This window comes from Flavobacterium sp. 25HG05S-40, from assembly GCF_052654735.1.
Window position 1 is genome coordinate 692,059 of record NZ_CP199750.1, and the last position, 115,343, is coordinate 807,401.

82 protein-coding genes and 4 tRNA genes (2 of these 86 only partly in view) are annotated in these 115,343 nt (G+C 36.9%); 60 read left to right on the top strand and 26 right to left on the bottom strand.

Features of this window, described 5'->3' with window-relative positions; all coding sequences use genetic code 11:
* Positions 1–1,225, top strand: the end of a protein-coding gene (gene alaS / locus ACULEU_RS03015; RefSeq protein ID WP_445453977.1) for an alanine--tRNA ligase. It extends 1,412 nt beyond the left edge of the window; only the last 1,225 of its 2,637 coding nucleotides appear in the window; the start codon falls outside the window, past its left edge; it ends in the stop codon at positions 1,223–1,225.
* 65 nt (positions 1,226–1,290) lie between these two features.
* Positions 1,291–2,691: a peptidoglycan DD-metalloendopeptidase family protein gene (locus ACULEU_RS03020; RefSeq protein ID WP_445453978.1), complete on the top strand. Its 1,401-nt coding sequence runs from the start codon at positions 1,291–1,293 to the stop codon at positions 2,689–2,691.
* 12 nt (positions 2,692–2,703) lie between these two features.
* On the opposite strand, the gene ACULEU_RS03025 is transcribed toward ACULEU_RS03020, so the two are convergent.
* The gene (locus ACULEU_RS03025) at positions 2,704–4,455 is read right to left on the bottom strand and encodes an ABC transporter ATP-binding protein (protein WP_445453979.1); all 1,752 of its coding nucleotides are present in this window, start codon (positions 4,453–4,455) and stop codon (positions 2,704–2,706) included.
* A gap of 123 nt (positions 4,456–4,578) precedes the next feature.
* On the opposite strand from ACULEU_RS03025, the gene ACULEU_RS03030 reads away from it, so the two are divergent.
* The 9 genes from ACULEU_RS03030 (at position 4,579) to ACULEU_RS03070 (ending at position 17,819) form a co-directional block, all read left to right on the top strand.
* Positions 4,579–5,526, top strand: a complete 948-nt coding sequence (locus ACULEU_RS03030) for a GSCFA domain-containing protein (RefSeq protein ID WP_445453980.1) — start codon at positions 4,579–4,581, stop codon at positions 5,524–5,526.
* A 112-nt stretch (positions 5,527–5,638) separates the two neighbouring features.
* Positions 5,639–6,184, top strand: coding sequence for a hypothetical protein (locus tag ACULEU_RS03035; protein ID WP_445453981.1), 546 nt, complete (start codon positions 5,639–5,641; stop codon positions 6,182–6,184).
* A 39-nt stretch (positions 6,185–6,223) separates the two neighbouring features.
* A complete protein-coding gene (locus tag ACULEU_RS03040) occupies positions 6,224–6,499 on the top strand; it encodes a hypothetical protein (RefSeq protein WP_445453982.1) in 276 nt (91 codons plus the stop codon).
* A 25-nt stretch (positions 6,500–6,524) separates the two neighbouring features.
* Positions 6,525–8,429: a tetratricopeptide repeat-containing sensor histidine kinase gene (locus tag ACULEU_RS03045; RefSeq protein WP_445453983.1), complete on the top strand. Its 1,905-nt coding sequence runs from the start codon at positions 6,525–6,527 to the stop codon at positions 8,427–8,429.
* Entirely contained in the window at positions 8,426–10,369 is a 1,944-nt protein-coding gene (locus ACULEU_RS03050) for a tetratricopeptide repeat-containing sensor histidine kinase (protein WP_445453984.1), read from the top strand. The genes ACULEU_RS03045 and ACULEU_RS03050 overlap by 4 nt, the downstream gene beginning before the upstream one ends.
* A gap of 183 nt (positions 10,370–10,552) precedes the next feature.
* Complete coding sequence (locus tag ACULEU_RS03055) at positions 10,553–11,710, top strand: WG repeat-containing protein (RefSeq protein WP_445453985.1); 1,158 nt, start codon at positions 10,553–10,555, stop codon at positions 11,708–11,710.
* Positions 11,711–11,961: 251 nt separating this feature from the next.
* Positions 11,962–12,609 carry a response regulator gene (locus tag ACULEU_RS03060; RefSeq protein WP_445453986.1) on the top strand — a complete coding sequence of 216 codons (648 nt, stop codon included), beginning with the start codon at positions 11,962–11,964 and terminating at the stop codon, positions 12,607–12,609.
* 573 nt (positions 12,610–13,182) lie between these two features.
* Complete coding sequence (locus ACULEU_RS03065) at positions 13,183–14,634, top strand: SUMF1/EgtB/PvdO family nonheme iron enzyme (protein WP_445453987.1); 1,452 nt, start codon at positions 13,183–13,185, stop codon at positions 14,632–14,634.
* A 71-nt stretch (positions 14,635–14,705) separates the two neighbouring features.
* The gene (locus ACULEU_RS03070) at positions 14,706–17,819 is read left to right on the top strand and encodes an Ig-like domain-containing protein (RefSeq protein ID WP_445453988.1); all 3,114 of its coding nucleotides are present in this window, start codon (positions 14,706–14,708) and stop codon (positions 17,817–17,819) included.
* A gap of 129 nt (positions 17,820–17,948) precedes the next feature.
* Here the strand turns inward: ACULEU_RS03070 and ACULEU_RS03075 are convergent, their stop codons facing one another.
* From ACULEU_RS03075 to ACULEU_RS03090, 4 genes are all read right to left on the bottom strand, one after another.
* Entirely contained in the window at positions 17,949–19,703 is a 1,755-nt protein-coding gene (locus ACULEU_RS03075; protein ID WP_445453989.1) for an aromatic amino acid hydroxylase, read from the bottom strand.
* A gap of 251 nt (positions 19,704–19,954) precedes the next feature.
* A complete protein-coding gene (locus ACULEU_RS03080; RefSeq protein WP_445453990.1) occupies positions 19,955–20,524 on the bottom strand; it encodes a DUF4136 domain-containing protein in 570 nt (189 codons plus the stop codon).
* Positions 20,525–20,588: 64 nt separating this feature from the next.
* Positions 20,589–22,574, bottom strand: coding sequence for a urocanate hydratase (locus tag ACULEU_RS03085; protein ID WP_445453991.1), 1,986 nt, complete (start codon positions 22,572–22,574; stop codon positions 20,589–20,591).
* 187 nt (positions 22,575–22,761) lie between these two features.
* Positions 22,762–22,938: a DUF5522 domain-containing protein gene (locus ACULEU_RS03090; RefSeq protein ID WP_445453992.1), complete on the bottom strand. Its 177-nt coding sequence runs from the start codon at positions 22,936–22,938 to the stop codon at positions 22,762–22,764.
* A gap of 28 nt (positions 22,939–22,966) precedes the next feature.
* Here ACULEU_RS03090 and ACULEU_RS03095 point away from each other — a divergent pair, with 28 nt between their 5' ends.
* Entirely contained in the window at positions 22,967–23,293 is a 327-nt protein-coding gene (locus tag ACULEU_RS03095) for a hypothetical protein (protein ID WP_445453993.1), read from the top strand.
* Here ACULEU_RS03095 and ACULEU_RS03100 read toward each other — a convergent pair.
* The 3 genes from ACULEU_RS03100 to ACULEU_RS03110 all read right to left on the bottom strand — a co-directional run bounded on the left by ACULEU_RS03100 (position 23,288) and on the right by ACULEU_RS03110 (position 30,487).
* Positions 23,288–23,554, bottom strand: a complete 267-nt coding sequence (locus ACULEU_RS03100; protein WP_445453994.1) for a hypothetical protein — start codon at positions 23,552–23,554, stop codon at positions 23,288–23,290. The two genes, ACULEU_RS03095 and ACULEU_RS03100, sit on opposite strands and share 6 nt — an antisense overlap.
* Before the next feature lie 2 nt (positions 23,555–23,556).
* On the bottom strand, positions 23,557–24,687 hold the full coding sequence (locus ACULEU_RS03105) for a hypothetical protein (protein ID WP_445453995.1): 1,131 nt from the start codon (positions 24,685–24,687) through the stop codon (positions 23,557–23,559).
* 148 nt (positions 24,688–24,835) lie between these two features.
* A complete protein-coding gene (locus ACULEU_RS03110; RefSeq protein WP_445453996.1) occupies positions 24,836–30,487 on the bottom strand; it encodes a GEVED domain-containing protein in 5,652 nt (1,883 codons plus the stop codon).
* 412 nt (positions 30,488–30,899) lie between these two features.
* On the opposite strand from ACULEU_RS03110, the gene ACULEU_RS03115 reads away from it, so the two are divergent.
* The 4 genes from ACULEU_RS03115 (at position 30,900) to hemL (ending at position 36,026) form a co-directional block, all read left to right on the top strand.
* Entirely contained in the window at positions 30,900–32,831 is a 1,932-nt protein-coding gene (locus tag ACULEU_RS03115) for a T9SS type A sorting domain-containing protein (RefSeq protein ID WP_445453997.1), read from the top strand.
* Between the two features lie 71 nt (positions 32,832–32,902).
* Positions 32,903–33,814 carry a 1-aminocyclopropane-1-carboxylate deaminase/D-cysteine desulfhydrase gene (locus tag ACULEU_RS03120; RefSeq protein ID WP_445453998.1) on the top strand — a complete coding sequence of 304 codons (912 nt, stop codon included), beginning with the start codon at positions 32,903–32,905 and terminating at the stop codon, positions 33,812–33,814.
* Positions 33,801–34,712 carry a glucosaminidase domain-containing protein gene (locus tag ACULEU_RS03125; protein WP_445453999.1) on the top strand — a complete coding sequence of 304 codons (912 nt, stop codon included), beginning with the start codon at positions 33,801–33,803 and terminating at the stop codon, positions 34,710–34,712. Before ACULEU_RS03120 ends, ACULEU_RS03125 begins: the two co-directional genes overlap by 14 nt.
* A gap of 27 nt (positions 34,713–34,739) precedes the next feature.
* Complete coding sequence (gene hemL / locus ACULEU_RS03130; RefSeq protein WP_445454000.1) at positions 34,740–36,026, top strand: glutamate-1-semialdehyde 2,1-aminomutase; 1,287 nt, start codon at positions 34,740–34,742, stop codon at positions 36,024–36,026.
* Between the two features lie 53 nt (positions 36,027–36,079).
* Here the strand turns inward: hemL and ACULEU_RS03135 are convergent, their stop codons facing one another.
* The 3 genes from ACULEU_RS03135 to lysS form a co-directional block, all read right to left on the bottom strand.
* A complete protein-coding gene (locus tag ACULEU_RS03135) occupies positions 36,080–36,418 on the bottom strand; it encodes a hypothetical protein (protein WP_445454001.1) in 339 nt (112 codons plus the stop codon).
* Positions 36,419–36,505: 87 nt separating this feature from the next.
* Positions 36,506–36,925, bottom strand: a complete 420-nt coding sequence (locus ACULEU_RS03140; RefSeq protein WP_445454002.1) for a hypothetical protein — start codon at positions 36,923–36,925, stop codon at positions 36,506–36,508.
* Positions 36,926–37,030: 105 nt separating this feature from the next.
* Positions 37,031–38,722: a lysine--tRNA ligase gene (lysS, locus tag ACULEU_RS03145; RefSeq protein WP_445454003.1), complete on the bottom strand. Its 1,692-nt coding sequence runs from the start codon at positions 38,720–38,722 to the stop codon at positions 37,031–37,033.
* Positions 38,723–38,975: 253 nt separating this feature from the next.
* On the opposite strand from lysS, the gene lipB reads away from it, so the two are divergent.
* Positions 38,976–39,689, top strand: a complete 714-nt coding sequence (gene lipB, locus ACULEU_RS03150) for a lipoyl(octanoyl) transferase LipB (protein WP_445454004.1) — start codon at positions 38,976–38,978, stop codon at positions 39,687–39,689.
* On the opposite strand, the gene ACULEU_RS03155 is transcribed toward lipB, so the two are convergent.
* The gene (locus ACULEU_RS03155) at positions 39,690–40,289 is read right to left on the bottom strand and encodes a ribonuclease HII (protein ID WP_445454005.1); all 600 of its coding nucleotides are present in this window, start codon (positions 40,287–40,289) and stop codon (positions 39,690–39,692) included.
* A 182-nt stretch (positions 40,290–40,471) separates the two neighbouring features.
* On the opposite strand from ACULEU_RS03155, the gene ACULEU_RS03160 reads away from it, so the two are divergent.
* The 5 genes from ACULEU_RS03160 to ACULEU_RS03180 all read left to right on the top strand — a co-directional run bounded on the left by ACULEU_RS03160 (position 40,472) and on the right by ACULEU_RS03180 (position 50,751).
* Entirely contained in the window at positions 40,472–43,615 is a 3,144-nt protein-coding gene (locus ACULEU_RS03160; protein ID WP_445454006.1) for a SusC/RagA family TonB-linked outer membrane protein, read from the top strand.
* A gap of 13 nt (positions 43,616–43,628) precedes the next feature.
* A complete protein-coding gene (locus ACULEU_RS03165) occupies positions 43,629–45,254 on the top strand; it encodes a RagB/SusD family nutrient uptake outer membrane protein (protein WP_445454007.1) in 1,626 nt (541 codons plus the stop codon).
* Between the two features lie 68 nt (positions 45,255–45,322).
* Entirely contained in the window at positions 45,323–47,188 is a 1,866-nt protein-coding gene (locus ACULEU_RS03170; RefSeq protein ID WP_445454008.1) for a S8 family serine peptidase, read from the top strand.
* Positions 47,189–47,287: 99 nt separating this feature from the next.
* The gene (locus ACULEU_RS03175; RefSeq protein ID WP_445454009.1) at positions 47,288–49,201 is read left to right on the top strand and encodes a putative porin; all 1,914 of its coding nucleotides are present in this window, start codon (positions 47,288–47,290) and stop codon (positions 49,199–49,201) included.
* Positions 49,202–49,389: 188 nt separating this feature from the next.
* Positions 49,390–50,751, top strand: coding sequence for a pyridoxal-phosphate dependent enzyme (locus tag ACULEU_RS03180; protein ID WP_445454010.1), 1,362 nt, complete (start codon positions 49,390–49,392; stop codon positions 50,749–50,751).
* Positions 50,752–50,832: 81 nt separating this feature from the next.
* Here the strand turns inward: ACULEU_RS03180 and ACULEU_RS03185 are convergent, their stop codons facing one another.
* Positions 50,833–52,479, bottom strand: a complete 1,647-nt coding sequence (locus tag ACULEU_RS03185; RefSeq protein WP_445454011.1) for a GLPGLI family protein — start codon at positions 52,477–52,479, stop codon at positions 50,833–50,835.
* A gap of 58 nt (positions 52,480–52,537) precedes the next feature.
* Here ACULEU_RS03185 and ACULEU_RS03190 point away from each other — a divergent pair, with 58 nt between their 5' ends.
* The 4 genes from ACULEU_RS03190 to ACULEU_RS03205 are packed head-to-tail and all read left to right on the top strand — an operon-like array spanning position 52,538 to position 56,134.
* A complete protein-coding gene (locus ACULEU_RS03190) occupies positions 52,538–53,806 on the top strand; it encodes a DUF2851 family protein (RefSeq protein ID WP_445454012.1) in 1,269 nt (422 codons plus the stop codon).
* 23 nt (positions 53,807–53,829) lie between these two features.
* Positions 53,830–54,057, top strand: coding sequence for a PspC domain-containing protein (locus ACULEU_RS03195; protein WP_121311682.1), 228 nt, complete (start codon positions 53,830–53,832; stop codon positions 54,055–54,057).
* Positions 54,058–54,061: 4 nt separating this feature from the next.
* Positions 54,062–54,940: a helix-hairpin-helix domain-containing protein gene (locus tag ACULEU_RS03200; RefSeq protein ID WP_445454013.1), complete on the top strand. Its 879-nt coding sequence runs from the start codon at positions 54,062–54,064 to the stop codon at positions 54,938–54,940.
* Between the two features lie 24 nt (positions 54,941–54,964).
* Positions 54,965–56,134: an acyl-CoA dehydrogenase family protein gene (locus ACULEU_RS03205; protein WP_445454014.1), complete on the top strand. Its 1,170-nt coding sequence runs from the start codon at positions 54,965–54,967 to the stop codon at positions 56,132–56,134.
* Between the two features lie 98 nt (positions 56,135–56,232).
* Here the strand turns inward: ACULEU_RS03205 and ACULEU_RS03210 are convergent, their stop codons facing one another.
* From ACULEU_RS03210 to ACULEU_RS03225, 4 genes are all read right to left on the bottom strand, one after another.
* A complete protein-coding gene (locus ACULEU_RS03210; RefSeq protein WP_445454015.1) occupies positions 56,233–58,425 on the bottom strand; it encodes a T9SS type A sorting domain-containing protein in 2,193 nt (730 codons plus the stop codon).
* Positions 58,426–58,636: 211 nt separating this feature from the next.
* Positions 58,637–60,385, bottom strand: a complete 1,749-nt coding sequence (locus tag ACULEU_RS03215) for a choice-of-anchor tandem repeat GloVer-containing protein (protein WP_445454016.1) — start codon at positions 60,383–60,385, stop codon at positions 58,637–58,639.
* Between the two features lie 67 nt (positions 60,386–60,452).
* Complete coding sequence (locus tag ACULEU_RS03220) at positions 60,453–62,633, bottom strand: T9SS type A sorting domain-containing protein (RefSeq protein WP_445454017.1); 2,181 nt, start codon at positions 62,631–62,633, stop codon at positions 60,453–60,455.
* 174 nt (positions 62,634–62,807) lie between these two features.
* The gene (locus tag ACULEU_RS03225; protein ID WP_445454018.1) at positions 62,808–63,167 is read right to left on the bottom strand and encodes a hypothetical protein; all 360 of its coding nucleotides are present in this window, start codon (positions 63,165–63,167) and stop codon (positions 62,808–62,810) included.
* A 138-nt stretch (positions 63,168–63,305) separates the two neighbouring features.
* Between ACULEU_RS03225 and ACULEU_RS03230 the strand changes: the two genes are divergently transcribed.
* The 21 genes from ACULEU_RS03230 (at position 63,306) to ACULEU_RS03330 (ending at position 92,077) form a co-directional block, all read left to right on the top strand.
* On the top strand, positions 63,306–65,228 hold the full coding sequence (locus ACULEU_RS03230; protein ID WP_445454019.1) for a tetratricopeptide repeat-containing sensor histidine kinase: 1,923 nt from the start codon (positions 63,306–63,308) through the stop codon (positions 65,226–65,228).
* Complete coding sequence (locus ACULEU_RS03235; protein ID WP_445454020.1) at positions 65,218–65,832, top strand: response regulator; 615 nt, start codon at positions 65,218–65,220, stop codon at positions 65,830–65,832. Before ACULEU_RS03230 ends, ACULEU_RS03235 begins: the two co-directional genes overlap by 11 nt.
* 212 nt (positions 65,833–66,044) lie before the next feature.
* A complete protein-coding gene (gene rpsU / locus ACULEU_RS03240; protein ID WP_445454021.1) occupies positions 66,045–66,239 on the top strand; it encodes a 30S ribosomal protein S21 in 195 nt (64 codons plus the stop codon).
* 72 nt (positions 66,240–66,311) lie between these two features.
* Positions 66,312–67,208 (top strand): tyrosine-type recombinase/integrase, encoded by an 897-nt coding sequence (locus tag ACULEU_RS03245; RefSeq protein ID WP_445454022.1) that lies wholly within the window; start codon positions 66,312–66,314, stop codon positions 67,206–67,208.
* 31 nt (positions 67,209–67,239) lie between these two features.
* On the top strand, positions 67,240–67,542 hold the full coding sequence (hpf, locus tag ACULEU_RS03250; protein ID WP_445454023.1) for a ribosome hibernation-promoting factor, HPF/YfiA family: 303 nt from the start codon (positions 67,240–67,242) through the stop codon (positions 67,540–67,542).
* 91 nt (positions 67,543–67,633) lie between these two features.
* Positions 67,634–67,707, top strand: a tRNA-Thr gene (locus ACULEU_RS03255).
* A 23-nt stretch (positions 67,708–67,730) separates the two neighbouring features.
* A tRNA-Tyr gene (locus ACULEU_RS03260) sits at positions 67,731–67,811 on the top strand.
* 352 nt (positions 67,812–68,163) lie between these two features.
* Positions 68,164–68,235 (top strand) — tRNA-Thr (locus ACULEU_RS03265).
* 61 nt (positions 68,236–68,296) lie between these two features.
* Complete coding sequence (gene tuf / locus ACULEU_RS03270; protein ID WP_445454024.1) at positions 68,297–69,484, top strand: elongation factor Tu; 1,188 nt, start codon at positions 68,297–68,299, stop codon at positions 69,482–69,484.
* 64 nt (positions 69,485–69,548) lie between these two features.
* Positions 69,549–69,619 (top strand) — tRNA-Trp (locus tag ACULEU_RS03275).
* Positions 69,620–69,634: 15 nt separating this feature from the next.
* Positions 69,635–69,832 carry a preprotein translocase subunit SecE gene (gene secE, locus ACULEU_RS03280; RefSeq protein WP_445454025.1) on the top strand — a complete coding sequence of 66 codons (198 nt, stop codon included), beginning with the start codon at positions 69,635–69,637 and terminating at the stop codon, positions 69,830–69,832.
* 9 nt (positions 69,833–69,841) lie between these two features.
* Positions 69,842–70,393 carry a transcription termination/antitermination protein NusG gene (gene nusG / locus ACULEU_RS03285; protein WP_445454026.1) on the top strand — a complete coding sequence of 184 codons (552 nt, stop codon included), beginning with the start codon at positions 69,842–69,844 and terminating at the stop codon, positions 70,391–70,393.
* Between the two features lie 64 nt (positions 70,394–70,457).
* A complete protein-coding gene (rplK, locus tag ACULEU_RS03290) occupies positions 70,458–70,904 on the top strand; it encodes a 50S ribosomal protein L11 (RefSeq protein WP_236460692.1) in 447 nt (148 codons plus the stop codon).
* Positions 70,905–70,907: 3 nt separating this feature from the next.
* Positions 70,908–71,597 carry a 50S ribosomal protein L1 gene (rplA, locus tag ACULEU_RS03295; RefSeq protein ID WP_445454027.1) on the top strand — a complete coding sequence of 230 codons (690 nt, stop codon included), beginning with the start codon at positions 70,908–70,910 and terminating at the stop codon, positions 71,595–71,597.
* A 23-nt stretch (positions 71,598–71,620) separates the two neighbouring features.
* Positions 71,621–72,121: a 50S ribosomal protein L10 gene (gene rplJ / locus ACULEU_RS03300; RefSeq protein WP_445454028.1), complete on the top strand. Its 501-nt coding sequence runs from the start codon at positions 71,621–71,623 to the stop codon at positions 72,119–72,121.
* A 53-nt stretch (positions 72,122–72,174) separates the two neighbouring features.
* A complete protein-coding gene (gene rplL / locus ACULEU_RS03305) occupies positions 72,175–72,549 on the top strand; it encodes a 50S ribosomal protein L7/L12 (RefSeq protein WP_133533660.1) in 375 nt (124 codons plus the stop codon).
* A gap of 266 nt (positions 72,550–72,815) precedes the next feature.
* Positions 72,816–76,628, top strand: a complete 3,813-nt coding sequence (gene rpoB, locus ACULEU_RS03310; RefSeq protein WP_445454029.1) for a DNA-directed RNA polymerase subunit beta — start codon at positions 72,816–72,818, stop codon at positions 76,626–76,628.
* Between the two features lie 306 nt (positions 76,629–76,934).
* The gene (gene rpoC, locus ACULEU_RS03315; protein ID WP_445454030.1) at positions 76,935–81,248 is read left to right on the top strand and encodes a DNA-directed RNA polymerase subunit beta'; all 4,314 of its coding nucleotides are present in this window, start codon (positions 76,935–76,937) and stop codon (positions 81,246–81,248) included.
* Positions 81,249–81,388: 140 nt separating this feature from the next.
* On the top strand, positions 81,389–81,700 hold the full coding sequence (locus ACULEU_RS03320; RefSeq protein WP_445454031.1) for a DUF3467 domain-containing protein: 312 nt from the start codon (positions 81,389–81,391) through the stop codon (positions 81,698–81,700).
* A 602-nt stretch (positions 81,701–82,302) separates the two neighbouring features.
* A complete protein-coding gene (locus tag ACULEU_RS03325; protein WP_445454032.1) occupies positions 82,303–88,059 on the top strand; it encodes a T9SS sorting signal type C domain-containing protein in 5,757 nt (1,918 codons plus the stop codon).
* Between the two features lie 328 nt (positions 88,060–88,387).
* Positions 88,388–92,077, top strand: coding sequence for a T9SS sorting signal type C domain-containing protein (locus ACULEU_RS03330; RefSeq protein ID WP_445454033.1), 3,690 nt, complete (start codon positions 88,388–88,390; stop codon positions 92,075–92,077).
* Positions 92,078–92,156: 79 nt separating this feature from the next.
* On the opposite strand, the gene ACULEU_RS03335 is transcribed toward ACULEU_RS03330, so the two are convergent.
* Both ACULEU_RS03335 and ACULEU_RS03340 read right to left on the bottom strand, forming a co-directional pair.
* Positions 92,157–92,366, bottom strand: coding sequence for a hypothetical protein (locus ACULEU_RS03335; RefSeq protein WP_445454034.1), 210 nt, complete (start codon positions 92,364–92,366; stop codon positions 92,157–92,159).
* A 74-nt stretch (positions 92,367–92,440) separates the two neighbouring features.
* Positions 92,441–94,030, bottom strand: a complete 1,590-nt coding sequence (locus tag ACULEU_RS03340; protein WP_445454035.1) for a peptide chain release factor 3 — start codon at positions 94,028–94,030, stop codon at positions 92,441–92,443.
* 255 nt (positions 94,031–94,285) lie between these two features.
* Between ACULEU_RS03340 and ACULEU_RS03345 the strand changes: the two genes are divergently transcribed.
* The 7 genes from ACULEU_RS03345 (at position 94,286) to ACULEU_RS03375 (ending at position 103,838) form a co-directional block, all read left to right on the top strand.
* Positions 94,286–96,247 carry a peptidylprolyl isomerase gene (locus ACULEU_RS03345; RefSeq protein ID WP_445454036.1) on the top strand — a complete coding sequence of 654 codons (1,962 nt, stop codon included), beginning with the start codon at positions 94,286–94,288 and terminating at the stop codon, positions 96,245–96,247.
* The gene (locus ACULEU_RS03350; protein ID WP_445454037.1) at positions 96,248–97,096 is read left to right on the top strand and encodes a hypothetical protein; all 849 of its coding nucleotides are present in this window, start codon (positions 96,248–96,250) and stop codon (positions 97,094–97,096) included. It abuts the gene before it with no gap.
* Positions 97,080–98,489, top strand: coding sequence for a peptidylprolyl isomerase (locus tag ACULEU_RS03355; protein WP_445454038.1), 1,410 nt, complete (start codon positions 97,080–97,082; stop codon positions 98,487–98,489). The genes ACULEU_RS03350 and ACULEU_RS03355 overlap by 17 nt, the downstream gene beginning before the upstream one ends.
* A 24-nt stretch (positions 98,490–98,513) precedes the next feature.
* On the top strand, positions 98,514–99,467 hold the full coding sequence (locus tag ACULEU_RS03360) for an AAA family ATPase (RefSeq protein WP_445454039.1): 954 nt from the start codon (positions 98,514–98,516) through the stop codon (positions 99,465–99,467).
* Between the two features lie 55 nt (positions 99,468–99,522).
* Entirely contained in the window at positions 99,523–99,876 is a 354-nt protein-coding gene (locus tag ACULEU_RS03365; RefSeq protein WP_445454040.1) for a hypothetical protein, read from the top strand.
* Positions 99,877–100,284: 408 nt separating this feature from the next.
* Positions 100,285–101,406 (top strand): acyltransferase family protein, encoded by a 1,122-nt coding sequence (locus ACULEU_RS03370; RefSeq protein ID WP_445454041.1) that lies wholly within the window; start codon positions 100,285–100,287, stop codon positions 101,404–101,406.
* A gap of 167 nt (positions 101,407–101,573) precedes the next feature.
* Positions 101,574–103,838, top strand: coding sequence for an aconitate hydratase (locus tag ACULEU_RS03375; protein ID WP_445454042.1), 2,265 nt, complete (start codon positions 101,574–101,576; stop codon positions 103,836–103,838).
* A gap of 48 nt (positions 103,839–103,886) precedes the next feature.
* On the opposite strand, the gene ACULEU_RS03380 is transcribed toward ACULEU_RS03375, so the two are convergent.
* From ACULEU_RS03380 to ACULEU_RS03390, 3 genes are all read right to left on the bottom strand, one after another.
* Positions 103,887–104,258 carry a hypothetical protein gene (locus ACULEU_RS03380; RefSeq protein WP_445454043.1) on the bottom strand — a complete coding sequence of 124 codons (372 nt, stop codon included), beginning with the start codon at positions 104,256–104,258 and terminating at the stop codon, positions 103,887–103,889.
* 154 nt (positions 104,259–104,412) lie between these two features.
* Positions 104,413–105,861, bottom strand: coding sequence for a glyceraldehyde-3-phosphate dehydrogenase (locus ACULEU_RS03385; protein WP_445454044.1), 1,449 nt, complete (start codon positions 105,859–105,861; stop codon positions 104,413–104,415).
* A gap of 173 nt (positions 105,862–106,034) precedes the next feature.
* Positions 106,035–107,423, bottom strand: coding sequence for a Do family serine endopeptidase (locus tag ACULEU_RS03390; protein WP_445454045.1), 1,389 nt, complete (start codon positions 107,421–107,423; stop codon positions 106,035–106,037).
* 134 nt (positions 107,424–107,557) lie between these two features.
* On the opposite strand from ACULEU_RS03390, the gene dapF reads away from it, so the two are divergent.
* The 5 genes from dapF (at position 107,558) to ACULEU_RS03415 (ending at position 111,641) form a co-directional block, all read left to right on the top strand.
* Positions 107,558–108,340: a diaminopimelate epimerase gene (dapF, locus tag ACULEU_RS03395; protein WP_445454046.1), complete on the top strand. Its 783-nt coding sequence runs from the start codon at positions 107,558–107,560 to the stop codon at positions 108,338–108,340.
* 96 nt (positions 108,341–108,436) lie between these two features.
* A complete protein-coding gene (locus ACULEU_RS03400) occupies positions 108,437–108,964 on the top strand; it encodes a GNAT family N-acetyltransferase (RefSeq protein ID WP_445454047.1) in 528 nt (175 codons plus the stop codon).
* 6 nt (positions 108,965–108,970) lie between these two features.
* The gene (gene mltG / locus ACULEU_RS03405) at positions 108,971–109,996 is read left to right on the top strand and encodes an endolytic transglycosylase MltG (protein WP_445454048.1); all 1,026 of its coding nucleotides are present in this window, start codon (positions 108,971–108,973) and stop codon (positions 109,994–109,996) included.
* A 2-nt stretch (positions 109,997–109,998) separates the two neighbouring features.
* On the top strand, positions 109,999–110,916 hold the full coding sequence (locus ACULEU_RS03410; protein WP_445454049.1) for a DUF2279 domain-containing protein: 918 nt from the start codon (positions 109,999–110,001) through the stop codon (positions 110,914–110,916).
* Positions 110,917–111,005: 89 nt separating this feature from the next.
* Positions 111,006–111,641: a peptidoglycan-binding protein LysM gene (locus ACULEU_RS03415; protein ID WP_445454050.1), complete on the top strand. Its 636-nt coding sequence runs from the start codon at positions 111,006–111,008 to the stop codon at positions 111,639–111,641.
* 17 nt (positions 111,642–111,658) lie between these two features.
* On the opposite strand, the gene ACULEU_RS03420 is transcribed toward ACULEU_RS03415, so the two are convergent.
* The 3 genes from ACULEU_RS03420 to dnaA are packed head-to-tail and all read right to left on the bottom strand — an operon-like array spanning position 111,659 to position 114,364.
* The gene (locus ACULEU_RS03420) at positions 111,659–112,381 is read right to left on the bottom strand and encodes an SAM-dependent methyltransferase (RefSeq protein WP_445454051.1); all 723 of its coding nucleotides are present in this window, start codon (positions 112,379–112,381) and stop codon (positions 111,659–111,661) included.
* Between the two features lie 46 nt (positions 112,382–112,427).
* Positions 112,428–112,895, bottom strand: coding sequence for a low molecular weight protein-tyrosine-phosphatase (locus ACULEU_RS03425; RefSeq protein ID WP_445454052.1), 468 nt, complete (start codon positions 112,893–112,895; stop codon positions 112,428–112,430).
* A 41-nt stretch (positions 112,896–112,936) separates the two neighbouring features.
* The gene (dnaA, locus tag ACULEU_RS03430; protein WP_445454053.1) at positions 112,937–114,364 is read right to left on the bottom strand and encodes a chromosomal replication initiator protein DnaA; all 1,428 of its coding nucleotides are present in this window, start codon (positions 114,362–114,364) and stop codon (positions 112,937–112,939) included.
* A 185-nt stretch (positions 114,365–114,549) separates the two neighbouring features.
* Here dnaA and ACULEU_RS03435 point away from each other — a divergent pair, with 185 nt between their 5' ends.
* The gene (locus ACULEU_RS03435) at positions 114,550–114,948 is read left to right on the top strand and encodes an acyl-CoA thioesterase (RefSeq protein WP_445454054.1); all 399 of its coding nucleotides are present in this window, start codon (positions 114,550–114,552) and stop codon (positions 114,946–114,948) included.
* Here ACULEU_RS03435 and ACULEU_RS03440 read toward each other — a convergent pair.
* Positions 114,945–115,343: the 3' portion of an IMPACT family protein gene (locus tag ACULEU_RS03440; RefSeq protein ID WP_445454055.1), read on the bottom strand. The gene runs 210 nt beyond the window's last position; only the last 399 of its 609 coding nucleotides appear in the window; the start codon falls outside the window, past its right edge; the stop codon is at positions 114,945–114,947. The two genes, ACULEU_RS03435 and ACULEU_RS03440, sit on opposite strands and share 4 nt — an antisense overlap.

The window sequence follows — 115,343 nt, forward strand, 5'->3', positions numbered from 1 at the left end:
GGGTTATGATCAAACAGAAAGCGAAGTAAAAATCACTCGAATTCGTAAAGTAGATTCAAAAAAAGACGGCGTTTTATACCAAATCGTATTAGATAACACGCCATTCTATCCTGAAGGCGGTGGGCAAGTGGGTGATAAAGGAACTTTGGTTTCTGCCAATGAAACTATTGATATCATCGACACTAAGAAAGAAAACAATTTAATTTTGCATTTTGCCAAACAGCTTCCTGAAAATGTTGAAGCTGGTTTTGTGGCCAAAGTCAATACCGATTTAAGAACCTCGACTTCCAAAAATCACTCGGCAACGCACTTAATGCACTTGGCCTTGAGAACGATTTTAGGGACACATGTCGAGCAAAAAGGATCGTTGGTCAATCCTAATTATCTTCGTTTTGACTTCTCGCATTTCAGTAAAGTGACTAATGAGGAAATCAAACAGGTGGAAGATTTTGTCAATGCCCGAATTGAAGAGCAATTACAATTGGTAGAATACAGAAATTTACCCATACAAGAAGCGATGGCAAAAGGTGCTATGGCGTTGTTTGGCGAAAAATATGGCGATACGGTTCGTATGATTGAATTCGGAGATAGCCGCGAATTGTGTGGTGGTATCCACGTAAAAAACACAGGCGAAATCTGGCATTTTAAAATCATTTCCGAAGGAGCAGTTGCTGCCGGTATACGACGTATTGAAGCGATTACAGGTGATGCTGTGAAAACTTATTTCACACAGCAGGAAACCGATTTGGATGCGATAAAAGAAACGCTTAAAAATCCACAGGACACGCTAAAAGCAGTGGTTTCATTGCAAGATGATAATGCCAAATTGAGAAAACAAATTGAGCAGCTTCTAAAGGAAAAAGCCAAAGGCTTAAAAGGAGAATTGGTATCGCAATTACAGGAAATCAACGGAGTGAAATTCTTGGCTACTCAAGTCGATTTAAATCCTGAAGGTGCAAAAGACCTTGCTTATGAATTGGGAACTTTAGGAACTAATCTTTTCTTAGTTTTGGCATCAGCCGAAGAGGATAAACCGATGTTGAGTTGCTATATTTCTAAAGAATTGGTTGCCGAAAAAAATCTAAACGCCGGAACTGTAGTGCGCGAACTTGGAAAGTATATTCAAGGAGGCGGAGGCGGACAGCCTTTCTTTGCTACAGCCGGTGGAAAAAATGTGACTGGAATCAAAGAAGCTTTAGAGAAAGCGGTTGACTTTGTGAAGTAATTTAAAAAAATCAAACGCAAGTTTGGTTTTTTTGTATATTTACTTATAATTCAAAAGATTAACGTATGAAAACTTTATTATTACTATTGACTATTGTTTCAATTTACCAATTGCAAGCACAAAATAATAGAATGGCTGATGGTGGTGGAGCTTATAATATGAATCAAGAATATACAGAGTGTTTAAGTAATGAGCAACGTTTAATAATTAGGCAACAATTAAATGAAAACATTAATTATTTAAAAAGCGAGGGTAAAATCAATAACAATAATAGTATAAATGGTGGTAATCCAGTTCATCCATTATTTGTTTGGCCAGTTACGAAAAGTGTTGCAGCACCTTATAATAATGTTTGGAGTATTAGTAACCACGTTGATCACAATCCTAATTTTCCTAATGCACTTCAAGATTGGAATTGTGGGAATAGAACCTATGATACCAATGGAGGATATAACCATCAAGGATTAGATATTTTTACTTGGCCTTTCACATTGTATCAAATGGATAATAATCAGGCTGTGGTTGTAGCCGCCGCCGATGGAATTATTCTTCTTAAATCTAATGGAAACTTTGACAGAAGCTGTGCATTTAATAATAATAATTGGAATGCGGTTTACATTCAGCACGCTGATGGAAGCGAGTCGTGGTATGGTCATTTGAAAAACGGCTCACTTACAACTAAGATTCCAGGGGATTTTATAGCAGCTGGTGAATATGTTGGTATAGTAGGAAGTTCCGGAAATTCTACCGCACCACACCTTCATTTTGAAGTGTACAATAGTTCAGGAGGGCTTGTAGATACTTATAATGGACCATGTAATTCATGGTCAGCTTCCAATGACACATGGTGGCAAAATCAAAAACCGTATTTAGATCCTAAAATTAATGCAGTATTATCACATTCAGCACCACCGCAGTTTAACTCTTGCCCAACAACAGAAGTTCCTAATATTAACAATAGCTTTTCAAATGGTTCCAATGTTGTTTTGGCTATTTATTTAGCGGATCAGTTAGCTAACACAAGTGTAAATATGGTACTCAGAAGGCCTGATAACTCCATTCAATCCAATTGGAATTTCTCGTTAGTTAATCAATTCAGTGCTTCGTGGTGGTATTGGACATTTCCAGCGTTTGAGATGACCCAACAAGGAATTTATCAGTTTACTGCAACTTACCAAGGGAGTTCAGTTACCCATAATTTCATGTACGGAAACTTAAGTGTTGCTGAAAATGAGATTACAAAATTCAGCATTACACCAAACCCGGCTCGTGAAAGTTTTACCATAGATTTTAATGACAACTCTGTTATTGAAAATGTGTCGCTTTTTGATATGTTGGGTAAGGCCGTATTTCAATCCAATTCATCAGAAAAAACGATTAGCATTGCCGGACTCAGTAAAGGTGTTTATTCAGTTAAGATTGTAACTCAGGAAGGAAGTTTTTCATCAAAAATAGTTAAGCAATAATTGAGTAAATAATTATTCTTTCTTTCGTTCACCAATCTGCTGACGCCACATGGCATAGTACAAGCCTTTTTCGTCTAACAAGGCATCGTGTCTGCCTTGTTCGATAATTTTCCCTTGTTCTAGCACAAATATCTTGTCGGCATGCATAACTGTTGATAATCGGTGAGCAATTAAAACGGTAATTCGGTTTTTGTCCGAGATATTTCGAATTGTTGCATTGATTTCTTCTTCCGTAATCGAATCCAAGGCGGAAGTTGCTTCGTCAAAAATCAATAAGTTCGGATTTCTTAAAATGGCTCTGGCTATAGAAAGACGCTGCTTTTCACCGCCCGACACTTTGATGCCGCCTTCGCCAATGGTCGAATTCAATCCGTCTTCGGCACGTTCTAATAATTTGTCGCAACTGGATCTGTGCAGCACGTCTAATAATTCTTCATCGGTTGCAGATGGTTTTACAAATAATAAATTCTCTCTAATCGTTCCCGAAAATAATTGGGCATCTTGCGTTACAAAACCGAGTTGTTTTCTCAAATCCAATAAATCTAGTTGGGTAGAATCGATGGAGTTGTATTTTACATGTCCTTTGGCCGGCGGATATAATCCTACTAATAATTTGACCAAAGTCGTTTTCCCGGCACCGGACGGACCAACAAAAGCCACCGTTTCGCCTTGCTTGATGTCAAAAGTGATGTCTTCCACAGCAGGATGTTTTGCCGATTTGTGTTTGAAACTGACATTCGAAAACTGCAAGGTCTGGATGGCTCCGACATGTTTGGCATCTTTTGGGCGGTATTCTTTGGGAGCGTTCAATAATTCCTTGAAGTTTTCCATAGAAACTTTGGTTTCATTCAACGCAATGATAAAGGCACCCAATTCCTGCAAAGGCCCAAAAATAAAAAAGGTGAAGAATACCATCGTTAGCAAATCGCCCACAATTATTTTTTCTCCGAATAAGAAATAGTAGAGCGTAAACACCACACAAGTTCTCAGAAAATGAACCGTTGTTCCCTGAATAAAACTCAAACTTCGTATAAATCGAATTTTCTGCAATTCCAATTGTAGAATTTTAAAGGTGTTGAGGTTCAAACGTTTTTCTTCCTGATAGGTCAATCCCAAACTTTTTACCAACTCAATATTACGTAAACTTTCGGTGGTGGAACCCGCCAAAGCATTGGTTTGCGTAACTATTTTTCGGGATACTATTTTGATTTTCTTTCCTAAGTAAGAACTGATAATGGCAATAATTGGAGCCGTAATTAAGAAGATAATCGAAATACGGTAATCAATTCGGGATACATAAACAATCACGAAAATAAACCCGATAATCGTTTGAAAAATCAAAGAAATCGAAAGCGTAATTAACTTTTCCGAATCGGAACGTACTTTGGTCAACTTACTTAAAGTCTCGCCACTGCGCTGGTCTTCAAATTCTTCATAAGGCAAATCGAGCGATTTTTTGATGCCGTCAGTATACATCTCAGCACCCGTTCTCTGAATGACGATGTTGGTAAAATAATCCTGAAAATTTTTGGTTATTCTGGATATCATCGCGGCAGCTAAAGACAATCCGAGCCAAAAACTAACCGCTTTGATAAAACCCAATTCGTTGCCTTTGTATTTGGCAATGCCCACACCGCAATCTTGCATTAATTTACCTGTAATAATCGAGTCGGACAAACTGAAACAAATGTTTACTGCGGCCATTAACAAAGCGAAAAACAGTAATAGTTTGTGTTTTTTAAGATAAGCGTATAATAGTTTCATGAAGTATACTAGTTTTGAATGGCAAAAGTAGAAAATAAAAAGGCTGTTCGCCATCGTTCGGATTGTAATACTTTATAATTCGATAGAGCGTTTGGGTTTCAAATCATTTTGTACTTTTGAAAAATGAACTTCACGACCAAAATACCGATTGCCAAATCAAGTAATCTCATCGATTATAAGGCTCAAATTTTGTCATTAGGTTCCTGTTTTGCTGGGAACATGGCCGAGAAGTTTGACTATTATCAATTTCAAAATAGTGTCAATCCTTTTGGAATTATCTTTAATCCGGTTTCTATTGAAAATCTGGTTTCAAGAGCTGTAAACAAAATCTCTTTCACTGAAAAGGATATTTTTTTTCACAATGATTTGTGGCAGTGTTACGAGGTACATTCCGAGTTAAGTCATCCCGACAAAAACTATTTTCTGGATAGATTGAACCAAGTGCTTTCCGACTTTCATTTTCAAATCCTACAATCTTCGAATTGTATCATCACGTATGGAACTTCTTGGGTTTATCGCAATACATCCTCACAATCCATTGTAGCCAATTGCCATAAAGTACCGCAAAGTCAGTTTGAAAAAGAAATGTTATCGGTTGCCACCATAGAAAAAGCCATTCAGAATACTATCGGTTTATTTCAAAAAGTCAATCCGAATTGTAAATTCATTTTCACCATTTCACCGGTTAGACATCTCAAAGATGGTTTTACAGCAAACCAACAAAGTAAAGCACATTTGATTACGGCACTTCATCAAGCTATAAACGATAACGCAGCCATCCACTATTTTCCTAGTTATGAAATCATGATGGATGAACTCAGGGATTATCGCTTTTATGCCGAAGACATGCTGCATCCAAGTCAGACAGCAGTAACTTATATTTGGGAACGGTTTTCAGAAAACTACATGACTTCGGATTGTTTAGCCGTTATGGAAACAGTAGATAGTATTCAAAAAGCATTAGATCACAAACCATTCAATCCTGATTCTGAACGTCATCAGCAGTTTTTGAAAACGTTACAGAGCAAGATTAATACCTTACAGCAGCAGTTTCCGCATATTACTTTTTAATTTATCGACATACCTCGATAGTCAGCTTTTGTATCAATATACGATAAATGCCGTATTGTTTTCCTTTAGTTTATGGGGCAAATTTGTACCATAACTTAAAATATAAAAAACCATGAAAACAATTAAACATTTTAGTTTCGCTATCGTTTTAGCATTGACAACAATTTTATCCTCTTGCAGTAGCAGTGATGGAGATGGTGGCGGAGGCGGATTTGATGGCCCAGCTACAGGAAGTTTTGTAAAAGCAAAAGCTGCCGGAAGTAATTTTTTAGCGGAAGGAAGTCTTACTACAGGAGCTTTAAATTCTGGAAACTTAGTATTGCAAGGAACAACAATGACCGGTAAATCGGTGCAAATTCAGCTTTATGCTATTGATGGTACATTGGAAACCGGAGTTTACAATGCAAATGCTACCAACAATAACGACACTCATGTAGCAAGTCTAACGTATATTGATGTGAATACAAGCACTTTTACAGTGACAGCCTACAATTCATTGAATTGCGAAAATGCAACCGGAACTATTGAAGTTACTTATGCTGGTGCTGACAAAATTGAAGGAACTTTTAGTTTTGTAGGGAAAGAAGTGAAAGAAGACGAAAGCTGTAATGGTGGAACTAAAACCGTAACAAATGGTTCATTCCGTTTAGAGCTGTAATTATTTAAACCAACAATTGATTGTTTTGAAACTTTGCTAATGACTACTGTACTAACTTTAATTACGATGCTGTTTTTAGTGCTTATTATCTATTTAATCTCTAAAATTCAGTTAGACCGTCAAAAATTCAATGCCAGAATAAAAGATCTGGAGGATTTTATTGTACAGATAAGTCAGGAGCAAAAAAGGCAAAACAATCAATTGTTATTATCAGAAGAGCTTCGGAAAAAGCTAACGCACATTAATGCCACACTTTCTAAAGATATTTATGAGGTAAATTTTAATTTGGTTGAAGAGTTATATCCAAGAAAATAATATATTTATGCTATAATCTCTTCCGATGAAAAAGCTTTTTGTCTCTTTTTTGATGTGTATGCTGTTTGTCCAGTCTGGATTCTCACAGGATCTTCAAAAGATTTTAGTCAAAGCTTTCAATTCAAAAGATTCCTCCGATTATTATTTCAATGTTGCCAAAAAAAGCCTCAAAACCGAAAAAGATCAAGCACTTTATTATTTCTGTAAAGGAGCAAGACACGGTGACTATAACAGAACAGACAGTGCTGTTTATTACACCCAAAAGGCCATAGTGCTGCATCAAAAATTTAAAGACTACAATACCCTAAACAATCTATACTACAATTTATCATTTACCTACAGAAAAATGGGTGAATATGATAAATCCATTCAATCTTCTATCCAAGGACTTCAGAATGCTGAGATAAGTAAAAATGAAGTTTGGATTTATACCTTCACCAACAGTTTATCGTTAATTTATCACGATTTTGAGAACTTCAGTAAAGGAATATATTACGGAAAAAAAGCATTGGCTCTTGCCAAAAAAATCCCTAAAAACAATGCGAGTTATATTTCAGGAGCACTGAATACCATTGCCATAAATTATGATGATTGGGGAAAGCCCGAGCAAGCGCTATATTACCACAAACAGGTTTTCAATTATATTAAAGGAAAAGATACGCTAACTATTGATCACACATACAACAATATTGGCAATACCTTATTAAAACAAAAAAAATACAAAGAAGCAGAGCGCTGGATAAAAACGGCCGTAGCGATTGGCGAATACAACGAAAAGCATAATCCAGATCGTTATGATGTTGATTTATACAGTAAAGCGACCAATTTCACAAACCTTGCCGTTATCGCTACCAAAACCAATAATTTGAAAGCGGCAGAGAATTTCCTTCAGAAAGCGAAAGGATATAGCATCAAAAGTCAGTCTGCGGAGAAGTTGCGCGATTATTATCGGGCCGAATATGAATTTAATAAACTTCGTAAAAACCTAGAGAAAACCGTTGAATCTCAGGAACAATATATCAAACTTAGAGATTCGGTTTTTAACAAAAACAGGGATGAATCATTCCTTGAGATTGAGGCCAAATATCAAAATGAAAAGAAAGAAAAAGAGTTATTGAAATCAAAAGTAGCTATTGCCAAAAAGGAACTCGAACTCAAAAAAAAGAATACACAATCCATTATTTTGTTGATCACAGTCATAGCACTTCTGATTATTACAACTTTAGTCTATCGTCAGCAAAAACTTAAAAACAGTCAGCAGATACAAGAGTTTGAGCTTAAATCCGCCATCGCCAAAATCGAAACCCAAAATAAATTGCAGGAACAACGTTTGCAAATTTCGCGAGATTTACATGATAATATCGGTTCGCAACTTACGTTTATCATTTCATCAGTAGACAATATTAAATATGCTTTTGAGATTCAGAATGCTAAGCTAGATAACAAGCTGTCAAGTATCAGTAATTTTGCCAAATCCACTATCATTGAGCTTCGCGACACGATTTGGGCCATGAACAACAGCGAAATTACGTTTGAGGATTTACAAACCCGTATTCATAATTTTGTCGAAAAAGCCAAAGAAGCCAAACAGGATATCGAATTTAATTTTACGATTGAAGAAAATCTGAAAACGTCAAAATTCGGTTCCGTCGAAGGCATGAATATTTACAGAACCATTCAGGAAGCCATCAACAATAGTATCAAATACGCCGAGGCATCCCGAATCAATATCGAAATAAAATCACGTAACAATGCCATTTCAATTTTGATTCAGGATAACGGAAATGGATTCGACAGCACGACCATAAATCCAGGGAACGGAATTCTTAATATGAAAAAAAGAGTTGAAGATATTCACGGAACCCTTTCCATAGAATCGGTGCTTTCTAAAGGAACCCGAATTAGTATAGTAATCCCAAAAAAAGAATGAAAAACCAACTGATATTATTGCTGTTTTGGTGTATTGGAGGTAGTTTGGGTTACGCTCAAAATGCTCAAGTACAAATAGAGAATCTGAAAAATGAATTAAAAACGCATCCTGATGCCAAAAGAACAGCTGTAATCTATTCGGATTTGACATGGTACTACGCCAATGTCTCCAGCGACTCTGCTTTGTCTTATGGCAAAAAAGCCATTTCCGAATCAACGCGATTGGGCGATTCAACATTGATAGCGCAAGTATACAGTGATTTGGGAGCAGTCTATTTTACCAAAGGCGATTTGATGGCATCGAAGAAGAGCTTTTTGTCTTCCATGGAGATCCGAAAGGCTCAAAAGGACATTCCAGGAATTGCCAAACTAAATGCTAATCTGGCTAACATTTACTACAAATTGGGAGAGAATCCCAAAGCCTTAAAAGCGTATTTGGCGTCGATAGATTATTTTGAAAAAACCAATCGACTAGACCTTGTGGCGACTACCAAAACCAATGTGGGTATTCTTTTTCATAAAATAAAAAACTATCCCAAAGCATTGACGTATCTGAAAGAAGCACAAACCTATCAGGAAAAAAACAATTTGGAAACGGGACTTTGCCTGACGTATTTGTCTTTGGGAAATGTGTATCTGCATATGAAAGACACGCTAAACGCGGTTAAGTTTTATGATAAAAGTATTGTCTACTCCAAGAAAACGGGAAACAAAGTATCCTTGACTAACGCTTTGAACAATCTGGGAAATATAAAAAGCCAACAGGGAAAATCCAAAGAAGCCTTGGCTATTTTCAATAAGTCGAAAAAAATCAGAGACTCTATAAATTTTGATACTGACGATTCTACTTTGTTGTTGGGCTATGCCAAAGACCACATTATGAACCGCCGCTTTACTGAAGCCAAAGAACTGTTGTTGGAAATGGAGCGGTCTTATATCAAAAACAAAAAAGACAAGCGATTGCTCTTGAAAACCTATCAGTTTTTGATTCCGACCTGTGGCTATCTGAACGAACCGGACAGTGTTTATTTGTACACAAATGAAGTCGGAATGATTGAAGATGAAATCATCGAAACGGCTGTGGCAAAGCAAACCATCGAATTAGAGGAAAAATATCAAAGCGAGAAGAAAGAAAAACTTTTACTTCAAAAAGAAATGCAGATAAAAGCTACTAGAAGTCAATTGATATTGGTTTCATCAGTGGCAATTTTTATTGGCCTTTTAGGCTTTTTATTCTACCGTCAGCAAAAGCTAAAAAACAAACAGCAGGAGCAGGAATTCCAATTAAAATCGGCCATTGCCAAAATCGAAACTCAAAACAAATTGCAGGAACAACGATTGCAGATTTCCAGAGATTTACATGATAATATTGGTTCGCAACTCACGTTTATCATTTCTTCGGTGGACAACATCAAATATGCTTTTGACATTCAAAACTCGAAATTAGACAACAAGCTTTCCAGTATCAGCAACTTCGCAAAATCTACTATCATTGAGTTACGCGATACCATTTGGGCGATGAACAACAGTGAAATCACCTTCGAAGATTTGCAATCTCGTATTCATAATTTTGTTGAAAAAGCCAAAGAAGCCAAGCAAGATATAGCGTTTGGGTTTTCAATAGAAGAAAGTCTACAAACGGCAACATTCACTTCTATAGAAGGTATGAACATCTATAGAACCATCCAAGAAGCCGTCAATAACAGCATCAAATATGCCGATGCAAAGCATATCAAAATCGATATCAAACAACTTCAAAATGACATTGTCATGGTCATAAGTGACGATGGTAAAGGATTTGATGATAACGATATTGAACTCGGAAACGGCATCAATAACATGAAAAAAAGAATCGCCGAATGCAACGGAACGATAGCCTTAAAAACGAAACCCAACGAGGGCACAGAAATCACAATACAATTCCCTAATAAATTTGGATAATACTTTGTAGGTTAAATAGAATAGGGCATTTGTCGTAGACGGGACAGCTTATTTATGAGAAAAACGATTTCTCAGGAACAGATTCACTCATTGATGTTTCAGAACTCAATACAGGAATTTATAGGGTTAAAATTTTGAATAATGACATCGAATGGAACACCAAATTCATTAAAAAGTAAACAAATGAAAACAAAATATTTTTTTCTTGTAGCCCTGATTATTTCGGGTGTAAACAACACTTGTTTTGCACAAACCCATTACGATAATTTGAAATCGGCAGAAAAGCAAAGAGCCATAGATAACGAGAGAAACAAAGAAAGAGATAGGCAAAATGCTGAAAACAATAGACCTGTTGAAACTAAGAATTCCCCAGTTCAAAATAGTACTGACCTTGATATTTATGAAAAGGCAAAGCAGGACGCTAGTAACGCCCGTTCTAGTGCAGAATTAGCAAAATGGAATGCTTTATCTGAGGATGAAAAGAAAATCCGTGAGTTGGAGTATAATTTAAAAATAAGCAATTATGGTTTCAAGTCCTATAAAGAAATGAACGATGAATTAAATTATCTCTATTGGAAAAAAAATCAAACCACACACTATCAAAGTGAATCGGATAGAATCAAAGCCTATACAGTTTATAAAACAAATTTTGACTTACAAAACGCTAAGTTAGTTGCAGACTATGAAGAAAAAACACGTTTTGCGGCAGACAAGATGGCCGCAGAAACCGATAATATTACCGATTTCACAATAATGGATGTCGAAAATCCAATTGGAAAACCTTTAAAAAAACAACCGTTGAACTTTATTGAAGACAGCAAATTTTTTTACGATGGTTTAGCTTTTGTAAAATGCCGGAGCCAATATGGCTATGAAGGGTGGACTTTTAAAGACAGGAATAATAACATTTTATCAGAGCCATTTTACAAGCAAAAAAGTAATTTTGTTAATGGTTACGCAGTCGTAAGCTACAAGCAAGGTGAGTTTTGTATCATTAACAGAAGTGGTAAAGTTGTTTTCAAAAATATTAAAACCGCAAAATTAGGAAATGTGTATGATGGTATTTTTTATTTTGAAAAAGATGGGAAATTTGGGTTTTATAACATCAAAGGCGAAAAAATCACCAAACCAATTTATGATGAGGTTTGGAATGTAGCAAACGGATTTGCAAAAGTGAAACTGGATAATAAATTTGGTTTTATAGATAAAAATGGTAAAGTTGCCATCAATCTCATCTATGATGAAGCTAGTAGCTTTCTTTATAATTACGCATTAGTTAGAAAAGGCAATGTATCATATAAAATAGATACATCGGGTAATGAAACACAAATAGATAAATAATTTGCTATTCCAATACCGTCATAAAATAGGGCAAATGCCGTATTTGTTTTACGCCATTTTGTAGTCATATTTGTAGTAATCAAGTGGTATTGATTTAGTAAAAAAAAACATTTTGTTTGTTTTTATTGGTGTCCTTTTCAAACGTCATCTGGTCAAGCAAATGTATTTTAGTTTGAAAAGGACTTTTTTTAATCAGGATATTGTATAACTTCACCTCAGAAAGTATCCTAACTTTAATTTATATAGCGATTATGTCAACACGAATAGCCATAGTAGATGATAACGTTTTTTTGCAGAAAGCCGTTGCAGAGAAACTATCTTTTTTTGATGATTTAGTATTGAAATTTACCGCTATTGAAGGGAATGATTTGCAACAAAAATTAGAAAAAAACAAAAACATCGATTTGATACTCATGGATATCGAAATGCCAGTTTGTAACGGAATTGAAGCCACCAAAATCATCAAATCCAAATATCCGCAAATCAAAATCATCATGCTTACGGTTTTTGATAACGATGAAAACATCTTTAATGCCATAAAAGCTGGTGCCGACGGTTATCTGCTAAAAGAAGTCAACCCAAAAGAACTCTACCAGGGAATTATCGAAACGCTAAATGGTGGCGCCGCTATGAATCCTTCCATTGCACTCAAAACCTTAAAACTCCTCAGAAACCCGGTAAATTTTGAACAAAAGTGCGACGAAGACATCAAACTCACCGCACGCGAAGTCGAGGTTTTGGAACAGCTCAGCAAAGGACTCAATTACAATGTCATTGCCGACAACTTGTTTCTTTCCCCTTCAACCGTGAGAAAGCACATCGAAAATATCTACAACAAACTTCAGGTGCACAACAAACTCGAAGCCATCCAAAAAGCCAGAAATAACAATCTGATTTAACTATTATTCTCGTGCATCCGAAAATAGGAGCAGTGCATTTTCTTTCTTTCACGCCTCCTCCCGCTATCCGCACTACAAGGTAGTCGCTCCTATCGGGGCTATTTCGCCGTTTCGTTTTTTTAAATTCATTTTTCAAGTTTTCATTAGAAGTCCTTGTATTTCTAGCGCACCTCGACCTCAAACAGTTGTGCTATTTTTAATTATAGTTGGAGAAATAAGCAAAATTCCCATTGCCTAGTTTCCGACTATACCTGTGGCCAAACCTAGCGTGGCCATTTTTTTTGGACACACCACTTTTGGCCACAATACTTCCACATAAACTTTTTCAAATAAGCTTTCCCGATTCAAACTTTAGTTCGTCATCTAAATACGAAAGTTGCCATTTGATACTAAGAGGAATTTGATACTAAGAGGAATTTGATATTAAGAGGAGAATGTCCAGTGGACATTCGGTTTATCCGGTGGCAGTCAGGTACACGAACTTTAGTTCGTCATCCAAATACGGCAACTGCCGTATTTCATTACGTATAAACGAAATCTACATTTGTCTTATAACTTTTAAAAATCAATACAATGAAAACAAAAAATTATTTTATGAAAATTGCTTCGGCATTGTTCTTACTATTTGCTATCAACAGCAATGCAAATAATGTTGAAATCACAGGAACATCCGTTTCCGGAAACAACATAACCTTTAATATCTCTTGGGAAAACAGTTGGAATGCTAATGTCGCGCCAGCCAATTGGGATGCCGTTTGGGTATTCGTTAAATTTCAAGATTGTAACACCCGTTTATGGGCACACACTAATTTAAGCACCGTATCCGGAGATCACTCAGCTGCTTCGCCATTACAAGTAGATACCGTTGCGGATGGTAAAGGGGTATTCATTAGAAGAAGTGCTTTAGGAGGCGGAAATGTTGCTGCTACTTCTGTTACATTAAGAATGACAGGTTTAGGCGCTGGTCCTTATAATTTCAAAGTTTTCGGAATCGAAATGGTGAACGTACCACAAGCCGCTTTTGAATTAGGAGATGCGACTAGTGCTTCCACTTTTAATAGTATCACTGTAAGTGCTACTTCACAAACATCCGGAATTACTTCAGCTACTATAGGTGGAGGCGGACCAACAATTCCAAATACATTCCCAATGGGATACAATTCTTTTTATTGTATGAAATATGAAATTTCTCAATTACAATACGTTGAATTCCTAAACGCACTAACTTTTGCACAGCAACAATCAAGAATTGCTACTGATCCAACATCAGCATCAGGGACTTATGTAACTTTTGGAGCCAATTATTACAGAAATGGGATTGTCATCGAAACACCTGGGAATAATGCAGCGATACCTGCTGTTTTTGGATGTGATGCGACAAATGGCGTAATAAACAATGTAAATGACGGACAAAGTGTTGCCATGGCTAACTTAAGTTGGGCTGATGTAGCCGCTTATCTAGACTGGTCAGCTTTACGACCAATGACAGAACTAGAATTTGAGAAAGTATGTCGTGGTACTATGCCAAGAGTTGCCGGAGAATACCCTTGGGGTGACACTACGATTAATCCGTTTTACAGTACCACTGTATTAAATAGCTTGCAGCCAACAGAAATTGCTAATGCGGTAGTAAACGGAAGATGTGCACATGCCTTAGGAAGTAATAGTGTTATCTATGGACCTCTAAAAGTTGGCGTATTTGCAACGGCTACTTCAGGAAGATCATCTGCAGGTGCTGCTTATTATGGTGCTATGGAAATGGGAGGAAATTTAGCAGAAAGAACGGTTAGTGTAGCGAATGCTGCAGGAACTGCTTTTAACGGAACTCTTGGTGACGGAACGTTAACACCAATCGGTGATGCTAATCAAGCCACTTGGCCTTCAGTGACTACTGCTACAGGTATTGGACAAAGAGGTGGTGAGTATGTGAGTCCGGCTATTTATGTAAGAACTTCTGATAGAACTTTTGCAGGGACTGCCAATGCAACCAGAAACTATACGTATGGTGGTCGAGGGGTAAGATAGTACTCTAATTTGATGTACAAGTTATAGTGACTTGTAATAAAAAAAGTATAATAATTTTAAAATCAAATTAGATGAAAACAACAAAAAGATATATAGTTGTTTACTTAACATTTCTTTTGACCCACTTTACTGCATTTGCCCAATACAACGGAGGGAACTCTAATGGTTCCACAACAAATGAGTTAAGTGCAACAAGTTGTTCTATTCCACCGCATTTTCATGCATATTTTGGTGGCGTAAACGACGGTTCAGGGGTTGAAGAGTTAAGCACAACTTCCTGCGGCACAGCAGCGTTTCAATTTGCCTATATGGGCGGAACGGCTGATGGTGCAGCAACAGAAGAAATAATTGCCACAGCCTGTGGAACAGCTCCATTCCAATTCGCCTATATGGGTGGAAATAATGATGGAGCTGGCGTAGAAACTATGGAAGCAACTGTTTGTGGATTTCCACCACAGTTTTATGCTTACTTTGGTGGAGATGGGGATGGTTTTACTATCGATACAACAGCACCAATCTGTCCGACTCAACCACCAGTTGCTAATTTTACAGCATCTGCCACATCAATCTGTGTAGGGCAATCGGTAACGTTTACAGATACGTCTACAAACATTCCGAGCGCTTGGACCTGGACATTGCCAGGTGGAACACCAAACAGTTCAACCGCTCAGAATCCAAATGTGGTTTACAATACGGCAGGAACTTACACGGTTACTTTGCAGGCAGCCAATTTCAATGGTATCGATACCAAAGTGGTAACCAATATGATAACGGTAACGGCTTATCCAACAGTGACAAGCACAACACCTGCAAGTCGTTGCGATGCAGGGACGGTAACCTTAGGCGCAACAGCCTCGGCCGGAACTTTAAATTGGTATTCTAATCCAACCGGAGGATCAGCTATAGGAACAGGAACTAGCTTTACTACACCAAGTATAACTGGAACCACGACTTATTATGTGGAAGCTGCTAATGCGAGCTGTAGTTCTGCAAGAACTGCTGTGGTAGCTACTGTAAATACTACGCCAACCATTACGTCAACTACTCCTGCGAGTCGTTGCGATGCAGGTTCTGTTATTTTAACAGCAACATCGAGTGCCGGAAATACAATTTGGTATGCTAACGCAACAGGTGGTGCACCTTTGGCAACGACCAACAGTTTTACAACGCCATCTATTGGTGCAAATACAACGTATTATGTTGAGGCCACTACAGGAGGTTGTTCTTCACCAAGAACGGCGGTTTTGGCAACGATTAATACTACGCCGACAATCACTTCTACAACTCCCGCGAGTCGTTGCGATAGTGGAACGGTAACTTTAGGTGCGGTTGCCAATTCGGGAACTTTAAATTGGTATGCTGCTGCAAGTGGTGGTTCAAGTTTAGGTACGGGAACTAGTTTTACTACACCAAGTTTAAGCGGAACAACAACCTATTATGTTGCGGCTTCAAATGCAAGTTGTACGTCTGGCAGAATTGCAGTTGTTGCAAATGTGAACGGTACACCAACAATCACTGGTAATGCCAACAGTCGTTGTGATAGCGGTACGGTTAGCTTATCCGTTGCTGCTAGTGCAGGAACTGTAAGTTGGTTTGCCAATGCTTCTGGTGGCACAGCTCTTGGAACGGGAACTACTTTTACAACACCTAGTATTTCAAGCACAACAACCTATTACGCAGAAGCGGTGAATGGAAGTTGTAGTTCTGCAAGAATTCCGGTTATAGCAACGGTGAATACTTCTCCAACGATTACTGCTACAACGCCGGATACTATTTGTGGAGGTGAAACGTTTACTATTTCGGCATCAGCAAGTGCAGGAACTCTGGCTTGGTACAATGTCGCCAGTGGCGGTTTAGTTCAAGGCACAGGAAATACCTATTCTCTGACGAATTTATCTTCTAGCTTTACATTCTATGTTCAGGCTACAGATGGATCTTGTCAATCTGTTAGAACTCCGGTTTTAGTAACTGTAAACCAAACACCGTCTAACGTAACAGCTATTGGTGCTTCAAGATGTGGTGCAGGGACAGTAACGTTATCGGCAACGTTTACAAACGGAACTATAAACTGGTATGATGCAGCAAGTGGAGGAAACCTAGTGTTTACCGGAAGTAATTATGTAACTCCAAGTTTATCTACAACAACTACCTATTACGTAGAAGCGGTGAATGGAACTTGTATTTCATCCGTAAGAACGCCAATTACAGCAACAGTTAATGCTGTTCCGACGGTAACTTCAACCACATCGGCAAGTCGTTGTGGAACAGGTTCGGTAGCTTTAAATGCTACTTCGAGTGTAGGAACATTAGTTTGGTACAACGTCAATACTGGCGGAAGTGCCTTAGGAACTGGGACAACATTTAATACTCCTAATATTTCGAGTAGTGCGACTTACTATGTGGAAGCCACCAACGGAACGTGTACGTCAACAAGAACGGCTGTTACAGCTACTATTGACATTGCGCAAACCATCACTTCAACCACTCCGGCCAGTCGATGCGACGCGGGATCAGTGACGTTAAGTGCAGCTGCAACCGGAGGAACTTTGAATTGGTATGCTAGTGTTACTGGTGGGACTGTTCTAGCAACAGGTTCCAACTTTGTAACTCCTTCTATCAGTAGTTCTACAACGTATTATGTTGAGGTTACTAACGGAACTTGTACTTCTTCAAGAGTAGCGGTTACGGCTTCTATAACACCAGTGGCTGCGCCAACTGGATTAGCAAACCAAACGTTTTGTACAGGTGAAACGGTCGGATTATTAGTTATTACAAGCGGTACTAATATTGTATGGTATAATGCTGCCACAGGCGGTACTGTAGTTCCAAATGGTACGTTATTAGTATCGGGAACAACTTACTATGCTTCCCAAAATAATGGAACTTGTGAAAGTCCAACCCGATTAGCGGTAACGGCAACCTTCGGAGCTTGTTTAGGAACTGAGGAATTTGAATTGAATCAAATTAAATTATATCCTAATCCGGTTACTGATATGTTGACAATCACTACTACCGACATGATGACCAATGTTATCGTTTCGGATATGTTAGGCAGAATTTTGTCGACAAGAGCTTTAAATGAGACTGAAACTAAAGTAGATATGTCCAATTACCCAACCGGAACCTATTTAGTTCAGGTTAGTATTGACAATGCTATGAAAACGTTCAAAGTCATCAAAAGATAATAAGTAGTTTTTTATTTTTTTGAAGAACCATCTCGTCGAAAGGCGGGATGGTTTTTTTTTCTTGATTCCATCAAAAAACCCTGCATCATGATAGAAGCAGGGTTTACTATTTTTATATTTTGGAGTTACTTACACGAGTTCTCCTTTAAAAATCAATTCCAATCCACCAGAAATTAAATGGGCGACTTCAGGGCGTTTTAGTTTAACGTTTTCTAAATGATTCAGTACTTTTTGCAATAAATCGGTGTCGGTGTCGTTTGCCAGTTCGGCAATTTCAACAGATAACAGCCAGTCATTCGGATGATGCGCGGTTACCGCTGCGAAAGCTTCCTTCAAAGTGATTTGGGCTGGCTTTCCTTCACGGATAGCCCTTACTGCCTGATACAAGCCTTCTAATTCCTCGCGCGCTACCGATTTTTGAGCCTTAATGGTTTTGCTGGAAGGAACGTGATTCACCATATCAAAACTATTAACATCAGCTGGACCCGAAAATGCTGATATTACTTTTTTACCTACAGCCATATCGTAAATTCCCCATTCGGGCTGGAATAAAACGGTATCGTTGTGGGTAACTGTACAATTTTTAAAGCTGATGATGATAATTTCACCTTGAAGATTTCGTGATCCTGTGATGATTTCTCCAGAAACCGTAATATTGCCTTCAAACTCCAAAGTGACTTTTTCTGCTTCATAAATATCATAAGCTCTCAAATCACGCGGACTCATATCTTCAATGGCCAAGTTGATTCCTTTGAGTTTCCCTATTGGCGAACCAAAGCCTTCTGTGTGGTATTCTGTTCCGTGACCAACCAGTTCCTTTTCGCGGTACGACAAGGCTGTTTTTCCAGTAGTTTGAACATATACAGGTTTGCCTTCTTCTTCAATAACATTGGTGAATACACCTGAAATCTGTATTCCGGTACTCAATTCAATAGTTCCTAAAGCATTGGATTGAATTAATTTTTTCAAACTCGATAAACCTCCTGTTCGCAAGGCCATCGTATTCGCAAATTCCTCTAAAACTAGGCTCAAATGCGCAAAATCAGGCGTAACATACAGTTGAGGTTGTGGTTTTGTAATATCAAAACTTTGGTCGGCCGCCGAGATATCATAAGGTATTTTTTTCACTTCATCGGTCATGCACCAAGCACTTTCACCAATAGAGGAAAGTAATCCTGCTCCGTATATTTTTGGGTTCTCTAATGTTCCAATTAGGCCATATTCCACCGTCCACCAATGTAGGTTTCTGATTCGGGCCATTTCAGACAATTCGCCCATATTGTTTTGTAGAAAATCAACTTGTTTTTCAGCGGCTTCAATGTCAGCATCCGGCGTCCCTTCAGCTTCTTTTAAAATCGATAACAAACGAATCGCTTCATACATTTCGTAATCGCGTGAAGACGAAATCGCTTTACAGCCAATTTCTCCAAAACGACGTAAATATTCAGCATATTCGGGATTGGCGATAATAGGAGCGTGGCCGGCACCTTCATGAATAATATCGGGTGCTGGTGTATATTCGATGTGTTCTAATTGTCTAATGTCAGAGGCAATAACGAGTACGTTATACGCTTGGAATTCCATAAAGGCATTGGGCGGAATAAAACCGTCTACAGCTACTGCAGCCCAACCAATTTCTTTCAAGATGCGATTCATCCCGTACATATTCGGAATGTTGTCTACTTCCAAACCCGTTTTTTTCAAGCCGTCTAAATAGGAGTTGTGTGCAACTTTTGAAAGATAATCCACATTTTTACGCATTACATAGCGCCAAACCGCTTGGTTAATCGGCGTGTAATCGGAGTAATCCTGTGGTTTGATGAATTGCTTTAAATGCTTGGGTAGTCTCTCTATCAGTGGGTTGCTTTCAAAATGTGCTTCCATAAAATTTAGCTGTTGTTGTGTGTAAATTTACAAATCTTAGCGGAAAGAAGTGTGATAATTATCATAAAAACGACCATCGATTTTAATTTTAGGAGCTCTTCCGGCTGTCCACTATATCTTTTACACCTGTCAGGTTTTAAAAACCTGACAGGTGTAAAAGGATACCGTTTCCATCCGGGCTAAAAAAAACCGCAACATCTCTGTTGCGGTTTCTACTTCTTTAAAGTCTGCAAACTGTTACTGCAGTCTGTTTACTTTTTCTTAGGTGGGTACTGTTCGAGGATTTTAGAAACGAATTCCAATATTTTTTCATCCTTTTTATCGGTGTTTTTAGTGAGAGCCCCTTGGCCTTCTCCTTGCCAAATCAGTTCTTTTTTCTTAGCATCAATGATATCGATGTAGAGTGTACCTTCGGTGTATCTATAAACCGAGGTATTACCGCCCCACAAAAACGGATTCCATCCCCATCCCCAGCCATAACCCCAACCAGCATTGAATTGGTTGACATCGACCTGCTCTCTTTCTTTGGTGAAAAAGGAAATTAACAAATCCGGCGTATCATTTTTAGCAAATCCTTTGGAAGACATTACTTCATCGATGGAACGAAGGATTCTTTTCTTATCCAAATCGGAAATCTCGGCTTTATCAATTCCGGTTTTATGGAACGCATACGTTTTGTAAGGCGCAAAATCTACTTTCTTATCATAATCGGAGTTCACGGTAATAGACGAACACGCACTTAAGACAAGCAGTAGGAGTACCGGTAGAAATTTAAATGATTTAAATTGACTTTTTGGGTATTCTTGAAACGGTGTTTTCATAGCTATTTTAAATTAAAGTTTCTAAATCAAAGTTTAGTCCCGAATTAGAAACCCTAATTCCAAACTAAAGCAACGAATCATCTACTAGGTTAGGGATGGTCACTTTTAATAAAGGTTGCGTTTCCATAGCTCTTTTTATAGCAAAGATGGCACCTTCATTGCGAGCCCAGTTTCTTCTTGAAATTCCGTTGTTCACGTCCCAGAAAAGCATTGATTCTAAGCGTCTTGATGCTTCTTTACTACCATCAAGAACCATACCAAATCCGCCATTAATTACTTCGCCCCAACCCACGCCGCCGCCATTGTGAATGGAGACCCAAGTAGCGCCTCTAAAGCTGTCCCCAATGACATTGTGGATTGCCATATCGGCAGTAAAACGCGAACCGTCGTAAATGTTTGAGGTTTCTCTGTAAGGTGAATCGGTTCCGGAAACGTCGTGGTGGTCGCGACCTAAAATCACGTAACCAATTTCACCTTTGGCAATCGCTTGATTGAAGGCTTCGGCTATTTTGATTCGGCCTTCGGCATCGGCATACAAAATGCGTGCTTGCGAACCAACTACTAATTTGTTCTCTTGGGCGCCTTTAATCCACTGAATGTTATCGGCCATTTGTTGTTGGATTTCTTCGGGCGCAGTTTTCATCATTTCTTCTAAAACATCGCAAGCGATTTGATCGGTTTTGGCCAAATCTTCGGGTTTTCCTGAGGCACATACCCAACGGAAAGGGCCGAAACCATAGTCAAAACACATAGGTCCCATGATGTCTTGTACGTAACTTGGGTATTTGAATTCTCTTCCCAAAGTAGGATGATCGTTCATTACATCGGCGCCAGCTCGAGAAGATTCCAATAAAAAGGCATTTCCGTAATCGAAGAAATACGTTCCTTTAGAAGTATGTTTGTTGATGGCTGTTGCGTGTCGGCGCAGTGTTTTTTGAACTTCTTCTTTGAATTTTTCAGGATTATTCGCCATTAATTCATTCGATTCTTCAAACGAATAACCCATTGGATAATAGCCTCCAGCCCACGGATTGTGGAGTGAAGTTTGATCCGAACCCAAATCAATATGCACCTTTTCTTGATCGAAACGTTCCCAGACATCTACTATATTTCCGAGGTACGCAATGGAAACTACTTCTTCATTTTGCAAGGCGGTTTTCACTCTTGGCACCAATTCATTAATATTGTCTATAACTTCATTAATCCAGCCTTGCGAATGACGAATGTGAGTGATTTTTGGATTCACTTCGGCACAAACTGTAACACAACCAGCTATGTTTCCCGCTTTGGGTTGTGCGCCACTCATTCCGCCTAGACCAGACGTTACGAACAAACCACCTTTGGGCGATTTTTTTATTTTTCTAAATCCGTTTAAAACCGTGATGGTTGTACCGTGAACGATGCCTTGCGGACCGATGTACATGTAACTTCCGGCCGTCATTTGTCCGTATTGCGAAACACCTAAAGCGTTCATTTTTTCCCAATCATCAGGTTTGGAATAGTTCGGAATGACCATTCCGTTCGTTACCACGACTCTTGGAGCCTCTTTGTGCGAGGGGAATAATCCCATAGGATGTCCGGAATACATGGTTAAGGTTTGCTCGTCGGTCATTTCAGCCAGATATTTCATGGTTAGAAGATACTGCGCCCAGTTTTGAAACACAGCTCCGTTTCCGCCATAAGTTATCAGTTCATGTGGATGTTGTGCCACGGCATAATCCAGATTGTTTTGGATCATCAGCATGATAGCTTTTGCCTGCTCTGATTTTCCCGGGTATTCTGAAATTGGACGTGCATACATTCGGTAGTCCGGACGAAAACGGTACATGTAGATGCGCCCGTATTTTTCTAATTCTGCTTTAAATTCATGAAGTAATGTTGCATGATGTTGTGGTTCGAAATAACGCAAAGCATTTTTTAAGGCTAGCTTTTTCTCTTCATCAGAAAGGATTTCCTTTCGTTTTGGCGCATGATTTATTTCTAATTCGTACGGTTTTGGATTGGGTAGAATTGCCGGAATTCCTTGTTGTATTTGTTCTTGAAAGGTCATTTTTTAGACTTCTTAGATTGTTAGATTGTTAGATTTTTAGACTTCTTAGACTTCTTAGATTTTTGTTTTTTAACATTCTGTCTAATAATCTAAAATGTCTAAGTTGTCTTTTTGCGTTAGAGATGGGAGCAAGTACCGTGTACTGCGGACAGCCCGACCTCGTTTTTTGGAACGAGGGAACGCCCTATTATTTTTTATTAGTTCCTGTTTTTTTATCGTATCCGTACGGACAATGACGGCAGCCACTTTTGCAGCAATAGCCGCGTTTAAGGTGGTGTTTTTCGGTGAAACATTTGTAACCTTCGGGCGTAATGTAATAATCTTCGCCTTCGATTAGTTTATTTTCAGTATTTTGCTCGTTCATAGCTACAAATTTAAAGCATTAAACTAAAATGTTTGTAATCGTTTCGAGATTTTTAATTCCAAAAGGGTTTCGCGGCATCACTTTATTTCCGTTTATCATTGTTTCTGAACGGGATTTGAAGCGGAATGCTGTTATGATTCATCATGAAAAGATTCATATTCGACAGCAAGTAGAGTTGTTGATAGTGCCTTTTTTTGTTTGGTATGGTATTGAATTTTTGGTACGTTGGATTCAGTTTAAAGACCGGAAAAGTGCGTATTGGAATATTTCTTTTGAGCGAGAAGCCTATGCCAATGAAAAAGACCTTCACTATTTGCAGCAAAGGTCTTTCTGGAAGTTTTTGAAGTATCTATAATTTTTTTTTCGATGAGTTTAAAGGTACTGTTTTCGAATTCACTATTGTATCAATGCTGACGGAACTGTTCTCCTGAGGAGGCAGTACAAATACTTTTTTGGTATTGGTGCTTTTGATTACGTTAAGGGAGTCTTTTCTCATCTGAGCTTTAAATGCTTCGTTATTTACGACTATCTTAAAATCTTTCCTTGTCGAGTTCTTTTCTTGCGAATATCCTATGATGCAGCAAGAGGTTGCTAAAATGAAGTATAGTGTTTTCATAATTATCTGTAGGAAATTGTTGCGTGGATTTCGCCACAATTAGTATCAAGGACACAATTTCCTCCAATGTCTAAAGAAGTGGTTCCTGAAACGCGTGACGAAAATAGTTGTATAGTGTGCGCACCAGCGGTTACACCAACCCATGCGGTCGAGAATGTACAAACACCGAGAGAATTTCCACCAGCGGACGAATTTACCAATGTTGTTCTGTTCCAGCCACCCTGAGGTAATGCTGCCCCATCGACCACAACAATTGCGTCAAAGAGCGCTACTCTTCCTGCGACTGTACTGGTATTAAGTCCGCCTAAAACTCCGTCAATCTTTATGTCTGCAATTTGACCTGTGGGAATAGTAAAGTTTATAGTGCACCCAGGTTGCAAAGCTGGAGTTGCAGATGTTACACCGGCACGCGCTGCAGTATTGTATGCATGGTATTGTTTTATGGTTTTTGTGAAACACGACCATAGAGGTGCAGCAGCAGTACCATTGTTAAAATACAATCCTGCACCACAAGGCATAGTTGAGTTTGTATTGTAAACCATAAGGCCTGGCTTTGGGGTTGTGATTGTAGCAGCATCGGTTTCAGAGGACAAATTTATATTTGGAAAAGAGACTCCTTTGTTGGTAGCTGTAACATCAAGAAGCGCAGACGAATTGGGCGAAGGTGTGCCGATTCCAATCTGTCCAGTGGTCGAAACGCGTATTTTTTCCACACCATTTGTAGCAATGCTCAAATCAGCAGGGTCACTAGTTCCTATGTAGTTTGTTGCGGGAATGGTTCCTCCGTTTCCTGTTAGTGTCCAATCAGAACTTCCGCCAGTACCAATTCTTTGCCAGACAGAACCATCATAGAAATAAAAACCAACGGAGGTTACGTTTGCAGTAGTTCCTGTTGCAGTTCCGGTTGCAACTTCATAGATGTAAACCATTGTTGAAGTTGGTACACTAGTCATACTTTGTGCACGTTGTCTGGTTACTCTAGGAACTAGTATTCCATCAACATTAGTGGTAGTACCGGTTGGATTTGTTGCTGTTATATCAAGTGTTGATGCAGGTAAAGTCGTATTGATACCAATTTGCGAATATCCTGATAAGCTTGTTGCGAATAGGATTAAAATAATAAGTTTTTTCATTTTATTTGATGGTATTTGTTGACCAAATAAATGTACAAAATTTTTAATTAAGTATCTAATTTATAGATTATTAATTGCTTCTTGGTTAAAAAAAAAGACCGTCGCTTTTATAGCAACGGTCTTTGGATTGTTAGTGATTGTGTTTTGTTTAGAAGATGACTTTTCTAGTTACTGTTTCTCCTGTTTGTAATTTTATTTTTAACAAAAGTGTGGTGTTGTTTTTTCGGAGATTTGAAAGAATCCAATAATTGTCATTTATGTTTTCATAAGTATCTAATTTTTGGCCTAAGAGATTGAATACCGTTATGGATTCCATTTCTAGGGAGCTTGAACTCACAGCTAGCTCACTATTTGCTATAACTTTGATGCTATTTTCATCTATTGAAAGCTCAGGAATTCCAAGAGCATTGTCAACATACACTATTTTAAAACGATCGTTAATTATACCCGATATCGTTGTAAAATGATAAGGGTCAAGTTTTAGATTGTGCGTAATATTTAAGAGTTCGTCTTTTAAATAAATAGTTTGGCTTTCAAATAATCCGTCAACAGTCGCTATGGCAAAGGAGTAGTTTCCTTGTGTTGGTGCTTTTATTCCAATTGGAATTTCATCTGTTATATCGAATGGTAAACTTCTACCTTGGATTTCATAAATATCGGTACTGTTTTCTATTAAAGAGAAAAGTTTTGTTCCAGTAGATATATAGGTTGGAGCATCAAAAAGAGTATCAACACTATTGGTGGCGTCATTGGCATAACCCATAAGCATTCTGGATGATTGATTGTTTGAATCAACAAGGTCAAGCCATATTCTGTGTCTTTCTAATGAAAACTCCTCGTTTGTAAAATTTTCATTTTTGAAAAACCCGCTGTTATCGTATGGGTTTGTAGCACCGTCATATCTCATACTATTGTTGAAGTTTACAATTCCTGAGCCAGCAGCGCCATCAATCATTTGTGCAAAAAATGCTTGTCCAGTTTTAATTATATCTCCCACACCCGGTGAGGTTGATCCGAGATAATTTATTGTTATATAGTCATCTTCGTCATAATTATAAGTAAAAGAACCATAGAAAGGATTGGCAACACCATAATAGGGATCGGTTCCGTGCGTCCAAAGTTTCAAATTCCCTAATAACACACCAGTCGGATTATTTAGGGCATGGTAGGTGTTTGTTTGTAAAAATTTCAATGCGTTGATGGATGATGGATAAGGATTTCCAAGTAAATTAAAATTATCATTAAGATTAGTAATCTGTACCCCATTGGCACCACTGTAGGGTGCGCCCGTATAAACACCTCTTTGAACAGTATATGGAATACTTCCATTGAAGGGTACGCCATTAAAAGTTGTAGGGATATTACTTGCTGGCATTCCAAAACTATTGGATCCACGTATGATGTAACCTCGTGCTCTAGCCATTACTCCGCTAGCATTTTCCCAATTACCTTGACTAATATTGGGTCCAACTCCGTTGCCATTATTGACTGTGGTATTCCATTGGTATTTAAATCCTGATGCATAAGGGAATGTACTATCATAAAAAGTTCCTATATTTTGATTTAGAACTGGTGAAGACCAATACACATAATCCGAACCTTTAATATTTGGTGCGATTCTTTTGTAGAAAATACTACCGCTATTTACCGCCGCATCATTTATTTGAACTAGGTTAGAATTGTTGTTGATAGTAAAGTTTCCACTCGGTTGTATGTTAACTCTGTCTGTTATGGTTAAGTTTCTGCTTGAATTTATGGTTAATTGAGCTCCGTTGTAAACGGCCAAATTGTAGCCAACCCCATCAGGGATAGTGGCAAGTACAGGGTTGTTTCCTGTAACTGGAACCACTACGCAGTGCGCATTCGTTGGAACACCACCTGGCGTCCAGTTATTTGGGTCATTCCAATCACTACTTTGTGAACCGTCCCAAACTTTGTTACCATTTACTCCTACAACTACATTATCTGTGTAAGTTAAATTGGTTCCACTACACAAAGCATAAGTTACTTCGGCTGTGTAGGTTGTTGTAATAGAAGGACATACATTGATTGTGTTGGTTGTCCCGATTTGTGGACCTGTAGTTCCATTTCCTTCGAACCATTTTATTGAGGTTAATGTTGTTCCTGTAGGCGTAAATCTCCAAGCTTCATCGGTTATAGTCCAGTTGGCATCTAAACCATTTCTTCCCGGAGCGACGACCGCTGCGTTACCAGCTGCATTTTGAATTCCAACTATTGCATTACCATCATTCCAGGTTGCGCAAACATTTTTTTCTTTAACATAAACTTCTATGACATTGGTGTTTTCGTATAACACTATCATACCTGTATAATAACTCGAATTACAAGCAGAAGAATACATCGGTATGTCGCTCCAAGAAGCAACAAGTGCTCTACATCCTGTATTTAAAGTAATCAATTCCCATCCAACTTCCCCACCTTTACTTGGGTCGATGTCATGATATACACCAAAAATGGCATTTCTAATTAAACCAGTATTGGGTAAATTATTTGTAAACAACCAAGGATTATATCCGCCAGGAAGATTATTTGTGGTATCAAATGTTATGACTCCATTAGAACCAATTAAACATTTATCATAATTGACACCGTAAAAACAAAAATTGAAAGGAAGATTGACTGTTGACGACCAAACATCATCAACATTAACACTTACTGCTCTTTGCAAACAGGTAAACTGGTAGGGAGGTGCATCGGTAATAGAAGTTACACTATAATTTGTTGGTTGATATAACTGTAAATAATTTGCTTCTAAATCAACGCATGTTAAAGCAGTACATGTTAAAGGAACTGGATTTCCTCCACTTAAACCAAGACCTCCTGCGAGAACTGAGGGGCATGCAAGTGATGTTGTACCTGTTCCACTTCCTATTGAGCAAGGAGTATAGTTAGTAGAGCCAAACCATGTGCTTGTGTCACTACCACCACAAAAAGAGCGTACCCAGAAATAATATTTTAAACCTGTAGTAAGTCCAGTTAAAGTTACACTAATAACTCCAGGTGCTGTAGTTCCTGTTGGAGGTGTACTAGCTATTGGAGGTGTTGGTGAATTACTTATATAATATTGATATCCCCCAGATGCAGGAGGAGAAGAGGCCGTCCAGTTAACAGTTACACTTGTAGTAGATAAGATATCTGCATATAAATCTGATGGTGAAGGACAACTTGGTGTTGTTGCGCAAATTCCGAATGTCCCATTATTATTGTTTCCGTATTCCCAAACTCTAATGTAAATGGTTTGACCTGGCGTTAAACCTGTTCTTCTGAGGAATGGCATTGCTCCGTTTGTGCTACTATCGTCATCACAATCCAATAAAGTTAAAGCGCCACAAGTACCTGAATATAGTGCTAATCCTCCGTCTAAAACTGTTCCGGTTTGCAGGTCTATATTTATCTCACCTGTAGCAGGAACTACAACTGAGAACCACACATCCCCACCTAAGTAACTTGCGCAACCTGGAGCTGTCATTCCGGTACTGTTTGTTGCACCTGCATTTGAATAGGTTGCATAAGAGCAAGTTGAAGAAATTGACAATGGTATAGCTCCACTGCATTCGTCGTTAGTAGGGGGTGAAGTAATACAAATGTTAAAAGAACCTGCATTTGCAGCATTCCCATTACTAAATACTCTAAAGAAATAAGTAACTCCAGAAGTCATTCCTATAAGGCTTACTGCTTCAATCGCGGATCCTGTAGTATTGTTTATACATCCTACGGATGTTAAGCTTCCACAAAGTCCAGTAAAAGGTTCGATTACTACATTATTAATTGTGTTTGGTGTTACAGTAATAGTGTGTGTTGTTCCCGTAGCAACAAAACTAAACCAAACATCGTCATCAGCAGTGCCTGTGCATCCTGCTATGGATTGTGTTGCTCCAACAGAGGTTGCATTTGTACTTGTAACACAATTTGTGCTCGGATTGACAGTTAATGATATTGCACTACTACATTCATCATTTGTAATTAATGTTGTGCAGTTTCCTGAAATATATGGACTGTTGCAAAATCCATTATTGGCTCTGATTCTATAATAGTATGGGGTTCCGCTATTCAAGCCTGTAGCATTATATGATAGGCTAGTACCCATAGCAAAAGGGGAGCCTAAAACAGGAACGGAATATCCAGCGTCAGAATAAATCTCTAAGGTATAATTTATTGTTCCAACACCCCCACCTACTACAGATGCTGGCCAAGTGACAGTAAAACTTGAAACGGTAATAGCAGAGTTAGTTGCAGAAACAGGAGCTGCAGCACAAGTTGTCGCTGAATTATTCAACGGAGATGTTGTTAGGTATGCTGGAGCACCAGTACATGCATTGTTGTAGGAGAAAATATGATAGTAATAATTTGTATTACTTGTCAATCCTGTGTCAGAGAACGTTACTGCATTGCTAGTAACAGCACTACCTTGAACAACATAGGTTGTTCCTGGTGTTAAACCCGTAAATCCAACAGCATAGGTTGTCCCACTTGATAATGTTGGAGGAGTGACACTAGAACTTCTTACAACTAAATAACCACTTGGTGCCGGAGTTGCTGCAGTGAATGATCCGTTAATGGAAGTGCTCGATATTGATGATAATACAAGAGCAGTAGGTTGGGTAGTAGGGGTTGTACAAGGTGGAGGAGCTGTGACAGTAACGCTGTAATCTTCTGCCTGACCATAACCTGCGCCAGTTTGACAAGGCCCTGTTGAATAGGAATTAAATCGTTTCATTAAACGCATTCTTGTAGTGCCTAATGGTGCAGTAGCAGGAACCGTAATTGTGGTGTTTAGAACCACTGCATCAATACCTGTTGAATTGTAGATTGTTCCTAAGTCATATATTTCATTAGCAACATCACCGAAAGTTCCATTATTATTCCAATCTACATAAAGTCTGAAATAGTTGGTGAATACACCAGCCGTGTTTCCTTTGACCGCTATAGGTACAGTTTGACCTTGCTGAACTGAAGCTGTGTTACAAAAACTCTCTAGGTATTGTGTTCCTCCGATTGTGTTAGAAGTAGTATTATTAATTCCGGCAAAAGTTACATTTGTTATGGGTTCCATTCCATCTGTAAAGGTTGGGGAACAGTAACTTAATAAAGTAGAAGTGTAAGTTATTCGTATTTCACCTCTGGCACCATTTCCCCCCGCTCTATTAGTTGCAGTAGTTCTAAAACCACCACCACCACCACCACCTGGCACGAAGCCAGGGTTTCCAGCTCCGGCGGTGTTTCTTGATGCTCCTCCTGCTCCACCTCCGACACCATTAGCATTTCCACCAGCAGCACCCACCGTAGTGGTTCCGAGGCTACCATTGTTTCCTGTTAGATTGGTTGTACCTCCACTAGCATTTCCTCCAGTTCCGATAGCGCCTCTATTTTGACCTCCGCCTGTCCCTCCATTTGCTGTAAGAGCTCCAAAAGTTGTAGCAATTCCAGGACCTCCATTACCGTTACTACCTGTCCCACCAGTACCAACTGAATAAGCAATAGAACTTCCAGGTGTAACGGTTAGTATAGCTGTTGAATAACCTCCAGCTCCTCCGCCGGATCCGCCATTATTATTGTTGTTTGCGCCACCACCGGCACCACCACCGCCCCATATTTGAACCGTTATTGAGGTGACATCACATGGAACTATGAAATTACCTGAACCAGTAGTATAAGTTACTTGTCCAAAAATAGTTGGACAACCAATGAACATGAAAAAAATAAGGACAACCTTCTTCAGGGAATGAGCTATGTTCAAGTTGGTGTAAAGCGATGTTTTGTTGTAGTAATTCTTTTCCATATATCCTTTTTTTGTTGGGGTAAACTCAAAACATTATAACAATCAGTTACATTGACTAGAGTTAATTTGATGTGAAATTAGTACAAGAATAAATTGATGCCTAAAAATATAGGTGTACTGCTACGAAAGTCGATGAATAGCACTTTTTTGATGTTGTTTCTGAGTGGTTTTTTGAAAAAATAGGAGTTTTTAGTTTTTAGACGAAGCGTAAATAGCATTTTTCTTATAAATAGTCAGTATTTATTAATATTTCATAATCTATTAACAATTTATCTATATATTATAAATTATATTAACTTCTTTTAAACTTTATTCCTAAAAATTATTTTTTTAATTTTTTTACTTTGTTGTGTTGAAAATGAATAAGATATAAAAATTATTGTACTTTTGAATTTATTAAATGTTTTGATTTATGAAAACAACGTTGTTTATTTTTTGCGCTCTCTTTACTGTGAAGACGGCATTTGCTCAACTGTATGTGAAAGACACTTATGTTTTTAATAACGGTGCTATGATTTATGTTAAAGATTATGTCGAGTTGAATACGGCTTCAAGTAATCTTTTTCTAAGAAATGAAGGGCAGTTGTTACAAGGAAGTACTGGTGGTGGAGGTATAAATCGAGGTGTGGGATCTTTGTCTGTTTTTCAAGAAGGGACGGCAAACAATTATGGTTATAACTACTGGTGTTCCCCTGTTGGTGTTCCAGCAGCTGCAGCAGGAAATAATGATTTTGTACTCGATCAGGTTATTAAAAGGCCAACTAGTACTACTGTTGGTCAAACCCCTACATTCACGTCAAGTTTCAATGGATATACCACCGCAACTGAATTAGCTATTTCTAATAAATGGACCTATACTTTTACTGCGGCTAACAATTACTCAAATTGGAATTATGTTGGACAGTCAGGAACAATAACTCCAGGCTTAGGGTATACTCTTAAAGGTGTTTCTGGAGATGATACTACAGCGGTCAATGAAGCAACTGTAAATAACCCTGCGGGAGCAGGAGGTTTGAATGATTATCAAAGATATGATTTCAGAGGAAAGCCTAATGAAGGAACCATAACGATTTCAGTTGCAGCACCGACAGTTGCTGATCAGATTCCCAATAGTACTTTGACAGGAAATCCATATTCTTCTGCTATTAATCTCAATTTGTTTTTATTAGAGAATAGTGGTCATATTGTCAATTATACTACTGGAGCCGTTACTACAGGTGGTCCTTTAGATGTTATTACTGGAAATGCTTTTTATTGGGAACATCAGAAGCCTGCAACTTCTCATATTTTATTGCAATATATCGGAGGCTATGGTTATTATGCTCCGAATAACGTCAATGCTTTTAGTCCTGGAACCTATAATAGTGCTACTTGGAATACCTATAATATTGATGGTTCTCTGAATACGACCGGAGGAAGTACCGGTTCAACATACAAAAGAATGTTCTGTCCAGTAGGACAGGGATTTGTGGTGAACGGTAAAGTCAATAGTAATGCCGTGATGAAAAATCTTTATAGAGTTTTTGTCAAAGAGGGAGTTGCTACTAATTCTCAGTTTGAAAGAAATTCAAATTCCACTGATACTAGCGCTTGGCAAAATTGGGAGGAAATTCATAATGTAGCTGGCGTTGATTATACCCAGTTTTCCTCAGCTCCCACTCCTCAAGTAAAAATTCATACTATTTTCAATAATTTGTATACCAAAGAAACCACAATGGCATTCAATCCAAACACAACCGACGGATTTGACTACGCTATGGATGTGAGTACTACTGAATCAAATTTGACTAATGACGCTTATTTTTCTACAACTAGTGATTCAAAAAATTACATAATAACAACACTGCCTTTTCATGTTGATAAAAGAATTCCATTTACATTCAAAGCTGGAGAACAAGCTACTTTTAAGGTTCTAGTAGGAGATATTATAAATTTTAGTGACTCAGAAAACATTTATATGTTTGATGGATTGACTGGAGTGTATCACGATATTAAAAATGGTTTTTTTGAAATCACACTTCCGGCAGGGACTTATACGAATCGTTTTGAAATTACATTTAAAGATGCATCGCTAGCAGTTTCTAACCCGATAAAAGAAAATCTGACAGTTATTCAAAATAATGATAATCAGCAATTAGTTCTTTCCAATCCTAATGGTATGGAGATTAAATCTGTTGCTTTATTCGATATTGCAGGGAAATTAATTTTTAATAAAACAAATTTAGGAGCCAATACTAGTTATCAGTTTTCAACTGCGGTTTTAAGCGATGCGGTGTACTTAGTCAAAATACAAACAGATGATGGCCAAAGCTTCGGGCAGAAAATCATAGTGGCTTCTAAGTAAGCCTACTTTCGAAAGCGATTTTTTAATCGCTTTTTTTTATAAATTGATTTTCAATCAACTACTTTTGAAAAATGAATTTTTCTGAAAGTTATAATCAAGAAATCACAATAAATCATCCCAATATTACGTTAGCTGTAAAACGTGAAGATTTGTTGCATCCCTTAATTTCTGGTAATAAATACAGAAAATTGAAATACAATTTAATTCAAGCTAAGAAAGAAAGTCACAATGTTTTAATAACTTTTGGAGGTGCTTTTTCTAATCATATTTTAGCAGTGGCAGCCGCAGGAAAAGAATATGGATTTAAGACTGTTGGTGTTATTCGCGGAGAAGAATTACACGATTTAATTGACAAAAATCCCACTTTACAAAAAGCTAAGTCTTTAGGGATGGTTTTTGAATTTGTTACACGAGAACAGTATCGAAATAAGTACGATGCTCAATATCTTGAATATTTAAAAGCGAAGTATTTTAATTTTTATCTCATTCCAGAAGGAGGAACCAATTCTCTCGCCATAAAAGGTTGCGAAGAAATTCTTTCAACGGAAGATGAAGCGTTTGATTATATCTGTTGTGCGGTAGGAACTGGTGGTACTATTTCGGGAATAATAAATTGTTCAAAACCTAGTCAACAAGTTTTGGGGTTTCCAGCGTTAAAGGGTGATTTTTTAAGGGAAGATATTTGTAATTTTGCAACCAAGTCCAATTGGGATTTAATAACGGCGTATCATTTTGGAGGATACGGAAAGGTGTCAGAAGATTTAATACGGTTTATAAATACATTTTATCTTCGACATAAAATCCCATTAGACCCAATTTATACAGGAAAAATGGTTTTTGGAGTTATGGATTTAATTGCCAATAATTATTTTCCTGAAAATGCTAAAATTCTGATGATTCACACAGGAGGATTGCAAGGAATCGATGGAATGAATTCAATATTAAAACAAAAAAAACAGTTAGAAATCAATGTCAATATTTAAAAGATTTAGTTTAGTATTAGTTATAGTTTTTGCAGCATCGTGCAGTGCCAATCACGCAACAGTTAGAACTACGAAACCCGACCCAAGGAAAACAGGAGCTCCTGTTGTACAGAGAGTAAGAAAACCAATATATAGACCTGTTACAAAAAACAACCCTATTGCCATCACTAAAAAAGATTCTCCAACAGTTGCTGTTGTTCCAACTTTTTCTAATAGTACAGAGGTTCTGGAAGCTACAACAAGGGTAAAAGTGACAACCCAAATGGTACTTGCTTACATTGAAAAATATAAAAGTGTTGCCAAAGAGAACATGACCAAAACGGGAATTCCAGCCAGTATTACTTTAGGTCAAGCTATTTTAGAATCGGGCGCAGGAACTGGGCCGCTTAGTATGCAAGCCAATAATCATTTCGGAATAAAATGCCATAAAGAATGGACAGGACCAAGTATAAAATATACCGATGACGAAGAAAATGAATGCTTTAGGAAGTATGAAGATCCAAGTCAGTCCTTTAAAGATCACTCTTATTTTTTAACCAGTAGACCACGATATGCTGAACTTTTTGAATTCCAAAAAGATGATTACAAAAGCTGGGCTTATGGTTTAAAAGCCGCTGGCTATGCTACTGATTCGAAATATCCAGATAAGCTCATAGGATTGATTGAGAAGTATCAATTGAATAAATTTGATGCCGAAGTGTTAGGTAAAAACTTCGTCCCAACGATTGTTAGCAAGCCTATTGCTTATACTGCTGATGTTCAGAAATATACTGTAGTTAAAGGCGATTCGTTGTATTCTATTTCTAAAAAATTCAATATTTCAATCGATGAACTTAAGAAGAAAAATAACTTAACAGACAATACCATTTCTCTTGGACAGAGCATCATTGTCAAATAATTCAATATATTAATTCCCTTTTCAGATATGATGTATCAAAGAAGCAGTCAGCTATTTGCTGAAGCCGAAAAAGTAATTCCTGGCGGTGTAAATTCTCCAGTCAGAGCGTTTAAAGGTGTTGGTGGTACACCAATTTTTGCCAAAAGTGCTAAAGGTGCTTATTTGTATGATGAAGATGATAATCGCTTAATTGATTATATTAACTCTTGGGGTCCTATGATTCTTGGTCATGCGTATCAGCCCGTTGTTGATGCTATAATTGACAAAGCTCAAAAAGGAACTTCGTTTGGAATGCCTACCGAATTGGAGACAAAAATTGCAAAATTGGCCGTTTCGATGGTTCCGAATATTGACAAGATTCGTTTCGTAAATTCGGGTACCGAAGCCTGTATGAGTGCTATTCGCTTAGCTCGAGGTTTTACGAAAAGAGATAAAATCATAAAGTTTGCGGGTTGCTATCACGGTCATTCCGATTCATTCCTAATTCAAGCCGGAAGTGGCGCTAGTACTTTTGGAACGCCCAACTCGCCTGGAGTTACAGCAGGAACAGCAAAAGATACACTTTTAGCTACTTATAACGATTTAGAGAGTGTTAAGGCTTTGTTTGCTGCTAATGTAAATGAAATAGCTGCCATTATCATTGAACCTGTTGCGGGAAATATGGGTTGTGTTCCCCCAAAAGAGGGCTTTTTACAAGCATTACGACAGGTTTGTGATGATCATCAAGCTTTATTGATTTTTGATGAAGTAATGACGGGATTTCGATTAGCAAAAGGAGGCGTACAAGAGTTATATGGTATAAAAGCAGATATTGTTTGTTTCGGTAAAGTAATTGGAGGTGGTTTGCCTGTGGGCGCTTTTGCAGCTAGAAACGAAATTATGAATTATTTATCTCCACTAGGTCCAGTCTATCAAGCCGGAACATTGTCTGGGAATCCATTGGCGATGGCTGCTGGATTTGCTATGTTGCAGGCGTTGAATAACGATACAGCTGTTTTTAAAAGGTTGGACGAAAAGACCACTTACTTACACAAAGGTATCGCAAAAGTCTTGACTGATAATGCTGTAGATTTTACCATCAACAGAGTAGGTTCAATGATTTCTGTTCATTTTGATGCTAATCCTGTGTATGACTTTCAAACTGCGAAAAATGGCGATAATGAAACGTTTAAAAAGTTTTTTCACGGCATGTTAGCTGAGGGTGTATACATTGCTCCATCAGCTTATGAGACCTGGTTTATTACAGATGCTTTGACCTACGAAGATTTAGATTTTACTATTAATGCGGTCAATAAAGTGGCGAAAAGCTTATAAATAAAAAGTCCTCTTGTTGTGCAAGAGGACTTTTTATTTGAAAATTAAATTAACTAATTAATTAGTCGGTCTAATAAGTCTCTGTTTTTCTCTAGTTTTTCCATTTGATTTCCATCTAATGTGCCTCTGATTTTAGCTTCAACAACTCTAGACATTTCTGCTTTTCGTTCTTGTGGCGCATTTTTGTCATTTAAAACTTCAAACTTCGCTTCAAATAGTGGAATAAAGTTTAATGTTGTTGTCTTGTCAAGTCCGAGGTATTCGGATAGTTCCGAGGCTTGCTTTTTTGCTTTTTCGGAAGAACTCAAACCAACATAACCACTTTTATCTTGAGCGTTTGCATTTATCGAAAATGCCAATAATAATGTTAAAGCTGCAATTATTTTTTTCATTTTTAATGTTTTTAGTAGAATAATAACTCCAAAACTAAATTATTTTAATGGAAACTCAAAATTTATTTGTGCTAAGTTTTGGTAAAATTATTTAGAATCCCTTTTTTCTTTGCGATCTTGCATTCTTTCTTTAATCTTTTCTTTTTTGGCATCGCGATTTTTTTCCCACTTTTCAAATTGTTCTGGAGATAAAATTCGTTTCATATCAGAACTCAAAGCCGCTTGTTCTTTTTGCATATTCGCTTTCATTGCTGCTTTTTGTTTTTCCTTAGCATCTTTCATTTCTGCTTTTTTAGCTTCTCTTTTTTCAATCTGCTTCGTTGCGATAGCTCTGACTTCGGCTATTTGCTTTTCATTTAAATTCAATTCTTCAGTCATTTTTTTAACATGAAGATCTACTTTTTGTTCTGTTGATAATTTTTCTCTTCCGCCTCTTTTTCCTTGTTTTTCTTGTGCAAATGCTGTTATTCCAACAATCAGTAATGCAACGGCAAATAATTTTTTCATTTTGTTACTTTTTTTAATGTTAAGTCAATAGGACAATGATAGGTTTGAAAGGTTTAATCTTTAACAAAACTTTACAAAAAAAGAACTCCATGGAGTTCTTTTCAATTAGTTTAAAACAACTGTTTTGCTATCTCCATCAACGACTACTTTAGTCAAACCATGTTTAGATAATCCTTTTATAGCGGCATCCCATTTTTTTCCGCTTAGCATAGATTTGTCTTTAAGCTGTGATAAAAGTTGGTTATTTTCTGATTTTAATAAATTGATAATTAGTTTTTCATCCTCGGTCAATTCCAATTGTTTTTTCTCTGGTCTCATTTGAGGGAAGAACAACACTTCCTGAATCGATGGATTGTTGGTTAGAAACATAATCAATCTATCCATGCCAATTCCGAGTCCCGAAGTTGGTGGCATTCCATATTCTAGTGCTCTTAAAAAATCTTCATCTATAATTCCGTTGGCTTCATCATCACCTTTCTCTGCTAAAGCCATTTGTGCCTCAAAGCGTTCTCTTTGGTCAATAGGGTCATTTAACTCGGAATACGCATTGGCAATTTCTTTTCCGCATACCATTAACTCAAAACGTTCCGTTAATTCAGGATTATCACGATGTGATTTGCACAATGGTGACATTTCTTTAGGGTAATCTGTAATAAAGGTCGGCTGAATAAAGTTGCCTTCACATTTGGCGCCAAAAATTTCATCGATCAATTTTCCTTTACCCATGGTGTCGTCCACTTCAATGCCCATTCCTTTAGCAGCATCAAAAAGCTCCGCTTCTGTTTTGCCAGATATATCAAAACCTGTAAATTGTTTAATGGCATCGGTCATGGTAACTCGCGCATAAGGTGCTTTGAAGTTGACAGCATGTTCTCCAAAAACAGCTTCTGTAGTACCGTTTACTTCATTGGCACAATATTCTAAAAGGTTTTCGGTCATTTCCATCATCCAATTGTAGTCTTTGTAGGCTACATAAATTTCCATAGCAGTAAACTCAGGATTATGAGTTCTATCCATGCCTTCATTTCTAAAATTTTTTGAAAACTCATAAACACCGTCAAATCCACCCACAATCAATCTTTTCAGATACAATTCGTTGGCAATTCGCATATACAAAGGCATATCAAGGCTATTGTGATGTGTTATAAAAGGGCGCGCGGCTGCACCACCCGGAATCGATTGCAAAACGGGAGTTTCGACTTCCATATACCCAGCGGTGTTAAAAAACGTTCTCATCGCGGTGAACAATTTTGTTCTTTTTATGAAAACTTCTTTCACATGCGGATTTACCACTAAATCTACATAACGCATTCGGTAACGCAATTCAGCGTCGTTAAAAGCGTCATGCACTTTACCTTCTTCATCGGTTTTTGGTAAAGGCAATGGTCGAAGCGTTTTACTTAAAAACGTAAAATGGTCTACACGAATACATTGCGCACCAACCTGAGTCGTGAATAATTCACCTTCAATTCCGATAAAATCCCCTAAATCTGTTAATTTTTTAAAAACCTGATTGTACAGTGTTTTATCCTCTCCAGGACAAATAACATCGCGGTTCAAATACAATTGGATTCGGCCTTCACTGTCCTGCAATTCGGCAAAACAAGCCTTTCCCTGGTCTCTTACGCTCATCAAACGTCCGGCAACTACAACTTTCTTGCCATCTTCAAAATTTTCCTTAATTCCCTTTGAAGTATTTTTCACGGGAAATAAATCCGCTGGATAAGGGTTGATTCCGATGCCGCGCAAGGCGTTCAGTTTTTCTCTTCTGATGATTTCTTGTTCCGAAAGTTGCATATTAGGATTATCTTTAAGCGTGCAAAGATAGGGATAAGTGATAAAGTTTCAAAGTCTTTTCAGCTATTGACTATTGTTGATTCGTTTTGATTGGTTTTGATGGGTTTTGACCTGTTTTGATGGGTTGTTCGGGTGTTGTTCGGGTGTTGTTCGGGTCATGTTCGCAAAATGGGCCTGTTTTGCGAACAATACCCGAACAAAGGTGGGAGAAAACCCAATAGAAATTGTAATTTTGCTTTCTCATACATAGGAAATGAACAAAGAAATTCAACTGAAGGATTTAGGGAATAAAGATTATAAAGAAACTTGGGATTATCAGGAAGCTCTTTTCAAGGAAATCGTTGATGTCAAGTTAGAAAAGAGAGCGCATCCGGAATTAGTAACTCCCAATTACTTTTTGTTTGTAGCGCATCCACATGTTTACACTTTAGGAAAAAGCGGAGATATCTCTAATTTATTGCTCTCTGAAAAACAGCTTGAGGCAAAAGGAGCTACTTTTTATAAAATTAATCGCGGAGGTGATATTACGTACCATGGTCCAGGTCAAATCGTGGGCTATCCAATACTGGATTTAGAAAATTTCTTTACCGATATTCATAAGTATTTGCGTTTTTTAGAAGAGGCAATCATACTTACTTTAGCAGAATATAATATTGTGGGAACCCGAAGCGAAGGAGAGACCGGAGTCTGGCTTGATGTGGGAACGCCATTTGCCCGAAAAATTTGTGCCATGGGCGTACGAGCGAGTCGTTGGGTTACGATGCACGGATTTGCATTAAATGTCAACGCTAATCTTGGATATTTCGACAATATTATTCCCTGCGGAATAAAAGGGAAAGCCGTTACTTCAATGCATGTTGAATTAGGAAAAGCAGTAGATGAAGATGAAGTTAAAGCAAAAATAGTACGTCATTTCACAAATTTATTCGAAGCAAAAATGATTATTGCTGTCGATAGTAAATTTTAATCAAAGTTCAAATTTTAACTGTTCGGGTAACAATCGAAAACTCATGCGGTGGTACTTCGTTATGCCGTATTTTCTGATAGCTTCACGGTGTTCTGCTGTAGGGTAACCTTTATTTTTTTTCCAATTATACATTGGAAACTCTTCATGTATTTTTTCCATATAGGCATCTCTATAGGTTTTGGCCAACACCGATGCGGCAGCAATACTCATATATTTACTATCGCCTTTTATAATTGTGGAAAAGGGGATGTTTTTTACAGGTTTAAATCGGTTTCCATCAACAATAATGTAATCGGGTAGAGGATTGAGTTGAACAATACAGGCTTGCATCGCTTTGATTGACGCATTCAGGATATTTATTTCATCTATTATTTTGGGTTCGAGGTGCGTTACGACGAAGTCAATTGCTCTTTCTTTAATCAGAGGCTTCAATTTTTGTCTGACTTTTTCTGAAAGCTGTTTGGAGTCGTTTAATAAATCTAATTTAAAATCATCCGGAAGTATTATAGCGGCAGCAGTCACAGGACCGGCGAGACATCCTCGACCAGCTTCATCGGTACCGCATTCAATTTCGAAATTTGAGAATTTAAGATTGAGCATTGTTTTTTTATAAATGTAAATAAGTTAACGCAACTATTTATAAATAACTGCATCAGTAATTTAGAAAGGCCACTAAATTAAAAACATTTAACATATTTCAAACCTATTATTTAATGTTAATATTTGGTTAATTAATAAATAATTAAGAAGTTTGCAAAATAACTAACTCAAATAAAATTAATATGAGATCGAAGTTCAAATGGATTTTTACGCTATTATTGGCGTTATCAATGCAGTTTTCGTTTGCACAAGAGAAAACTGTAACAGGTGTTGTTTCAGATAAAACTGGACCTATTCCTGGTGCTAACATTGTTGTAAAAGGAACAACAAGAAGTGCACAAACAGATTTTGATGGAAAATATTCCATCAAAGCAAATCAAGGTGAAGTATTGATAATTTCGTTCACTGGTTACAACAATGCCACTATTACAGTTGGTGCTGCTAACAGCTACAATGTTTCTTTAAAAGAACAAAGTATAAAGTTGGAAGAGGTTGTGATATTAGGTTACGACAAAACGGCTACTAAGCCAAGATCTGTTGCGGCAAGTACTACTGTGTCTGCAGAAAGTATCAAAAACAGACCTAACGTAACGGTTTTGCAATCACTTGCGGGTAACGTTGCAGGTTTAAATGTAATTTCATCTTCTGGTTCTCCGGGTTCTGCAAAATTTGACCTTATCGTTAGAGGATTAGGTTCAGTTAACAGTTCTACTGAGCCACTTTATGTTGTTGATGGAGTTCCAACAAATTCAGTTGTTTTTAGAAATATTAATCCAGAAGATATTGAGTCAGCTACTATTTTAAGAGATGCCGCTTCAACTTCTATTTATGGTTCTAGATCTGCTAATGGTGTTGTTATTATTAAGACCAAAGGTGGTAAGTTTGAATCAAATCTTAAAATTTCATATACCAGTACTTATGGTATTTCTGAACTAACGAAAGACAAGTATAATTTAATGAACTCTAGTCAGTTATTAAGATTACAAAGAGATAACAATATTAGTGCAGGTGCGGGAAATAACGCTTTGTTAAATAGCTTTCTTGGTAGAGACCCTAGTAACAACACTCCGTTGACGGATGCGGAAATTGCAAGAGCTCCTAATACAGATTGGAGAGATGTGTTTTTTACTACATCACAAACTCAAACGCACAACCTTAGTTTAACTGCTGGAGGTAAAAATCTTAACAACTTTACCTCTATAAGTTATACTGAACAAGATGGTATTGTTAAAACTACTAACTTTAAAAGATTTACTTACAGAACCAATTTAACTGGAAAAAGTAACAACGACAAATTTAATTACGGAACTAATTTGACATTAGCTTTGTCTAAAAGACGTCAGTTAGGTCAAGAGACTAATGCCAATGTAAATAATAACGTTGTTCAGAATCCATTATTGGGGTCTTTAACAGGTGTTCCTTATTTTGCTGATGACTTTTACCCAGGAAGTGGTCAAGGTTTGTTCGATTTGATTGGTACGGACTTTGATGGTGGAAATACAACTCTTGTGTTGCAGGATCTATTGCAAGATGGTAATCAGCCTAACCAATTCACTGAACTTAAAGTATTAGCAAATGCTAATGCTAGTTATAAATTAGGTAAATATTTTACTATTGGTACTAGATTTGGTGTTGACTATAATGTGTCTGATAGAGTGTTTGCTAGAGCACCTTGGTCTTATTTAGCTATTGCTGTAAGAGAAACTAGTGGGCCACTGCCTTTTGGTGGTTTTGAAACTAGAACAACGGACAGAGATTTTGGATTTAACATTGTAAATAGCTTAAAATTCTCAAAAGTATTTGCTGAGAAACATACCATTGATGCTGGTATTTACATGGAATACATTAAAGGATATCAAACTATCAACTCAAATACACAAAATGGTTTAGATTTATTAACCTATGCATTTGGAGCTGGTACTGGTTGGACAAACGTTGGAGCTAATTTTCCGGCATTAAGACCAACTAACCTTGCTGTAAAAAACCAAGGAGGTATTTATTCTAATTTTGCCTCATTAACGTACGATTATAATGATAAATATGGTATTGATGCTGTAATTAGAAGAGACGCTAGTTATCGTTTTGTTGATGATTTCAAATGGGGTACGTTTTGGTCTGTAGGTGGTAGATGGAATATTGACAAAGAAAACTTCATGAAGAATTCTCTTTTCAATATGTTAAAATTAAGAGTATCTTATGGTATACAAGGAAATCAAAATCTTGAGTTTGCTGGAAATGGAGTAAATCCACTATATCCTGCTGATAATAGAGTTAGAGATTTAATTGCCACAGGTACAGGATATGGAAATGCTGGTGCCTATGGTTTGGGTGGCAATTTTATTGGCTCACAGTTTGGTAATAATACACTACAGTGGGAAGAACAAACAATGGCTAACATTGGTTTAGATTTTGGTTTGTGGAAAGACAGAGTTACTGGTAATGTTGATGTTTACAAAAGAGTTACTGATAAATTATTTTTAGATAAAAGATTATCTGCTGCTGCCGGTGCAGGTACATCTTTGCCTGGAAACAATGGTTCTTTGGAAAATAGCGGTATCGAATTGGCGTTGAAATGGAAAATTGTAAGAAATGACAATTTCAACCTTGAAGTATTTGCAAATGGTTCTTATAACAAGAATGAATATACAGATGTTGAAACCTTTGAAAACCCAGGAGCCAACGTAATAGAGGAAAATGGAAGTCAAATTAATGAATATTGGGTTGTTCCTTATGCTGGTGTGAATCCTGCAAATGGTAACTTATTGTTTGTAGCTGCTGATGGTAGTTTAACAGAGACTCCTGATGATGTGGATAGAAGAAAAACAGGAAAAAGTTATATTCCAATTTACCAAGGAGGTTTTGGTTTAAACATGGATTATAAAGGATTCTTTTTAGATTCTCAATTTGCCTATGCATTTGAACAATACAGATTTGATTATGCACAATTATGGTTGAACTCGTTCAATACATTTGCTGCAGATAACAACATGTCAACAGATATCTTAAATGCATGGACACCAACCAATACTAATACAAATGTACCGGCATTAAATGCAGCTAACTTTGACTTAGGAAGCGATTTTTCTGATCAATGGTTAAAAGACGCATCTTACATTAGATTGAAAAATTTAAGTTTTGGATATAATTTCAGTAAGAAAATGCTTGAGAAATCAGTATTGTCTTCTCTTAAACTTTTTGTACAAGCGGAGAACTTATACACATGGACTAAATGGAGAGGTTTTGATCCGGATTTCGGTTCTACTAGTAGTGTTGGTTCTTTCCCTACGCCGAAAACAGTATCTTTTGGTGTAAATGTTGAATTTTAAAAAAAAATATATTATGAAAAGAATAAAAGTAATTTTTATCTCTACTTTCTTTGCCTTTTTTATGTTGTCTTCGTGTGAAGATGCTTATAACATTGTGCAGGATGGAGAATTGACAGAAGCAGATATTAATAGTGTTGAAGAAATGCAACAATATTTTAATGGTTTTTATGGTCGTGTTTCTATATCTGATCAAATTGGATTTACAGGTATTTTTACGGATGAATGTAGTGTTGGTCGTGGAAATGGTGGACAGAATAAAAGTCTTCACCGTTTTTTCCTAACTACAGGAGAGCAATTTGCTAGTGATATTTGGTTTGATAATTATGAGACTATTAACAGAGCAAATAGACTTTTGAGAATTGCAGCTAATAATCTTGAGGTTCCGACTGATCCAACAGAATTAGCTACCTATAATTCAATATTGGCGCAAACACGAGCTTTAAGAGCTTTTAGTTATTTCCAATTGTTGACTTACTTTTCAACAGATTTGACAGATGATGATGCTCTTGGCGTTATGTTATTCACTAATGTTCCGGGAGCTGGGGATTTTTATCCTAGAGTTGCTAATGGTTTAGTTTTTGCTCAAATCGAAGATGATTTGAATTTTGCTTTCAATAATGTTAGTCCTACTGCAACATACAAATTTGTTACAAAAGAGATGATTAACGCTTTGAGAGCCAGAATGTACTTGTACAGAGGTAACTATACATTAGCAAAACAGTATGCTCAAGACGTGATTACTAATTCTGGACTTTCACTTACAGTTGCTACTCCAGTTACGCCGCCATCACCAGCACCAACCAATCCTTTTTACAGCGTTGCTGTTGGAGGGCCTACTCACCCTAGTGCTGGTGCTCCCACACCTGCATGGAATACAGCATTCTATGGTGCTACTAATCCACCGAGTCCTTACAGAAGAATGTGGCAAGATATAGATCGTGGAGAAGTAATATGGGCACTTGACAGACCAACTGCAGGTACTTGGGAAGCCGTTGCTGCTAACTTCACTACTAACAATACAACAATTTCAGGTTCACCTTTGTATGAGGTAAGTAGAGCCTTGTTTAATAAATTTACGGCTACTCCTGGTGATGTTAGAAGGTATGCAAATGTTGATCCAACTAGTTTGATAAATCAAACTTATGCTACAAGTTCAAATTACATTGCAACTGATGTACTTGTTATAGACAAGTATCCTGGTAAAGGAGCATTTCCAACTAGAAACGATATTAAAGTTTTTAGACTTTCAGAAATGTATTTTATTTTAGCGGAGTGTTTAGCTAATGAAGGTAATATCAATGGTACTTCTAACTCTGTGGCTTCTGTTATTAAACAAATTAGAGATGCTAGAAATTTCTTAGGCCCTCAACCTTTACCTGTTTATGCTAATGCTACTGAGGCTTTATCAGGTATTTTAGCTGAAAGAAGATTAGAATTGTGCTTTGAAGCTCACAGATATATTGATATCAAAAGATTAGGGCCTGTAACTGGAGAAACTTTTGATAGAGATGATACCGATGATGATATCTTAGGCCAACCATTATCAATTCCGAATAACGACTACAGATTTACGTTGCCTATTCCATTGGATGAGCTTGTTGCTAATCCAAATATCCAACAAAATCCTGGTTATCTATAATATTTAAAATATCATTAATTTAAAAACCTTTTTCTTTTTAGAAAAAGGTTTTTTTAAAAAACTGCGTTATGAAAAGTTTAATTGTATTTCTTCTTTTTACTATTTGTATTCATAGTCAAACTGTTTCTGAGAGACAAAAAATTGTCAGTAGTTACAATGCGGCAGAAATTACTGTTTTAAAAAATGAGGCGGATGATTTTAATCGCATTCAACAAAAAAGAGTGGCAGATTATAAAAAACAGCATCCTTTTCTTGAAAGCGAATTATTGTCTTTGCAAAGGATTGAGGATGATGGAACTCCAATTTTTTACACTACTTTTAATCAGGGTTCATCCGTAACTATGGGCACCAATAAAATGTATCCAGGTGGAAGTTTAGGCCTTAGTGTTACTGGTGCCGGAATGACAGCAGGTGTTTGGGATGGTGGAAAAGTTAGAGATACGCATCAAGAGTTTTCAGGAGGAAAAATTATTTTAGGTGATGCGTCCGCAACATTAAGTGCTCACGGTACTCATGTTACAGGTACGATTGTAGCTTCAGGCTTTAGTGCCTCAAGAAGAGGTATCGCTTATGGTGCTCAAGCAAGAACGTATGATTGGACTTCCGATTATAATGAATTTCTAGCCTTTGGTGCAGAAGGATTTTTAGTTTCTAATCATTCTTATGGTTATGTAGCCTCTGGATTAACAGAAGCGAAGTTTGGAGCCTATGATACTTCATCACTTCAAATCGATAATGTTTCAAATGTCTCTCCATACTATCAAATTGTCGTTGCTGCAGGTAATGACAGAGATGATTTTACTGTTAATCAAGTCAATAACAAAGGCGGATATGATTTATTAACAGGTTTTGGTACTTCTAAAAATGCGCTTGTTGTCGCAGCTGTAAATGGTGTAACTAATTACACTAATGAAAGTAGTGTAGTAATGAGTGATTTCAGTAATTACGGACCTACTGATGATGGAAGAATCAAACCAGATATTGCAGCTAAAGGTGTTGGTGTGAGTTCATGTACTAGCAATACAAATACATCTTATGATGTTTTTCAGGGAACCTCTATGGCAGCTCCAGCAATTGCAGGATTAGTGTTAATGTTACAAAAACACTACAACAATCTTAATGCTACAAACTACATGAGAGCTTCTACAGTTCGTGGTTTGATATGTCATTCGGCGAAAGAAGCTGGTTTTTATCCAGGTCCTGATTATGAATTTGGTTGGGGTTTGGCTAATGCAGAATTAGCAGCGAATATTATCACCAACAGAAATAGTAGTACGGTTTTGGAAGAGAATACTTTGTCAACAAGTCAAACATTTACCAAACAAATTTCAATTTCATCAACTCAAAAATTATCGGTTTCGATTTGTTGGACTGATCCAAATGGGCAAGTTAATATCTCTGGTGACATTGATAATAGAGCACCAAGACTCAGAAACAATTTAGATTTAAAAGTTTTAAAAGATGGAAACATTTTTTATCCATGGAAATTAGATCCGATTGATCCTGCAACTGGAGCAACAAACTTTTCAGACAACGATGTAGATAATATTGAAAAAGTTGAAATACTTGGTGCTGAACCAGGTGTCTACACCATTCAGGTTACTCACAAAGGTGCCACTTTATTGGGAGGTTCTCAGGTGTTTTCATTAATTGCTAATGCAACAAATGGGTTAAGTTTAAACACTCGTGACTACGAATATGACAATAGTGTTTTTGTTTATCCTAATCCAGCCAATAATGTATTGAACTTTGATGTTAAAAATGATATCACTATTTCTAGCGTTTCCATAAATGATATTTCAGGTAAGGAAATTTACAGAGCTACCAATAGCATTACCAATTCAATAGATATTTCGAATCTTTCATCAGGAGTGTATTTTGCAACATTCACTTCAGATAACAATTCAGTGACCAAAAAGTTTATTAAAGAATAGTTTTTATTCTTTTACTATTTTTAAAACCACCTTTATGGTGGTTTTTTTATGATTTTATTACAAATTGTTTTGTGTATTTTTGCTTCGAAATATATTATGATGAAATACCTATTAACTGTCTTCTTACTTTTGGTCTTTTCTGGTGGTTATTCCCAGACACAAACGGATGATACGACCAAGAGTACTCCAGTGAAACAGCCCAAAGCAGCTTATGATCAATACAGGATTATAACGTTGCAAAAAGATACTACTTATGTTGATACCTCGTTGTCTATTAGAAAAGAATACGAATTCAATTATTTGCGGAAAGACATTTTTGGACTTTTGCCCTTTGCTAATGAAGGTCAAACCTATGCCACGTTAGATTTTGGACTTAAAAAAAATCAATCTTTCCCCGAAATTGGCTTTTCAGGAAAACAGTTCAACTATATGAAAGTTGACGATATTAACTATTATTCAGTGGCAACACCAGTTACCGAATTGTATTTTAAAACTGTAATGGAGCAAGGACAATCGGTTGATGCATTTATTACGGTGAATACTTCGGAAAGATTTAACATGTCTGTTGCCTTCAAAGGTTTGCGTTCGTTAGGGAAATATGTTAATCAGCTTTCCAGCACAGGAAACTTCAGGTTCACATCTAGTTATAATACCATAAACAAAAGATACTATTTAAACTTCCATTTCACAGGACAAGATTTTTTAAACGGTGAGAATGGTGGCTTAACAACCATTGAAGATTTTGAAGGTGAAGACGGCGCTTTTACCAACCGTGCCCGACTAGAAGTCTACCTTAGAGATGCTAAAAGTTTTATGAAAGGGAAACGGTTCTTCTTTGATCATAACTTCCGAATCAATGGTAAAAATGCCAATAACAATTTATATATAGCACACCAATTCAATTACGAAAACAAATTTTTTGAATACAACCAAAATACGGTGCTTTCATCAGTTGGGAATACGGCTGTCAGACGTTTTGGGGATTCTTATGTAACGGCCAATATCAATGATAAAACGCGCTTCAACAGAATGTACAATAAAGTAGGCGCTATCTATGAAAATAAACTACTCGGAAAGTTTCAGTTTTTTGCCGAAGATTTCAGATACAATTATTATTTTGATAAAGTACTGGTTCTAGAGTCGGGTGTTGTCCCAAGTTCCTTAAACGATGAAATCAATACCGTTGGTGGACAATACGAATACAGAAAGAATAAATGGAACGGAGTTTTTACCTATTCCAATTCTATCTCAAACCAACCGATGTCCAATCTGGACGCTGTTCTGAATTACAAACTGAATGATAAAAATGAGTTCGTGTTCCAGTATCAAATGATCAGTAAGATTCCGGATCACATTTATAATTTATATCAAAGTAGCTATGTTGATTACAATTGGTACAACGATTTTAAGAACGAAAAAATTAATAACATCGAGGCTACTGCCAAAACCCAATGGTTTACAGCTTCGATGCAAATCAGTTCCATCAAGAATCATTTGTTCTTTAGTAACGATGCCACTATTGATCGCCAACAAATAATCTCCCCAAAACAATACGACAAAACCATAAACTACCTATCTGTAAAAGTCAGTCGTGAGTTCAAATGGTGGAAATTGGCTTTGGACAACACCATTCTGTATCAAAAAGTAGATCAAGAGGATGCTGTTCTGAATGTACCTCAAATTACTACTAGAAACTCTTTGTATTACACGGACTATTTCTTCAAGAAAGCCTTGTATATTCAATCCGGATTCACATTCAATTACTTTACGAAATTCTACATCAACGATTATAATCCGGTTACTACCGAATTCTTTGTACAAAACGAAAAAGAGGTCGGCGAATTCCCAATGCTTGACTTTTTTGTCAATGCGCGAATCCGTCAAACGCGTATTTTCCTTAAAGTAGAGCATTTAAACTCCAGAATGACCGGGAACAACTTCTATTCAGCGCCCAATTATCCTTATCGCGATTTCATGATACGTTTTGGTGTGGTGTGGAATTTCTTCCAGTAAAAGTCAGGAACGAATCGTTTGGGATGTATCGGTTAGCGCAATTCCTGCCTTGCGCACTACAAGGTAGTTGCTGCAGTCAGGGTTAGTGAATTAACCATTTGAATTTTTGTAAACCTTGTAAATAGCATTACATTTGTCACAAACAATAGGAATCAATTTTCTTTTTTCTATACTCTATTATCTATACAATGAAATACGCAGAAAACATATTAGGGACTATCGGAAACACACCTTTAGTAAAACTCAACAAAGTTATAGCCGGAATAGACGCATTGGTTTTAGCCAAAGTGGAAACCTTCAATCCCGGTAATTCGGTTAAAGACAGAATGGCCCTCAAAATGGTAGAAGATGCCGAGGCAGACGGAAGACTACAACCAGGTGGAACCATCATCGAAGGAACCTCCGGAAATACCGGAATGGGATTAGCGCTTGCCGCAATTGTCAAAGGATACAAATGTATTTTTGTAATCACCGACAAACAATCCAAAGAAAAAATGGATATCCTGCGTGCCGTTGGTGCTAAAGTAGTGGTGTGTCCAACAGATGTTGAGCCTACCGACCCGCGTTCGTATTACTCGGTTTCCAAAAGATTAAGCACCGAAATTCCAAATTCTTGGTACGTAAATCAATATGATAATCCATCCAATGCCATTGCCCATTATGAGCAAACAGGGCCCGAAATTTGGGAGCAAACGGAAGGAAAGATTACCCATTTTGTAGTTGGAGTAGGAACAGGTGGCACTATTTCAGGAACTGGAAAATATCTAAAAGAGAAAAATCCAAATATCAAGATTTGGGGAATTGACACTTACGGTTCGGTATTCAAAAAATACCACGAAACCGGAATTTTTGACGAAAACGAAATCTATTCCTATATCACTGAAGGTATCGGTGAAGATATTCTACCATTAAACGTAGACTTTTCAATTATTGATGGGTTTACAAAAGTAACGGATAAGGACGCTGCTGTATACACTCGAAGAATTGCATTAGAAGAAGGCATTTTTGTTGGGAATTCAGCTGGTTCTTGTATCAAAGGATTACACCAACTTAAAGAACACTTCAAGCCCGAAGACGTAGTTGTTGTGTTGTTTCACGACTCTGGAAGTCGTTATGTAGGGAAAATGTTCAATGACGATTGGATGCGTGAACGAGGCTTTTTAGACGAGGACATCACTAAAGCTGAAGACGTTATCAAAGACCATAAAGACAAACCACTAGTGATAGTGCGTACAGAAGAATTAGTGTCGCACGCTATCGATCGTTTAAAGAAATATAACATCTCCCAAATTCCGGTTATTGACACCACAGGGTTTGTAGGTAGTTTAGACGAAACCGATTTGTTCCGAAGTTATGTCGAAGATAAAAATATCGCCGACAAACCAATTCGAGAAATTATGGGCAAACCATACCCAATAGTAAATGCGAATGCACCCATCGAGGAAATTTCCAAGTTAATCAATAAAGACAATCAAGCCGTCTTGGTTGATTTAGGAAATGGGAAGTATCATATTATTACGAAACACGATATAATTAGTTCTATCAAGTAAATTTTTATAGAAGAAAGAAGCAAGAGTCAAGAAGCAAGATTTAAAAGTCTTTTTTCTTGACTCTTGCTTCTTTTCTCTTTTTTATTCTCCTATCAAAACACCCGAAATATTCCAAGAACTGAAACTTCCTCCTTCGGGTAAACCTTGTGGGATTTTTATTTGCACCGAATGATTTCCGGCTTCCAAATCTCCTAAATCTATAAATATGGGATTGGTTACGGTGCCCGGACACCAATTGGCTCTGCTGTAATCAGAAGATGATAATCCGTTAGGGAAATTCCCCGATGCCGGATTCGATAAACGATACGATCCACAATCCTGACGCCATGGTGTAAAACTAAATGTTTCTTTATCGTCTACATAAAGGGTGTTTTTCTTAGGAACAAACTCATCACCATTTTCCCAACCGCCATGTCCGGTAGTAATATAACGAAGCTTGCAGTTTTTCATGGGTTTGTCCAAGCTAAAAGTAACTTGCAAACCTTTGTCGATGTTGAACATGGTGCCATATTCCTGTCCAGCCATTTCCATAATATTGTTGGTGCAGAACAGCGGCACAATTTGGGTAGGCTTGACTTTCGTTTCTTCTTCCGTATGAATGGTAATGTTGGCAGTTACTTTATGACCGCCTTTATCATAATTGCCAATGTTAATTCCTATCCAAACCTCCTGATCACTTAACAAAGTTCGTAAATCAGAAACATCTTGACGGTAGAATACATTATCCGCCCAAGTCTTATCTTTCAGTTGCAATGTATTGTACTGTTTTACGCCAAATGGAGTATAAAAGCGCATCAATTCGACCACAGGATTATAATCGGCAGTAGCCACTACACCCTGATATTCTTTACCATTTCCGTTAGTATATACCGGCAATGTCTTCGCTCCATTTTTTAAACCATCCAAGAATGAAATGGCTTTGTCAGTCGGAATCATAAAAAAGGAACCTGTCCTGTCGTAGGCATCTCCATTGGATTGTTCAGTTATATCTATAAAAATCTGACTTCCTACTTTAATTTCTGGTATCTTCATTTTTCGAACCGCGATAGTTCCATTTGCAAACCGCAGAATGGAATCGTTTGATTTTGATGCATCGGAAAAATTGATGATTTGGTCTTTAAAAACATTGATTGTCGTGAAGCGACTTTTCCAAAGTAAATCTTTATAACTTAAGGCATCGGTCACTTTTTTCCATTGTTGCATGGCTGGAAACACTTTTACCTTTTCTATATTTTTTGCAGTGACAACGAAATTACCATTGCGAACCATTTCCAAAACCAATCCTAGATTCTGACCTAAAACGGTTGGTGCGCCTTTTACTTTTAAATCATTAGTATACCAAAATTCGATGGTGTTGGAGTTGATAATCGTTTTCGCTTTTTTACAGGTATAGCCAAGTATCTTTTTAGTATCATTTAAAAATTCAAAAGTTTGTTTTGCCAATGATGTACTATCTTTAGTGCTTATGATTTCTTTATTCAGATTAGCTATTTGTATAAAGGAATCGGAACTTCTGTCCAATAATGTCTGTTCAAACGGTAAAGAAGCTTTTCTATTTACAATAGCTTCCGAAGTAATAAAAGTATGTTGCAAATTAGTATAAACCAAAATAGGATCTTGATTTTCGATAAGGCTTCCATTAGAATATTTTAGATAAGTGATTTTATAGTTTTGGCAATAAGCACTTCCGAAAACAAGTAGTGTCAGCATTAAAAGTAACTTTTTCATTACATAAAGTTTTTATTGCATCAGTAAATTTCTTACTTTAGATGAAAAATTAGGAATTGTGAAAGAAGACTTTCTTCATTATGTATGGCAATATAAGAAGTTTGATTTTTCAAACCTAACAACTATTGCTGGTGAATCGCTAATCATTCATAATACAGGTAGTTATTTACGACAATCAGGGCCAGATTTTTTTAACGCTCAAATTAGTATCAACCAACAAAAATGGGCAGGTAATATTGAAATTCATGTCAAATCATCCGACTGGTATTTGCATCATCATGAAAAAGATGTGAATTATGATACGGTAATTTTACATGTGGTTTGGGAACATGACCATCCGGTTTTTAGAAAAGACAACAGCGAAATTCCGGTTTTGGAACTTAGAAACTATATTTCAGAAGAAACTTTAGCCAACTATAAAGCTTTGTTGGCACCAAAGTCATGGATTTACTGCGAAAACCAATTGGCCACTATAGATAATTTTGCATGGAGTAATTGGCAGGAACGCTTGTTTCTTGAACGTTTGGAGCGAAAGTATGTTTCGGTCGAGCAACTTTTATCGGAAACTAATAATGATTGGGAAGCTGTTTTATTCTTGATGTTGTCTAAGAATTTCGGCTTGAATACCAACGGAGAATCTTTTTTAAAAATAGCCAAAGCGATTCCGTTTTCTATTGTCAGAAAAGAACGACTGGAGTTACAGCACTTAGAAAGTTTGCTTTTCGGAAGAGCAGCTCTTATTCCGGAAGATTGTCAAGATAACTATACTAAAAGCTTGAAGGAAGTTTATGCTTATTTGGAACAAAAATATCAAATGCAAAAAGTAATGATTCCTCCTGTAGCATTTTTTAAGCATCGTCCTGATAATTTTCCAACGATACGTTTGGCGCAACTGGCTATGGTGTATCACAAAGAGCAACATTTATTTTCCATGGTAATAGGCGCTAAATGTTTGAAAGATTTGTATCAACTATTTGATGTTGCACCATCGGATTATTGGCAAAATCATTATCAATTTGACAAAGAAAGTCCGACTAAAAAGAAGCAACTTTCAAAAGCATTCATCGATTTACTCGTGATTAACACAATCATTCCGATTCAGTTTGCTTATGCCAAAAGTCACGGTAAAGAAATTTCAGAAGTGTTACTGAGTTTACTCAAAGAAATAGATGCCGAGAAAAATGCTGTCATTGATAAGTTTGCGATCTTTGAAGTAAAAGCTACAAATGCTTTTGAAACACAATCGCTGTTACAACTGAAAAATGAATACTGTTCTTTGGGGAAATGTTTGCAGTGCGCTATTGGAATTCAGCTTCTAAAACAGTAATTTTAACCTTTAAAATCAAAAAAATGTCACCTGTAATTCAGCTAAAATACTTTTTCGAAAAACATGGTTTTCACGTGTCTTCCCGATTGGCGGATAAGCTTGGGATGAGGGCTTCTAACGTCAGATTGTTTTTTATCTACATTACTTTTGTAACGGCAGGCTTATGGTTTGGCGTGTATTTGACACTGGCTTTTTGGATAAAATTGAAAGATTTGATTCGAGGTAAAAGAACGTCTGTTTTTGATTTATAAGACTATGACAAAAAAAACATTTCTAGATTCCGTTTTAAGGTATTCGAAAAGTCAACGCATCGGAATACTGCTTTTTTTTCTGATGATACTTTCTGCTCAGGGGATTTATTATGGCTATGATTTTACTAAAACTGACAATGTAGATCATGAACAATCAAAATGGCTGGCGAATCAAAGTTTGATTGACAGTTTAAAATTGGAACAGAAAAATTACAAACCCACTATCTATCCGTTTAACCCCAATTTTATTACTGACTTTAAAGGTTATAAGCTGGGAATGTCAGTGGACGAAATTGACCGATTGTTGGATTACAGAAAGCAAAATAAGTTTGTAAATTCGGCTCAGGAATTTCAAGCCGTAACTAAAGTTTCGGATTCTTTATTGAAAATCATGGCTCCTTACTTTAAATTCCCCGATTGGGTAAAAAACAAAAAGAGCGAAGCAACATCCTATACTAAAAATACGTATGCTAGAGTGGATAAGATTGTAGTTTTAGATATCAATCAGGCAACAAAAGAAGATTTGATGAAGGTTTACGGTATTGGCGATAAAATTTCAGATAGAATTTTGGAGCAAAAACAAAAATTAGGCGCTTTTGTTTCTATGGAGCAGATGCAGGATATTTGGGGATTATCGCCCGAAGTTATTGAAAAAATGAATGGTTCTTTTGTAGTTAAAAATACAGTCAACGCCAAAAAAATAAATATCAACGATGCCTCAGTCAAAGAGTTAAGTCAATTCCCGTTTTTTAGATATTCTTTAGCAAAAGAGATTGTGATTTTTAGGACGATGAACGGTAGTATCAAAATTGAGGATTTGCCAAAAATTAAAGGATTTCCTGTTGATAAGATAAAAATAATTGCCTTATATTTGGAATTCTAAAAAAAAATAAAATTGCCGACTGCTATGAATTCATTATACTTTACCGAAGAACACGAATTATTTAGACAAAGTTTTAAAGAATTTTTGCGAACAGAAGTGGTGCCTCATATTGAAAATTGGGAAAAAACCGGTACAATCGAACGCTTTATTTGGAAAAAGTTTGGAGAAATGGGTTTTTTCGGAATTGCCTATCCTGAGGCTTATGGCGGAATGAATTTGGATTTGTTTTACACCGTTGTTTTTTTAGAAGAGCTGCAAAAAATTAAATCTTCAGGGTTTGCTGCAGCGATGTGGGCTCATGCTTATTTAGCGATGACCCATTTGAATGCTGAGGGAGATGATCGTATTAAACAAGAGTATTTAGCACCAAGTATTGCGGGTGAGAAAATAGGAGCTTTATGTATTTCGGAACCTTTTGGTGGAAGTGATGTAGCGGGTATGAAAACCACAGCTGTTAAGAAAGGAAGTAGTTATATTCTTAACGGATCAAAAACATTTATCACGAATGGTGTTTATGCCGATTATTATATAGTAGCGGCAAAAACGAGTCCAGATAAAGGAAATAAAGGAATTAGTATATTTTTGGTAGACACCAATCTTAAAGGAATTTCGGCAACAAAGTTGGATAAATTAGGATGGAGAGCTTCTGATACTGCTGAAATAGCTTTTGATAATGTAGAAATTCCGGAAGGAAATTTAATGGGTGAAGAAGGAAAAGGATTCCCTTACATCATGCAACATTTTGCTTTAGAGCGATTAATTATGGCTATCAATGCCCATGCAAGAGCCGAATATGCTATTGATTATACCATTGATTACATGTCACAACGGGAAGCTTTTGGAACGACGATTAATAAATTTCAAGCGTTACGACATACCATGGTTGATCACGCCACGGAAGTGGAGCACTGTAAAGTATTCAATTATGCAGCCGTTGCGCGCTTAAATAAAGGAGAATATGTGGTTAAGGAAGCCACTATGGCCAAACTAAAATCTACCAAAGTAGCTGACGAAGCTATTTACAGTTGTTTGCAAATGTTAGGCGGATATGGTTATATGGAAGAATATCCTTTGGCTCGTTTGCTTAGAGATAGTCGATTAGGCCCTATTGGCGGTGGAACTTCAGAAATTTTGAGAGAGATTTTGTCTAAAATGATTATTGATAAACAGAACTATCAGCCAGCTGTGAAATAGTTTTTTGAAGTTATAACTGTTTGATTGTTTATTAGACGGAATAAAAACTCTAAGAAGTTTTGGGGCTATGCCTCAAAACTTCTTAGAGTTTAACAGAATTATTTAATAATTATTCGTTGGCTTTCTTGTTTGCCATCTACATCAATAACCACGATATAGGTTCCGCTAGAAAGATTTTTGTTTTTAATTTTGTTCTCTCCTTTGGTTAGCTCATAAGTACCTAGTTTTTTACCCGTCATATCGGTTATTGTAGCCGAAGCCGATTCTTTAACCTCGTTAATCTGGATATCGAAATTACCATCGTTAGGATTAGGGAAAATTATAATATTTTCTTTTAGATTTTTTGGATTTGGATTTGGATTTGCTTGTTTTAAAGTGCTTGTTCCAAAAGAGGTCGCGCAAACCACAATGGGTCCTGGATAATTAGCGCAAACTTGAGTAATAGGTCCACCACCACTACCAGAAATGGTTAACGTATTGTTTTGCGTACCACTGATACCAATGTTTCCACTAGATGCAGTATAATTCAATCCATTTACAGTCCAAGAGGTTACAGTACCACAAGCTCCGTTGACAGCATAACTATCAGAAAAAGGGCCAGGGGTTGTAACTACGGTATAATAATTGATTGATTTACTTCCTACTAAACTATTACAACCACTTGTTCCTGCTGCTGTTACTTTAAGAAGAGAAGTATTTCCAGTACCATTCATAAGGAACGTTGGATTTACAGTATTGCAATTAGCAGTACAGGTTACTCCTGCGGGTAGTGGTGCCCAAGTATATCCATTTGTTGCAACCCCAGCAACAGGGTTAACAGATATTGAAGTTACACTGCTTCCTCGTACTACACAATTGGCGCCGGCAAAAGTTGGCGTTTGTGGTCTCACGCTAAAGGTATAGTTAACAGCGGTTGCCGTACAAGCTGGAAAAGGCGTAGTATTGGCAGTAGCCGTCAGTGTATATATAGTATTCACAGGAGCATTGGCACCAATGGCTACGGCTACTGTACTGCTAGGTTGACCAGATACAGCTGATAACGTAATATTGGCCGCTGCTCCTGCCAGAGGAGAAGTAACCGTCCAAGTAACATTATTTGCCGCTGCAGTGTTGCCTAAGAAGAATTGATTATTACTACTACCCGCTGTCATACAGATTGAGCCGGGCGAGGTAGTGTTGGGAGCAATGAGAGAACCTGTTAAATTACGGTTAACTTGATAAGGTATAGTTACCGTAGTGTTGCAGGCACTAGTCATAGTTAATTCTAGTCTACCATTATTGTTATCAGGAGTGGTTACGGTTACAGTAGTTGTGCTAACTCCAACTACACTAGTAATTTGCCAGCTTAAATTGGAAGTAGTCCACAGATAACTGGCAGAGGTTGTATTGGGATATACTATTGTAAATGCTCCTGTTCCTGTGGGATGGCAGGTAGGAGGGGCAACGATGTATTCAGGATTTAGTAACGTGCTAATTATTGATTTACTACTACATGTAGTGTGATTAGAACTATTTTCTCCGTCCCAGTCATTTGCTCTACCATAGCAACATTGGAGTATAAATGAGGGTACATTTTCTCCTGTTTTGAGGGTTATAGAACTATTGTCAGCAGCAGAGTAAAGCAAAGTACAATTTTCGGGTATACCACTCCAGTAATACTTGTCAAAACCAATTTCATCGTTTGGATTATCACTGGCTATGGGGTCAACCGAAAAGGTATAAACAGTATTTGGCAGTACACAATCGGCACCATCTATAGGAGGAACTGAATTTTTTTTTCGATCGCTTTTATAGCGTTTGTATACATCAAACGTAATTTTGTTTATACATCGTCTATCATAATACGTAACCACAATTCTGCCTTTGCTTCTTGCCCAACTGGTGTCTAAATCGGGTAATGAAGCTGATGGCATTTCGCCAAAACGTAATTTTTTGTTATAGGATTGAATGTTTACTGGATTGGCTCCAGCTACAAATTGGATAGCTTGATTATAATTAGTTTCGGTTTGTAAGGATAAATCGCCAAGTAATTCCCATTTTATAAGTTCGAACTCATTTAAGGAACAATAGAAATTGCCTTCTTCTCCGGGGTAATCAAATGGATCGGGCATAACCACAATGCCTCCATCTCCCACTGCACCGCCAAATCCTGTCGACGTTCCTTGACCGTTTCCTGCAACTACTACTTCGCAATAGCGAGGCACTTTTATGATGGGTTGAGCAAAATTGGTGAAAGTTTTTAGTGAACATACTATCACTAGGAGGTATATTCTTATGTAAGTTGTTTTCATGGTTGTAGTTTGTTTAATTGATTTTTAGAATAAGAAGTAAACGATTTATTCTTACTGAATTTTAGTGAGCTGTTATTAAGCTTTAATAAGCTTATCAAGAATTAGCTCCAAAAAGGAGGATAGTGCAGTTGGGTTTAATTAGTTTTATGAGATTCTTCCTTTGTCGGAATGACAAAATGGGCTGTTTTTTTTCTAGCTTTTTAAAAATCTGTTATTCTTTTATAAACCTGCCGTTCCAGTTGCCGTAGTTGGTGGTAAGTGCCATGATGTAGATGCCACTTTGTAAATGGCTTACATCAATTGTATCAATTTCAACAGCTTTTTGTTCTACTATTATTTGGCCGAGTGTGTTGGCAATTTTTAGGCTGTTTACTGTTATGGCTATATTTTCTGGAAGTTTTATGTTTAAAGTATTTTGAGTAGGATTAGGATATAGTTTTATGGCTTTATCAAGTTGTGCAACGATGTTGGTTCCCAAACAATTTACGGTCAAGTTTAACGCCATGGTAGTGGTAGTGCCACATTCGTTGGTCATCACACAAGTATAAGTACCTGCATCGCTGGCAGTAAGATTGGTAAGGTTTAAGATTCCTGTGGTTTGTCCTGCTACATCTTGGTTACCTTTTTGCCATTGGTAGCTTGTAGCGTTGGTGTTTTGAATATCGTAGGTAAAAGTACCACCTACACACCCATCAAAAGTAGTAACATCAAAAAAATGATAGGAAGGTTTGCGACAAATTTCGACGAGGTTTTGGGTGGAAGCTTGGTTTCCAAAATCGCTGTAAGTGAGGGCGTCTGGGAATTGCAACGAATTAGTGGTGCTATTAAATTTAAATAAACCAGTTCCACCAAGATTTCCTGCAAATTCTCCAGTACTTAATTTTATTATATTATTTGGTAAATTTCTAAAAGGCATAAAGTCGGCAAGTTTTGCTAAGCTATTGTTATTGGGGTTGTATTCAAAAATGGTACCTGCTTTATATAACACTCCTGACGTAAAAGGGGATCTATAAGTATCACCACCATTTTCACAAGTGCCATATAAATTGCCATTGTTGCCAAGCACAAAAGAGGTAGGTCTAAAGCCTAAAGAATTGAAAACGTCAAATGTAATTTTACGAGTAAGTGTATTGGTTAGCGTGTTAAATTCAACGATAGTACCAGCAGGATAAGAAAATCCTTCAACAGGTAACCACTGATATCCTGCACCACTGGTAAAGAATATTCTGTTGGGCAAGGCTTCTATCAAAATACCATTAGAACCTTCGCCATCAGTCCCAACGCAAGCAAAAGAAGCTACTTTTTGGGCAATATTAGTTGCTGTATTTATCTTTATAACAGTACCCATATTTGGTTGTGGATCTATACCACCTGTACAAGGAAAAGAATTATCTGAAATAGCATACACAAAACCATTCGATGCTTTAATTAAATCGCTGTAGATACCACCCATAGCTGCGAAAGAATAGGTATGTGTTAGCGTTGTAACTGTTTCAGTAGCGATATCACAAACATAAAAGCTACCATAAAGTGTACCCCCATACAATTTCCCTGGAATGGGTTCAATTAAGCCTGAGGTCGGATTTGTAGCAATATTTGTAGGTGCTGAATAATTAAAATAATGCACCACTCTATAGGTGTCAAAAGTTAAATCGTATTCATACAACACACCATTGCCACTTTCTAGGAAAGTGGGGTCATTATTTACACCTCCATATGTTGCGGTGCCATAGAGTTTGCCATTACTGGCTAAAAATAGTTTGCCAATGGGTACTTTACCTGTTGGAAAGTTGAATTGATGGACGGTAACCGCATTTTCGCCATTGATGTCAAATTTTACAATGTTGCCTTGCACTTGAGCCAAACTTGGTTGTCGTGTTGTACCCCAAAGTTCTTTTTGTGCGTAGGTATTAAAGAAACACATCGTAAAAAAGAGCAGTAGTGTATTGATTTTTTTCATTGTAATTTTTTATAAAAATAAGGAAGTTTAGACACAATGTGCCTAAACTTCCTAGTGTTTAACAGAATTATTTAATGATTAGTCGTTGACTTTCTTGTTTGCCATCTACATCAATAACAATGATATAGGTTCCGCTGGATAGGTTTTTAGTTTTAATTTTGTTTTCTCCTTTGGTTAGCTCATAAGTACCTAGTTTTTTACCGGTCATATCGGTTACGGTAGCCGAAGCCGATTCTTTAACCTCCTTAATCTGGATGTCGAAATTACCATCATTAGGATTCGGGAAAATGATAATATTTTCTCTTAGATTTTTTGGATTTGGATTTGCTTGTTTTAAAGTGCTTGTTCCAAAAGAGGTAGCGCAAACCACAATTGGCCCAGGATAATTAGCGCAAACTTGAGTAATAGGTGCACCACCACTACCAGAAATGGTTAAAGTATTGTTTTGCGCACCACTGATACCTATGTTTCCACTAGATGCAGTATAATTCACTCCATTTACAGTCCAAGAGCTTACAATACCACAAGCTCCGTTGACAGCATAACTATCAGAAAAAGGACCAGGGGTTGTAACTACAGTATAATAATTGATTGATTTACTTCCTACTAAACTATTACATCCACTTGTTCCTGCTGCTGTTACTTGAAGAAGAGAAGTGTTTCCAGTACCATTCATAAGGAACGTTGGATTTACGGTATTGCAATTAGCAGTACAGGTTACTCCTGCGGGTAGTGGTGCCCAAGTATATCCGTTTGTTGCAACCCCAGCAACAGGGTTAACAGATATTGAAGTTACACTACTTCCTCTGACTACACAATTGGCGCCCGCAAAAGTTGGCGTTTGTGGTCTCACGTTAAAGGTATAGTTAACAGCGGTTGCCGTACAAGCAGGAAAAGGCGCAGTATTGGCCGTAGCCGTCAAGGTATATGTAGTATTCACAGGAGCATTGGCACCAATGGCTACGGCTACTGTACTGCTAGGTTGACCGCTTACAGCTGATAATGTAATATTGGCCGCTGCTCCTGCCAGAGGAGAAGTAACCGTCCAAGTAACATTATTTGCCGCTGCAGTGTTGCCCAAGAAGAATTGATTATTGCTACTACCTGCTGTCATACAGATTGAGCCGGGCGAGGTAATGTTGGGCGTAATGAGAGAACCTGTTAAATTACGGTTAACTTGATGGCGTATCACGACATTACTACCACAAGTACTACCCGATATAGTAAGTACTAGTTCACCAGGATTATTGTTAGGTGTATTTATCGTTACGGATGTAGAAGTGGTAGTACCAATTGTCCAACCCGTATTAGGAGCAGTCCATGTGTAAACAAGTGGAGCCGGATTAGGATATACTATAGTAAAAGATGCTGTACCAGTAGGATGACAGGTTGGTGGAGGAGTAGTGTATAAAGGTGTAGTAGGTAATGGTACTAATGGCAGTGAATTAACACACGTTAAATAATTAGCGGGAGGTAATGTTTGATTAGGACCATTCCCGCCATCTGCATTAGAGGTAGTATTGTATCGACCTACACAGCATCGTAACGTTGAAGTAGCAGGCACTGAACTGCCCATAGTAAAAGTTATAGAGCTATTGTCAGCCGAATAATATAAACCAGTAATTCCAGCTGGAATTCCACTCCAATAGTATTTGTCAAACCCAATGTTGTCGTTGGCATTATCACTCGCTATTTGGTCTATTGAGAAAGTATACGTTTTTAGAGGTTCAAGACACGTAGGACCAACTATCGTAGGAATACTTGTAAAGGTTTTAAATATGTCAAATGTGATTGAGTTATTACAAGGAGGGGCAGACCAACTTACTCTAACTTGACCTTTACTTCTCGCAAAATTTGTATTTGATGCTTCTGTAGAAGTAGTTCGCAGGTTTTTATTACAGGTAAAAATATTTGCAGATGAACCCGCTGCAGGTTGTGGAGGTGCATTATTAACGGCACTTGGAGTCACTGCGGTATTAGACAAATCTCCTTTCAACGACCAACTTGCTGATGTAGCTACACCACCAACAGTAAAATTAAAAGCACCGCCACCGCTTGGATCGGGCATGATGACTACACCACCGTCACCCACTCTGCCGATAGGATTTGCGCCTACCGTACCTCCGGTGCCTGCTACCACGACTCTACAGCCTACAGGTACTGATGCTACCGCTTGTGCCCAACTTGTTGCAGCACTCAAAAAAATACTTGCTATCGCAAGGCATTTTAAAATTGAATTTTTCTTCATTTTATTGTGTTTTGAATTGTTTGATTAAATTTTGTTCAATTCCTTTTGTTTAGCGTGGGAGGAATAGTAACCCACAAAATCTTTTTTCGTAGTTTTTTTAATAATTGCAGCATATCATAGTAATTAAAATTGTACCTACTCTTTATCGGATTTTCGGCTTTCTCCTGTATGTATTTATTCTTTTATGAACTGTTTGGTGATAACCCATTTTGCTTGTTCTTCTTTGTCAAGAAACAATTGGATGAAGTATTTGTCTTTTTCTAAATTTTCAATTACTATGATTTCATTATTGGTAGGAGTAATATTTTCTTCTTTCTTTAATTCAAAGTTGGAGTCGTAAATTTTATATCCAATTACGTTTGCAACATCAAGGTCAGGAAGAATTTCAATAGATTGGCTGTTGACTGTAGATGAGATGGTTACTTTGATTCCACCACCACCACCACCCATTGTTCCTGTTCCTGTTCCTGAGCTGGTTTGTGACCAAAGTGTAAGCGAAAAAAATACTAATAGGAGTGTAATTTTTGTTTTCATTTTTTTTAAAGGTTTAATTAAATTTGTTTTTTTTCTATAAACTTATTTTAAACCCTATCTCAAAACAATCCCATAAAACAAGGATATTTTATAGCTGATTAATTCGTTTTTTTTTAGGGGAAAACAATATATTTGTGCATGGTTGCAACGAAGAAATTCAGTATTATTCTCTTTTCACTTCTTTGTATTGTGCACTGTAGCGCACAAAAAGACATTGAAAAAATTAAGAGTGATATTGATTCTTTTTCAAAGTTTTTGGACAAAGATTTAGATTCAGCGCATTATTTCATTCATAGAGCCTATATAAAAAGTATCGTTTTAAAAAAGGATTCTCTACTTGCTAGAACTTGTTATAATTTGAGTTATTATTTCTATTTGAAAGATAACGTTGATAGTTCAAAAGTCTTTTTAAAAAAAGGACTTGAGTTTTCGAAAAAGTCGAATTTTAAAAAAATTATGTCGCTCAGTTACAATCAGGCTGGGACTATTGCGGCAGATGAAAATCAGTTTGAGAAAGCTTTAAAATACTACTTGTTAGCATTTGATATCGCAGAAAACAATAATTTACATGAAAATAAATCAAGAGTGCTTATTAATTTAGGGAATCTTTATGTGAGGCAAAAGGACACCTTAAAAGCATTAGAGTATTACAGTAAGAATATAGAAAATGCTTTAAAATTCAATTTGAATAATGAACTCATAAGTGGTTATTCTAACACAGCAATTTTGTATGCCTCTACAGACAAACGGAAAGCTGCTAAATATTATAATAAAGCGCTTTTGATAGCCCGAAAAAATAAGAATTTGTATGCTGAATATAATTTGCACATTAATTTAAGCGATTTGTATATCAGATATAAAAACGAAAAAGCGCTTAAAGAAGTATACCAGCAATTACTGCAGGCAAAAGTAATTCAGCAAAAGTTGCGTGATTCGAATTTGCTTTTTTTACTTAATTTTAATTTTGGAGGTTATTATAAACAGAAAGCACAATTTACTACTGCGATTGAATACTACAAAAAGGCACTGAATACGATAAATAAAAATACGCCTTCTAATCAGGTTTTAAATTTATATCACACACTTTCAGATGCTTATGTGAAAAATAATGATTATAAAAACGCCTTACAAGTTAAAGAAAAACAGAATAAACTTTCAGAAGCTATCTTCACTATAAAAAAAAATAAGGCATTTGATGAAATTCAGACTAAGTATGAGGTTGATAAAAAGAATTTAAAGATTCAGCTTTTAACTAAGGATAAAATAATCCAGAGCCGAACAAAACAAATCATTTTAATTGTCAGTGGAATTATTATTGTTTTTCTACTAATTTTTTTGCTCCTCTATAAACAAAGAGTAAAAACACAGAAAATAATTGCCGAAAATGAAAATAAAATTCATTCACAGGAGGTAGCTCGTTTAGAAAATGAAAAGGAATTAAAACGCATTTTAGGAGTAGTGGAAGGGCAAGATCAGGAAAGGAGCCGGTTGGCAAAAGATATTCATGACGGAATTGGCGGTACACTTGCTGGTATAAAATTAGAGCTTTCCCAAGTTAACACAAACCTAAAAAGCAGTAAAATAGACCAGATTATTACTAACATGCAAACGGCTTTTAACGACCTCAGATTAATTTCACATGATTTAAGTGTCAATTCTTTAAAAGAAAAAGAATTTGATTTTTTACTCAATAAGTTAAAAGAAGAGTACAAAGACAGAGGAGAATTTGATACAGACATACTCATTTTTCCTGAAAACGCAATGAATTCGATTTCGCATAATATTCGTTATCAGTTGTTTCGAGTTGTGCAGGAGCTATTTGCCAATACTTCAAAGCACGCCAAAGCCAGTAAGGTTGTTGTAAGCTGTACCATATTTGATGAACAGATAAACATAATATTTGAGGACAATGGGAATGGATTTGATTTTTCAAAAAAAACTGGAATAGGTTTGATAAATATTCAAGAACGTCTTTCAATTATTGACGGAACAATAGTCATTGAATCTAATCCAGGGAATGGTACTACTATTATTATTGATATTCCATACTATGGAAATTAATAATAAAATAAAAATTGCATTAGTTGACGACCATCAAATGTTTCTTGATGGGATGATATCCGTATTATCCAATGAAAAAGAGTTTGAAATAGTGTTTGTAGAAAACAATCCTCAAGTAGCACTTTTAAAGATTAGAACCAATATCCCTGATATCCTTATTTCAGATATTTCTATGCCCGAAATGAACGGTTTGGAATTCATCAAAATTGTAAAACAGGATTTCCCAGACGTCAAAATATTAGTGTTAAGTATGTTTGAAAGTCTTCAGTCAGTTGAGGATATTGATGGTTATTTGCTAAAAGAAACAAGTAAAGAAGAATTAATCAACACCATTATAGATATTGTTCAAAATGATAAGAAACATTTTGGAAGCGGACAAATCATAAAAAACACCTTCGATTTTAAAAGGTCTATTTTAACAGATAGGGAAAAAGAAGTTATTCAGTTAATTGCCAATGAATATACAACTGATCAAATTGCTGAAAAATTAAGTACAAGCAAAAGTACGATTGAAACACACCGCAAAAATATTTTCTATAAACTTCAGGTTAAAAACATTGCGGGTTTAATAAAAAAAGCAATTTATCTGGGAGTTGTGAAATAGATAAGATAGAAAGCGAATATAGACCAAAAGATGAGCGATTGTTTCTTGGTTTTTTTATTGCGTGAGGGATAGGAGCAAGTACCGTGTACTGCGGATAGCCCGGCCCGAAGGGACACGCTCAAACATTAAATTAAAATATTTCTCTTTCTTCTTGCTTCTTTCCTCTTTTTTCTATTACCTTTGCACCCTTAACGAGAGGAGGTGTCTATATTATGTTAATTATACCAATTAAAGACGGAGAAAATATCGATAGAGCATTAAAGCGCTATAAAAGAAAATTTGATAAAACAGGAACTGTTCGTCAGTTGCGTTCACGTCAGGCTTTCATTAAACCTTCAGTTGTTAGAAGAGCACAAGTTCAAAAAGCGGCTTATATTCAGAACATGAAAGACGGATTAGAGAATTAATACGTAATTTTCTAAAAATATACTAACCGTTAGTTGTTGAAGTTTCATAACTTTGATGCTAACGGTTTTTTTATGGAAAATTTTAAAAATAGCTTTCATGATTATCTTTTGTTGGAGAAAAACTATTCACAACATACCGTTACCGCTTACTTAAATGATCTAGGCTTTTTTGAGTCTTTTTTGTCGAGTGAATACGAGGATACTGATTTGATAAAGGTAAACTACAACCAAATCCGTTCTTGGATTGTCTCACTTTCTGACGATGGTATTGCTAATGCCTCCATAAATCGAAAAATTTCTTCGTTAAAATCGTTTTACAAATTTTTGCTCAAGACGAAGCAATTAGATGCTAGTCCGCTTCTAAAACACAAAGCATTAAAGTCGCCCAAAAAAATTCAGATCCCTTTTTCTGAAAAAGAGTTGGATTTGGTTTTGAATCAAATTGTTTATAAAGAAGGGTTTGAAGGCATTCGTGATAAACTGATAATAGACTTGTTTTACACAACCGGAATAAGAAGAACGGAATTAATTCATCTGAAAACGCAGCATATTGATTTGTCGAATGAGACTATCAAGGTCTTAGGTAAAAGAAATAAGGAGCGAATTATTCCAATTTTGCCAATTATTAGCGAACAGATAAAAAGTTATTTAAGGGAAAAGGCGCTTATTCAGGATGTTAAGGAGCAGGAGTGTTTTTTCATACTGTTAAATGGAGTTAAATTAAACGATTCGTTTGTTTATCGGCTAATAAATTATTACTTTAGTAATGTCTCTGAGAAGGTAAAAAAAAGCCCGCACATATTGCGGCATACTTTTGCAACTCACTTGCTCAACAAAGGGGCGGACATAAATTCAGTAAAGGAGTTATTAGGACATTCCAGTTTGGCATCTACTCAGGTTTATACACACAATAGTTTAGCAGAACTTCAAAAAGTGTATACCAATGCTCATCCTCGAAACAAAAAATAGTTCCCAATGTTTAATTAATAAAATAATAATTATGAAGGTAAATGTTCATGCAGTTAACTTTACTGTCGACAAAAAATTGGTTGATTTTATCAATGAAAGATTAGCAAAACTTGAAAAATTTTATGATAAAGTAGTTTCTTCAGACGTTTTTTTGAAAGTTGAAAAAACAAGCGAGAAAGAAAACAAGATTGTAGAGGTAAAAATTCATGTTCCAGGAGATGATTTTATGGTCAAAAAACAATGCAAAACTTTTGAGGAAGCGATAGAGATTTCAGCAGAATCATTAGAGCGATTGTTGATAAAAAGAAAAGAAAAAATCAGAACACATATTTAAAATAATTTTTTTATAAAAATGTTTTGAATAAATAACAAAAAGATATACATTTGCAGTCCGTTAGAAATAGCGGACTTTTTTTATTGAAATTGCCAGCGTAGCTCAGTTGGCTAGAGCAGCTGATTTGTAATCAGCAGGTCGTGGGTTCGAGTCCCTCCGCCGGCTCTTTTTTTATTGAAATATGGTTAGGGGAGATACTCAAGCGGCCAACGAGGGCAGACTGTAAATCTGCTGTGAGAACTTCGCAGGTTCGAATCCTGCTCTCCCCACAAAAGTTTTGATTGTAGTAGATGTTGAAAGCTTGCTTTCATAAATCTGCGAAAGGCAAAGCTTTCGTAAGGGGCCACCATTACGGATCACCGAAGCGTAGCGGAGGTAATCCTATTAAGTGGTTTCTTTTGAAAGCGTGTAAAGTCAAAAGTTTGGATAAGGCAACGCCTTATCAGGATCACAAGTTTACTTGTAGTCCTCGATATGAAAACCTTATCAGGGTCATCGCCGAAGGCGGTAATCAAAAAATCGGTTTGTTAATCGCAAGATTGATAATCCAAAAAATGGAATTTAGAAATGGGATTTGGTTTTTTTCTGAATGCTACTATCTAACTTCTGGACTAGGCAAAAGCCGACTTAGCTCAGGGGTAGAGTGCTTCCTTGGTAAGGAAGAGGTCACGGGTTCAATTCCCGTAGTTGGCTCAAATTAAATTGAAAATTGAACACTAATAAATATATATAACTAAGTTTAAAATTAATTAAAATGGCAAAAGAAAATTTTAACCGTAACAAGCCCCACTTAAACATTGGAACAATTGGGCACGTGGATCACGGAAAAACTACATTAACTGCAGCAATTACTAAAGTATTGTCTGATGCAGGATATTGTCAAGCAAAATCATTTGATCAAATTGATAATGCTCCAGAAGAAAAAGAAAGAGGTATTACTATCAACACATCACACGTTGAGTACGAAACTGCTAACCGTCACTACGCACACGTTGACTGTCCAGGTCACGCGGATTACGTTAAGAACATGGTTACTGGTGCTGCTCAAATGGACGGTGCTATTTTAGTTGTAGCTGCAACTGACGGGCCAATGCCACAAACTCGTGAGCACATCCTTTTAGGACGTCAAGTTGGTATTCCAAGAATCGTTGTATTCATGAATAAAGTGGATATGGTTGATGATGCTGAGTTGTTAGAGTTGGTTGAAATGGAAATCAGAGATTTATTATCTTTCTACGAATATGATGGTGATAATGGTCCTGTAGTTCAAGGTTCTGCTTTAGGAGGTTTGAATAACGATCCTGCTTGGGTACCAAAAATCATTGAATTGATGGAAGCAGTAGACAATTGGATCGAAGAGCCAGTTCGTGATGTTGCTAAACCATTCTTGATGCCGGTTGAAGACGTATTTACAATTACTGGTCGTGGAACTGTTGCTACAGGTCGTATCGAAACTGGAGTTGCTAATACTGGAGATCCAGTTGAAATTATTGGTATGGGAGCTGAAAAATTAACTTCTACAATTACTGGAGTTGAGATGTTCCGTAAAATCCTTGACAGAGGAGAAGCTGGAGATAACGTAGGTTTACTTTTAAGAGGTATCGACAAAGCGGATATCAAAAGAGGTATGGTTATCATTAAGCCAGGTTCAGTAAAACCACACGCTAAATTTAAAGCTGAGGTTTATATCTTGAAAAAAGAAGAAGGTGGTCGTCACACACCATTCCACAATAACTACCGTCCACAGTTCTACGTACGTACAACTGACGTAACAGGAGTTATTTCTTTACCAGCAGGTGTAGAGATGGTAATGCCAGGTGATAACTTAACTATTGACGTAGCTTTATTAAGCCCAATTGCAATGAACGTAGGTTTACGTTTCGCTATCCGTGAAGGTGGTAGAACTGTTGGTGCGGGTCAGGTTACTGAAATCGTAGAATAATTTAAATAAAATAGAAATTCAGCAGAGAACCGAAAGGTGCTCTGCTGTTTTTTAATAATAATCAACGGGCGTAGTTCAAGGGTAGAATAGCGGTCTCCAAAACCGTTGATGGGGGTTCGAATCCCTCCGCCCGTGCAAAAATAAAACACAATGACAAAAGTTGTTAATTATATATCAGAGGCATTTGAAGAATTAAAATCAAATGTGACTTGGCCAGAGTGGTCTGAAGTTCAGCGATTGACTATTATAGTTGCTGTTTTTTCAATTGTTTTCGCTTTAGCAACATGGGGCGTTGACGAAATGTGTGCCAAAGCTATAGAAGGGATTTTTAATTTGATAAAATCATAATTCTCTGAAATGGCTGATAATAATGTTAAAAAATGGTATGTAGTTAGAGCTGTAAGCGGGCAAGAAAATAAAGTCAAAGCTTATATCGAAACTGAAATCAATAGATTAGGAATGTCGGATCACATTTCTCAGGTTCTTGTGCCTACTGAAAAAGTAGTGCAAATTAGAGATGGGAAAAAAATCGCTAAGGATAAAGTATATTTTCCAGGTTACGTGATGATAGAAGCCAATCTAATTGGTGAAATACCGCACATTATCAAATCGATTACAGGTGTGATCGGATTTTTAGGAGAAGTTAAAGGTGGTGATCCTGTGCCATTGAGAATGTCAGAAGTTAATCGTATGCTAGGAAAAGTAGATGAATTAGCGGTTAACACTGATAATCAAAATATACCTTATACTATTGGTGAAACCATTAAAGTAGTAGACGGTCCTTTCAACGGTTTCAACGGAACTATTGAAAAAATTAATGAGGATAAGCGTAAGCTGGAAGTGATGGTTAAGATTTTCGGAAGAAAAACACCATTAGAATTGGCTTTCATGCAAGTAGAAAAAGTATAATTCGTTACACTATTATAAACCGCAAACGTCTGCTTCCACAGACTGCTGCAATTTTTTTTAAACAATGGCTAAAGAGATTAGTAAAGTAGTTAAACTACAAGTTAAGGGAGGTGCTGCGAACCCATCGCCACCGGTTGGACCTGCTCTGGGAGCTGCTGGTGTTAATATCATGGAGTTCTGTAAGCAATTTAATGCTAGAACACAAGATCAACCTGGCAAAGTATTACCGGTACAAATTACCGTGTACAAAGACAAATCGTTTGATTTTGTCGTGAAAACTCCACCTGCTGCAATTCAATTATTGGATGCTGCTAAATTAAAATCTGGTTCTGGAGAGCCTAATCGTCGTAAAGTTGGTAACGTTTCTTGGGACCAAATTAAAACGATTGCTGAAGACAAGATGACTGATTTAAATGCGTTCACAATCGAATCTGCTATGAGCATGATTGCTGGAACAGCTAGATCTATGGGATTAACTGTAACTGGAGATTCTCCTCTAAACAAAGGATAAGACATGGCAAAATTGACAAAAAAACAAAAAGAGGCTGCATCAAAAATTGAGAAAAACAAATTGTATTCATTAAAAGATGCTTCATCTTTATTGAAAACAGTTGCTTCTGCAAAATTTGACGAGTCTGTAGATATTGCTGTTCGTTTAGGAGTTGATCCAAGAAAAGCAAATCAAATGGTAAGAGGTGTTGTAACACTACCTCACGGAACTGGAAAAGATACTAAAGTATTAGCTTTAGTTACTCCAGACAAAGAAGCTGAAGCTAAAGCAGCTGGAGCTGATTACGTAGGTTTAGATGATTACCTTCAAAAAATTAAAGATGGTTGGACTGATGTTGATGTTATCATCACTATGCCAGCTATCATGGGTAAATTAGGTCCTTTAGGTCGTGTATTAGGACCAAGAGGTTTAATGCCAAACCCTAAAACAGGAACAGTTACTATGGAAATTGGTAAAGCTGTTGCTGAGGTGAAAGCAGGTAAAATCGACTTTAAAGTGGATAAAACTGGTATTGTTCACGCTGGTATCGGAAGAATTTCTTTTGGTGCTGAACAAATCGTTGACAACGCTCACGAAATTATTCAAACATTAATCAAATTAAAACCAACTGCAGCTAAAGGTGCTTACATCAAGTCTATTCACTTGTCAAGTACTATGAGTCCTGCTATTGCTTTAGATCCTAAAGCAGTATAATTGGTAGTTAAACAAATTTTATTATGACAAGAGAAGAAAAATCAATCGCGATAGAAGATTTAACTGCAAAGTTGGCTGAAACGAATGTAATTTATATTGCAGATACTTCAGGATTGGACGCTGAAACAACTTCAAGTTTAAGAAGAGCTTGTTTTAAAGCGGGAATCAAACTAGAAGTAGTTAAAAACACCTTGCTTGGAAAAGCAATGGAAGCTTCAACTAATGATTATGGTGATTTGCCTAGTATCTTAAAAGGTAACTCTTCAGTATTTATTGCTGATATTGCAAATTCACCAGCTAAAATCATTAAGGATTTCAGAAAAAAATCAGATAAACCAGCCTTCAAAGGAGCTTACATCAACGGTGAAATTTACATCGGTGACAACCTTCTAGATAGCTTGGCATCATTGAAATCTAAAGAAGAAGTTATTGGAGAAATCATTGGATTACTTCAATCGCCTGCTAAACGTGTTATTGCAGCATTATTAAACAATGCAGAGCAAAAAGGCGAATCAGCAGAATAATTAGAGCAGACTAAAAAAATAATAATTAAAGAACATTTTAAACGATAGAAAAAATGGCAGATTTGAAACAATTCGCAGAACAATTAGTTAACTTGACAGTAAAAGAAGTTAACGATTTAGCTACAATATTAAAAGATGAGTATGGTATCGAACCAGCTGCTGCAGCTGTAGTAGTTGCTGCTGGTGGTGGAGCTGGAGCTGAAGCTGCTGAAGAGCAAACAGAATTCACAGTTGTATTGAAAGATGCAGGTGCTTCTAAATTAGCAGTAGTTAAAGCTGTTAAAGAATTAACAGGTCTTGGCTTGAAAGAAGCTAAAGATTTAGTTGACGGTGCACCATCTAACATCAAAGAAGGAGTTACTAAAGCAGAAGCTGAAGGTTTGAAAAAATCTTTAGAAGAAGCTGGAGCTGTTGTTGAATTAAAATAATTCAACTCCGGTTTTAGAACTAGGTTTAGGCCTTGGACAATCGTCCAAGGGCCTAAACCATTTTTCGTATAATAAAATTATATCAAGTTTTATTATTCTACTAGCTTAAATACGAGTAAGCTTTTAATCAACTACGAAGAAAAAAATAGACAACTTTTCCTGGTTTATTTTTAAGAGGTGTTGATTATCAAATAAAGGAAAGTATAGATTATACAGTGTTTTTTAACACAAAAATTACTTTTTTTAAATCAAAATTTTGTCCATTGATGATAACAAATCAGACTGAAAGATTGAATTTTGCCTCTACTAAAAACATTCCTCAATATCCGGATTTTCTAGATGTTCAGGTTAAATCCTTCCAAGATTTCTTCCAATTGGAAACGAAGTCAGACGAAAGAGGCAACGAAGGTTTATACAACACCTTCATGGAAAACTTTCCAATTACTGATACAAGAAACCAATTTGTATTGGAATTCCTTGACTATTTTGTTGACCCACCACGTTATACCATTCAAGAGTGTATCGAAAGAGGTTTGACATACAGCGTGCCCTTAAAAGCACGTCTGAAACTTTATTGCACTGATCCGGAACACGAGGATTTTGAAACTATCGTACAGGACGTTTATTTAGGAACAATTCCTTATATGACTCCAAGCGGTACTTTCGTGATCAACGGTGCGGAGCGTGTGGTTGTTTCTCAATTACACCGTTCTCCTGGAGTATTCTTTGGTCAGTCTTTCCACGCAAATGGTACGAAGTTATATTCTGCAAGGGTAATTCCTTTCAAAGGGTCATGGATTGAATTTGCTACAGATATCAATAGCGTTATGTACGCTTATATCGACAGAAAGAAAAAATTACCTGTAACAACTTTATTCCGTGCTATCGGTTTCGAAAGAGATAAGGATATCCTTGAAATCTTCGACCTTGCTGAGGAAATTAAAGTGTCTAAAACAGGACTTAAAAAATATATCGGTAGAAAATTAGCAGCGAGAGTATTGAATACTTGGCATGAAGATTTCGTAGATGAAGATACTGGTGAAGTAGTTTCTATCGAACGTAACGAGATTATCCTTGATAGAGATACCATTATCGACAAAGATAATGTGGAAGAAATCATCGATTCTAACGTTAAATCTATTTTGTTACATAAGGAAGATGCGAATCAAGGTGATTATGCTATCATTCATAATACGTTACAAAAAGATCCAACAAACTCTGAAAAAGAAGCTGTTGAGCATATTTACAGACAATTGCGTAATGCAGAACCGCCTGATGAAGAAACTGCTCGTGGTATTATAGATAAATTATTCTTCTCTGACCAACGTTACAACTTAGGTGAAGTAGGTCGTTACAGAATGAACAAAAAACTTGGTTTGGATATCCCAATGGAAAAGCAAGTCTTGACCAAAGAAGATATCATTACCATTGTAAAATACTTGATTGAACTTATCAATGCGAAAGCAGATATTGATGATATCGATCACTTATCAAACCGTCGTGTTAGAACAGTTGGTGAACAATTGTCGCAACAATTCGGTGTTGGTTTAGCGCGTATGGCGCGTACTATTCGTGAAAGAATGAACGTTAGAGATAACGAGGTGTTTACACCAATCGATTTGATTAACGCCAAAACATTATCATCGGTTATCAACTCTTTCTTTGGTACGAATCAGTTATCTCAATTTATGGATCAAACGAATCCATTAGCTGAGATTACGCACAAAAGAAGATTATCAGCACTTGGACCAGGTGGACTTTCAAGAGAAAGAGCAGGATTTGAGGTACGTGACGTTCACTATACACATTACGGAAGACTTTGCCCAATTGAAACTCCTGAGGGACCAAATATTGGATTGATTTCGTCACTTGGTGTTTACGCTAAAGTGAACGGAATGGGATTCATCGAAACGCCTTACCGTAAAGTTACGAATGGTGTGGTCGATTTAACTTCGGAGCCAATTTACTTAAGCGCTGAAGAAGAAGAAGGAAAAATGATTGCTCAGGCAAACATCGAAATGGACGGAAAAGGAAAAATTACTGCTGATAAAGTAATCGCCCGTGAAGAAGGTGATTTCCCAGTAGTTGATCCAGGACAAGTTCACTATACAGACGTTGCGCCTAACCAAATTGCATCGATTTCGGCATCTTTGATTCCTTTCTTGGAGCATGATGATGCGAACCGTGCGTTGATGGGATCAAACATGATGCGTCAGGCTGTACCATTGTTACGTCCTGAAGCACCAATCGTTGGAACTGGTTTAGAGCGTCAGGTTGCCTCTGATTCTAGAGTATTGATTAATGCGGAAGGAAACGGAACTGTGGAGTACGTTGATGCTAACATGATTACCATCAAATACGACAGAACGGAAGCAGAAAGAATGGTGAGTTTTGATCCAGATGAAAAAACATACCAATTAATCAAATTCAGAAAAACGAATCAAAGTACGTCTATCAACCTAAAACCTATCGTAAGAAAAGGAGACAGAGTGAAATTAGGACAAGTACTTTGTGAAGGATATGCCACACAAAACGGAGAGTTAGCTTTGGGTAGAAACCTAAAAGTTGCCTTTATGCCTTGGAAAGGATACAACTTCGAGGATGCGATTGTGATTTCTGAAAAAGTAGTTCGTGATGATATTTTCACGTCTATCCACGTAGATGATTATTCTTTGGAAGTTAGAGATACGAAATTAGGTAACGAAGAGTTGACTAACGATATCCCGAACGTTTCTGAAGAGGCTACCAAAGATTTGGATGAAAATGGAATGATTAGAATTGGTGCCGAAGTAAAACCTGGCGATATCCTAATCGGAAAAATTACACCAAAAGGAGAATCAGATCCAACTCCGGAAGAGAAATTACTTCGCGCTATCTTTGGAGATAAAGCGGGTGATGTAAAAGATGCTTCGTTAAAAGCTTCTCCATCATTACACGGTGTAGTTTTAGATAAAAAATTATTCGCAAGAGCGGTAAAAGATAAAAAGAAACGTACCAAGGATAAAGACGATTTGACGTCTTTGGAAATGGAATTCGAAACTAAATTCGTAGAGTTAAAAGACAAATTGATTGAAAAATTATTTGTTATCGTTGACGGAAAAACATCGCAAGGTGTTATGAACGATTTAGGAGAAGAAGTGTTGCCAAAAGGTAAAAAATATACGAAGAAAATGCTTCAGGCTGTTGAAGATTTCGCTCACTTAACTAAAGGACAATGGGTTTCTGATGAAGAATCTAATAACTTGGTGAACGACTTAATTCACAACTACAAAATCAAATTAAATGATTTACAAGGTGCCTTAAGAAGAGAGAAATTTACCATCACTGTTGGAGATGAATTGCCAGCCGGTATTTTGAAATTGGCTAAAGTATACATCGCTAAGAAACGTAAGTTGAAAGTGGGTGATAAAATGGCAGGACGTCACGGAAACAAAGGTATTGTGGCTCGTATCGTTCGTCATGAAGACATGCCATTCCTTGAAGATGGAACTCCGGTTGATATCGTATTGAATCCACTGGGTGTACCTTCTCGTATGAACATTGGTCAGATTTATGAAACTGTTTTGGGTTGGGCCGGAATGAACTTGGGTAGAACTTATGCTACTCCAATTTTTGACGGAGCAACATTAGACCAAATCAATGAATTAACAGATGAAGCAGGCATTCCACGTTTTGGTCATACCTATTTGTATGACGGAGGAACGGGAGAACGTTTCCACCAAGCAGCAACTGTCGGAGTAATCTATATGTTGAAATTGGGGCACATGGTTGATGATAAAATGCACGCACGTTCTATCGGTCCATACTCTCTTATTACACAACAACCATTGGGTGGTAAAGCTCAATTTGGAGGTCAGCGTTTTGGAGAAATGGAGGTTTGGGCACTTGAAGCTTATGGAGCATCAAGCACGCTTAGAGAAATTTTAACTGTGAAATCGGATGACGTTATTGGTAGAGCTAAAACTTACGAAGCTATCGTTAAGGGTGAGTCTATGCCAGAACCAGGATTGCCAGAATCGTTCAACGTATTGATGCACGAATTGAAAGGTCTTGGATTAGACATCAGATTAGAGGAATAAATTAAGTCACAAGACGAAAGTCGAAAGTCAGAACGGCTTTTGACTTTCGACCTTTGACTTTTCACAAATAATAAAGTTTTTAAAGATTTATACCCGTAAACCGTTCCGATTTTTTATACAACATTTACGTTATATAACTAGCACTTCAAGATGAAAGAGGCTTGAGGTTTAGAGAAGTAATTCGAGGGAAAGTCAAGAGTCATAAAGTCAAAAGTCATAAAGTCAGTAATTACACTTTCGACCTTCAACTTTCAAACTTTCGACTAAATTTTAATTTTAATTGCAAATAAATCAATAGTAAAAACTATGATGAATAATAGAAATAATAGCAGAGACAATAAAACTGCAATCAAGAGATTTGACAGAATTTCAATTGGTTTAGCGTCTCCAGAATCTATCTTGGCGGAGTCAAGAGGAGAGGTTCTAAAACCCGAAACAATTAATTATAGAACTCACAAGCCAGAACGTGATGGTCTTTTCTGCGAACGAATTTTCGGTCCTGTAAAAGATTTTGAATGTGCTTGTGGAAAATACAAAAGAATCCGTTACAAAGGAATCGTATGTGACCGTTGTGGAGTTGAAGTAACTGAGAAAAAAGTACGTCGTGATAGAGTAGGACACATCAATTTGGTGGTGCCTATTGCTCATATCTGGTATTTCCGTTCTTTGCCAAACAAAATCGGTTACATACTTGGCTTGCCATCTAAGAAATTAGATATGATTATCTACTACGAAAGATACGTAGTAATCCAGGCCGGTATTGCAGTAAATGCAGAAGGAGAATCATTATCAAGACTTGATTTCCTTACGGAAGAAGAATATTTGAACATTTTAGATTCATTGCCACAAGACAACCAATATTTGGATGATTTTGATCCGAATAAGTTTGTTGCCAAAATGGGTGCTGAATGTATCATGGACTTGTTAGCAAGAACCGATTTGAATGAGTTATCATACCAATTGCGTCACGCTGCTAATAACGAAACTTCAAAACAAAGAAAAACAGAAGCCCTAAAAAGACTTCAAGTGGTGGAGTCCTTCCGTGATTCAAATAAAAACCGCGAAAATCGTCCAGAATGGATGATTATGAAAGTGGTTCCAGTTATCCCGCCAGAGTTGCGTCCTTTAGTGCCGCTTGATGGTGGTCGTTTCGCAACATCGGATTTGAACGATTTGTACAGAAGAGTAATCATCCGTAACAACCGTTTGAAAAGATTGATGGAAATCAAAGCTCCGGAAGTTATCTTAAGAAACGAAAAACGTATGTTGCAAGAATCGGTAGATTCCTTATTTGACAACACACGTAAAGCTTCTGCAGTTAAAACAGAATCTAACAGACCATTGAAATCTTTATCAGATTCATTAAAAGGAAAACAAGGTCGTTTCCGTCAAAACTTATTAGGAAAACGTGTGGATTATTCTGCTCGTTCGGTAATTGTTGTTGGACCAGAAATGAAATTGTTCGAATGTGGTCTGCCAAAAGACATGGCTGCTGAACTATACAAACCATTCGTTATTCGTAAGTTAATCGAAAGAGGAATTGTTAAAACAGTAAAATCAGCTAAGAAAATAATCGACAAAAAAGAGCCTGTAGTTTGGGATATCCTTGAAAATGTAATCAAAGGTCACCCAGTATTGCTAAATCGTGCTCCTACTTTGCACCGATTAGGAATTCAAGCCTTCCAACCAAAATTAATTGAAGGAAAAGCAATTCAGTTGCACCCATTAGTGTGTACGGCGTTTAACGCGGATTTTGATGGTGACCAGATGGCCGTTCACTTGCCACTTGGACCAGAAGCTATCCTTGAATGTCAGTTATTGATGTTGGCATCACATAATATTCTTAACCCTGCGAATGGTGCACCAATTACGGTTCCATCACAAGACATGGTATTGGGTCTTTATTATATGACCAAAGAAAGATTATCTGTTCCAGAACATCAAATCTTAGGAGAAGGGTTAACATTCTATTCTGCTGAAGAGTGTAATATCGCTATCAATGAAGGAAGAGTTGAATTGAACGCGCGTGTTAAAATCAGAGCTAAAGATTTTAATGAAAATGGAGAATTAGTATACAAAATCATCCAAACTACTGCAGGTAGAGTACTATTTAATGAAGTAGTTCCGCCAGCAGCAGGATATATCAACGAAGTATTGACTAAAAAGTCTTTACGTGACATTATCGGAAAAATCCTTGCAGTGACTGATGTTCCTACAACGGCAGCTTTCCTTGATGAAATGAAAGATATGGGGTATAAATTCGCCTTCAAAGGTGGTTTGTCCTTCTCATTAGGAGATATCAGAATTCCGGAGCAAAAACCAAAATTGATTGCAGATGCGCGTGAACAAGTTGAAGCTATTTCTGTAAATTATAACATGGGTCTTATTACCAATAACGAACGTTACAACCAAGTTATTGATATCTGGACTTCTGCCAATGCGCAATTGACCGAGTTAGCAATGAAAAACATTAGAGAAGACCAACAAGGGTTTAACTCAGTGTATATGATGCTTGACTCTGGAGCAAGGGGTTCTAAAGAACAAATCCGTCAGTTAACAGGTATGCGTGGTTTGATGGCTAAGCCTAAGAAATCAACTGCTGGTGGTGGAGAAATTATTGAAAACCCGATTCTTTCTAACTTTAAAGAAGGATTATCGATCTTAGAGTACTTTATTTCTACGCACGGTGCACGTAAAGGACTTGCGGATACCGCTTTGAAAACGGCGGATGCGGGTTACTTGACACGTCGTTTACATGACGTTTCTCAAGACGTAATCGTAAACTCTGTAGATTGTGGTACGTTAAGAGGAATAGATGTTTCTGCATTGAAGAAAAACGAAGAAATCGTTGAAACGTTAGGAGAAAGAATCTTAGGTCGTGTAGCATTGCAAGATGTTATCAATCCGTTGAATAACGAAATTTTAGTACATTCAGGAGAACAAATTACCGAAGCTATTGTTAAAGCTATTGAAGAATCGCCGCTGGAAAGAGTGGACGTTCGTTCGCCTTTAACATGTGAAGCTAAAAAAGGAATTTGTGCTAAATGTTACGGAAGAAACTTAGCCACCGGAAAAATGACTCAAAAAGGAGAAGCAGTCGGAGTTATCGCTGCTCAATCTATTGGAGAGCCAGGTACACAGTTGACACTTCGTACCTTCCACGTGGGTGGAGTTGCAGGTGGTGTTTCTGAAGAATCTACTATTGTAGCAAGATTTGGTGGAAAATTAGAAATCGAAGATTTGAAAACGGTTGTTGGAGAAGATGCAGATGGTAATAAAGTTGACATCGTTGTTTCTCGTTCCACAGAATTGAAATTAGTCGATACTAAAACCGGAATTCTTTTAAGTACACATAATATCCCTTACGGTTCTGTCATCAGTGTAAAAGATGGTGATGTAGTTGATAAAGGTGCTATCATCTGTAAATGGGATCCGTATAATGGAGTAATCGTTTCAGAATTTACCGGAAAGATTGCTTACGAAGATTTAGAACAAGGACAATCGTTCCAAGTTGAAATCGATGAGCAAACTGGTTTCCAGGAAAAAGTAATTTCTGAAGGAAGAAATAAAAAATTAATCCCAACCTTATTGGTTTATGGTAAAGACGGAGAATTAATCCGTTCTTACAACTTACCAGTTGGAGCGCACCTTATGGTAGAAGATGGAGAGAAAATTAAAGCAGGTAAAATCCTTGTGAAAATTCCACGTCGTTCTTCTAAAGCAGGAGATATCACAGGAGGTTTACCAAGAATTACCGAGTTGTTAGAAGCTCGTAATCCTTCCAACCCAGCGGTAGTTTCTGAAATTGATGGTGTGGTTTCTTTCGGGAAAATCAAAAGAGGTAACCGTGAGATTGTCATCGAATCTAAATTTGGTGAAATCAAGAAATACCTAGTGAAATTATCAAGTCAAATCCTAGTTCAGGAAAATGACTTCGTAAAAGCGGGTGTGCCTTTATCAGACGGTGCTATTACTCCGGAAGATATCTTAAGAATCCAAGGGCCATCAGCTGTGCAACAGTATTTGGTAAACGAAATTCAAGAGGTATACCGTTTACAAGGGGTAAAAATCAACGACAAACACTTTGAAGTGGTTATTCGTCAGATGATGCGTAAAGTTCAAGTGCAGGATCCGGGAGATACGTTGTTCCTTGAGGAGCAATTGATCCACACGGCCGATTTCTTGGAAGAAAACGATAAGTTATACGGAATGAAAGTGGTAGAAGATGCAGGTGATTCTGAAGTGTTAAAACCAGGTCAGATTGTTTCTCCACGTGAATTGCGTGATGAAAATTCGTTGTTGAAACGTAATGATAAAAATCAAGTAGTAGCGCGTGATGTAGTTACGGCTACAGCAACTCCGGTATTACAAGGTATTACTAGAGCATCGTTACAAACTAAATCATTCATCTCTGCGGCATCGTTCCAAGAGACTACAAAAGTATTAAACGAAGCAGCTGTAGCTGGTAAAGTGGATACGCTTGAAGGTCTTAAAGAAAATGTAATCGTTGGACACAGAATTCCTGCCGGAACCGGTATGAGAGATTACGATCACACGATCGTAGGCTCTAAAGAAGACTACAACGAAATCATGGCCAGTAAAGAAGAGTATATCTACTAATCGAAAGATTTTTAGTTAAATAAATAAAAGCCACTATTTTAAATTCTAAATTAGTGGCTTTTAATATTAGATTTTAGATGTTAAATTTTAAATATCTAATATCTAATATCTAAAATCTAATATTTAAAATCTAATATCAAATGACCGATAATAATCAACAACAAGGACAAATCAACATCGAATTGGATGAAAAAACAGCAGAAGGCATTTATTCTAACTTAGCCATTATCAATCACTCTGCTTCCGAGTTTGTAGTCGATTTTGTAACGCTGATGCCGGGCGTGCCTAAAGCCAAAGTAAAATCAAGAATTGTGTTAACACCGCAACACGCCAAAAGATTTCTGAAAGCTTTGGGTGAAAACATCCACCGATTTGAACAAATCAACGGCGAAATCAAAGACACCGAACAACCTCAAATCCCGTTGAATTTCGGAACGGCCGGACAAGCATAATGTTCCTGTAAAATAGTAGAAAAACCTCTTCAGCAATGAAGAGGTTTTTTGCTTTCAGAGTATTTTGTAGCGCCACTTTTTTTTCGTCTAAGCGGGCAGAGATTTTACTAGTGTCACAATTTTTTTTCAAGTGAATATTTTGTGACACAAACTGTCACAATTTTTTTTTCAAATGAATATTTTGTGACACCTTTTGTCACAATTTTTTTAATTTCATTTTTTTTGTGACAACTTTTGATTGCCAACAATACGTAATATAATTTTCTACAGACTATTTAGCTTTTAGTAGTTGAACCTTAATGAGTAGCGTTAAAAAGGCGTCTAGGTAACACTTTGGTAACCTTAAAAAAATGAGGAATATATGACTATATTTCAGACAGTTTATAGCTTTAACCTCTGTTTTCTTACACTATGTAGATTTTCATCGATTTAATCGTTTGAAGTAGTTGTTTTATCGTTTTTTGTTGTAGTTTTATCGTCCCTAAATCGACCCCTAAAAAAGACGAACTTGATGTTTCTTTCAGGTTCTTTTTTTGCAATAATACAAGTCCCTTTTAATAACCAAATTGAATAAATATAGAATAATTAATACCTAACGATTTATGAAAATTTTTACCAAGATTGATGCTGCTTTTAGTGGCGATTCTTTTAACAAACTCAGAGCAAGTCTTGTGTTGGTCTTTGTGTTGGCGTTTGCTGCTAGTGGAAATGCACAGTTGCTACAACAAGATTTCAGTAGTTCTACTACGGTATCAAGTTATGTCAACGCAACTACACCAACCAATGGGCAGTTTAATGCTATTTCTACTTCGGGTGCAGGTACCGTATTGTCTATCAATACTACTACATCCAACAAATTGAGATTTGCTAGAACCGCTAATGCAGGAGCATTTAGTAGAACTTCTGATTTTTCACCTACTCCAGGAAGCATGTTGTATCGTTTTGATATTGCCGTATCTGGTAATTCGGTGGCGCAAACAACTGCTGGAACTCTTCAGGTTGGTAGTGGTTACGGAACTGCAAATTCTGCAGAAGCTAGTGCTTCAACTCACTCTAGATTGGGTGTAAATTGGACTGCAACTGCTGGGCAGTTTTCATTAAGAAACCTTACCGGAAGTACAAATACTGCTAATTATACGGGTACACAAACGGTTTTATGGGCAATTAATAATTCAGGAGCTACACTAACTTATAGAGCGCCGGACGGTACTTATGAAACTGTTGCTAATGATACTTATGATTTATGGATTGGCACTACAAAAGAGTTCAACGATATTGCTGCTACAACAGCTTCAATTTCTCTTACGGACTTAAAGTTTGCAATGAGTAATGGTACTGGGAATGTTGATTTTGATAATATATTAATCGACCCAATTCCTGCCGTGCCAACTTCAAGTGCTGCAACAGCTATTGGTAGTGCAGGTTTTACAGCTAATTGGACAGCTGTTTCAGGTGTAACTGGATATAGAGTTGATGTGGCTACGGATGCGGCATTTACTTCATTGGTTTCAGGATATAATAATTTATATGTTTCAGGTCAGGCTACGAATTCTCTAAACGTAACTGGTTTAAGCCAAACTACAACGTATTATTATAGAGTTAGAGCAGCATCACAATATACTGTGGGTGAATTTGCAGGTGCAAATTCAGCTTCACAAAATCTTACAACTACAAGTGCTTCCGGAATTGACGGGGTGATTACTGCTAACGAATACGGAACCCATACTAACGGAAATAACCAACAGTCAAGTGCTACCGGAACCTGGTATATGAACTGGGATGCAACTAATTTGTATATCGGACTTACAGGAACTAATACAGCTGAAGGAACAGTTTTGTATTTAGATAAAAATCCTATTACTCCTGTAAATGGAGGAACCAATGCAGATGGAAATCTAACAGGTTATAATAATTATGACGGTTCGAACTTTGCCAACCTGCAATTCCGTGCCGATATGGTCGTATATTTTAAAGACGGTTACAGAGAGTATCGTACAGCAGATGGTTCAGGAGGATGGTCTTCACCAACGGCTGCTTTTGGAAGTTATGCTTCTGCAAGTGGTACGAAAGAGGTAGCCATTCCATGGTCTGCACTTGGTGGAATGCCAGCTGCTTTCAACTGGTTTGGATATGTAGCTTATTCTGGAGGTGGAGCTTATGCTTCTGTACCAACAGAAAATCCGGGTTCTGGTGCAGGAACTACTATTGGAGCAAGTGCACGTTGGGACAGATACTACACCGTAAGTTCAACTACAAGTGGTACCACGCCACCTTTTAGCAGAAACAGTTATACGTTTACTAGCGCCTCTGATGTAAGTTCATTTGGCGCTATCAATGCGTATGATTTTACTATGAATAGCTCAGGTCGTTTTGTTTCTAGAACAGGAAGTGTTGCCGGAAACTGGGCAATAGCTGGTAATCTTACAGTAGGTGCCGGTACCATATATTTAGGAAGTGGTCCTGGCGTATATGGCACTACGGCTGTTTCAGGAAATCTTAACCTTTTAGGAGGTACTTATGACATGGACGCTACAACAGCAACGACTTCGGTAACGGGTAATGTTGCTATAGCTTCTGGTGCTACACTTAAATTGTCTACTCAAGTTGGAGGGGATCTTAATGTAGCCGGTAACTGGAGTAATTCGGGTACTTTCACACCAAGTTCTAGATTAGTTCAATTTAATGGAACTTTAGCGCAAACGTTAACAGGAGCCTCTACTTTTGATTTTCTTACTTTAAATAATAGTTTAGGTTTAACATTGGTAAACAATGTAACGGTAAATCAAACGTTGGCTTTAACTTCAGGAAAAATTACTCTTGGAGCCAACAATCTTACTGTTGGTGCTTCCGGAAGCATCACTGCCAGCAGTACTAATTATCTTGTAACTAATAGTACGGGACAATTAAAAAGAACTGTTGGAGCAGGAGCGGTTACTTTCCCAGTGGGAAATACAGCTTATAATCCTATTATCTTAAATAACACAGGAGGAACTTCGGATGTTTACGGAATCAATGTTTTAGATGGTACGTATGCGACTCCATTTGATAATACTAAAGTTGTAAACAGAAGATGGCAAGTTAGTGAGGCCGTAGCTGGAGGTAGTAATTTATCCGTAGTAGGACAGTATAACACTGCAGATACTTTTGGTTCAAACTTTGCTGGCGGAACAACACCTTTAATCGGGTTTTACAACGGAGCTTCATGGTCTACGGTTGTTGCTACAGCCGCTGGAAGTAATCCATTTACCTACACTAGCACTACAAATGCGACACCATCTGACTTAACATCAGGAACACAATATTTCGGTTTAGGAAAAGACAATGGTTTTGTTTCAGTAGCTACTAAACTAGTAATTACGTCGATTAGTCCTGCTTCTCCTTCAGCTACAGGGTTGTTTAACGTAACGGTTCAGGCACAAGATGCTTATAATATACCTACAACTGTAATTGCTGGAACTACCTTTGATTTAACAACAAACGGGAATGCCGGTGCCATTGGAGGAACAGTATCAGGAACTATTTTGGCTGCAACAAACTCTATCGTTGTTAGTGGAGTTACTTTGGCTACAGCGGGAACTGGAGTTACATTGACTGCTACAAGAAATGCCGGTGATGTTTTAACAGCAGGAACTAGTGCAACATTTACAGTATTAGGTGCGCCAACGCAATTAGCTTTTGTAGGCACACCAGCTACAGGAAATGCTGGAGTTAACTTAGCATCCTTTACAGTAGAAGTTAGAAGAGCAGACAATAGTGTGGATACTAACTATACAGGAACAGTAGTGCTTACAAAAGCATCAGGATTGGGTACTTTATCAGGAACAACTTCTGTTGCAGCTGTGGCTGGAGTTGCTACATTTAATGCTATTCAATTTGATGCTGCAGGTACTTATACTTTGAATGCGAATTCGGGTTCATTAACTCAAGCTACTAGTGGTTCTATTGTTGTGACATTGTCACCTGTAAGTATTTATGCCAACACAATAACAGGTACTTCGCCTGGTAATACGAGTCCATATACAACAGGACAAACTTTTAATTCAAATATTACAGTTAGTGGTGTTGTGAGAGGTGCAGGAATTTCCGGTGCTACAGGAAATGATAGATATACTAATACTAACTGGACTTTATCGACTTCAATTGATAACGACGACTACATCGAATTATCGTTGACTCCAGGTACTGGTTATAGTATTAATTTTGAAAATTTAATTTTCACAAATCAGAGGTCAGGTTCTGGGCCGACAAAATTTGCTGTTCGTTCCAGTTTAAATAGTTTTTCTACTGATTTAGGAGTGTATACTAATACAGGCAATAATATTCCAAGTACAGAAACTTTATCATTATCTGGTGTTGATTTTGATGACGTTTCATCACCTATAACTTTTAGAATATATGGTTATAGTGCTACTAATGCGGGAGGAACAGGTAGTATCAACGACTTTATCTTCAATGGTAATGTAGTTTGTACGCAACCTACTGCATATGCAGTTACTGGTGGTGGGGCTTATTGCTCTGGTGGTTCGGGAGTAGTGGTTGGCTTGGCTAATTCTCAATTGAACATAACGTACCAGTTGAAAATAGGAGGTGTTGATACAGGATCTCCAGTAGCGGGTACCGGTAGTGCTATTTCGTTTGGTCCTCAAACGGCTGTTGGAACGTATACAGTAGAGGCAACTAATGCTAATGCTCCTTGTAACTATTCAACTACAATGTCTGGTAGTGCAGTAATTGCATCAGTAACTACTACAACAACAGATGGTGGTATCACATGGGATAATGGAACACCATCAAGTGCAACTACTGCAGTTTTTGATGGATCGACCGGAACTATCGGTGCTGATTTTTCAGCTTGTGCTCTTAGCTTAGTGAACAATGCTGTAGTGTCTGTTACTTCAGGATTTAATGTTACTTTGACTGGTGCTGTAAGTGTTCAGTCGGGTAGTTCATTTACTTTAAATAACAACGCCAACTTATTTCAAGGAGGTACAACAAATAACAATACAGGTAATATTATTGTAAAACGTAATTCAGCTACATTGAAGCGTTTAGATTATACTTTATGGTCTTCTCCGGTAACTGGTCAAGGGTTATATGCCTTCTCTCCATTTACTTTTGCCAACCGTTTTTATGTATACAATCCATCAACAGATTTGTATGCAGGAGCTGGACTTGCTGTAACAGGTACTAATCCTGATGGTGTAAATGGAACAGATTCTAATAATGTGCCATTTGCGGTGGGAACTAGTTATTTAATTCGTATGCCATGGAATCACCCAACGGCTCCAACCAGTTGGACAGGAATATTTACTGGGATTCCAAACAACGGAACTGTTACGCTTTCAAGTTTAAATAATGGTTCTTATTATGCTATCGGAAATCCTTATCCATCAACTATAGATGCAGATACGTTTATTGGTGATAACAATATTGGAGATAATCCATTGACGCCTGGAGACGGATTGTATTTCTGGAGAAAAACGAATAATAATGCAGCACCTTCTTATGCAACGTATACTACTGCAGGTGGTGTAGCTTCAGGAGGTGATACTTTGAATATTATTCCAAATGGAACGATTCAAGTAGGTCAAGGTTTTATTGTGAAAGCGACTTCTACTTCTATAGAATTCAATAACCTACAACGTATTCCTAATAATGATAATCAGTTCTTAAGAACTACTACTATCGAGCGCAACAGAATTTGGTTAAACTTATCGGATGCTACAACAAGTGTTAATCAGATGATGGTTGCTTATATGACTGGCGCTACACAAGGAATTGATGCTGCTATTGATGGTCGTTACTTTAATGACAACCCAACAGCTTTGAACTCTTTCTTGAATAACGAAGAGTTTGCGATTCAAGGAAGAAGTTTGCCATTTGATGCTTCAGATGTTGTACCATTAGCCTTTAAAGCAGCTACAGCAGGGAATTATTCGATTGCGATCGACCATGTTGATGGTTTGTTTGCCGATGGAGCTCAGGATATTTATCTAAAAGATAATCTAGCAGGAACGGTTCACGATTTGAATTCAGGTGCTTACAGTTTTGCTTCTACTGAAGGTTCATTCAATAACCGTTTTGAAATTGTTTTCCAATCGCAGTTAGGCATCGAGAATCCTGGTTTTACAGCGAACAATGTTATCATCTATTCTCAAAACAATAATTTTGTGATTAACTCGGGTGAAACCATTATGAAGGACGTGAAAGTTTTTGATATCAGAGGAAGATTGCTACAAGAGAAAAGTGGTGTCAACTCCAATCAAACAACAATTAGTGGCGGTTTATCTAACCAAGTATTGTTGGTTCAGATTACTTCCGATAATGGTGTTACTGTTACCAAGAAAGTTATTAGATAATTCTTCTTCAACTTATAAAGTAATCCCCACTAGCAATAGTGGGGATTTTTTTGTGCTTTTATTTGATGGATACTCATTTTAACACTTAAACGAGTTTAATGTTATTTTATCGAGTTTAATTTAATGTAAGTTTTCCTTGCAGTACTTTTGCTTTTTAAAGCCAAAACAATTCTCAAAAACAAAGCCTAAAAACTTACAAAACACAAAATTTAACGCTTTTTAACGTCAATATTTGCATTTTGTCGATTAAATATTTTTTTATGTCAAAAAAAATTAATTGGTTTGTCTTTTAAAAATTAAGTTTTTTTAATAATTTAATATAGTCTCAATGAAAACATTAGTACAAAATTCTAAAGTAACTGCAGTAGTTTTCGTGCTGTTTTGTTTCTTTCAAACATCCAATTTGTTTGCGCAAGTAACAACATTGCAAAATTGGAGTAATTTATACAATGCTACCGGAAGTGGAGCCACTACAGCTTACACAGTTCCTGCAGGTTCAGGGAGTAATAGAGTATTAGTTGTAGCAATTGCATCAAGTCAATCTGCAGTTGCTGCTAGAACAGTTTCCATAACTTACGGTGGTCAGGCGATGACATTAGCTTCTGGAAATATGGGTACGACTACTATTCGTCAACATACCGCTATCTATTATTTAAATGAAGCTGGATTAGATGCTGCAAGTGGTTCTAATCTTATTTATTCTATTACAGGCGGAACTACAAGAGGGACAACGGTTTGGGCAGCAGTTTTTGATTATGTAGATCAGACAACATCTTTAACCAATACACGAAACTACGATAGTGGTACAACTCAGGTTGGTACTTTTGCTTTTGGTACTGCTCTAACTATAAATGCAAACGATCAGGCAATATATGTTTTGAGCTCCGTTAGAAATGCTAATTTAGGTCAAAGAAGTTTAGATACACTTCCTGCGAATTTTACTAATGAAAATCAACAAGATATTGACAATACCGACGGAATTAGAAATGCAGTGTTAAATAGAACTGTACCAACTTCAAATACTTCTTCGACGTGTTCAACAGTTATGAGTGGTAACTCCCTTGGTTCAATGACAGGAGTAAGTTTAAAAGGATGTTCACAAGCTACTGCCAATGCGGGTAGTGCTCTAAGTGCAATCTGTCAAGGTGGTACTTCTGCTGGTTTAGGCGGAAGCATTGGAGGTTCTGCAACAGGTGGGACTTGGAGTTCTAGTGTGGCTGGAGGAACTTTTACTCCTAGTGCTACAAACCTTAATGCTACATGGACACCACCAACTGCTTTTTCGGGGAATGCTACTTTAACATTAACTACTAGTGGTGGTTCTTGTGGTATCGCAACCGCTAGTAAAACATTAAGAGTTAACCCAGTACCTACAGCTGTAACGGCTTCTTCAAGTGCCAGTACTATTTGTAGCGGTGGTAATTTTAATTTAACATCAAGCGCCACAAGTAATTCTCCAACAGTTCCCTTATTAAATGAAAATTTTAACAGTGCGCCAGCAGGATGGACTACAACAAATACCAGTACCCTAGGTACACCGGCAAATGCCGCTTGGACATTGAGAGCCAATGGATATACTTATGATGTGGATGTATTCAATAGTAACGATGCTTCACAATTTTATTTAAGTAATAGTGATGCGCAAGGATCGGGTTCAACAACAGCTACAACTTTACAATCACCATCTTTTAGTACGTTTGGATTGAGTGCAGCTTCTTTAAGCTTTTTCCATTACTTCCGTAATGTTTCTACAGATAGCGCTATCGTTCAAGTTTCAACGGACGGTGTTAATTGGACAGCAATTGCCACGTACACGGGTGCAAGTGAGGGAGCTGATAATGCATTTGCACCTGTAACTATAAGTTTAGCTTCATATCTTAATCAACCTACAGTTTCTATTCGATTTAAATATGATGCCACTTGGGATTGGTATTGGGCAATTGACAACGTAACGGTAACGGGTACTGTAATTCCAACTACGTATGCTTGGACATCTACACCTAGTGGGTTTACGTCAAGTACTCAAAACCCTACTGGAGTTGCGCCAATTGTAAATACAGCTTATAATGTTGAAGTTACCAATGCTTTTGGATGTAAAGCTAGCGCTTCAACTTCAAGCGTTACTGTTAATCCAAGACCTACAGCTTCTGTAATTTCTGGATCAGCGGCAATATGCTCAGGAAGCCCAACAAATATTCAAGTAGCCATCACTGGCGGAACATCACCTTATAGTTTGGTGTATTCTGGAGGAAGTGCTAGTGGATATGTAAGTGGCACGAATATATCAGTAGCGCCGACGAGTACTACAACATACACGTTAACCTCAGTTACCGATGCTAATGGATGTGTCGGAATCGGAAATAGTGGTTCAGCAGTAGTTACAATTGATGCTACAACTTCTACTAACGGTGGTGTTTCTTGGTCTAACGGATCTCCATCTGCTACAAAATCTGTTTTGTTTGACGGTTCTTCGGCTACTTTAGCTTCTGATTTTGCAGCTTGTTCACTAAGATTGACTAACAATGCAGTAGTAACAGTTTCATCAGGATTTGATGTTACTTTAAACGGTAGATTAACAGTTGATTCTGGAAGCACATTTACGTTGAATAATAATGCTAATTTAATTCAGAACAATACACTTACAAATTCAGGGAATATTGTTGTGAAACGTAATTCTTCTGCTTTAAAGCGATTAGACTATACTTTATGGTCATCACCGGTTACAGGTCAAGGATTGTACGCTTTTTCTCCATTTACTTTCGGAAACAGATTTTATGTTTACAGAACTAACACCAATCTATACAATAATGCTGATGTTGGATTTAGTTTGACTGGTTTGGATCCTAATGGAGTTAACGGTACAGACAGTAATAACGTTCCATTTGCTCCGGCAAAAGGATATTTAATACGTATGCCATGGAATCACCCAACAGCTGCTACTGTTTGGAATGCTACTTTTACTGGAGTTCCTAATAATGGGGATATTACTTATACAATGACTAATGGTGGTGCCGGACAACGATTTAATCTTGTTGGAAATCCTTACCCATCGCCAATCACAATGTCACAATTCGTATCAGATAATAGTACCAAAATAACTGGAACATTGTATTTCTGGAGAGAAACGAATAACAACACCTCTAATAATGCCTATTGCTCATGGGCAGGAGGTACCTTTACTACAAACAGTGAAGCTCAGGTATTTAATCCAAACGGAATAATCAGAACTGGTCAAGGTTTCTTTGTTGAAGCAACTGGAGCAGCTACGGCTCTTGAATTTAAAAACGTTCAGCGCTCGAATGATAATGCAAATCAATTCTTTAAAACAGGTACCAATGTTACTAATGATGTAGATGAAACGAATAGATTTTGGTTGAACTTAACCAATACTTCGGGTGCATTTTCACAAATGGCAGCAGGTTACATGACCAATGCCACTGATGGTGTAGATCTTTATGACGGAAAGAACATCAATACAGGTAATGTATTATTGAATTCTATTTTAGATAATACAGAATACACAATTCAAGGTAAATCATTGCCATTTAATGCTTCTGATGTAATTCCGTTAAGTTTCAAAGTAACTACAGCAGGAAGCTACACAATTGCGATTGATCATGTGGATGGATTGTTTACTGATGGAGCACAACCAATTTATCTTAAAGATAATTTGTTAGTAACCGAGCATAATTTACAAACAGGAGCTTATAATTTTGCTTCTGACGCTGGAACGTTCAATAATCGTTTTGAAATTGTATACCAATCACAATTATCTAACCCATCTTTTACTGTTAATACGGTGGTTATTTACAACCAAAATAATGAGTTTGTAATCAACTCCGGAACAACAGAGATGGCTAGTGTAAAGGTGTTTGATATTCGCGGTAGATTGTTACAAGAGAAAACAAACATTAATGCCAATCAAACAACCATTAATGGTGGATTGTCTAACGAAGTGTTGTTAGTGCAAATTACTTCAAATGATGGTATAACTGTAACAAAGAAAGTTATCAATTAAAAACAAAAATACTTCCAATAAAAAATCCCCACTTATTAAGTGGGGATTTTTTTATATTAAAAAAAACAAGATTAAAAAATTAAGCTTGCTTTCTGTTTTTTCTAAAAGTATACATTACAAAAAGGATTCCCGTAATGGCTAGTAAAATCAATTTACTATTAATTGGTGCTGGTTCTGGGTCGCCACCTTCAACGCCACCGCCACCATCGTCATCACCTGGTTGCGCAAATGCCATAAAATCCGTGAAAAGGATAACTGACCATAAATAAAATTTCGAAAACTTTTTCATAAAGACTGTATTTCAGCGGGTAAATATAGGAATGATTTTTTTAAATAAAAAATTTAGTTTGCTTTTTGAGGCAATTAATCAAATTCTGATGTGAAAAATAATTTTACGTTCGGAAATTTGCTTTGCGTCATTTGAATTGTGAATTCAGAATCTGCCAAAAACACCAATTGACCGTATTTGTCGTGGGCCAAAAACTTTTGCTTTATTCTTTTGAACTCTTTAAATTCTTCACTTTTGGCATCATTAGGTTTAACCCAACAAGCCTTATGCACCGGAAAGGTTTCATAACTACATTTCGCGCCATATTCATGCTCCAAACGGTATTGAATTACCTCATATTGGAGTGCTCCTACAGTTCCAATGACTTTTCGATTATTCATCTCCAAAGTAAACAACTGTGCCACACCTTCGTCCATTAACTGATCAATTCCTTTTTCAAGTTGTTTGGACTTCAAAGGGTCAGCGTTATTGATGTATCTAAAATGTTCCGGTGAAAAACTAGGGATGCCTTTAAAGCTCATCATTTCGCCTTCTGTAAGGGTATCGCCAATCTTAAAATTCCCAGTATCATGCAATCCTACAATATCACCTGGATACGAAATGTCAACGATCTCTTTTCTTTCGGCAAAAAAGGCATTAGGACTTGAGAATTTCAAATTTTTATTTAAACGAACGTGCATGTATGGTTTGTTGCGTTCAAACGTTCCAGAAACAATCTTTACAAACGCCAATCTGTCTCGGTGCTTTGGATCCATATTAGCGTGAATCTTGAATACAAAACCAGCCATTTTTTCTTCTTCTGGTTTTACCAATCGCGTTTCTGATTCTTTAGCTCTCGGCGCTGGAGCAATTTCTACAAAGCAATCCAATAATTCTCTAACACCAAAGTTGTTTAAGGCAGAACCAAAGAAAACAGGTTGCAAACTTCCTTCAAGATAGGCTTCTCTATCAAAAGCAGGATACACTTCTGAAATTAATTCTAATTCATCTCTTAATTTAACAGCGGGTTTTTCACCAATTATTTTTTCTAGCTCAGGACTATTGATGTCAGAGAAAGCGATGGTGTCTTCAATGTTCTTACGACTGTCGCCACTAAAAAGATTAATGTTCTGTTCCCAAATATTGTATATACCTTGAAAATCATATCCCATTCCGATTGGAAAACTCAAAGGTGTCACGCTCAATCCCAATTTTTGTTCCACTTCATCCATCAAATCAAAAGCATCTTTTCCTTCTCTATCCAACTTGTTTATAAAAACAATCATTGGAATGTTTCTCATTCTACAAACGGCTACCAGTTTTTCAGTCTGTTCCTCAACACCTTTGGCAACATCAATCACAACAATTACACTATCTACAGCAGTCAAAGTTCTAAAAGTGTCTTCAGCAAAATCTTTGTGTCCTGGTGTGTCTAGGATGTTTATTTTTTTGTCTTTATAGTTGAAAGCCAAAACCGAAGTCGATACCGAAATCCCTCTTTGACGCTCAATTTCCATAAAGTCGGAGGTCGCTCCTTTTTTGATTTTATTGTTTTTAACCGCACCAGCTTCCTGAATCGCTCCTCCAAAAAGAAGCAATTTCTCGGTTAAGGTGGTTTTTCCAGCATCAGGGTGTGAAATAATTCCAAAAGTTCTGCGGCGTTGTATCTCTTTTAAAAAACTCATGATTTTTGATAAATTGGTTGCAAAAATACTATTATTTACTGATTATTTCCTTATGGTTTTCATTTCAAATTTTGATGTCAGATTTTCATAGGAAAGAAGTGTTAATAAAATTTTGTTAATAGTAGCGCGTATAGTTGGATAATGTCTTTGAATTACTATTTTTGTTGATTGTTACACTGCTATCTCAAACCGTTTTTAGAAAGTGTGAGCACATAAAATTTAATATAAATTTTTTTAAAGAAAATTTTTATCAGCATGAATTTAAGACAGTTTTTTTTCGGGTTATTATTTGTAATATCATCTTCCCTAGGCGCACAAAATAAAGACAAGGATGTTCTTTTTACCATCAACGATAAGCCTTATTACACGGATGAATTTGAAAGAATCTATAAAAAGAATTTAGATTTAGTTAAAGATGATACTCAAAAAGATTTAAATCAGTATTTAGAACTTTTTGTAGGGTATAAACTGAAAGTAAACAAAGCTTATAAGTTGGGTTTACAGAATAACGCTAAATATCAAAACGAGTTAAAATCCTACCGAACTCAATTAGCCAAAAATTATTTTAACGATACTAAAATCACGCAGGAACTTGTTGAAGAAGGGTATAACCGACTTCAAAAAGAAATAAAAGCGTCTCACATTTTAATAATGGCTGACGAGAACGCTACTCCTGAAGACACTTTAAAAGCGTTTAAAAAGATTGATGAAGTCAGAAAGAAAGCACTTGCCGGTGAAGACTTTGAAAAATTAGCAACGGAGTTTTCAGAAGATCCTTCTGCCAAAGAGAATAAAGGTGACTTAGGTTATTTTACTGCGTTCAGAATGGTGTATCCTTTTGAAAATGCAGCCTTTACTACCGAAAAAGGTAAAATATCTAAAATTATCAGAACGCGTTTTGGATACCATATTTTAAAAATAAATGACATTCGAGCCAATCGCGGAGAAATCACAGTGGCGCACATCATGGTTTTAAATCCGAAAGCAGATGATGTTGATAAAGATGCAAAGAACACCATAAACGACATTTATAAAAAAATACAGCAAGGCGAAAAGTTTGAGGATTTAGCCAAACAATTTTCAGAAGATAAATCATCCTCTTCAAAAGGTGGTGTGTTGAATAAATTTGGTTCGGGTCAACTTAGTTCGGAAGAATTCGAAAATATGGCTTTTGCATTGAAAAATGTAGGCGATCTTTCGGCACCGTTTCAGTCGCAATTTGGTTGGCACATCATTAAGTTGATAGAAAAACATCCGATAAAAACTATCGATGAGATGAAATCTGAAATTGAAACTAAAGTGGGGAAAGACGACAGATCTAAAAAGATTACCGCTTCTTTAAACGAAAAACTTAGAAAAAAATATACTTATAAAAGAGACAACAAACAGTTTCAAGCGGTTTCAAAATTAGTTACCAATGATTTTTATGAAGCAAAATGGACACAGCCAGAAAACGCCAAAGATTTCACGGCAACTCTTTTAACTATTAACACAAAGAAAATAGACGGTAAAGCGTTCTTGGATTTTGTGGATAAGCAACAGAAAGCAGGTATAAAAACAAAGCCGGTAACCAAACTAACGGAAGAATTGTATACAAAATTCCTAGACGAACAATTGACCACGTTTTATGATGAAAACTTGGAAAATGATTTTCCTGATTTTGCCAACGTTATGGAAGAATACCGCGATGGGTTATTGTTATTCGACTTAATGGAAAAAGAAATTTGGGAACGAGCAAAAACAGATACTTTAGGGTTAAAAACATTCTACGACCAGCATAAAATGGAACACATGTGGAAGAAGAGAGTAGAGGTAACTGTAGCTTCTTCAACCAAAGAGGACATGATCAAAAAAGCACAGTCATTATTGAAAAAAGGGACAGAGCCACAAGCCATCAAAGACAAATTGAATTTGAACAATGTAATCAATGTTATGACCAATAGTGGTGTTTTTGAAGAAGGAAGTGATGCACTACCAAAAGCCATGAAATATGATGTTGGAGTTTCAAATGTATTTAAGGAAGGAGAGTATTATTTTGTAACCAATGTGGAACGAATTTTACCAGAAGCTCCAAAAACACTTGAAGAATGTAAAGGGAAAATGGTTAACGATTACCAACAGTATTTGGAACAAAGATGGGTCGATGATTTGAAAAAGGAATTTAACGTAAAAGTGAACAATGATGCTTTTGCAGCCGTAAAAAAACAGCTGAAATAAATGATTAGAAATAGTCTCTTCCTACTATGTCTGATGGTCTGTTCTTGCAACTATTTCCAACCAAAACAGAAACCACAGTCCATCGCAAGGGTAGGGAAAAATTATTTATACAAAAGTGATATTGCAACTTTAGTTCCAACCGGTACTTCTAAAGAGGACAGTATTCTTTTAGTCCGTGATTTTATAGATCGGTGGGCAAGTCAAAAGTTACTCATTGAAGCGGCAGAGCGGAATCTAAGCGATCAAAAAAAGCGAGAATACAATGCGCTAATCAAACAGTATAAAATAGATTTATATACGAGGGCATATATTGAAGAGGTCGTTAAAAACACAGTGGATACGGTTGTAAGTCAGGACGAATTAAAAACGTATTACACCGCAAATAAGGAGAATTTCAAAACATACGGAACGTTAGTGCGATTAAGGTTTGTTAACCTATCCAAAGACAATCCTCGTTTTGCAACCATTAGGAGTAAATTCTTTGACTATAATAAAAAAGACAAAAAATTTTGGAGTACCTACGGTCTTCAATTTAAAAGTTTTGCTCTGAATGATAGTGTTTGGGTTGATATGAGTCAGGTATATGAAAAACTACCAGTGATAAATCCGGATAACCGAGATGAATATATTCGTTCGGGTAAAAAAATACAGATTCAGGATAAAGATGATATTTATCTGATAAAAATAACCAGTGTAATTGAGAAAAATCAGATTTCACCATTTGAGTATATCAAACCTACGCTGAAAGAAGTTATACTGAATAAGAGAAAATTAGAATTGATTAAAAAATTTGAAAAAGAAATTACGAATGACGCCATTAAAAACAATGATTATGAAATATACCAATAGCAAACTTACTGTAGCAATTATTGCTGTTCTTTGCACTGTAAGCTTTGCCAATGCGCAGGAAATTATTAAAGACTCTGTCAAAACAAAACCTGTTGTAAAAAATACTTCTAAAAGACAGAAAGTAGATGGCGTTATTGCTACTGTAGGCGATTATATTGTTCTTGATTCTGATATTGATAAATCGTTTTTAGAGTTGTCTAGTCAAGGTCAATCTATAAAAGATATTACCCGTTGCCAAATGTTAGGAAAATTGTTGGAGGACAAACTTTTTGCGCATCAGGCTGTACAAGATAGTATTATTATCAAAGATGAAGAGGTAAAGGAAAAAATGAACGATCAAATTTCCTATATGGTAGAGCAATTAGGCTCGATGGATAAGGTGGTACAATACTTCAAAAAGGATAATGAAGATGAATTCAAAAGTGAATTATTTGATATTATCAAAACCATCAAGCTCGGTGGCGAAATGCAAAAGAAAATTATCGATGGTGTTGAAATTACTCCTGAAGAAACACGTACGTTCTTTAAGGCAATTCCAGAAGCAGATTTACCTGTTTTTGGTGCCGAAATGGAAGTGGCGCAGATTGTCGTAGCTCCCAAAATCTCTGAAGAAGAAAAACAAAGGGTAATTAATAGACTTAAAGAAATTAAAGCAGAAGTATTGGCTGGAGCAAGTTTTAAAACAAGGGCTGTTATTTATTCGGATGATAGAGGTTCGGCCTCAAGCGGCGGATTTTATAAGATAAACAGAAAAACTCAGTTCGTAAAAGAATTTAAAGATGTTGCCTTCTCATTAAGTGAAGGCGAAATCTCGGAGCCGTTTGAAACAGAATACGGCTATCACATCATTATGGTCGAAAAAATCAAAGGCCAGGAAGTAGAACTAAGACACATATTGATGATGCCAAAAGTATCTGATCAATCATTGAAAGATGCGAAAGAAAAAATAACATTGATTAAAAGAAGAATTGAAAACGGAGAAATCTCTTTTGCAGAAGCAGCTCGAACCATGTCCGACGAAAAGGAAACTCGTGCGAATGGTGGAACACTTATTAATCCAAAAACTCAGGACACACACTTTGAATTGACCAAAATGGATCCTAGTCTTTATAGCGAAGTTTCTAACTTAAAAGACAATGCCATTACAGTACCCATTTTAGATGATGATCCAAGAAGTGGTAAAAAATATAAAATCATTACCGTGACCAATAGAATTAATGAGCACACTGCTGATTATGCTAAAGATTACATAAAAATCAAGGATTTGGCCCTAAAAGAAAAGCAAATCAAAGCCATTGGAAAATGGACTGACGAGAAAATAAAAGAAACGTATATCAAAGTTAACGGTGAGTACAGAGATTGTGTGTTTGTCAATAATTGGATCAAAAAATAATCATAAATCAAAACCAGAAATCCTATGTCTGATGTTACTGCGGTTAAAGAATTAGTTCAAAAAAGACTAGAGCTTAAAAAAGAAATTGCCAAGATAATTGTGGGTCAGGACGATGTTGTAGACCAAATTTTATTGAGCATATTCTCAGGTGGACACGCGCTTCTTGTAGGTGTGCCGGGTTTGGCCAAAACATTGATGGTAAATACGATTTCACAGGCTTTAGGTTTGGATTTTAAACGTATTCAGTTTACACCGGATTTGATGCCTTCGGACATTCTAGGAAGCGAAATCTTAGACGAAAGTCGACAATTTAAATTTATAAAAGGACCTATTTTTGCTAACATTATTCTGGCTGATGAGATCAACAGAACGCCACCAAAAACACAAGCTGCTCTACTAGAAGCAATGCAGGAACGTTCGGTTACCATTGCAGGTCAAAACTACAAATTGGATTTACCTTATTTTGTTTTGGCAACTCAAAATCCAATAGAACAAGAAGGAACTTATCCTTTACCCGAAGCGCAATTAGATCGTTTTATGTTTGCCATCAAACTAGATTACCCTTCTTTTGCTGAAGAAATCGATGTCGTAAAAAGTACCACTTCAGATGCGAAGCCAACCATCAATCCGTTATTCACAGCACAGGAAATAATCGATTTTCAGCATTTGGTACGTCGAATTCCAGTAGCCGATAATGTGATTGAATACGCAGTTACTCTAGTAAGCAAAACACGTCCTAACAATCCGCTTTCCAACGAGTACATCAAGAATTACTTAGATTGGGGTGCCGGACCAAGAGCTTCACAAAACCTTATTTTAGCGGCTAAAACCAATGCTGCTTTCAACGGTAAGTTTTCTCCAGATATTGAAGATGTTAAAGCGGTTGCGACTGGAATTCTTCGTCATCGAATTATTAAAAACTACAAGGCTGATGCCGAAGGTATTACCGAAGAGATGATAATTAATAAGCTGTTGTAATAAAACAGCTTTTTTTTCGTTTATATAGCATCATCAAAATCAAAAAGCTATCACAATGAAAAAAAAATACCTCTTATTAGTACCCGAAATAATCATAGTCATCCTCAGTGGATATTGGTTTTTAGAAAATTACTTTGGAAATAATCATATCAACTTTTTTGCACTAGGATTACTTTTAATAATGGTATTGCAAATGATTTTTCAGAACAAGTTTATCGGAATGTTTTTGGCCACAGTAACCTCGTTGTTTTCAATCTATATGGTTTTTGCAGTGTTGTCAGAGTTTAAAGAGTTTCCAAGCTTTACCAATGAAGCATTACAGCTACTGTTAGTTGGCCTTTTACTCTGCCTTCTTTTGTTTACGTCATCCATAGTAATGATTTACAAGTTTCTGTCCAAAGTATTTTAAAAGGCATTTTTATCTACAAAGGAATAAGGAGCTTTGTAGTTTATACAATGGTAGTCAAATACGTATACTGAAGATAAATTACTTCATTTTTATTCGAAAATTATCGAGATGTTGCTACGTAAAAGGATTTTCTTACTTTAATTTCTTTTTTTTCAATACCTGTTGCTACGCTCAATATTGAGGCTGCTATTGCTAATAAAAAACCGATTTTGTGTGACATATTTAGTTGATTTAGATAGATGAAAAGCATTGTCTTAAAACAAGTTATTTATAAGTAGCTTTCAAAATGGTATTGTTACACTAATACTACTGTTTTGTAACTTGATTTGATACTGATTTAGAAAATTATATCTCCTTAAATTTTACATATCTTTGATTCTCTAACGATTCTAAATATCAATTTCTTGCATGAACAATACAAAACCAATGGATTCAAAAAGAGTTTTTGGATTGGATGTAATGCGTGCAGCAGCTATAGTAATGGTGCTATGCTCACATATTTTATGGATTTATAATCCTAAAGATGGCTTTATCAAACAGTATTTTGCTTTATTTGGATTTCTCGGGGTTGAATTTTTCTTCGTTTTAAGCGGTTTTCTTATTGGTAAAATCATCTACAAGTTATTTGTTGAGGAAAAGTTTAACTTACAGAGCGCGATCCATTTCCTGAGAAGAAGATGGTTTCGGACATTGCCAAATTACTTTCTGGTACTTTTAATAAACATTGCTATTTCAGCGAGTTTAGGGCGGAATATTTCAAAAATAGAACTGTATTTTGTTTTTCTTCAAAATGGTCTTTCCCAGATGCCTTCTTTTTTCCCAGAATCCTGGAGCCTTTCTGTAGAAGAGTGGGCTTATATCATTTTACCTTTGTCTCTTTTACTTTTTTCTGTTATTTTCAAACCTAAAAGCAAACGTAAATTTTTCCTTGTTATCACAACGCTATTAATTGTGTTGTCTGTTTTTTTTAAATTATATTATCACTACAAAACAAAAACTACTACCATTGATGATTGGAATATGTCCTTAAAAGCAGTAGTGATTTACCGCTTAGATGCTGTTTTTATAGGGGTTGTCTGCGCTTGGATTAGTATCAATTGTCAAAAATATTGGAGTAAGTTTAAAAGGGAATCTTTTTTGGTTGGAGTATCCATAATGATATTTATGTATTTTGGAATGGGTTTCTTAAGATTACTGCCTGAAACCTATCCGTTCATATGGAATGTTATTTACCTTCCCATGGTGTCTGTATCGATTGCTTGCTTAATGCCGTTCTTATCACAATGGGAAACTTCAACGACTAAACTTCAACGTCCAATCGAGTTCCTAAGCAAAATTTCTTACTCAATTTACCTTCTTCATTACAGCGTGATTATGCAGATAGTAATGTTTTTTGTCGATAATAAACGAGACTCATTATTGCAATTGCATTTGATTACAGCGTTTTATCTCGCTATCACGATACTTTTTAGTGCGATTTTGTACCGTTTTTACGAGAAGCCGATAATGGATTTAAGGGATAGAAATTAAGAATCGTCAATTTCTTAGCGTTTAAATGTTACATTTACAAAAAAGGAAGGGTTAAAATCACTATTTCGTAAAACATCATTCATGATTAGCATATTTTCTGAAAATAATTTACTTAAATATAACGTTTTCGTAAATTTGCACTGCGAAACAAATAAACCCTAAATAGTATGGCTTTTGATATTGAAATGATTAAAAAAGTTTATGGAACAATGGCGGAGCGTGTGGATAAAGCACGTGAGTTAGTTGGTCGTCCATTAACACTTTCAGAAAAGATTTTATATTCACATTTATGGCAAGGAAACCCATCACAATCCTTCACTCGTGGAAAGGATTATGTAGATTTTGCTCCCGATAGAGTTGCTTGTCAAGATGCAACAGCACAAATGGCTTTATTGCAATTTATGCATGCCGGTAAAAAGACAGTTGCCGTTCCAACAACAGTACACTGCGATCACTTAATTCAAGCAAAAGTTGGTGCTACTACCGATTTAGCAGTAGCCAATTCACAATCAAAAGAAGTTTTCGATTTCCTCTCGTCAGTTTCTAATAAATACGGAATCGGATTCTGGAAACCAGGTTCAGGTATCATTCACCAAATCGTTTTAGAAAATTATGCATTCCCTGGCGGAATGATGATTGGAACAGACTCACACACAGTAAATGCTGGGGGTTTAGGAATGTTAGCTATTGGTGTCGGTGGAGCTGATGCGGTAGATGTCATGTCGGGTATGTCTTGGGAGTTGAAGTTTCCAAAACTTATCGGAGTAAAATTGACCGGAAAATTAAACGGTTGGACGGCACCTAAAGATGTAATCTTAAAAGTAGCTGATATTCTTACTGTAAAAGGCGGAACGGGAGCTATTGTAGAATATTTTGGTGAAGGTGCTATAAACATGTCTTGCACCGGAAAAGGAACCATTTGTAATATGGGAGCCGAAATTGGTGCAACAACATCTACTTTCGGTTACGATGACTCCATGAGAAGATATTTAGCAGCTACTGACCGTCAGGATATTGTAGATGCTGCTGATAAAGTAGCTGATTACCTAACCGGTGATGCAGAGGTTTATGCTAATCCAAGTCAGTATTTTGATCAGGTTATAGAAATTAATTTATCAGAATTAGAACCCCACATTAACGGACCATTTACTCCAGATAGAGGAACGCCGGTTTCTCAAATGAAAGAAGAAGCTGCTAAAAATGGTTGGCCTCTAAAAGTGGAATGGGGATTAATAGGGTCGTGTACCAATTCCTCATACGAAGATATGGCTCGAGCTGCTTCTATAGTAGAGCAAGCCGTGGCTCACGGAATTACACCAAAAGCCGAATTCGGAATCAATCCTGGTTCAGAACAGATTCGATACACTATCGAAAGAGACGGCATTATTGCTACTTTCGAAAAAATGGGAACGAAAGTATTTACCAATGCTTGCGGACCTTGTATCGGACAGTGGGACAGGGCAGGTGCCGATAAAGGAGAAAAAAATACTATCGTTCACTCGTTCAATAGAAACTTCTCAAAACGTGCCGATGGTAATCCAAATACACACGCTTTTGTAACATCCCCTGAAATGGTTGCTGCTTTAGCAATTTCTGGAGACTTGTCATTCAACCCAATAACGGATACGCTATTAAATGACAAGGGTGAAGCGATTAAATTAAATCCACCTCACGGCGATGAATTACCTAAAAGAGGATTTGATGTGGAAGATGCCGGTTTTCAAGCTCCAGCTGCCGACGGAAGTGGCGTACAAGTAGTCGTTTCTCCAACTTCGGAAAGATTACAGTTGTTAGCACCTTTTGACGCTTGGGATGGTAAAAATATCACAGGAGCCAAATTATTAATAAAAGCTTTCGGAAAATGTACCACCGATCACATTTCTATGGCTGGGCCATGGTTGCGTTTCCGTGGTCATTTAGATAATATTTCTAATAATATGCTAATTGGAGCGGTGAATGCGTTCAATCAGGAAGCGAATAAAGTTCAAAATCAATTAACAGGAGCTTACGATGCGGTTCCTGCTGTTGCCAGAGCCTACAAAGCTGCTGGAGTTCCTACAATTGTGGTGGGAGACCAAAACTATGGTGAAGGTTCCTCGAGAGAGCATGCAGCTATGGAGCCAAGATTTCTTGGAGTTAAAGCGGTTTTAGTAAAATCATTTGCCCGTATTCATGAAACCAATTTGAAAAAACAAGGGATGTTGGCCTTGACTTTTGCAAACGAAGCTGATTATGATAAAATTCAGGAGAATGATACCATCAATTTCTTGGATTTGACGGAGTTTGCTCCAGCAAAACCATTGACTTTAGAATTCGTTCATGCTGATGGTTCTAAAGATATCATTTTGGCAAATCATACTTACAACGAAAGTCAAATAGGATGGTTTGTTGCGGGCTCTGCCTTAAACCTGATTGCGGCAGGAAAAGCGTAATCAAGTGGTATAAATAAAAAAATGCTCAACATTTGTTGAGCATTTTTTTTATAACTTATTTTTATAAATTTCTTTGAGTCCGGAGTCCCATTCTACTACTTCATAATAGAAATCAACCGCAGTAAGACTATTCTTTTTTCTGATGATGCATTTACCGGTAACATCGGCTTCTGCGCCTTCAACCGTTATTTTTTTATTGCTTTGCAACTTGTTCTCTAAATACAAGTCATAAATTTTTCTGGCAATTTCCTGACGAATAGTCATCTTAGAATTATAGGTGCTCACAATAATAACACCTTTTTTAGAACGGGCGACGAGCTCCATTCCATTTTGACCATAGTTATAGGTCTCTACTCGAGGTTCTCCTTTAGAGAACGCAAAACAGCTTACGATAAGTAAACCAAAAAGCACTTTCTTCATAAATAATAGATTTGTGGGGGCAACAAATTAGGGACGAAAATTAATAAAAAAAATTATACGAATTGCATTTATCAACAAAAAAATGTTAATAACATAAAAAATCCGTTTAGCTTATAACAAACTAAACGGATTTTACCCTACTGAATTACTAATTTTAGTAATAAGTGTAGCGTCTTACTTTTGCAATATATTTTGCCAAACGAATTACCTGATGGCTGTATCCATATTCATTGTCATACCATACATAAAGCACAATATTCTTTCCGTCTCCGGAAACAATCGTCGCATTGCTGTCGTAGATTGAAGGTTGAGCCGTTCCAACAATATCCGAAGAAACTAATTCATTATTTAATGAATATCTGATTTGTTCCACCAATTCACCTTCCAAAGCGTATTTCTTCATAATAGCGTTTACTGATTCTACAGAAGTTTCTTTAGCTACCTCCAAATTCATTACTACAAGCGAACCATTAGGAACAGGAACACGAATTGCATTTGAAGTTAATTTTCCGGCCAAGCTTGGTAATGCTTTTGCAACAGCTGTTCCGGCACCAGTTTCTGTAATAACCATGTTCAGCGCAGCAGCACGTCCGCGACGGTATTTTTTGTGCATGTTATCTACCAAATTCTGGTCATTAGTATAAGCATGAATGGTCTCTATATGACCTTTTACAACGCCAAGAGCGTCTTCAACCACTTTCAGGACTGGAGTGATAGCATTGGTAGTACAAGATGCCGCAGAAAAAATGGCTACCTTATCCGGATTATGATCGTTGTGGTTTACTCCGTATACAATATTCGGAATCCCTTTTCCTGGAGCCGTCAATAGGACTTTATGAACTCCTTTGGATACTAAGTGACGTTTTAAAGCCTCTTCTGTAGTAAAAGCTCCGGTATTATCTATTAACAAACATTCTTCAATGCCGTATTTTGTATAATCAATTTCTTCAGGATTAGCAGCAGTAATGACGTGTACAGTAGTTCCATTGATGATTAAGGCTTGGTTTTCGGCATCTGCTTGAACCGAACCTTGAAAATCACCATGAACCGAATCGTAACGCAATAAAGATGCTCTTTTTTCCAATGAAGTCGCATCGTTTTTGTCGCGGGTAACAATGGCACGAAGACGTAGCTGTTGTCCTTTGCCCATTTTACTCATCATTTCACGAGCTAATAATCGTCCAATTCGCCCAAAACCGTATAAAACAACATCTTTCGGTTTTAGGTCATGGAAATCTTTGGCATTTTTTAACTTGTCAATAACAAAAGCACGACCATCATCGTATTTATTGTCTTCTAGATGATATTCATAAGTTAATTTTCCGATATCGATTCTTGAGGGCGGTAAATCTAAATCGAGCATCGCGCGTGCAATTTCTACCGAATCAAAAATATTGATGGGTTTTTGAACAAATTCTCCGGCATATTCGTGAAAGTTAATGATGTCGCTAACATTTCTATCAATCAATTGGTTTCTGAAAAGGACCAATTCGATGGATTTGTCATACCACAAATCACTGATAATCTTAATGAGTTCAACGGCTGCTTTTCTTCGATCCGCCTGAAATGATACCTCTTTCTCGTAAAATTTGTTACTGTCCATAAAGTAAATACGTATTTAGTTGTGTTGCCTGTCCCGAATGTATTTCGGAATCTTAATTTGGCGCAAAAATATAAAAATGATATGTTTCACGAAAACGATTTCGTAACTTTTTTGTAAAACAAAAAAACCAGCCCTAAAAAGAACTGGTTTCAATCAATACTAACCTTTTATTCTTATAAAATTATCTGGACAACTTGGCCTATCTTGTTAATCATTTGTATGTTAACGCTTTGACCTTCCTCTTTTTTATTTAAAAATTTAGATAGGGTTTGAACGTCTGTCGCTTTTACATTATCAACCGAAAGAATAATGCTTCCTTTAAGTTGGTCATAATAGGGTCGAAGATTGTCGTTGTTGATGTCCTTGATACGAACGCCATAACCGATTCGGAATTTTCGTTTATCAGCACTATCAATATCTTCCAATTCTAATCCTTTAAACTCGGTAGTTACCATTTCATTTTTGATTAAAGTAACCGGTACCATTTTAGTTTCTCCATCTCTTATAAAAGTAACCTGAACCTTATCGTTGGGTCTTTTGGTACTGATATATCCCGATAATTCTGAGAAAGAACTGATTTTCTGATTGTCTAATTTTTTGATAATATCTCCTTGCTTTAAGCCTGCTTTTTCGGCACCAGAGTTCTTCGTAATTTTATTGATGTAAAAACCTTCCGTATCTGTAATTCCTAATTCTTTCGAAGCTTTACTATTTAATTCGCCTCCTTCAACTCCCAAAATACCGCGCTGTACATTGCCAAATTCCATGATATCTTCAATAATTTTACGGGTAATGTTAGAAGGAACGGCGAACGAATATCCTGTATAACTTCCGGTTGGAGAGGAAATCATCGTATTAATTCCGATTAATTCCCCACGGGTGTTAACCAAAGCACCACCGGAATTCCCCGGATTTACAGCAGCATCGGTTTGAATGAACGATTGGAGTCCGTTATTCTCTAAGTTTCGGGCTTTCGCAGATACAATTCCGGCTGTAACGGTAGAATTCAAGTTGTAAGGATTGCCAACGGCCAAAACCCATTCGCCCACTTTAACCTGATCAGAATCTGCAAAAGTAGAATACGGCAGTTTTTCATCGGCATTGATTTTTAATAGCGCAATGTCCATTTTAGAATCGGTTCCGATAAGTTTGGCTTTATATGATTTGTTGTTGTTTAAAGTAACTTCAAGTTCTGAAGCATCTTTGATTACATGATTATTGGTCACTACATAACCATCCTCAGAAATAATTACCCCAGAACCTGTTCCTATTTGTTCTTGTTGTTGTCCGCCTCGAGAGCCATAAAAGAATTGCATGATAGGGTCGGAAACTGTGCGAACAGAGACATTCTTAACGTGAACGACGGAATGAATGGTGCTTTCAGCAGCAGCTGTAAAATCTACAGCTTCGCCTGATAATCCAACCGTTCTACCATAACTATTTGGCGCCAAAGTTACAATCGAATCGCTACTGTTCTTTTCTTCTACAAATAATTTGTACGCGCCCAATGTGGTTGCACCACTCAATAAAGAAACCAAAAATAAACCTGAAAATCGTTTCATCTTAAATACCATTTTAAATTATTTGATAGTAAAATTAAAAAAAATCAATTTTCATCCGAACGGCCTTTAACGCTCGTTTAACAATTTTTAAGTTAATCTTAATATTTGCTATATTTGTGGGAGTAAACGATGCTATGAAAACCACATTTTACAAATACGAAGGGACGGGAAATGACTTTATCTTTATCGATAACAGACAAAATACGTTCCCGAAAGACAATACCCAACTTATCGAAAAGTTTTGCGACAGACGCTTCGGAATTGGAGCTGATGGCCTGATATTGTTAGAAAATGACGACAAAACCGATTTCAGAATGGTCTATTACAATTCGGATGGCAACCAAAGCTCTATGTGTGGTAATGGCGGACGGTGTATTGTGGCTTTTGCCAAAAGATTGCATATAATTTCAAACGAGACGACCTTTATAGCTACAGATGGCTTGCACTATGCTTCCTTTCTTGAAAATGGCGATGTCGCGTTGCAAATGAAAGATGTAAATGACGTTAAAATAGAAAGCGATTATGTTTTTCTAAACACGGGTTCCCCACATCATATAATGCTTGTAGACGACTTGGACGTTTATGATGTAAAGTCGAATGGAGCCAAAATACGGTATTCTGATTTGTACGGAAAAGCAGGAAGCAATGTTAATTTTGTACACCAAATGGCAGACAATCATTTTCGTTTGCGTACCTACGAACGCGGCGTAGAGGATGAAACCTATTCCTGCGGTACTGGAGCTACTGCAGCTGCTATCGCGATGAATGCCCTAGGTAAAACTAACGCGCATAGTATTGATTTGGATGTTGAAGGTGGAAAACTTCAGGTTTCTTTTGATAAAGTAAACGATGGATACATCAATGTTTTTCTGAAAGGACCTGCAACTTTTGTTTTTGAAGGAGCAATCGATTTGTAATTTAAGATTTGTGATTTAGGATTTAAAAAAAGTTTTATTCGCTATGTAAGTTCACAGTTAAATTATACAATCAAAAATCATCATTCTAAAATCAATATGACAACACTAAAAGGAACTAAGATTTTTCTCCGTGCACTCGAACCCGAGGATTTAGAGTTTATCTATGTTATAGAAAATGATGAATCAATCTGGGAGGTCAGTAATACCATAACTCCTTATAGCAAATTTCTCATCCGGCAGTATTTAGAAAATGCCCATCAGGATATTTATGAAGTGAAACAATTGCGATTGGCCATTTGCAAAAACAACACTTTCGAAGCGATTGGACTAATTGATCTATTTGATTTTGATGTAAAGAACCAACGTGCGGGAGTGGGGATTATAATTCAAAATGATAGCAACAGAAATAGTGGTTTTGGAAAAGAGGCCTTAAGTTTGGTAATTGATTATAGCTTTCAGCACCTACAGTTGCATCAATTGTATGCAAATATCGGAACGGATAATACAGCAAGTTTAGCACTTTTTACTACATTTGGATTTGAGAAAATTGGCGTAAAAAAAGATTGGAATTTTGCCAACTACGCCTTTCATGACGAAGCTGTTTTTCAATTAATTAAAAAATAAATTGTTTTGAATAAGACTAAAATCATCAAGATTCTGGCCATCGCTTTTATAGTATTTGTGGCGATTGTTTATATTAAATTTTTTACTTCTAATACCAAAATCGCCAAAGATGAATTTGTTGAGATTCCAACAGGTTCCTCGTATCAAGACGTCGAAAGGATTCTTTCACCAATAGTAAAGAATATGAATGATTTCGAATTTATCGCTAAAATGCGTAAGTATCCTGAGAACGTCAAAGCTGGACGCTTTTTGTTAAAGAAAGGGATGAGTGCTTTTCAATTGGTAGGCGCTATGCGAAGAAATGTTCCTGTAAAATTGGCTTTTAACAATCAGGAACGATTGGAAAACTTGGTAGAACGTTTGAGTTCTCAAATAGAGCCCGACACTACAAAGCTTTTGGCAACTTTTAAAGAGGATGCTTTCTTAAAGCAAAACGGATTTACAGCACAAACTGTTTTTGCTATGTTTTTACCCAATACGTATGAAGTGTATTGGAATATTTCGGCTGAAAAGTTCCGTGATAAAATGCTGGAAGAGTATCAACGTTTCTGGACGAAAGAGCGCTTGGCAAGGGCAGAGGCTTTAAACATGACTCCGGTTCAGGTAACTACGTTAGCCGCTATTGTTCATAAAGAGTCGGTTAAAAAAAGTGAGCGCCCTACGATTGCTGGCGTATATCTTAACCGATTGAACCAAGGTATGCCGCTACAAGCTGATCCTACTGTAATATACGCTTTGAAGTTAAGAGACAACGATTTTAATCAGGTCATCAAACGAGTTTTATATAATGATTTGTTTATCAATTCTCCTTACAATACCTATAAAGTAATTGGTTTGCCTCCCGGACCAATAGCCATGCCCGATGTGGATGCCATTGATGCAGTCCTCAATTCGGAAAAGCATGAGTATCTTTATTTCTGTGCGAGTGTGGAAAAATTTGGTTACCATGTTTTTGCGGCTACCTATGAGCAACATCAGGTAAATGCTAAGAAATATGCGGATTGGTTGAATACGCAAGGTACAAATCGATAATTTTGAAATTCCTCCATGGCATAAGTGCTTTTTTGCTATTGGGATGTTTCCAAAACTCCTCTGCTCAAAGCAGCATCGAACGTTTATTGAAACCTTCGGATAGTTTAAACAATAAGCGTCTTAAAACAATTGTTATTTCAGAAACCGTTCTAGGTTCAACGGCCTTAATCGGTTTAAATCAGGCTTGGTATGCCGATTATCCGCGTTCTGATTTTCATTTTATTAACGACAACGCCGAATGGCTTCAGATGGATAAAGCTGGTCATGTCTTTTCATCCTATCATCTCGGAAGTTTAGGAGCCAATGCCCTCAAATGGACAGGTGCAAGTAGGAAAAGCCAATTGCTTTATGGTGCCACTTTAGGTTTGGCTTTTTTGACTACGGTGGAAGTTTTCGATGGTTTTTCGGCTAATTGGGGTGCATCTTTAGGAGATGTTGCCGCCAACGTTTCTGGTACGGCCTTATACGTTTCGCAAGAGTTGTTGTGGAAAGAACAACGCATTATACCTAAGTTTTCGTTTCATACCACTCCTTATGCTTCTGCAAGACCTAATGTTTTGGGAAGTTCTCTTCCGGAGCAGATTCTGAAAGACTACAACGGTCAAACCTATTGGCTTTCCGCCAATATCCAAAGCTTTACCAAGTCAACGGTGATTCCCAAGTGGCTCAATATCGCGGTGGGTTATGGTGCCGAAGGAATGCTAACTGGTGAAGAAGGTTTCGTGAATACCATTTTTCTTCCTGAAAAGGAAAGATACCGTCAATTTTATCTCAGTCTCGATGTTGATTTGACTAAAATTAAAACCAAATCCCATTTCGTTAAGACAATTTTAACAGTCTTTAATTCGATTAAAATTCCCGCTCCAACGTTTGAAATCAAGGGCTCAGGCGGAAGTAAATTTCACTTGCTTTATTTTTAAGTTGTTGACAGTCAATTTTGTAATTATATGTTGTATATTTGCACTCGGAAATATTCATGTCGGTGACAGCGCTTGAGAAACACCTTTAAATGATCAAGAAAAGTATATTTTACATTTCAATCCTACTAACTGTAGCTTTTATAAGCTCAGGTTTTAAACCTTACACTCCCCAAATTAATAACGGATTTTCTGTATCTGATAATGAAGAGCTTTTATATGTTTTTCCTTCTCAGAACACTATGGATTACGCCAATCTGAAAATTCCTTTTACAGGAAAATATTTTATTGGCTTTAAAGAGGCTTTGGCTCACAAAGAATCTCAAGGAAAATACCATAAAATTAATACGCTCGGTTATATGGGGAAATACCAATTTGGTAAAGAAACCCTTAAATCAATCGGAATTAATGACAGTGCCCGCTTTATGAGCAGTCCCAAACTACAGGAAAAAGCCTTTGTAGCTTTACTTTCTAAAAACAAGTATGAGTTGAAGAACTACATCCAGTATTTTGAAGGAAAGATTGTCGATGGCGTTAAAATTACGGAATCAGGAATCTTGGCTGCAGCCCATTTGGGAGGCGCAGGTTCGGTCAAACGTTTTTTAAATTCCAACGGTGAAAAAAAATGCAAAGACGATTACGGTACTTCAGTTAAAAGCTATATGAGAGATTTTGGTGGATTTGAAACCAAAAGTATTCAGGCCGTTAAGAATGCTAAGGTAGAGTAATTGCATTTATACGTTTCCTAAAACTTATGAATGATAAATATCGTTGGTCTATTGTGTAAATCCACTTTCACCTTTTTCCAATCCGCTACTCGTAAGGTTTTAATATATTCTGTTGGAAGCGTAATATCCGTAGCAATGCAAAGATGTGTATTGGGCTGTAATGCCTGTAACAAATCTTCCAATAACTTATTATTCCGGTAAGGCGTTTCAATGAAAATCTGCGATTGATTTTTGGCAGACGAAAGGTTTTCGAAGTTTTTTAAAGCTGCCTTTTTATCGCCTTTATCAATAGGAAGATAACCATTAAAGGCAAAACTTTGTCCGTTCATTCCAGAGCCCATCATTGCCAGTAGGATGGAAGAAGGCCCAACCAAAGGAACAACCTGGATTCCTTTTTCATGCGCAATTTTGACAATTACGGCTCCAGGATCAGCAACACCCGGGCAACCTGCTTCACTCATTAAGCCAATATTGTGACCATTCAAACAAGGCGCAATCATGGCATTGTATTCGGATACCTCAGTACGTTTGTTTAAGAGTGTAAGTCGTAAACTGGACTGTGCTTTTTCGGGATGAATAGCTTTGATAAACTTTCGGGCCGTTTTCTCATTTTCAACGATGTAGTCGTCAATAAAGTCGATAGCTCTTTTTACCGTTTGTGGTAAAACATCATGAGGATCCATGTCACCCAAGGTGGTTGGAATTAAATATAACTTTCCTTTCAGGGTAACAGGTTTCATCTGCGCTATTGCATTTTTTATTGGTCAGATGAAATGCTATAGCATTTCATGAATGTTTTGCTATCAGTTTTTTAGACAGAAGCGTACACGTTTCATCGAGCATTTCATACACCATATCAAAGCCATTCTGTAGGCCGTAATAAGGGTCCGGAACATCTACATTATCGCCCGGAAACAATTCGTTCAAAATGAGTTGTACTTTCTTTTTTTGGTCTTCATTTTTGGCGAGTCCAATGACATCATCGTAATTGGTATTGTCCATCACGAAGATATAATCAAAATCCTCAAAATCTCTGGAGCTAAATTGTCGCGCTTTCTGAGTAGAAATATCGAGGCCGTGTTTTTGGGCGGTCATCACAGAGCGTTTGTCTGGTTGCTTGCCAATATGATAAGCACCTGTTCCAGCGGAATCCACAAAAAATCTATCTTTAGGAAGTTTGGCCGCTAAGAGACCTTCTGCCAAGGGTGATCGGCAAATATTTCCAAGACAAACCATCAAAATTTTAACGGGCATAATCAAATCGTTCTAGACCGCAAACTTAGTCAAAAAGAGAATTATAGGGATAATTTTTTATGAATATCTTCTACAAATTTTTTGAACTGTTTGTCTGTTGAAACCAAGTTGTCCACCGTTTTACAAGCATGTAATACCGTAGCGTGGTCACGATCTCCAATTTGAGAACCAATATTGGCTAAGGACGATTTTGTAAATTTCTTAGCAAAGAACATGGCTAATTGACGTGCCTGCACCACATGGCGTTTTCTTGTTTTAGATTGCAAGGTATCGATGTCCAACTGGAAATAATCAGAAACTACTTTTTGGATGTAGTCAATGGATATTTCACGTTTTACATTTTTCACGAATTTTTCTACTACGCTTTTGGCCAAATCTAAAGTCACTTCCTTTTTGTTAAAAGATGATTGGGCGATTAGCGAAATAATAGCTCCTTCCAACTCACGAACATTCGACTTGATATTGCGAGCCACATACTCTATAATCTCGTCCGGCATTTCAACGCCATCACGATATAAAATATTTTTTAAGATAGAAATACGGGTTTCGTAGTCAGGCTGATGTAATTCGGCTGACAATCCCCATTTGAAACGGGACAACAATCGTTGTTCGATATCCTGCATATCCACCGGAGCTTTATCGGAAGTCAGAATGACTTGTTTGCCGTTTTGGTGTAAGTAATTGAATATGTGGAAGAATACATCCTGCGTTCCTGTTTTTCCGGAAAGGAACTGAACGTCATCGATAATCAACACATCAATCAATTGGTAAAAATGAATAAAATCGTTTCTATTATTCTTTTTAACAGAGTCGATATACTGTTGGGTAAATACTTCAGCAGAAATATACAACACTGTTTTTTCAGGATACTTATCTTTTATTTCAACCCCAATAGCATGGGCTAAGTGGGTTTTTCCTAATCCGACACCACCAAAAATGAGTAGCGGATTGAATGAGGTTCCACCAGGTTTGTTCGCAACAGCCATTCCGGCAGAACGAGCCAATCGGTTGGAATCTCCTTCTAGGAAATTGTCAAAACTATAGTTTGGATTTAGTTGCGACTCAATTTTTAAGTTTCGGATACCCGGAATTACAAAAGGATTTTTTAATTCGGGATTGAGGTTTTTAAACGGGGCATCAACGTCTTGTGATTTTATCGGACTTCTATGGGCACTTGGCAATTGTTCCGTAAACGGTTGTTTGTTGCCGTAAGTGTTTTCCATCTTGATTTTATAGAGTAACTTTGCATTTTTACCAAGTTCTTTAGTCAAGGCAACTTTCAAAAGTTTTACATAGTGTTCTTCAAGCCATTCGTAGAAGAATTTACTAGGAACTTGAATGTAAAGAGCATTATCAGTTAGTTCCACTGACTTAATCGGTTCAAACCAAGTTTTGTAGGCTTGCTCTTGAATATTGTCTTTTATAAATAGTAGACAGTTTTCCCACACCGATTGCGCAGTTTTACTCATTTGGTTTAAAATTATAGTATTTATGTATTAGGTTTTAACTCTAAAAAACAACGAATGTTTTTACTGTTTTTCGGGGTAACAAATATGTGAATAAAATTCGTTAAAAAAAATTAAAATGGCATTGATTTTTTAAAAAAAATGTTGTAAAGATTGAAATATACTCCAATAAAAAGCAGAAAAATAAGATGAAAGAACATCAAATTCAAGTGAGAGTCCGTTACTCCGAAACCGATCAAATGAGTGTGGTTTATCACGGCAATTATGTGCCCTATTTTGAGATGGGACGCGTGGAATGGCTCAGAAACAAAGGGATTTCGTATAAAACGCTCGAAGAGAACGGAATTGCATTGCCTATAGTTTCGATGACTATAAATTACAAAAAACCAGCACGTTATGATGATTTACTTACAGTTGTAACCAAGTTTAAAGGACAATCTTCAGTAAAGGTGGAATTTGATTGTGAAATTCGTAATGAAAATAATGAGTTGTTAACAACTGCGCATTTTATGTTGGTATTTGTAGACATCAATTTAGGAAAAGCTATTCAGCCACCGCAGTATATTTTGGACATTATGAACGATTAAACTTTTTGAATGTCCACTTCAAATAAATTTGAAAAAATGTCGAAAATCATATCGGCATTTTTTTTTCGCGTACTCAGTTCCATTTGGCAGCTTTCGTCCATGTGCTGTGCTACAATGTTGAGGTTTTTTTCTTTGATAACACGCATCACTTTGTTCATGTTTTTATAATCAAATGTAATGGAGAAATGGATGTCAATAGTTTTTTCTATAATGACAGCTTCAGAAAGAGCCATTTGTGCCGCAGTTCTATAAGCCGATATTAATCCGCCCACACCTAATTTTACTCCGCCATAAAATCGGACCACCACTACCAAAACATTGGTTAGGCCAAATGATTGAATCTGACCGTATATCGGCATTCCGGCTGAATTACTGGGTTCGCCGTCATCATTGGC

Coding starts and splice junctions, on each gene's coding strand:
- ACULEU_RS03370 (WP_445454041.1), top strand. CDS start 100,285: ATGAACAATACAAAACCAATGGATTCAAAAAGAGTTTTTGGATTGGAT.
- ACULEU_RS03205 (WP_445454014.1), top strand. CDS start 54,965: ATGAATTCATTATACTTTACCGAAGAACACGAATTATTTAGACAAAGT.
- ACULEU_RS03215 (WP_445454016.1), bottom strand. CDS start 60,385: ATGAAAAAAATCAATACACTACTGCTCTTTTTTACGATGTGTTTCTTT.
- ACULEU_RS03035 (WP_445453981.1), top strand. CDS start 5,639: ATGAAAACAATTAAACATTTTAGTTTCGCTATCGTTTTAGCATTGACA.
- ACULEU_RS03390 (WP_445454045.1), bottom strand. CDS start 107,423: ATGAAACGATTTTCAGGTTTATTTTTGGTTTCTTTATTGAGTGGTGCA.
- ACULEU_RS03230 (WP_445454019.1), top strand. CDS start 63,306: ATGGTTGCAACGAAGAAATTCAGTATTATTCTCTTTTCACTTCTTTGT.
- ACULEU_RS03385 (WP_445454044.1), bottom strand. CDS start 105,861: ATGGACAGTAACAAATTTTACGAGAAAGAGGTATCATTTCAGGCGGAT.
- ACULEU_RS03085 (WP_445453991.1), bottom strand. CDS start 22,574: ATGACCTTTCAAGAACAAATACAACAAGGAATTCCGGCAATTCTACCC.
- ACULEU_RS03110 (WP_445453996.1), bottom strand. CDS start 30,487: ATGGAAAAGAATTACTACAACAAAACATCGCTTTACACCAACTTGAAC.
- ACULEU_RS03425 (WP_445454052.1), bottom strand. CDS start 112,895: ATGCCCGTTAAAATTTTGATGGTTTGTCTTGGAAATATTTGCCGATCA.
- ACULEU_RS03060 (WP_445453986.1), top strand. CDS start 11,962: ATGTCAACACGAATAGCCATAGTAGATGATAACGTTTTTTTGCAGAAA.
- hpf (WP_445454023.1), top strand. CDS start 67,240: ATGAAGGTAAATGTTCATGCAGTTAACTTTACTGTCGACAAAAAATTG.
- ACULEU_RS03420 (WP_445454051.1), bottom strand. CDS start 112,381: ATGAAACCTGTTACCCTGAAAGGAAAGTTATATTTAATTCCAACCACC.
- rpoC (WP_445454030.1), top strand. CDS start 76,935: ATGATGAATAATAGAAATAATAGCAGAGACAATAAAACTGCAATCAAG.
- ACULEU_RS03070 (WP_445453988.1), top strand. CDS start 14,706: ATGAAAACAACAAAAAGATATATAGTTGTTTACTTAACATTTCTTTTG.
- ACULEU_RS03225 (WP_445454018.1), bottom strand. CDS start 63,167: ATGAAAACAAAAATTACACTCCTATTAGTATTTTTTTCGCTTACACTT.
- ACULEU_RS03335 (WP_445454034.1), bottom strand. CDS start 92,366: ATGAAAAAGTTTTCGAAATTTTATTTATGGTCAGTTATCCTTTTCACG.
- lysS (WP_445454003.1), bottom strand. CDS start 38,722: ATGCAACTTTCGGAACAAGAAATCATCAGAAGAGAAAAACTGAACGCC.
- ACULEU_RS03170 (WP_445454008.1), top strand. CDS start 45,323: ATGAAAAGTTTAATTGTATTTCTTCTTTTTACTATTTGTATTCATAGT.
- ACULEU_RS03235 (WP_445454020.1), top strand. CDS start 65,218: ATGGAAATTAATAATAAAATAAAAATTGCATTAGTTGACGACCATCAA.
- ACULEU_RS03350 (WP_445454037.1), top strand. CDS start 96,248: ATGATTAGAAATAGTCTCTTCCTACTATGTCTGATGGTCTGTTCTTGC.
- ACULEU_RS03380 (WP_445454043.1), bottom strand. CDS start 104,258: ATGAAGAAAGTGCTTTTTGGTTTACTTATCGTAAGCTGTTTTGCGTTC.
- ACULEU_RS03080 (WP_445453990.1), bottom strand. CDS start 20,524: ATGAAAACACCGTTTCAAGAATACCCAAAAAGTCAATTTAAATCATTT.
- ACULEU_RS03340 (WP_445454035.1), bottom strand. CDS start 94,030: ATGAGTTTTTTAAAAGAGATACAACGCCGCAGAACTTTTGGAATTATT.
- ACULEU_RS03030 (WP_445453980.1), top strand. CDS start 4,579: ATGAACTTCACGACCAAAATACCGATTGCCAAATCAAGTAATCTCATC.
- ACULEU_RS03090 (WP_445453992.1), bottom strand. CDS start 22,938: ATGAACGAGCAAAATACTGAAAATAAACTAATCGAAGGCGAAGATTAT.
- dnaA (WP_445454053.1), bottom strand. CDS start 114,364: ATGAGTAAAACTGCGCAATCGGTGTGGGAAAACTGTCTACTATTTATA.
- rpoB (WP_445454029.1), top strand. CDS start 72,816: ATGATAACAAATCAGACTGAAAGATTGAATTTTGCCTCTACTAAAAAC.
- ACULEU_RS03200 (WP_445454013.1), top strand. CDS start 54,062: ATGACAAAAAAAACATTTCTAGATTCCGTTTTAAGGTATTCGAAAAGT.
- lipB (WP_445454004.1), top strand. CDS start 38,976: ATGAACAAAGAAATTCAACTGAAGGATTTAGGGAATAAAGATTATAAA.
- ACULEU_RS03210 (WP_445454015.1), bottom strand. CDS start 58,425: ATGAAAACAACTTACATAAGAATATACCTCCTAGTGATAGTATGTTCA.
- ACULEU_RS03365 (WP_445454040.1), top strand. CDS start 99,523: ATGAAAAAAAAATACCTCTTATTAGTACCCGAAATAATCATAGTCATC.
- ACULEU_RS03355 (WP_445454038.1), top strand. CDS start 97,080: ATGAAATATACCAATAGCAAACTTACTGTAGCAATTATTGCTGTTCTT.
- ACULEU_RS03120 (WP_445453998.1), top strand. CDS start 32,903: ATGAATTTTTCTGAAAGTTATAATCAAGAAATCACAATAAATCATCCC.
- ACULEU_RS03195 (WP_121311682.1), top strand. CDS start 53,830: ATGTCACCTGTAATTCAGCTAAAATACTTTTTCGAAAAACATGGTTTT.
- ACULEU_RS03415 (WP_445454050.1), top strand. CDS start 111,006: ATGATCAAGAAAAGTATATTTTACATTTCAATCCTACTAACTGTAGCT.
- ACULEU_RS03100 (WP_445453994.1), bottom strand. CDS start 23,554: ATGAAAACACTATACTTCATTTTAGCAACCTCTTGCTGCATCATAGGA.
- ACULEU_RS03325 (WP_445454032.1), top strand. CDS start 82,303: ATGAAAATTTTTACCAAGATTGATGCTGCTTTTAGTGGCGATTCTTTT.
- tuf (WP_445454024.1), top strand. CDS start 68,297: ATGGCAAAAGAAAATTTTAACCGTAACAAGCCCCACTTAAACATTGGA.
- ACULEU_RS03160 (WP_445454006.1), top strand. CDS start 40,472: ATGAGATCGAAGTTCAAATGGATTTTTACGCTATTATTGGCGTTATCA.
- dapF (WP_445454046.1), top strand. CDS start 107,558: ATGAAAACCACATTTTACAAATACGAAGGGACGGGAAATGACTTTATC.
- ACULEU_RS03245 (WP_445454022.1), top strand. CDS start 66,312: ATGGAAAATTTTAAAAATAGCTTTCATGATTATCTTTTGTTGGAGAAA.
- ACULEU_RS03185 (WP_445454011.1), bottom strand. CDS start 52,479: ATGAAAAAGTTACTTTTAATGCTGACACTACTTGTTTTCGGAAGTGCT.
- ACULEU_RS03020 (WP_445453978.1), top strand. CDS start 1,291: ATGAAAACTTTATTATTACTATTGACTATTGTTTCAATTTACCAATTG.
- ACULEU_RS03105 (WP_445453995.1), bottom strand. CDS start 24,687: ATGAAAAAACTTATTATTTTAATCCTATTCGCAACAAGCTTATCAGGA.
- rplK (WP_236460692.1), top strand. CDS start 70,458: ATGGCTAAAGAGATTAGTAAAGTAGTTAAACTACAAGTTAAGGGAGGT.
- ACULEU_RS03075 (WP_445453989.1), bottom strand. CDS start 19,703: ATGGAAGCACATTTTGAAAGCAACCCACTGATAGAGAGACTACCCAAG.
- ACULEU_RS03360 (WP_445454039.1), top strand. CDS start 98,514: ATGTCTGATGTTACTGCGGTTAAAGAATTAGTTCAAAAAAGACTAGAG.
- ACULEU_RS03045 (WP_445453983.1), top strand. CDS start 6,525: ATGAAAAAGCTTTTTGTCTCTTTTTTGATGTGTATGCTGTTTGTCCAG.
- rplL (WP_133533660.1), top strand. CDS start 72,175: ATGGCAGATTTGAAACAATTCGCAGAACAATTAGTTAACTTGACAGTA.
- nusG (WP_445454026.1), top strand. CDS start 69,842: ATGGCTGATAATAATGTTAAAAAATGGTATGTAGTTAGAGCTGTAAGC.
- rplA (WP_445454027.1), top strand. CDS start 70,908: ATGGCAAAATTGACAAAAAAACAAAAAGAGGCTGCATCAAAAATTGAG.
- ACULEU_RS03135 (WP_445454001.1), bottom strand. CDS start 36,418: ATGAAAAAAATAATTGCAGCTTTAACATTATTATTGGCATTTTCGATA.
- ACULEU_RS03025 (WP_445453979.1), bottom strand. CDS start 4,455: ATGAAACTATTATACGCTTATCTTAAAAAACACAAACTATTACTGTTT.
- ACULEU_RS03330 (WP_445454033.1), top strand. CDS start 88,388: ATGAAAACATTAGTACAAAATTCTAAAGTAACTGCAGTAGTTTTCGTG.
- ACULEU_RS03125 (WP_445453999.1), top strand. CDS start 33,801: ATGTCAATATTTAAAAGATTTAGTTTAGTATTAGTTATAGTTTTTGCA.
- ACULEU_RS03140 (WP_445454002.1), bottom strand. CDS start 36,925: ATGAAAAAATTATTTGCCGTTGCATTACTGATTGTTGGAATAACAGCA.
- ACULEU_RS03400 (WP_445454047.1), top strand. CDS start 108,437: ATGACAACACTAAAAGGAACTAAGATTTTTCTCCGTGCACTCGAACCC.
- ACULEU_RS03165 (WP_445454007.1), top strand. CDS start 43,629: ATGAAAAGAATAAAAGTAATTTTTATCTCTACTTTCTTTGCCTTTTTT.
- ACULEU_RS03055 (WP_445453985.1), top strand. CDS start 10,553: ATGAAAACAAAATATTTTTTTCTTGTAGCCCTGATTATTTCGGGTGTA.
- ACULEU_RS03115 (WP_445453997.1), top strand. CDS start 30,900: ATGAAAACAACGTTGTTTATTTTTTGCGCTCTCTTTACTGTGAAGACG.
- ACULEU_RS03155 (WP_445454005.1), bottom strand. CDS start 40,289: ATGCTCAATCTTAAATTCTCAAATTTCGAAATTGAATGCGGTACCGAT.
- ACULEU_RS03175 (WP_445454009.1), top strand. CDS start 47,288: ATGAAATACCTATTAACTGTCTTCTTACTTTTGGTCTTTTCTGGTGGT.
- ACULEU_RS03375 (WP_445454042.1), top strand. CDS start 101,574: ATGGCTTTTGATATTGAAATGATTAAAAAAGTTTATGGAACAATGGCG.
- ACULEU_RS03095 (WP_445453993.1), top strand. CDS start 22,967: ATGTTTGTAATCGTTTCGAGATTTTTAATTCCAAAAGGGTTTCGCGGC.
- secE (WP_445454025.1), top strand. CDS start 69,635: ATGACAAAAGTTGTTAATTATATATCAGAGGCATTTGAAGAATTAAAA.
- rplJ (WP_445454028.1), top strand. CDS start 71,621: ATGACAAGAGAAGAAAAATCAATCGCGATAGAAGATTTAACTGCAAAG.
- ACULEU_RS03220 (WP_445454017.1), bottom strand. CDS start 62,633: ATGAAGAAAAATTCAATTTTAAAATGCCTTGCGATAGCAAGTATTTTT.
- rpsU (WP_445454021.1), top strand. CDS start 66,045: ATGTTAATTATACCAATTAAAGACGGAGAAAATATCGATAGAGCATTA.
- ACULEU_RS03180 (WP_445454010.1), top strand. CDS start 49,390: ATGAAATACGCAGAAAACATATTAGGGACTATCGGAAACACACCTTTA.
- ACULEU_RS03435 (WP_445454054.1), top strand. CDS start 114,550: ATGAAAGAACATCAAATTCAAGTGAGAGTCCGTTACTCCGAAACCGAT.
- ACULEU_RS03320 (WP_445454031.1), top strand. CDS start 81,389: ATGACCGATAATAATCAACAACAAGGACAAATCAACATCGAATTGGAT.
- ACULEU_RS03050 (WP_445453984.1), top strand. CDS start 8,426: ATGAAAAACCAACTGATATTATTGCTGTTTTGGTGTATTGGAGGTAGT.
- ACULEU_RS03065 (WP_445453987.1), top strand. CDS start 13,183: ATGAAAACAAAAAATTATTTTATGAAAATTGCTTCGGCATTGTTCTTA.
- ACULEU_RS03345 (WP_445454036.1), top strand. CDS start 94,286: ATGAATTTAAGACAGTTTTTTTTCGGGTTATTATTTGTAATATCATCT.
- ACULEU_RS03040 (WP_445453982.1), top strand. CDS start 6,224: ATGACTACTGTACTAACTTTAATTACGATGCTGTTTTTAGTGCTTATT.
- hemL (WP_445454000.1), top strand. CDS start 34,740: ATGATGTATCAAAGAAGCAGTCAGCTATTTGCTGAAGCCGAAAAAGTA.